Below are 115,343 nucleotides of genomic sequence, written 5' to 3'. Positions count from 1 at the left end.
AGGACGTCCCGGACTTCCGGCCGGCGCGCAATACGCTGTTCGAGCGGGGAATCCCGGTGCAGCGTCTTCAGCACGAACTCCTCCCGGCCGGTATCGATAAAGGCGACGGTGGCGCGCGCAATGAAACCGATGGCCGATGGCGCACGCAGCAGCGTCGTGACCATGATCCTGTGGTGCCAGGGCATTCCGCTTTCCATACCCTCTTCCCAGCTTGTCTCGCCGCCGATCGACAGCAAGGCCCGGGTGCGCTCCGGCCGGCGGGCGGCAAAGTCCTGCGCGTGGATCATGCCATTGGCATGTGCGGCGACGAGGACGGTCGGGATCTCCAGCCGGTTCAGCAGCTGCTCGCAGGAATCGGCCGTCGCTTCGATACGCTGTTCCGGCGTTGCAGCGGCCACGCGCTCCGACAGGCCGAAGCCCGGCCGCGATGGCGCGATGACCCGCCAGCCCTGCCGGGCCAGCGCCTCGATGGCCTGCTCGGTCCAGCGCGGCGCAAAATAGATATTGTGAAAGAACAGGACCGGGCGGCCAGCCGGGTCACCCATTTCCAGCCAGGCGAAGCGCCGCCCGTCCGACAGGGTCATCGTGTGCTGCGACAGCCAGCGGTCGATGTCGCGGCGCGCCGGCGACTGGCGGGCAATGGCGCTGACCGCATTCATCGTCGCGCCGAACCCGGTCAGGATGCGCACTGCATCGGTGGTCGTCGCCACGTCCAGCTTGGCCAGCACCGCGCGGATCTGGCTGCGGACCGTCGCCATGCTCGCCTTTCGCGCCCTTGCAATCGTTTCAGGCGTCTCGCCACGCCCGAGGCGGAAGGCGACGTCGAGTTCGGCCGATGACAGGCCGTATGTTTCGGCCAGCTTGTCAGCAACGCCGGCGTGCAGGTGGACCTCGACCGCGGCAAGCAGCACAGCATCCTCGCTCGAGGTGCCGGGCCCCGCACTGAGGCTGATCCGCGTCGCGAGCAATCGCGTATTGACCGCCTCGCCGCCCACGACGGCAGGCAGCAGCAGGAAGGGCCCGCGATCGGACGGACCGGTGTTCGGGGTCATCCAGCTGCGCAGCCTGGCCACAGCGGCGGCATCCAGCGACAGGTCGTCCAGCGTCTCCGGCGTCCGCCCGCCGAGAAGGTCGATGCAGGCTTCATTGCAATTCAGAACGTCGCCATCGGGCTTCAGGATGACGGCCGGGCCCGGCATCTGGCTGGCGATCATGCGGGCCGATTCATCGCGCGCCTCGACGCGGCCCATCCGGTCGAGGATGGCGAGCGCGCGCTGGAAGTGGGCATTCACCTGATCGGCCCGGAAAGCATCGTCACTCTCGGTTTCGGGCAGATTGTCGATGTAATCGGACCAGGCCGCCAGAAGCGCTTCGTAGCGCTCCGGATTCAGTGTCGTCGCATAGGTTTCGTCGACTACGCGATCTGTTTCAGGAATCTTTGTACCGTGCACAGAGTTGTTCTCCGGACTCACCCGTTTTCTGGAATGGATCAGCGTTGCCACGCAAAAACGTGACAAACCTTGCCCCCTTTCATCAAATTTGATGATGCGGGCTTCCGCAACTAAAGGCAATAACAGTGTCGATAACTGATTGCTGTGTGAGGGGTCGTGCGCGGAAAACGGGCGGAGCTGGATTTTATTCAGCTTCGCCCGTTGCCGTTTCTGCCCCATGGCCCCAGATACGCGCTCGTCTGAAATCCAGTTACGGGGGGCGATCATGCTGAAAACGCAAGACTTGCCCCGCAGGGGAGCCGTCGCCCGGCCCGTGCTGCCGCTCCCGCTCTGGGAATTTGTCGGCATGATCGCCGCCATGATGGCGCTGAATGCGCTGGCGATCGACACGATGCTGCCGGCGCTTCACAACATTGCGACGACCTACTCCCTCCAGCACGAGAATGACCAGCAGCTCGTCATTTTTGCCTATGTCCTCGGCTTCGGCGCGCCGCAGCTCGTCTTCGGCCCGATCTCGGACCGGTTCGGGCGCAAGGGGGTCGCGCTGTTCTGCATCGCGGCCTACTCGATTGCGGGCTTCGCCTGCATGCTGTCCTGGACGTTCGACCTGCTCCTGTTCACGCGGTTCCTGCAGGGCATCGCCGCCTCGGGCATCCGCGTGGTGGCCGTGTCGATCGTGCGCGACCTCATGGAAGGCCGCGCGATGGCGCGCATCATGTCGCTGGTCATGACCGTCTTCATGATCGTGCCGATCCTCGCCCCCGCCGTCGGACAGGGCGTGATGCTGCTTGCGCCCTGGCAATGGACATTCGGCATATTGAGCCTGGCCGGCATCGGCTGCGGCACCTGGATCGCGCTGCGCCTGCCGGAAACGCTGAAGCCGGAAGACCGCCAGCCCCTGAACGTCGCGCAGACCTTCCGGGGCTACAAGCGGGTCGTGACCACACCCGTCACGATTGGATACATGGGCGCCAGCGGCGTCATCTTCGGCGCGCTGTTTTCCTATGTGGCCTCCTCCGAGCAGGTGTTCCGCGAAGTGTTCAACAAGACCGACACCTTCGTGCTGTGGTTTGCAGGGATCGCCGGCGCGCTGTCGGTCTCGAACTTCATGAACTCGCGCATTGTCGAACGTTTCGGCATGCGCCGCGTCAGCCATACGGTGCTGATCGGCTTCATCCTGCTGTCCATCCTCAATGCGGCCCTGATGGCAACGATGGGCGAGCGGCTGGAGATTTTCTATCCGCTCTTCGCCCTGACCTTTGCCTGCTTCGGGATGATGGGCGCGAACTTCTCCGCCCTGGGCATGGAGCCGCTCGGCCGGATCGCGGGAACAGCCAGCGCCGCCTACGGCTTCATGACGACGACGGTGGCGAGTTTCTTCGGCTGGATGGTGGCGAGCCGCTTTGACGGGTCCGTCGTGCCGATCCTGGAAGGCTATGTCGGACTCGGGATCGCGTCGCTGGTGATCGTCCTGATCACCGAGCGCGGCAAGCTGTTCGGCACGCGTGAAGACGAAGCCTAGGCGCCGCGCCTAGCGTTTGCGCCCGAGGGTGCGGGTGCGCTGTTCGATCAGGCGGATGACCTTTCCGGCGACATCGGTATCGGTCGCCGCCTCGATCCCCTCGAGGCCGGGGGAGGAATTCACTTCGAGCACGACCGGGCCCTTGTTCGACTGCAGGATATCGACACCGGCAATGTTGAGGCCGAGCCGTTTGGCAGCGGCAACGGCTGTCCGCTTCTCGGCCGGCGACAGGGTGATCGCCGTGGCCTTGCCGCCGCGATGGAGGTTGGAGCGAAACTCGCCATCCTGGGCCTGGCGCTTCATCGCCGCCACGACCCTCCCGCCGATGACGAGGCAGCGCACATCGGCGCCGGCGGCCTCCTTGACGAATTCCTGCACCAGGAAGTTCGCATCGAGGCCGCGGAACGCGTCGACCAGGCTCTCGGCGGCCTTCTTCGTCTCGGCGAGGACGACGCCGCGCCCCTGCGTCGACTCCAGCAGCTTCAGCACCACGGGGCCGGAACCGGCCAGGCCGACCAGGTCCTTGGTATCCTTCGGCGAATGGGCGAAGGCCGTCACCGGCATTGCGATCCCGGCCTGAGACAGCAGCTGGTGGGCCAGCAGCTTGTCGCGCGAGGCGCCGATGGCTTCCGGCGGGTTCAGGCACCAGGCGCCCGTGCCCTGGAACTGGCGCAGCACGGCCATGCCATAGCTCGTCATCGAGGCGCCGATACGCGGAATGACGGCATCGTAGAAGGGCAGCGTCTTGCCGTCATAATGAACTTCCGGCGCCCGTGCCTCGATCTTCATGTAGCAGCGCGACGTGTTGATCGCATCGATGACATGCCCGCGCGCGCGGGCCGCTTCCAGCAGGCGCTTCGAGGAATAATTGTCCGGCTCGCGCGTCAGCAGCGCGATACGCAGCGGCCGCGTCGACGGCTTCGGCGGCTTGATTTCCTTGTAGAGGTCATAGCTGAGCTTTGGTTGCAGGAAGGACCGGTCCGGGCTGACCACCGTATTCTCGCCAAAGGCCGATCGCCCGAGCAGCATCCGGTAGGACATGGTCTCGCGATTGGTCAGCGTGATCTCGATCGTGCGGCGCACGCCCCCGATCTGCATTTCCGTCGCGATGACATAGCGAAGCTCGGTCTGCCCGTTCGAACTGGTAATGTCGCGCCGGTCGACGACCGGGGCCGTGCAGATGATTTCCAGTTTCGGGCGGTCCGGATCCGGCTGGATCAGGAAGCGGACCTTGGGACTGTCCGGGGCGCCGAATGTCTCGATGACTTCGGCATGCAGGGCCGAGGTGCGCGCACCCGTATCCACCTTTGCCTTGATCGCGGGAAGCCCCAGCGCCGGCAGCGCGAGCCACTCTTCCCAACCGAGTTCAAGCACGTCAGACATCGCCCATTCCCCTGGCTGTCACAGGCGCTGTCTTCGGGGAGTGCGATGCAGCATGCAAGGGGTTTCAGCCGCACTTCCGCCGTCTTTCTGAACGTTTCTGTTAATTGAACATTTGCGAATACGACCCATTGTTAACGTATGGCTAAGACTTTCAGGACCGGACTCGCAGCCGGTGCGCTTGTCCTCGCATATCTAGGGCTGGCCCAGTGCCGCTCGCCGCAGGACGCTGCGATAGTTACAGGATCCACGACAGTGGAAAGCGTCCGCGAGGGCGGCCGGCTGGTTGTGCTCACGCTGAAGGGCCCGACCACCTTCCGCGACATCGGCGATGGCGGATTCGGCTATGAAGTCGACATGGTGGAGGCCTTTGCCGAGCAATTGGGCGTCACCCCGCGCTATGTCGTGATGAAGGATATCGACGCCCTGCTCACCGCCATCGAGAAGGGTCAGGGCCACATTGGCGCCGCCGGCCTGACCATCACCGATGCGCGCGGCGAGCGGGTGCAGTTCGGCCCTGCCTACAGGAATGTCAGCGAAAGCGTGGTCTGCCATCAGGGCGGCCCCGCGCCGACAACGCTGGACGCGCTGTCAGAGGTGAACCTCACCGTGCTGGCCGGATCGGCCTATGTCGAAACGCTGACGCGGCTCAAGAAAGACCACCCGCAGCTCAAATGGACCGAGCGTAAGGCAGGGTCCGCCATGCCGATGCTGATTGACGTGGCTGAGAGCAAACTCGACTGCACCATCGCCGACAGCCATGTCGCCGAATATGCGCGCCGCCTTCATCCCGGCCTCGTCATGCCGATGTCGCTCAGCCAGGACCAGCCGCTCGGCTGGATCTACAACAGCAAGCTGGGCGGCATGGATGAGACGCTTTCGACCTGGTTCAGCGCGGCCCACGCCAGCGGCTTCCTGGAAACGCTGGACGAGCGCTGGTTCGGCCATCTCGACGATTTCGACTATGTCGAGGTTCTGCGCTTCGTCGAGCGCGTCGAGGACCGCCTGCCCGAATACCGCACCTATTTCGAAACCGCCGCGCAGGAAACCGCCTTCGACTGGCACCTTCTCGCCGCCCAGGCCTATCAGGAATCGCACTGGGACCCGGACGCCGTCAGCCCGACGGGCGTACGCGGCATCATGATGCTGACCCTGCCGACGGCGAAGGAACTGGGCGTGAAGGACCGCACCGATCCGGCCCAGAGCGTGGAGGGCGGCGCGCGCTACCTGCAGCGCCTGTATGACCGACTGCCCGATGGCATCGAGGGCGAGGACCGGACCTGGTTTGCGCTGGCCGCCTACAATATCGGCATGGGCCATATCTACGACGCCCGGCGCCTGGCCGAGCGGCGCGGCCTCGACAAGAATAGCTGGGACGATCTGGAAAAGGTCCTGCCGCTGCTCTCGAAGAAGCAGTTCTATTCAACCCTCCGGCACGGCTATGCCCGCGGTTACGAGCCGGTGCGCTATGTCCGCAAGGTCCGCGACTATTACAACATGCTGCGGGCGAACGTGCCGGTTTAGTCAGAGGCACTGGCCCCGCCCCGACCCTCCCCAGGGGGGAGGGGGTTGTGTCGCATTCAGGTGAAACATCGCGTAGCCCGCATGGTGAGCGACGTCGAACCACGGGCTGGCTTTGGAACGGTGAAGTGTGCGCCCCCTCCCCTCTGGGGAGGGTCGGGGTGGGGCCCTAAGCCCTCACACCTTCTCCAGCCACGCCGCTTCGACGACGTCGACGACATCGCCCATGATGTCGGTGATCATGAAGTCCTTCGGCGTGTAGACGCGGCGCACCCCCATCTGTTTCAGCGCGCGCTCGTCTTCCGGCGGAATGATGCCGCCGACGACCAGCGGCACGTTGTCCAGCCCCGCCTTGCGCATTTCGGCGATCGTGTCGCGGACAAGATCGAGATGGCTACCCGACAGGATAGAGAGGCCGACGACATGCGCGTCTGCCTCTTTTGCCTGGGCCACGATCTCGGCCGGGGTGAAGCGGATGCCTTCATAGACCACGCTCATGCCGCAGGCGCGCGCCCGGCTGGCGATCTGCTCGGCGCCATTGGAGTGGCCATCGAGGCCCGGCTTGCCGAGGACATAGGTGAGCTGGCGGCCGAGGGCTTCCGAGACGGCCTCGACACGCTTTTTCGTCGCTTCGATATCCTCATCGCCCTGGGAATCGACGGTGAGCGCGACGCCGGTCGGGCCGCGATACTCGCCAAACACCTCGCGCAGGGCCGTGCCCCATTCACCGGTCGTGACGCCGGCTTTCGCCGCAGCGATCGATGGCTCCATGATGTTCTCGCCTGACTCGGCAGCCCTTTTCAGGGCGGCGAGGGCCGCCTCGGCGGCAGCGTTGTCGCGGGACGAACGCCAGTCGCGCAGCGCGCGGACCTGCTCGGCCTCGACCAGCGGATCGACAGTTTCGATGGTCTTCTCCCCGGCGCTGAGCGGGCTGTCGGCGGATTCGAGGTAGCGGTTCACGCCAACCACGGTCTGCGTGCCATTCTCGATGCCGCGGATGCGCTCGACATGGGCGCCGACCAGGCTTTCCTTCATGTATTCGACCGATGCGACCGCGCCGCCCTTGCCGTCGATCATCGACAGCTCCGCGCGCGCGCCCGCTTTCAGCTCCTCGGTCTTGGCGTCGACGACATGGCTGCCATCGAACAGGTCTTCATATTCGAGAAGATCGGTCTCGTAGGCGAGGATCTGCTGCAGGCGCAGCGACCATTGCTGGTCCCAGGGGCGCGGCAGGCCCATCGCCTCGTTCCAGGCCGGCAGCTGAAGCGCGCGGCAGCGCGCCCGCTTCGACAGGGTGACGGCGAGCGCCTCGAGCAGGATGCGGTAGACATTGTTCTCCGGCTGCTGCTCGGTCAGCCCCAGTGAGTTGACCTGCACGCCATAGCGGAAGCGCAGCGCCTTGTCGTCGGTGACGCCATAGCGTTCACGGCCGATCTCTTCCCAGAGGTCGACGAAGGCGCGCATCTTGCAAAGTTCCGTTACGAAACGCACACCCGCATTCACGAAGAAGGAAATCCGGCCGAAGACGGTTGGAAAGTCCTCTTCCGGAACCTGCTTGCCGTCCTTGACCGCATCCAGAACCGCGCAGGCCGTCGCCAGCGCATAGGCCAGCTCCTGCTGCGGCGTCGCGCCGGCTTCCTGCAGGTGATAGGAGCAGACATTCATCGGGTTCCATTTCGGTACTTCTGTATAGCACCAGCTCACCATGTCCGCGATAAGCCGCATGCTCGGCGCCGGCGGGAAGACATAGGTCCCGCGCGAGAGGTATTCCTTGATGATGTCGTTCTGCGTCGTGCCGCGCAGCTTCTTGCGATCATCGCCGCGCTCATCGGCCAGCGCGACATAAAGCGCCAGCAGCCAGGCCGCCGGGGCGTTGATCGTCATGGAGGTGTTCATCTCCTCCAGCGGCAGGCCGTCGAACAGGGTCCGCATGTCGCCGAGATGGCTGACCGGTACGCCGACCTTGCCAACCTCGCCCTTGGCGAGGACGTGGTCACTGTCAAACGCCGTCTGGGTCGGCAGGTCGAAAGCGATCGAGAGGCCCGTCTGCCCGCGCGCGAGGTTGCTGCGATATAGCGCATTCGACTTCTCGGCGGTCGAATGGCCGGCATAGGTCCTGAATATCCAGGGCCTGTCGGGATCGTGTTGATAGGTCCTCTCGGTCATGCCTCGTCCTCCGTTTCTTTTATTGCGGCGCAACATGACCTGAACATTGCCCAAGGGCAAGTTGCCCCGAACGTCACCCCGGTTTCATCGCTGCTATGCAATCGTCACGTGATGTCTCCCGTGACGCGGGCGCCGGATTCAGGTAGAAGACAAGGCTCTCTCACTGGCTTTATCGAGACCTCCGAACATGGCTGACACGATCGGCTCCATTGCCGCCATCCTGACGACGCTGTCCTTCCTGCCGCAGGCCATCATGGTCCTGCGCACACGCAATACCGACAGCCTGTCGCTGACCATGTATGCCATGTTCACGGCCGGCGTGACCTGCTGGCTGGTCTACGGGCTGATGATCCAGAGCATGCCGGTGATCGTCGCCAATCTGGTCACGGTCTGCCTGGCGGCCCTGATCCTCTCCATGAAGATCGCAAATACGGTTGCGCTCAGCCGTGCGGCCCGGCTGAGGCTTCGGTAACCCAGGGCGCATGCATGCCGAGATTGGCGCCGATAGCCCTGTAGTAGAGCGCCTGCACACGCCGCGTAATGGTGCCGGGCTGGCCGGTTCCCACCGGTGCCCCATCAAGCGAGACCACCGGCAGGACCATTGATGTCGCCGCTGTCGTGAAGATTTCCCGCGCATTGCGGATCTCATCCAGCGAGACGGCGCGCTCCTCGACAGCCAAACCGCTTTCGGCGAGCCGCGCGAGCACAGACTGCCGGGTGATGCCGGGCAGGATCTGGTGGCCGAGATTGCGCGTGACCAGCGTGCCCTCGGCGGTGACGACCCACAGATTGGCGGAGGCCGCCTCTGTGACATAACCGTCCTCGAACAGGATGGCAGAGGTCGCGCCGGCGCGGGCGGCATCGCGATAGGCCAGCGCCTGGGAGACAAGCTGCGTGGTCTTGAAGTCGCGCCGCTTCCAGCGCTGATCCTCGACAAGAATGGCCGCAACGCCGTCGCGCGCCTTTTCACCGATGAGCTGGCGCGCCTCGCAGAACATGAAAACCGTCGGCACGAGCGTCTCCGGCCCGGCAAAGTCACGCGCGCCATAAGCCCCGCCCGAAACCTGGAAGTAGACAAAGCCTTCCGTCAGCCGATTGCGCCGGACGAGCTCCTTGTGAATGTATTCGAGCTGCTCGTCGGACCAGTCTGTGATGATGTCGATCCCGGTCAGGGTGCGTTGCAGACGGGCAACATGTCCCTCGAAATCGATCAGCTTGCCATCGAAGACGGCGGTGACTTCATATGCTGCATGCGCGAAGAGAAACCCCCTGTCGAAAGGCGATATCACGGCCTCTTCCGCGCGGCAGATCCGCCCGTTCAGGTATATCCATTCACTTGGCCCCATACCCATATCCCCCTACACGCCATGTTGCGCCGCAACAAATAAGTCTTGCCTTGTTGCAATGATTTAGTCAGTGTTTCGCCAAATTGGAGGCATGTGAAGCAGGAGGAACAATCTTGCGCACATGAATTGAAATCGGAGGCCCGAGAGAATGAATACCGCGACAATCGCTCGTGAGAAGAAAGATATTTACGAACTGGGCGAGATTCCGCCCGAGTTCCATGTTCCAAAACTGATGCATGCCTGGGCGATCCGGCGCGAGCGCCATGGCCGTCCGTCGACCGCCATGCAGATCGAGCAGGTGCCGGTCCCGGAGATCGATTCCGACGAAGTGCTGGTCCTCGTCATGGCCGCCGGCGTCAATTACAACGGCATCTGGGCTGGCCTCGGCGAGCCGATTTCGCCCTTCGACGTCCACAAGGCCGAGTATCACATCGCCGGGTCCGACGCGTCTGGCATCGTCTGGGCCGTGGGCCGCAAGGTCACCCGCGTGAAGCCCGGCGACGAGGTCGTCATCCACTGTAACCAGGACGATGGCGACGATGAGGAGTGCAATGGCGGCGACCCGATGTTCTCCCCGTCGCAGCGCATCTGGGGCTATGAGACACCGGATGGCAGCTTCGCGCAGTTCTGCCGCGTGCAGGCGCGCCAGTGCATGCCGCGTCCGAAACACCTCACCTGGGAAGAGAGCGCCTGCTACACGCTGACGCTCGCCACCGCCTACCGCATGCTGTTCGGCCACCGCCCGCACATTGTGAAGCCGGGCAACAACGTGCTCGTCTGGGGCGCGTCCGGCGGTCTCGGCAGCTTCGGCGTGCAGCTCTGCGCGGTCACCGGCGCCCACGCCATCGGCGTCGTTTCGGACAATGACAAGTTCGATTTCGTCTACTCGATGGGCGCCAAGGGCGTGATCAACCGCAAGGACTTCGATTGCTGGGGCCAGCTGCCCAAGGTCAACGGCCCGGAATTCGGCGAATACATGCGCGAATCCCGCAAGTTCGGCAAAGCCATCTGGGACATCACCGGCAAGAAAGACGTCGATATCGTCTTCGAGCACCCCGGCGAGAGCACCTTCCCGGTCTCCGTCTTCGTGGTGAAGCGCGGCGGCATGGTCGTCATCTGCGCGGGCACGACAGGCTTCAACCTGACGATGGATGCCCGCTTCCTCTGGATGCGCCAGAAACGCGTGCAGGGCTCGCACTTTGCCAACCTCATGCAGGCCTCGGCGGCGAACCAGCTGGTCATCGACCGGCGGATCGACCCGTGCATGTCGGAAGTCTTCCCCTGGGCGGACATCCCGGCGGCGCACGAGAAGATGCTCGACAACAAGCACCTGCCCGGCAACATGGCCGTGCTCGTCACGTCGCCGAAGCCGGGCCTTCGCACGGTCGAGGATGTCCTTGCCGTCTCCGGCCAGGCCTAGTTGCGGGGCCGGTCACCTTCCGGTCACGAATCTGGTACACTCTCTTCCTGCCGGCGCTGGGCCGGCGGGGAGACGTGCTCATGAAACACCTGACTCTGGCGCTCGCTGCCACGTGCTTGGCCGGCCTGCCTGCCACCGCGCAATCGCAGGGCACCCTATCCTATACCTGCAATCTCGACGGCGTCGCCGGGCAGCTCGTCGCGCAGTATGAAGTGGTCGGCGGGAGCGGCATCACGCAGGGCCCGACCGGCGATATCACCGGCGTCATCGGCACCGGCGACTCCACCATCTATTATCAGGGCCAGCTGACGTCCCCCATGGCGAGCTATACCTTCACCGGGGAAAACCAGTTTGCCGATTTCACGGACATGGCGAGCTATGCCCAGTTCCGCGTCCAGATGATCGCTGAAGGCAACCAGCTGACGCTGATTGCCAACCCCTTCGGCCCCGGCCCGACACAGTATCTCTGCCAGGCCAACTGAGCCGTCAAAGCTGACGCTTGCGTCACCCTCTTGCCCTTAGCGTTCTGCCGCCGCAAAGTGCGCGCAAATGAGAGCCGCATGAGGGAGGGCCGGTTTGAAACAGATCCTGCTGGGAATTGGGGGCCTGCTGGCCATATTGCTGGTCATCCTGCTGAGTCGGACGTTCATGTATGGCGGCCAGCCGGACTCGATCCAGCAGATTGAGCTGCCAGATCCGCCCGCCGTGTCTGCCGAGACCGCCGCCCAGCACCTGTCCGAAGCCATCCAGATGCGCACCATCACGGTCGCGCCCGGCGATCCGCGCCCCGGCCAGGAAGGTCCGTGGCTGGAGCTGCATGACTGGCTGGAGACGACCTATCCGGCCTTCCATGCGGCTGCCGGCAAGGAAATCGTTCCCGGCGGACTGACCCTGCTCTACACCTGGGAAGGCTCTGACCCCTCCCTGAAGCCGATCCTGCTGATGGCGCACCAGGACGTCGTGCCGGTGAATATCGGCACCGAAGGCGACTGGGATGCCCCGCCCTTCTCCGGCGCAATCCAGGACGGCTACGTCTATGGCCGCGGCGCGATTGACGACAAGGGCTCGCTGGTCGGCATCATGGAGGCGCTCGACGCGCTGGCGCGCGATGGCTTCCAGCCAAAGCGGACCATTCTCGTCCAGCTCGGCCATGATGAGGAAGTGTCCGGCTCCGGCGCCGAAGCGGGGATCGCCCTGCTCAAATCGCGCGGTGTCGAGCCTGTCATGGCGCTCGACGAGGGCTTCATGGTGCTTGAGGACAATCCACTGACGGGCGGCACGCTCGGCTTTATCGGCATTGCCGAGAAGGGCTACCTCACCCTGCGTGTGACCGCGAAAGGCGAAGGCGGACACTCCTCCATGCCACCGCGGGACAGCGCCACCGTGCGCCTGTCGCGGGCCCTGATCGCGCTTGACGAACACCAGATGGAGGCCAATCTCAGCACGCCGCCTATCTCCGACATGATGCAGATCGTGTCGCTGGAAATGGGCTTTACCGCGCGCCTTGCCATGGCCAATCAGTGGCTGCTGGGCGGGGTGCTGGAAAGCCAGTTCGCGGCCACTCCGGCGGGCAATGCCATGATCCGCACGACGACCGCGCCAACCATGCTGGCCGGCTCGGCAAAGGAGAATGTCCTTGCCCAGCGCGCCACGGCGATCGTCAATTTCCGCATCCATCCGAACAATACGCCCGAGGACGTGATCCAGCATGTGCGGGACGTGACCAGCGATATCGAAGGCATCGAGGTCGGCTTGCTGGAAGACGGGATCGGCAGCGAAGCCTCACCGGTCAGCGCCATCGACAACCGCGCCTATGGTGTGCTGAACGCCGTGGCCAAGGATGTCTCCGGCGGCGCGGCCGTGACCCCTGCCCTGGTGCTCGGCGCGACCGATGCGCGCTATGCCTCGGCCATTACCCAGGACGTCTATCGCTTCATGCCCTCGATCATGAGCCTTGAGGATTCGCGCGGCTTCCACGGCACGAATGAACGGCTCAGCGTCGAGAATATGGGCCGGCTGGCGCGCGGCTACGGCCAGATCGTGCTGGCCATGGATGAAGGCGACTAGCCGCTCGCCCCACCCCGACCCTCCCCAGAGGGGAGGGGGTTGTGTCGCATTTTGGTGAAACGTCGCGTAGCCCGCATGGTGAGCGCCCCCTCCCCTCCGGGGAGGGTCGGGGTGGGGCTTCAGGCGTCGCCCTTGGGTGCGACCTCGCCCGTCTCGATCTCTTCCTCCAGCGCTTCATTGCGCGCTTTCAGCTTGGCATTCTCGCGCTCGCGCAACTCGTCTGAAAACGCACTGGCGAAGACGCCGGCCGGCAGCGCCACCATGCCGATACCGGCAATCGCGATCACCGATGCGAAGAACCGCCCGAGCGGCGTCACGGGATACACATCGCCATAGCCGACCGTGGTCAGCGTCGCGATGGCCCACCAGATGGCGCGCGGGATGGAGGCGAAGCTCTCCTGCTGGAGGCCGCCGACACCCTCGACGAAATACAGGATCACCGCCGAGACGTAGACCAGCGCCATGGCCATGGCGAGCGTGGTGAAAAGCTGCTGGCCGGCCCGGTTAAGCGTCGCGCCGAGCACGTCGAACGCCGGAATGAAGCGCGAGATTTTCGCAAGGCGCGCCAGGCGCAGGACCCGCAACACCATCACGACCTGCTGGCTGGAATCCTCCGGCGCAAACAGGATCCACAACAGTTCCGGCAGGAAAGCCACGAGGTCGGCCATGGCATAGCCGCTGAAGATGTATCGCAGCCGGCCCTTGAGGCCGCGATAGCGGGGATCCTCGCCGGCAACCCAGAGGCGCAGCAGGTATTCCACGGCGAAGATCGCGATGATGGCGATGTTGAACCACTGGATGGCCAGCATCCAGTCGTCGCTCATCGTCGGCTCGGTCTCCAGTGCCAGCGCCAGGAAGCTCAGCAGGACAAGGATGACGATGAACAGGTTGAACGGCGACAGGCCGGTCTTGTCGCGCGCATTCGGCTCCATCTGGCGATAGAGCCGGTGGCGCAATCCCATCTGCGTCATCACGTGCTGAATGGACATGGAGCGTCTCCCCGAGAACTCGTCTCAAGGCTTATCCGCTGTTCGTCAGCCCCGCAACACGCCGCCCGTGCCCTTGGCAACGGACTCGACAATCTTCTCGCCGATGGCCTCGATATCCTTGTCCTTGAGCGTCTCGCCCTCGGGCTGGATGGTGACCTCGATCGCAACCGACTTCTTGCCCGGCTCGATGCCCGTGCCCTGGTAGACGTCGAAGACGAGGACATTGCTGATCAGCTTCTTGTCGGCAGACGTTGCATGACGCACGATGTCGGCAGCCGGCACGCCCTCATCGACGACGAAGGCGAAGTCGCGCCGGATCGGCGTGAGGTCCGAGCGCTGCAGCACGGGCCTGGTCTTGGTCGCCCGTGCCTTCATCATCGGCAGGGCGTTGAGGTTCAGCTCGAAACCGTAGACCGGGCCATCGACATCCAGCGCCTTCAGGACACGCGGGTGCAGCGCGCCGAAATGGGCGATCGTGACTTTCGGGCCGAGTTTCAGGCAGGCCGCCTGTCCCGGGTGCCAGTGCGGCTGGCGCGGGGCTTCGACCTGGAACCGCTCCGGCGGCTGATCCAGCTCCTGCAGCAGGGCGAAGAGGTCCGCCTTGGCCGCGATCGCATCATAGGCCGGCACAGGCCCGCTCCAGTGACGCTCGGCGACCGGGCGCACGAGGGCGGCAACGACGTTGCGCTGGTCCTTCGGGCCGTCGCCGATATAGACCGGCCCGGCCTCGAAGAGGCGCATCTCGCGCTCGCCGCGGTCGAAGCCTTTCTGCGCCGCGACAGCGAGGTTCGGCAGCACGCTCGGGCGCATCTGGTTAAGCTCGCTGGCGACCGGGTTGGAAATGGTCAGCGCATCGCTGCCCCCGCCAAACAGCTCGGCATGGGCTTTCGGCATGAAGGACCAGGTCACCGCCTCGAGGAAGCCGCGCGAGGCCATCACACGGCGCGCGGTCCGCAGGCGCGCCTGCGCCGGGGTCACGACAACCTTGCGCCCTTCCGGCGGCAGCGGCAGCGACGTCGTCGGCAGCCTGTCATAGCCGACAAGGCGGGCAACTTCCTCGACGATGTCGGCCGACTGCTCGATATCGAACCGCCAGCTCGGCACGCTCAGATACCAGGCCTCGCCGGCATCCTCGATACCGAAGCCGAGATCCTTGAGCATCTTCTTGAGGTCGGCCGGTTTCACCTCAAGGCCGGTCAGGCGGCCGATGTCCCTGCGGTCGAAGGAAACCTTCACGTCCCGCTCGGGCGGCGCGCCGGCAACCTTGGCCAGCGACACGTCGCCGCCGCCATATTCGCGGATGATGGCGAGCGCGAAGTTCAGCCCTTCCAGGCAGCTTGCCGGGTCGACACCCCGCTCGAAGCGGTAGCGCGCATCGGAGATGATGCCGGTCGCGCGGCCTGTGCGGGCGGTGCGCAGCGGCTCGAACCAGGCGCTCTCGATGAAGACGTCGGTCGTCTCTTCGGAGACGGCCGTCGCCTGGCCGCCCATGACGCCGCCAAGACCGATCACGCCGCTATCGTCGGCGATGACGCACATGTCCTCGCTGATGTCATAGGTCTTGCCGTCGAGCGCCTCGAGCGTCTCGCCCTTGCGGCCAAGCCGGGCGACAACCGCGCCTTTCAGCTTGGCGGCGTCATAGGCGTGCAGCGGGCGCGCACGGTCGTGCGAGATGTAGTTGGTGAGGTCCACCAGCAAATTCTTCGGCGTGATGCCGATGGCCTTCAGGCGCAGCTGCAGCCATTCCGGAGACGGACCGTTCTTGACCCCGCGCACCAGCGCGCCAGCAAAGACAGGGCAGGCCTCAGGGGCTTCGAGGCGGATATCGATCGGGCATGGCGCCGAGCCTTCAGCCTTGCGGATCGGGGTTTCCAGGAAACGCCCGGCCCCGGCAGCGGCGAGGTCGCGCGCGATACCGTAGACGCCGAGCCAGTCCGGCCGGTTGGGGGTGACTTCGAAGTCGATGACAGGATCGGTCAGGCCCAGCGCTTCGGCCGCCGGCGTGCCAACCGCCCAGTCGCCTTCCAGATCGGCAATACCGTCATGATCCTCGCCCGCCTCGATCTCCTTGGTCGAGCAGAGCATGCCATGGCTCTCGATCCCGCGAATCTTGCGCGGCTTCTTGTCGAGCGCGAAGTCGAGGCCGGGAATCCAGGTCCCGAGCGGGGCATAGATCGCCGTCATGCCCGCACGCGCATTCGGGGCGCCGCAGACGATCTGCTTCTCGCCATCCTTGGTATCGACCGTGCAGATGCGCAGCCGGTCGGCATCGGGATGCGGCTCGGCGGACTTCACCTTGGCGACGGTGAATTCGGCAAGCTTCGCGCCCGGATCCTCGACCTCTTCAACCTCGAGGCCGGCCTTGACCATCGTCGCCAGAATGTCGTCCAGCGACGCCTTGGTCGCCAGATAGTCCTGCAGCCATGAAAGGGTGAATTTCATCGTCTATTCCACTTCCGGGGTCGGTTCGGTTTGAGGCGCGCGCACATCGTCCGCGAGGTCCTCGAAAATATCTCTTTCACTGCGTTCGCAGCGTTTGACCGGTTCAGCGCGACTCATGCTGACGCCCATACCAATGCCGCGGGCCGTCCAGCAGCGATCGAAGACCGAGCAGTAGCAGATCTCCACATCAAGCTCGCTCCATGCCGCTGCGGCCGCATTGCGCTGGTCCAGGGTCACGTCCCCTAGAGGCCAGTCGACGCGCAGCGGGATGATGGTATCGCCGGGCGCAACGGCCCGACCGATCAGACTTGACCAGGATTGCTGGTAGCCGGGCGGAAACACAGCCGCATAGGGCGCGAGATCATCAACCGGCTCGCCATCCTTGAGCATCTCGACCCGCTCGATCAGCGCCGGACCGACACCGCTATTGGAGAGACGCAGGCCCATGGATGCCGTTTCGGCCGTCGACGACACGAAGCCTTCGATCTGGACGACCGGAAAGACCGCGCCGTGCTGCTGGGCACGCATCACCCGGCCCTGGTCCCAGGCAATGAAAACCGCAACCGCGCTGGTAATCACCGCGCAGATCGCAAGCAGCATCTCGACCTTGTTGCCGTTTCCCATGACCGTGACGCGCCCCTTAGCTCAGGCCGCCAGCGACGCTTGGCGACAGCCAGGGCCGGAAACCGTAATGGCGCGTCCAGCCGGCATCGGCCTCGAAATATGGGCGCAGGTCCGGCATGCCGTATTTCAGCATGGCAAGCCGGTCGATGCCCATGCCGAAGGCGAAGCCCTGATACTCGTCCGGGTCGATCCCGCAATTGCTGAGCACGTTCGGATGCACCATGCCGGAGCCGAGGATTTCCATCCAGCTGTCGCCTTCGCCGATCTCGATCGACTCGCCGACCTTGCGGTACTTCACATCCATCTCGGCGCTTGGCTCGGTGAAGGGGAAGAAGTGCGGGCGGAAGCGCGCCTCGACATTGGCGACCTCGAAGAACTCCTTCACGAAGTCGATCAGGCAACCCTTGAGGTGACCCATATGGATCGCCTTGTCGATGACGAGGCCTTCGACCTGGTGGAACATCGGCGTGTGGGTCGCGTCCCAGTCATTGCGGTAGACACGCCCCGGCACGAGGATGCGGATCGGCGGCTTCTGGGCTTCCATCACGCGCACCTGTACGGGGCTGGTATGCGTGCGCAGCACTTTCGGCGCCGCGCCCTGTTGCGGATGGAAGAAGAAGGTGTCGTGCGTCTCGCGCGCCGGATGGCCTTCGGGGAAGTTCAGCGCGGTGAAATTGTGCCAGTCATCCTCGATGTCGGGGCCTTCAGCGACGGTGAAGCCCATATCGCCAAAGATCGCGGCGACTTCCTCGAAGACCTGCATGACCGGATGCAGGCGGCCTTCGGGAATGGCGCGCGGCGGCAGCGTCATGTCGATGCGCTCGGTCTGCAGGCGCTTTTCCAGCTCGGCTTCTTCAAGCTCGGCCTTGCGGTCCATAATCGCGGCCGCAACTTGCTGCTTAAGGGCGTTGAGTAACGGCCCCTGAATTCCACGTTCTTCAGGTGCCATTTGGCCCAGAGTTCTCATCATGGCCGATATGCGCCCTTTTTTGCCCAGCTCGGCAATGCGGAGCTGTTCCAGAGTCCTGATGTCATCGGAATTCTGAACTTCGGCGAGAAGCTGGTGTCTTAGTTGTTCGATCTCAGACATGTAAAAAGCCCCGTAAGGTCAGGCCAAACGGGGCTCTTCCGCCCCGCCTTGGCGGTCGGAATAGCGGAGAAAGACGAAAAGCGAAACGCTTAAGCTGCGAGCGCGCCCTTGGCCTTCTCCACCAGGGCGCCAAAAGCTTCCGGCTCGCGCACGGCGAGGTCGGCCATCACCTTGCGGTCGACTTCGATGCCGGCCTTGTTGAGGCCGTCGATGAAGCGCGAATAGGTGAGCTGGTCGTCATGGACGCGGACAGCGGCATTGATGCGCTGGATCCAGAGCGAGCGGAAGGTCCGCTTCTTCTGCTTGCGGCCGATATAGGCGTTGGTGCCAGCCTTCCAGACAGCGGCATTGGCCGTGCGGAAGGTGTTCTTGCGGCGGCCATAATAGCCCTTCGCAGCCTTGATGATCTTCTTGTGGCGGGCGTGGGCCGGCACTTTATTACGTGAACGGGGCATCTGGGCCTCCTGCTAAATCTGTTCGGTTCGAGTTCTGGTCTGGCCCGGCCCTAGAGGCCGTAGGGCAGGTACTTCTTGACGCGGGCTTCATCGGCCTTGGCCACCGGCTTGGTGCCGCGGTTCTGGCGGATGTACTTCGCATTGTGGCTGATCAGGCGGTGGCGCTTGCCGGCAACGCCGTGCTTGAGCTTGCCTGTAGCCGTGAACTTGAACCGCTTCGCAGCGGCCTTCTTGGTCTTCATCTTCGGCATTTCGATCTCCTGTCGGGGCCTCGGAGGACCCGCTGTCTAGTCGTTCATGAGCCTGCAGGCATGCCGTTTTCGGCCCGCAATGCTCGAAAGATCGCGCTTATGACGGAAAGGCGCAGTGGAATCAAGACCGGGAAGTGAGTCCGGACGCCCTGAATCTGCCCGGCGTTGCTGCCCCGCCGGATGCCTCTTCAACACGCCCGCGAATGCTGGTCTAATCCGCGTCGATATCCGGGAGGTCTCACCATGGCTGCTGATTGGCGCCTCATCCTGCTCGCCGGCCTAGCTGCAACCGCCTGCAGCAAGCCGCTGACGAAGACCGAACAGCTGGCCGAAGCCTGCTTCATGGACCAGATGGGCACCCGGCAGATGTGCAGCTGCATGGCCAGCGCCGCGAGCGAACGCCTCGACCCGGACGTGTTCGACATGTTCGTTACCATGGGCACCGCGGCGCCCGGCGACGACACCGAAGACACGCGCAGGGCCCGGGAAACGGCGGCCAATATGACACCCGCCCAACAAGCGCAGATGCAGGCCTTCATGACCGCCGCTGTGGAACTGTGCGGGCTGAGAATGTGAGCTGCGTCTGAGGTCCAGGCCGCAGGCAAGTCTCCGTTCGCAATCGGGTCCGATTGCTCCGAACGTGCTCTAGCGCGGCGCCATCACCATCGTCATCTGCCGGCCTTCGAGTTTCGGTTCGAGCTCGACCTTGGCGACTTCGGCGAACTCTTCCTTGACCTTCTGGAGCAGCTCCATGCCGAGATGCTGGTGCGCCATCTCACGGCCACGGAAGCGCAGGGTGACCTTCACCTTGTCGCCTTCCTCGAAGAAGCGCGTCATCGACCGGGTCTTCACCTCATAGTCATGGGTGTCGATGTTCGGCCGCATCTTGATCTCTTTGAGCTCGGCCGATTTCTGCTTCTTCTTGGCAGCGGCCTTCTTCTTCTGCTCTTCGTAGCGGAGCTTGCCATAGTCGATGATCTTGCAGACCGGGACTTCCTGGTTTGGTGACACTTCGACCAGATCCAGTCCGGCCTCCGCGGCAGCATCAAGGGCCGCCATGAGAGGCATCACGCCCTGTTTTTCACCATGTTCGTCGATGAGCAGAACTTTCTCTGCCCGGATATCCCTGTTTGTGCGCGGTCCACTGTCGCGTTTGGACGGCGGGGCCGCATGAGGTCTACGTGCTATGGCTCTTCTCCTTTATAGCCAGTCAAAAACTGCTCGAATATGCCGATTTCCGGCGTAATTTTCAAGATTGGCCGCCGGCGGCAGCCTCCGGGATGACGCTGAGCATCAAAACCGCCTGCCAGACATCGCGGACACTGAGCTCATCCAGCGTATCGGCCTTGGCGACAATGATGTTCGAACCGCGCGGGCACGCCTTCTCCGGATCGCTTTCGCTTGTCGCAAACAAGGCAACGCCCGGACACCCGGAAAGTGCCGCCATATGCATGGGTCCGGTGTCGTTGCCAACAGCAAAAAGTGCTTTTTCTGCAAGCGCCACGATCTGGAAGAGGTCCGTGCGGGTCACGATGTTGCGCGCCCGCGGCTCGATCCGGTTGATTTCGACGGCGATCTCGGACTCTGCCTTGCCGCCGATAATGACCGGCGTGATGCCGGCATCGGCGACATGTTTGGCAAGCCCGCCGAACCGTTCCGCCGGCCAGCGTTTCGCGCTGCGATGGGCCGAAGCCCCCGGTATGAACAGCGCAAACGGCTCCTTCACCGAGAAAAAAGCCGGCGTCAGCGAGGGCTTGTCGCCCTGCGAGCGGCGCACGAAGGACATGTCAGGCATGGGCGGCCAGCCACCCTTCACCTTGTCCGGCCCGATCCCGGCGGTTTTCAGCTGGTCGGCCAGCCGGTCGATCGAATGCATGTTCCCGCGCTGCGGATTGTCGTGGAAGAAAGCCGAGCCTTCCGCATGGCCCGACCAGAGCGGCGGGGTGGAGAAAGGCAGGTTCAGCGCCTTGAAATAGTTCGCCGTGCGGCCCGAGGTCTGCAGGTCGTAGATGATGTCGTAGCGTGCCGCCTTCATGCGCTTCAGCAGCTCGCGCGTCGCCTTCACGCCCTTCGGGCGGCCATCGGTCTCGATGTGCTGGAAAAAGCCGGTTGCCTTGGCCAGGCCCTCATAGGGCGGCGTCGTCAGCAGCGTCATCACCGCCTTCGGGTGATTTTCGCGGATAGCGCGCATGGCCCCGAGCGCCAGGACGAAGTCGCCCAGCGCACTCAGTTTTATGACGAGGACGCGTTTCGCGCTCTCGCCGGGGTTCTTTGCAAGGCCCAAACCTTAAACTTCCTCGTGCGTCTCCAACAGGCGCTTATAGACCCCGAGTGTGGCGGCTTGAAGCCCCCGCTTCGAAAAGCGTTCCTCGACGTGCTGGCGACCTGCTTCCCCCATGCCTGCGCGGCCATCCGGACCGATCTGCATCAGCGCCCGGATCGAGGCGGCAAGATCTGCCGCGTTACCGGGTTCGGCCCGTGAGCCGGTCGTCCCCTCGACGACGATCTCCTTCTGCCCGCCATGGTCGGCCACGATGACCGGCTTGCCCATCGCCGATGCCTCGGCCGCCACGCGCCCGAAGGCTTCCGGCCGCGTTGACGGGGCGAGCACGATATCGGCCGCGGCATAGGCGGCCGCCATGTCCTCGCAATGGCCGACAATGCGCACACTGCCGCCAAGCCCAGCCTCGACGATCCGGTCTTCCAGTTCGGCGACATAGGCGGTGCGGCCCTGCGCATCGCCTGCCAGGATGAGCAGCAGACGCGCGCGCTCGGCGCCCGAGAGGCCGGCCAGCGCATCGATCGCGACCTTCTGGCCCTTCCACTCGGTCAGCCGGCCCGGCAGCAGCAGCACCAGGCGCTTCTCGTCCGGCCCGATCTCCCAGGCGCGGCGGATGGCATCGACCCGCTCACGGCTGACAAGGTCCGGATCGAAAACATCGAAGTCGACCCCGCGATGGATCGTCACCAGCCGGTCGCGCTGGATGCCGTGGACGCTGAGGACATGCGCGGCCGTCCACTCGGAATTGGCGATGACGAGATCGCCGCGCGCCATGATGGAATTGTATTTCCGCTTGAGGCCCGACATGCCGGAATAGGCGCCGTGATAGGTGGTCACGAAGGGGATGCCGGTGCGCTGGGCAGCCCAGTAAGCGCTCCAGGCAGGCGCGCGCGAGCGGGCATGGATCAGGTCGACGGATTTGGCCCTGATCAGGCGGGCGAGCTTGCCGGCATTGTTGCGCACCGTGATCGGGTTCTTGGCCCGCACCGGCAGCGAGACATGCAGCCCGCCAACGCGTTCCAGCTCCTTCACGAGCCGGCCGCCTTCGCTGACCACGATGGGCCAGCCGCCTGCCTCGACAACCGCCTCGGCGACTTCAATTGTCGTCCGCTCGGCACCGCCGGCAGACAGTTCCGGGATCACCTGAAGGATCGTCTTTCCTTGCAGCCGGGGTAGCTCGATCGCACTCATCCGCGCTTTCTCAAGATATTTCAACGCTACAGCCACTGGTCACTCCAGCTTGGACGGCCCCCGCCGCTGAACAGGCAGTACAGTTATCCGCGCCCCAAGCAAACCCGCTTGCTTGACTAAATCTGCAAGCCGTTGGAGGGCATGGTATCATGACAACACTTCACCTGAACTGCGAAAATGGCAGGCGGCTTGCCTATCGTAAGCGTGACGGGGCTTCTGGCCTGACCTTCGTATGGCTGTCCGGTTTCATGTCCGACATGTCCGGCACCAAGGTCACCGAGCTGGAAGGCTGGGCTGAGGCCGAAGACCATGGCTTCCTCGCCTTCGATTACTCCGGGCATGGCGAATCGGATGGCGCGTTCGAGGACGGCACGATCAGCGCGTGGCTGGAAGACAGCCTGAACGTCATCCAGGGCTGCACGGACGGCCCGCTGGTGCTTGTCGGCTCCAGCATGGGCGGGTGGATGGCGCTGCTCGCCGCACTCGCCCTCAAGGACCGCGTGAAAGGCCTTGTCCTGATCGCCCCCGCGCCGGACTTTACCGAAAAGCTGATGTGGCCGGAATTCTCCGACGAAGCGCGCGCGGAGATCATGAACAATGGCGTCCATATGCGCCCGTCAGACTATGGCGATCCTTACCCCATCACGCGAAACCTGATCGAGGACGGCCAGCAATGGAGCATCCTCGACCGGACCATCCAGTTTCACGGGCCGGTGCGCATCCTGCAGGGCCGTGAGGATCCGGATGTGCCCTGGTCGCACGCCTTCCGCCTGGTCGAAACCATGGCGAGCAAGGATCTCGTCTTCCAGCTGGTCAAGGATGGCGACCACCGCCTGTCGCGCCCGCAGGACATCGATCGGCTGAAGGCGACCTGCGCGGAGATCGCAACCGCCGTCTGACGCGCCAATTGCAATCACGCCTGCAGCATCGCATAGTCGGTGCATGCGGCATCGGCGTGCCTACTCCACCGACGCGACCAGCTTCCTGGAAAGCAATCGGCGGCGGATGCATGCCTTCTGGAAGGCGCCCGTCATTTTCACGCTGCTGATGACCATGGCGGCGTGGGTGTCATGGATTGTCGCCTCCGGCACAGTGAGCGCGGTCCGCTCCGGCGCGGTGCAGATTTACCTGCCGATCGGTCCCGAGCGCCCGCTCATCCTCGCAGATGTGTTGCATATGCCGGTCGGCTTCCTGCTGCATGCCCTGTTCATGGCGATGCCAGTCTTCATGGGCTGCCTGGTCTTCCTGTTTCCGATCAGGCTGGCGGACGGCAACAGTGTCATCTCGCGCCCGGTCTTCTGGCGGATCTATCTCAGCGTCCTCGGCGCGCTGGCGGGCCTCGGCGTGTTTGCGATCTATGCCGGCATGTCCGAGCCCGAGCGCCTGCTGCCGCTGGCCGGCAACCTCCCGCTCGCCATCGGCGTCGGCGGCGCGTTCGCCGGCATCCACCTGATCGCCGGGCATATCGGTGCGCGCTGGCTGATCTGGTCGTCCGGGCTGTTCGACGCCCGGCACGTCAAGGTTTTCTGAGGCTCAGTTCGGGCGCTGCTGGTCTTCGCCGGTCATGCCGTCCCAAAACTTCCTGACCCGGCCGAGGAAGCCCTCGCTTTCCGGGTTGCAGTCGGCGCCGGAGCATTCGCAGAATTCGCGCAGAAGCTCTTTCTGGCGCGAGGAAAGGTTGCGCGGCGTCTCGACGATCATCTCGACATAGAGATCCCCGGCATGTCCCGACCCGCGAAGGCTCGGCATGCCCTTGCCGCGCAAGCGCAGCTTGCGCCCGGTCTGGGCACCTTCGGGCACGGTGACGCGGGCGCGTCCGCCATCAATGGTCGGGATTTCGATCTCGCCGCCAAGGGCAGCGGTCACCATAGGGACCGGCGCCGGGCAGTAGAGGTTCGGCCCGTCACGCTCGAAAATGTCATGCTCGGCGACGTCGACGAAAATGTAGAGGTCGCCCTTCGGCCCGCCGCGCTGGCCCGGTTCGCCTTCGCCGGACAGGCGGATGCGCATGCCGCTTTCGACGCCAGCCGGAATCTTCACCTGCAGCGTGCGGTCCTCGCGCACCTGTCCTGCACCATGGCAGGTCTTGCACGGATTGGTGATGACCTTGCCGCGCCCGGAACAGCGCGCGCAGGTGCGCTCCATCGTGAAGAAGCCCTGTGTGGCCCTCACGCGGCCGGAGCCGGAACAGGTCGGGCAGGTTTCCGGGCTGGTGCCGGGTTCTGCGCCAGAGCCGTCGCAAGTGCCGCAATTTACCGCTGACGGCAGCGAAATTTCTGTATCCTTGCCGGTGAAGGCTTCTTCCAGGCTGATCTCGAGGTCATAGCGCAGATCGTTGCCGCGCGCCGGGCCGCCCCTGCGGCGTCCGCCGGCAAAACCGCCTGCACCGCCGAAGACCTGGCTGAAAATGTTCTCGAAAATATCGCCCGGATCCATGTTGCCGAACGGGTTGCCACCAGGGCCGCCACCGCCATTCTCGAAAGCCGCATGGCCGAAACGGTCATAGGCTGCTTTCTTCTCAGGGTCGGACAGGATGGCGTAAGCCTCGCCGACCTCCTTGAACATCGCCTCGGCCTCTTCATCGCCAGGGTTCTGGTCCGGATGGTATTTGAGGGCAAGTTTGCGGTAAGCGCTCTTCAGGGCTTTCGCGTCGACATCCTTCGCGACGCCCAGAATCTCATAGTAGTCCCGTTTGCTCATGGCAGTGGTTTGGTTTCCGCTGTTTGGCAGTTAGGGGGAAAGTTGGGTAGCGCCGCCCCCGGTTGCAAGGGCGGCGCTACAGGCAAGTCAGTCAGCTAGCTCGCTTTTGCAGCGGGTGCCTCGCCGAGGATCATGCTGGCCACTTCCTTGGGCACGATCAGCCAGGTGTCGGACAGGGTCTGCTCCCAGTTCTCCAGCAGTTTGGCGGCCCGCTTCGAGCCGGTGCGTTCTTCGTGCATTTCCAGCATCAGGCGGAAGCGTCCGACATGCTCTTCCGGCATGTCGCTCAGCGGGTACCAGTCGATGGAGTCGGGGTTGGCAACGCGCTCGAATTTCTTGCCCGGATCCCAGACCCAGGCGATGCCGCCGGTCATGCCGGCCCCGAAATTGTCGCCGACAGGACCGATGATCGCAACGCGGCCGCCCGTCATGTATTCGCAGCCATTCGCGCCGCAGCCCTCGACCACCGCTTCGGCGCCCGAATTGCGCACAGCGAAGCGCACGCCCGCCTGCCCGGCCGCATAAAGCCGGCCAGAGGTCGCGCCATAAAGGCAGGTATTGCCGATGATCGTGTTCTCCGACGCCTCAAGCTGGGAGCGCCGGCCCGGGCGCAGCTGGATCGTCGCGCCTGAGAGGCCCTTGCCGACATAGTCATTGGCATCGCCATAGACATCCAGCAGCAGCCCCTGGACCGAGAACGCCCCGAGCGACTGGCCCGCGCTGCCCGTCAGGCGCACACGCAGGCGGCCTTCCGGCAGGGCCTTCTCACCGAACTTGCGCACAATGGCCGAGCTGGACCGTGCGCCGATGGAGCGCTGGACGTTCTGGACATCGTATTCCAGCTGCATCTTCTCGCCCCGCGTGAAGAAGGGCTCGCCGTCGCGCAGGATCTGCGCATCGAGCGTATCCCACACTTCTGTGCGGTGGCTCGGGCGGTAGACGACCGGCTTGGTCGTCTCGACTTTCACCAGAAGCGGATTGAGGTCGAGGTCGTCGAGGTGCGAGGCACCGCGGCTGACCTGGCTCAGGAGGTCGGTGCGGCCGATGGCTTCGTCGAGCGAGGTCAGGCCAAGGCTGGCCAGGATACGCCGGACGTCTTCGGCCAGGAAGGACATCAGGTTGACGACCTTTTCCGGCGTGCCAGTGAACTTCTTGCGGAGCGCTTCGTCCTGCACGCAGACGCCGACCGGGCAGGTGTTCGAATGGCACTGGCGCACCATGATGCAGCCCATCGCGACGAGCGAGGCCGTGCCAATGCCATACTCCTCGGCACCGAGCATCGCAGCGATGACGATGTCGCGGCCCGTCCGCAGCCCGCCATCGGTCCGCAGGGTGACCTTGTCGCGAAGATTGTTCAGCGACAGGACCTGGTGCGCTTCGGCAAGGCCCATCTCCCATGGCAGGCCGGCATACTTGATCGAGGTCTGCGGGCTGGCACCCGTGCCGCCGACACCGCCGGCGATCAGGATCACATCCGCCTTGGCCTTGGCCACACCGGCGGCCACCGTGCCGACACCGGACTGGGCGACGAGCTTCACGCAGACCCGGCAGTCCGGGTTGATCTGCTTCAGGTCGTAGATCAGCTGCGCCAGGTCCTCGATGGAATAGATATCGTGGTGCGGCGGCGGCGAGATGAGCGTCACGCCCGGCGTCGCATGCCGGTTCTTGGCGATCAGCTCGGTCACCTTGAAGCCGGGCAGCTGGCCGCCCTCGCCGGGCTTGGCGCCCTGCGCGATCTTGATCTCCACCTCGCGGCACTCATTGAGGTATTCCGCCGTCACGCCGAAGCGGCCCGAGGCGACCTGCTTGACGGCCGAATTCATGTTGTCGCCATTCGGCAGCGGGCGGTAGCGCTCGCGGATTTCGCCGCCTTCACCAGAAACCGACTTCGCGCCGATCCGGTTCATCGCGACATTCAGCGTGCCGTGGGCTTCCGGGCTGAGTGCGCCGAGCGACATGCCGGGCGTCACGAACCGCTTGCGAATCTCGTTGACCGACTGGACCTGTTCCAGCGGGATCGAGGTCTGCTGGTCGGTCTTGAAGTCGATCAGGTCGCGCAGCTGGATCGGGTCACGGCCGCTCAGCGCAGCGACGTATTTCTCATACAGCGTATACTCGCCCCGGTCGCAGGCAGCCTGCAGCATGTGGATCAAATTGCCGTCCAGCGCATGCGGCTCGCCGGAGGCGCGCAGGCGGTAGAACCCGCCAACCGGCAGCGAGATGACATCCTCGTCGAACGCCGTCTCGTGGCGCTCCACCGCATTGTCCTCAAGGCCAGCCAGGCCGATCCCGGAAATACGGCTGGTCATGCCGGGGAAGTAGTCGGCAACCAGCGCGCGCGACAGGCCGAGCGCCTCGAAATTGTAGCCGCCGCGATAGGAGGAGATCACCGAAATGCCCATCTTGGACATGATCTTCAGCAGGCCCGCCTCGATCGCCTTCTTGTAGTTGCGGACATAATGGCTGAGCGGCTCGTCACCGAGCAGGCCGCGCGCATGGCGATCAGCGATGGCTTCCTGCGCGAGATAGGCGTTCACACAGGTCGCGCCGCAGCCGACGAGGACAGCGAAATAGTGCGTGTCCAGGCACTCTGCCGAGCGCACGGTCAGCGAGCAGAAGGTTCGAAGGCCCTGCGAGACCAGGTGCGAGTGGACCGCGCCGGTCGCGAGGATCATCGGAATGCCGACATTGTCGGGATCCTGGTGCTCGTCGGTGAGGACGATATGTTCCCGTCCGGCCCGGACAGCCTCTTCGGCTTCGGCCTGGATCCGCGCCAGCGCGGCCTTCAGGGCCCGGCCGTCGCGCATCACATCGTCCAGCTTGAAGGTACAGTCGATATGCTCGACGCCCTCGCCCAGCGTCTCCATCAGGCGCTGGTACATGCCGGTCGACAGGAAGGGGCTTTCCAGCACGAAGACGTTCTGCTGGGTCTCGTCCGTGGTCAGGATATTGCCGAGGTTCTTGAACCGCGTCTTCAGCGACATCACGCGGTCTTCGCGCAGCGGATCGACCGGCGGGTTGGTCACCTGGCTGAAATTCTGGCGGAAAAAGTGCGACAGCGGACGGCACTCATTGGAGAGAACGGCCACCGGACTGTCATCGCCCATCGAGCCGATCGCTTCCTTGCCCGTCTCGGCCATCGGCGCGAGAATGAGTTCGGAGGTCTCCAGCGTGAAGCCCGCCACCATCTGGCGGCGCATCAGGGCTTCCTTGTCGTAAAGGCGCGGCTCCTCGCCCTGGATGATTTCCTCTTCCAGCTCCTTCACATTCTTCAGCCACTTGTCATACGGGTGCTCGCCAGCCAGTTCGTCGATGATCTGGTCGTGCTCGTAGAACCGGCCTTCCTCGAGATTGGCCGCGATCATGCCGCCGGCGCGCACATGGCCGCGGCGGACGACTTCATGGCCGGTCAGCGGGCACATGCCGGTTTCCGACCCGACCGCCAGGATGCCATCGGCCGTCAGCGCATAGCGCAGCGGGCGCAGGCCATTGCGGTCCAGCCCGGCAATCGCCCAGCGTCCATCATAGGCACAGATGGCCGCCGGACCGTCCCACGGCTCCATGACGGAGTTGCAGTAGGCATAAAGGGCGGCGTGATTGTCCGGAATGATCGAGGCGCGCTTCGACCAAGCTTCCGGGATCAGCAGCGCCTTGGTCATCGGCGCGGTTCGCCCGGCCTTGCAGAGGATTTCGAAGACGGCATCGAGCGCGCCAGAGTCCGACAGGCCCTTCGGCACGACGGGCTTGACGTCTTCCACATCATCGCCGAACGCGCCGGAGACCATCTTGATCTCGTGGCTCTTCATCCAGTTGAGGTTGCCGCGCAGCGTGTTGATCTCGCCATTATGGGCGAGCATGCGGAAAGGCTGCGCCAGCTCCCAGCGCGGGAAGGTGTTGGTCGAGTAGCGCTGGTGATAGATCGCGATCGGCGAGACGAAGCGTTCGTCCTGCAGGTCGAGATAGAAATTGTCGATGTCCTGGGCGAGGAACATGCCCTTGTAGATCAGCGACTTGTGGCTGAGCGAGCAGATATAGAAACCCGGAATGCCGGCCTCGCGGGCCTTGCGCTCGATCCGGCGGCGGCAGAGATAGAGTGCGCGCTCCAGCTCGTCCGGGGTGCGGCCCCGGCTGTCGCGGAACATGACCTGCTCGATCTCGGGCCGCGTGTCGGCCGCCTTCTGGCCGATCACGGTGATATCGACCGGGGGCTGGCGCCAGCCATAGATATAGAAGCCGAAGTGCAGGATCTCCGTCTCGACAATCGCGCGGGCGGCTTCCTGTTCGGCAAGGTTGGTGCGCGGCAGGAAGATCTGGCCGACACAGATCGGATCCTCGGTCGGATTGTGGCCGGTGCGCCGGGCCTGCTCACGGAAAAAGTCCTGCGGGACCTCGATCCGGATACCGGCGCCGTCACCTGTCTTGCCGTCGGCATCGACTGCGCCGCGGTGCCAGACATTCTTCAGCGCCTTGATGCCCATCTCGACGATTTCGCGCTTTGGCTTGCCATCAAGCGAGGCGACGAGACCGACGCCGCAGGCATCCTTCTCATGCTCTGGATCATAGGCATGCGCCTCGATCAGCTTCTGGCGCTCGATGAGATACTTGTCGATCGTGTCGGTCATGAATGTGCCCCCTTGAGGGATGTTTATCTTTATAATCTGCAGCAGGCTGGCCGGGCTTATTCCGCCGCGACGGGCTCTCGGGCCGGTGCCTTGTCGCGGGCCATTTCGCGCATGCGCTTGTGCATCTGCTCGGCGGCGTCGCGGCCATCCTTGATCGCCCAGACGACGAGCGAGGCGCCGCGGACGATGTCACCGGCAGCGAACACGTTCGGCAGGCTGGTTTCGAGCGTCGCGAAGTCGACCCGGATCGCGCCCCAGCGGTTCACCTTGAGAGCCGCTTCACCGAACAGTTCCGGCAGGTCTTCCGGATCGAAGCCGAGGGCCTTGATGACCATGTCGGCCTTGATGTCGAACGTATCGCCGGTTTTCTCGGGTGACTGGCGGCCGGACGGGTCCGGCGGGCCAAGCCGCATGCGGGCGGCGCGAACCGCTTTCAGCTTGCCGGCCTTGGTGTCGAGAATGGCTTCCGGGGAGGCCAGCCATTCGAAGACGACGCCCTCTTCCTCGGCATTGGCCACTTCGCGCTGCGAGCCCGGCATGTTGGCCCGGTCGCGGCGGTAGAGGCAGGTCACCGATTTGGCCCCCTGGCGGACGGCTGTGCGGACACAGTCCATTGCCGTGTCGCCGCCGCCGATCACGACGACGCGCTTGCCTTCGGCATTGTGCGTGCCGTCATCGAAACTCGGCACCGCATCGCCAAGCCCGCGGCGGTTCGACGTGGTCAGGAAGTCGAGCGCCGGCAGGACGCCCTTTGTGCCCGAGCCCGGCACCATCAGGTCGCGCGCCTTGTAGACGCCTGTCGCGATCAGCAGCGTGTCATGCTTGTCGCGCAGCTTGGCGAGCGTCACATCCGTGCCGATATCGGTGTTGAACTTGAACGTCACGCCGCTGTCTTCGAGCCGCTTGATACGGCGCTCGACGATATGTTTCTCCAGCTTGAAGCCCGGAATGCCATAGATCAGCAGGCCGCCGCCGCGGTCGTAGCGGTCGTAGACGGTGACCTGGTAGCCCTTGCGGCGCAGCTGTTCGGCCGCGGCGAGGCCGCCCGGACCCGCGCCGATGATGCCGGCGGACTGGTCTTTCTCGCGCGGCGGCTTGATCGGGGTGACCCAGCCCTGCTCCCAGGCATTGTCGGTGATGTGGCGCTCGATGGCACCGATGGTGACGGTGCCGTGGCCGGACTGCTCGACCGTGCAGATACCCTCGCACAGGCGGTCCTGCGGACAGATACGGCCGCAGATTTCCGGCATGTTATTGGTCGCCGACGAGACCTGGTAGGCTTCTTCCATCCGGTCTTCGGCGACAAGCTTCAGCCAGTCGGGGATGTTGTTCGAGAGCGGACAGCCCTGCTGGCAAAAGGGGACGCCGCATTGCGAGCAGCGGCCCGCCTGGTCTTCAGCCGCTTTTTTGGCGTAATCGGCATAGATTTCCTCGAAATCGTGCGCGCGCGCCTTCGCATCGCGCTTTTCCGGCATGGCGCGATCGATACTCGTGAATTTCAACATGCGACTGGCCATGGGGACGGTCCTCGGCTCTTAAAATTTTTTGCCTTATGAGCCGCAAATCTCGAAAGCGCAAGGTAAATTGCACCCCAAAGTATCAAAATGATATGTTTCTGCGGCTATTTGTTCAATATATAGCAAATTTCGTGAACAGGCAAATCCATATCATATCATTATGATATATATTGATGGGCGTGCGTTCGCGGGCGAACCATGTCAGACAGTCGCCCACAGCCTTCAAATCTAGCGCGGACACGCGAAATGTCACTTTTCCAGCTTTTCATTATCGCGGCGATACAGGGCGTTACGGAGTGGCTGCCGATCTCTTCGTCGGCCCATGTGCTGCTATTGTCGGACACCTTTGGCGCCGTCGGTCGTGATGAGCTGCTGATCAATGCCGTCTCGAACCTCGGAACACTGGCGGCCATGCTGCTCTATTTCCGCAAGGATGTGGCGAGCGCCCTGGTCGGCGGGGTCGAACTGGCCATGGTCCCGGTCACGAAGAAGGCGCTCTCGCCGGGCGCGCGGCTGGCGGCCTGCGTGATCGTGGCAACGCCGATCGCGCTGGTTGCAGCGATCGTCTACGAGGCGCTGCTGCCGCCGGGCGCACAGGACGCCCTTCGTAGCGTGCAGACCGTGGCCGGCGCCACGATCGTCTTCGGCATCCTGCTCTGGATCGCTGACGTGTACGGCCCACGCACCCGCAAGGAAGAGGACATGACGCTCCTCCACGCCCTGATGATCGGCGCGACGCAGGCGGTGGCCGCGATCATCCCCGGCACCAGCCGTTCCGGCATCACGATGACGGCGGCCCGCGCGCTGGGCTATGACCGCACCGAAGCGGCGCGGTTCTCGATGCTGATCGGCGCGCCGATCCTCGCCGCGGCCGGCCTCTATGGCGCCTACGGGCTGCTTGAAGCCGACGCCAATGGCGACAATCTTCTCAGTTTCCAGGACGGCATGGTCGTTGCCCTTGTCGCCTTCATCACGGGCCTCGCCTCGATCTGGGGGCTGATGGCCCTGCTGAAACGGATGAGCTTCCTGCCTTTCGTGATCTACCGGCTCATTCTGGGTGTGGCACTGTTCGTGTTCATGCCGTTTCTTGCGGTAAGTTAAGGCGCCGCAGCGCGACAGGCCCGGAACTCTGAGATACAGCTAATCGTTTGCCGGTCTTTCCAGAAGGGAAAGGATGAGGTTCATGCAAAGACTTTTACTCGCGAGCGCAGCCATGATGCTGCCGATGATGATGGCAGCCTGCACCACGGCCACGCTGCCGCCCGAAAAGCAGGCGGCTGTCGACCAGAGCCAGGCGGTTCGCACGGAAATCGACGAGCTGAACCAGCTGACGAGAATCTATATCGACTCGGTCACGATCTATCAGGAAGCGGCGAACAAATCGAACGACCTGCACGGGCTGAAGCCGGCCGTCATCGAGATCGCCCAGGAACGCAATCGCCAGCGGGTCCAGTTGCAGGACCGCGTCATCGCCCTGGGTGGCACGCCCGCGGAATACGGCGAAGCGTCGGGCACCGTCCGTCGCTCAATGTCGTCCATTCGCTCGATCCTGCAGGACGACAACAAGGTCGCGCTTGAAGAGGTCCTTCGCACCGAGCGCTATATCCTGCGCGAAGTGAATGAGGCCATGAGCAAGACCGTCACGGCACAATCGCGGCAATTGCTTGGGCAGCTGCGCACCGATGCGGACCAGCAGATCGCGCGCCTGGAGGCCATCGGGAATCCGGGCTGATCCGGCACCCTCGCCCCAATAGACGACGCGCGCAGTGAGCTGCCTGGCTCTCTCCGCACGCCGCCCTTCCCGCGTGTGCGTCCCATCGCCTGCGGAAAGCCCTCTTTCATGACTTTCTTGTCATGAAATGCGCCAGCAAGCCGCTCGCTTTGTGATCATTTGCGGGCGGTTTTGTTCATCTCCCGTTGGCAAGGCGAAAGGACGCCCGGACTCGCTGTCCGGACACGCTATCGCTGGCGTCCTCACGAAGGAGAGGTTTCGATCCCGCCAGGGCACTGCTCCACTTGGCAGCGCCGCAAATGTGCGAAACTCAAACGAGCGCGAGCGCCGGCAACGGCCTCAGGCTTCGCCCTTCTGGTGGAATTCGCCATAGGCGCGGTACGGCCAGAGATAGGACGGCACAATCGACTCGACGCTCTCGATATCGTCAATGCCGAGATCGGCGAGCGTCAGGGCGTCATCGGCCACGACATTGTCGCTCTTCAGCATCTCGACCTGGTCGCCGGTGATCGGCGGGTCGCCGAAGAAGCCCCAGGCGAGCGGCGGAACGCGCCACAGCGCCCCGAAGGTCAGCCCCATCGGCTTGGCGATGAAGTTCGGGATCGGGAAGGCATAGCGCTTGCGGTCGATGGTCTCGCCGATGAAGTCGTAGAGTTCCTTGAAGGTGTAGACGCGCGGGCCGCCAAGCTCGAACGTCTTGCCCTCGACATCGTCGCGGTTGACCGCAGCGGCGATGGCATCGGCGACATCACCGGCATAGACCGGCTGCAGCTGAGTCTTGCCGCCACCAATCGCTGGCAGGAAAGGCAGCACGTTCGACACCGGGCTCGATGCCATGGCTGCGAACTTGTTGAAGAAACCGTCTTCCGGGCCGAACACGATGGACGGGCGCAGGATGACCGCTTCGGGGAAAACTTCGCGCACGGCCTTTTCGGCTTCGGCCTTGGTGCGGGCATAGTCCGACTTCGAGTCTTCATCCGCGCCGATCGCCGAGATCTGGACGAGGCGCTTGACCCCGGCCTTCTTCGCCGCTTCGGCAACATTGATGGCGCCTTCGCGCTGGGCCGCCTCGAAATTCTGCGGGCCCTTCTCGAAGAGGATACCGACCAGGTTCACGACCGCGTCGGCGCCCTCGACAGCCCGCTCCACCGACATGCGGTTGCGGACATTGGCCTGGGCGAGGTCGACCCATCCGGGCGGGCCTGCCAGCTTTGCATCACCGGCAAGGTGCGGCTTGCGGACCGCGACTCGCACGCGCCAGCCATCGCGAACCAGCGCCCGCGCAGCATACCGCCCGATGAAGCCGGACCCGCCGAATATCGTAACCAGACCTTTGGACATGAAGCCTCAACCCCGCACTCGAAAGCCAAGCATGAATCGTCTGCGCGCCTTTCATCATGCCTTTCGCGGCTTGTCCATGCGACGAATGGCAAAAGCCGCAGCCAGACCGGAGGGCCGGTCAAATCCGATGCACGAAGGTAATTGCGTATTCATTCAAAGCCGGTAAGGCGTTCGCCATGAATAATATCAAGCTGCACAAGGGCGATCTGCCCGCCGATGTCGACCTCGGCCCGGAAATCGCGGTCGATACCGAGGCCATGGGCCTCAATCCCTTCCGTGACGCGCTGTGTGTGGTCCAGCTTTCAGCCGGCGATGGCAAGGCCCATGTCGTGCAGCTCGACCGCAGTTTCGACTGCCCGAACCTGAAGGCGCTCCTGGCCGACAAGAGCCGGCTCAAGATCTTCCATTTTGCCCGCTTCGATGTCGCGATGATGAAGCATTGGCTCGGCATCGACTGCACGCCGGTCTGGTGCACCAAGATCGCCTCGAAACTGGCGCGCACCTATACCGACCGCCATGGCCTGAAGGATGTCGCGCGCGAGGTCGCCTCGACCGACCTGTCCAAGACCCAGCAATCCTCGGACTGGGGCGCCGACACGCTGACCGACGCGCAGCTGCAATACTGCGCAAGCGACGTTCTCTACCTGCATGAGATCAAGGCCGGGCTCGAAGCGATGCTTGTCCGCGAGAACCGGCTGGAGCTGGCCCAGGCCTGTTTCGACTTCCTTCCGACGCGCGCGCAGCTCGACCTGGAAGGCTGGCCGGACACTGACATTTTCGCGCATAGTTGAGATTTCCCTGCTCCTGCCACAATTCGTCACTGAAAGAACATGGCCGGACAGCTATCTTTCGGGGCAATTCATACCTAAATAATTGCCCATGCCGATGGAAATCACCGCAGAAACTGAAAAGGCCCTGAGCCTGTGGGAGCCGCGTCGGCAGATGACGCTCGAGCAGGCCCGCCAGCGCTCATCCATGGTGTCCTTCCTGCGCCTCGCCTTTACCGCGGGTGCTGCCATCTCTGCGGGCATGATGATCGGCCACCTTGCGGCCAATGCGGTTTCGGCTTCCCCGTCCCAGATCGAACGCCTTTCGGGCGACGAAATCGTGACCATGGTCAATCCGCGCTTCACCGGGCGCGACATTGCCGGCAAGGCTTTCGTGATCACCGCCGACACCGCACAGAGACGGATTGGCGGCGGGGAAAAGATCGACCTCAAGAACCCCGAACTCATCAGCGAAGACGGCACGCGCGTTGCCGCGCCGGCCGGCCTTTACAACCAGGACGACCAGACGCTGGAGCTTTACGAGGCGGTCGAGGTCGAGAACGCCAAGGGCTACAAGTTCAACTCGACCTCGGCAAAAATGTTCATCGAAGAAGGCCGTGTCGAGGGAATTGACCCGCTTAGCGGTCGTGGCCCCCTTGGCGATGTGCGGTCTGACACGTATGAAATTGTGGACGAGGGGGATCGCGTACTGCTGAGCGGTCGCGTAGAAATGACAATTATTCCGGGCGGGCAAGATGGTGCCGGGACGGAAGCTGGCACGGACGCCGGCGACGAGGAGCTTGGTGGTGAGAATTAGGTGTTCGCTTGCTTTTGCAGTCCTGGGCATGTGCCTGGCCGGTCATGCTGCAGCACAGGTATCGGGACAGGGCGGCCCCATCCGCGTGAATGCAGACCGCAGCGAGGTCATCGAGCGCCAGCGCCAGGTCGTGCTGATCGACAATGTCGACATCATGCAGGGCGATGCCCGCCTGCGCGCCAATCGCGTAACGATCAACTATGCCGGCTCCGGCCAGACCGAGACCAGCGGCCTGACGGGCTTCGGCGACATTTCCAGCATGGAAGCGGTAGGCGAGGTCTATTACGTCACGCCCGAAATCAAGGCGACCGGCGACCGCGGCAATTATGACGCCGCCTCCGACACGATCACGCTGACCGGCGACGTCGTGCTGATCCGCGGCGAGGATGTCGCGACCGGCAAACGCCTGGTCATGAAGCTGTCGGAAGGGCGCACGGTCCTTGATGGCGGGGACGGCCAGGTCCAGATGCAGATCAATCCGAGCCAGAATAATGACGGTTCAGCCGGAAATGAGACAAATTGAACAGACCGTTCTAAACGGATTTTAAGCCTATTGCCCTAGCAACGGAAACGGGCAGCGCAAACCGCGCGAGTGGGAGGTTTTACAGGTATGACGGACACGGCCAGCGGCCTTGTAGCGACGGGACTAGCCAAGTCATTTGGCAAGCGCCAGGTCGTGAAAAACGTCTCCCTGTCGCTCCAGCGCGGTGAGGTGGTCGGCCTGCTCGGTCCCAACGGGGCCGGCAAGACGACCTGCTTCTACATGATCATGGGCCTTATCGGGGCAGACGCCGGAACCATCACGATCGATGGCGCCGATGTCACCGCCCTTCCCATGTATCAGCGTGCCCGTCTGGGTGTCGGCTATCTTCCGCAGGAAGCCTCGATCTTTCGGGGCATGACGGTGGAACAGAACATCCTGGCAGTCGTGGAACTTGTCGAAAAGAACAAGGACGCCCGCCAGGCCGAAGTTGATGCCCTTCTGGACGAGTTGCACATCTCGCACCTGCGCAAGCAGTCTGCGACATCCCTGTCCGGTGGCGAACGCCGCCGTGTGGAGATTGCCCGTGCCCTCGCCTCCAGACCTAGTTTCATGCTTCTGGACGAACCGTTTACCGGTATCGACCCACTCGCCGTTTCGGATATTTCCGATCTGGTTGGCTACCTGAAGCAGCGCGGCCTTGGCGTGCTGATCACGGACCACCAGGTGCGAGAGACACTCCAGATCGTTGATCGGGCATCCATCATCTATGATGGCGGCGTCCTCTTTGAGGGCGTACCGGACGATGTCCTGACCAATGAGGATGTGCGCAGGGTCTATCTCGGCGAGCGGTTCGCTGCGTAGAGAATAATGGCCATTTCACAACGCCTCGACATGCGCCAGGGAACCTCCCTGGTGATGACCCCACAGCTCCAGCAGGCCATCAAGCTGCTGCAGCTCTCCAATGTCGAACTGGCAGAATTCATCGAGGCCGAGATCGAGCGCAATCCGCTCCTCTCGCGCGCCGAAGGCGGCGAGCGCGATGAGTATGCGCCCGAAGAAGTGGCCGCCCCCGCCAAGCGCGAGGAACTTTCCCTCGACGATACAAGCGGGATGAACGAAGCCCGCGAGGCCATGGATGCCTCGCATGAGGATCTCTACGAAAGCGGCACCAATTCCGACAGCGGCAAGACCGCCGACCAGATGGCCGGCCCGTCGGCCAAGACCGACTGGTCGCAGGCCGGCTCCGGCGGCAGCTTCTCCGGCGACGATTATGATTTTGAAGGCAGCGTCAGCAGCGAGAAGTCGCTGCACGAGCACCTGCACGACCAGCTGACCATGTCCGGCCTGTCCCTGGCCGACCAGCTGATCGGCGCGCGGCTGATCGACGAGACCGATGATGCCGGCTACTGCAAGGTCGACCTCGAAGAAGTCGCCAGCGCGCTTGGCGCCGATCCGGCCAATGTCGAGGCGGTGCTCCAGGTCTGCCAGGGCTTCGAGCCGACCGGTGTCATGGCGCGCGACGTCCAGGAATGCCTGGCGCTGCAGCTGAAGGAACAGAACCGGTTCGACCCGGCCATGGCGGCCCTGATCGAGAATCTCGACCTCGTGGCCAAGCATGACATCAACGGGCTGTGTGAGGCCTGCGGCGTCGACAAGGAAGATGTCCGCGACATGATCTCCGAGCTGCGCGCGCTGACGCCGCGCCCGGGATCGGCCTTTTCGAGCGGCACCACGATTGCGGTCGTGCCCGACGTCTTCGTGCGTGAATTGCCGAACGGCATGTTCGCGGTCGAGCTGAATTCGGACACGCTGCCGAAAGTGCTGATGGACAAGGCCTATTATGCCGAGGTCAGCACGCTCCCGATGCGCGCGAACGAGAAGGAATTCATCAGTGAGTGCGCCCAGAACGCGTCCTGGCTGATCAAGTCGCTCGACCAGCGCGCGCGCACCATCCTGAAAGTCGCCAGCGAGATCGTGCGCCAGCAGGACGCCTTCTTCGCGCATGGCGTCGCGCATCTGCGCCCGCTGAACCTGAAACAGGTCGCCGACGCCATCCAGATGCACGAGTCCACGGTCAGCCGGGTGACGTCCAACAAGTATATGGGCACCCCACGCGGCCTGTTCGAACTCAAATATTTCTTCTCAGCCGCCATTCCGGGCACGGCGGGCGGCGACGCCCACTCGGCCGAGGCGGTCCGCTACCGCATCAAGCAGCTGGTCGACGACGAAGGTCAGAACGTGCTGTCCGACGATCAGATTGTGGAAATTCTGACCGAATTTGGCATAGAAATAGCAAGACGCACCGTAGCCAAGTACAGGGAAAGCCTGAACATTCCTTCGAGTGTGCAGCGGCGCCGGCGTCTCAAGGCGAGTGCGTAGGCCCTGCTGACGGGTTGTTGACTCAGCCCCACAGCATTTTAAGGAACCGCGGTCTCGATTTCCCCGCCCGGGGCGTTATAGTAAGAGCTCGTCAACGGAGAGTTCCGTGCAGATACAGATTGCAGGACGGAAGATGGATCTAGGCGATGCGCTTCGTACGCGTATCGAGGAAGGTCTGGAAGCTGCCGTCACAAAATACTTCGACAGGGAATTTGATGGTCATGTGACTGTCTCTCCCAACGGCCATGAAACCGAGATCGACTGCAACGTACATTTGCCATCAGGCATTATCCTGCAGTCGACGGGCAAGGCGGACGACCCCTATGTGGCGCTCGACGAAGCCTTGCAGAAGATGGAAAAGCGGGTCCGCCGGTACAAGCGGCGCCTGAAGGACCATCACAAGAACGGCCGGGATCCATTCCCGAGCGAACCGGCTGCATCCTTCGTCCTGAAGTCCACCCCGGAAGATGACGAGCCTTCGCAGACCGGTGAATCCGGCGAAGCGCCTGTAATCGTGGCAGAAACTGCTTCTCAAATTCGCACGATGACTGTTTCCGAGGCCGTTCTTCAACTCGAACTTGCCGACTCACCTGCCCTCATGTTTCGCAATGCGAAGCATAAGGGATTGAACATGGTGTATCGGCGCGCAGACGGAAACATTGGCTGGGTCGACCCGGCTACTGACAGCAAATCCTCCTGACGAAACTTTGGCAGGCTCATGGCGACTGATTTAACAAGCCTTCTTGGCGAAGGCGTCATCCTCGATCCTGTTTCGGTCGAGAACCGGAAGCAGGCGCTGACAACCCTTGCTGGCGCGCTGGCGGAAAAGACCCGCCTCGATGCACGCGACATCTTCGATGCGGTGATGGAACGCGAGCGACTTGGGTCGACCGGCGTTGGCGAAGGCGTTGCCATTCCGCACGCCCGGATCGACAAGCTGTCCAATCCGATTGGCGGCTTTGTGCGCCTGCGCGACGGCGTGGACTTCGATGCCGTCGATGACCGGCCCTGCGACCTCATCTTCATGCTGATCGCGCCTGTCGGCTCCGGCGCAGACCATCTGCGCGCGCTGGCCCAGGTCAGCCGCACGCTCCGCCAGCCTGACCTGCGCAGTGCCCTGCGCAAGGCCGAAACGGCCAGCGAGATGAAGGTCATCCTGTGCCCTGAAGCGGCCAACGCGTCAGCCGCCTGACCGGAATTCAAGCTTAGAAGATTTCCAGTTCTAACGGATTGTCCGCGGCCCGAGAGGCTCAGCGCGGACGCATGCCGCCGCCGGTCACCTGGTTCGAGGCGGGCACTTCGGTGAGCGCCGGGCCATCGGCCGATCCGCCAGCCCCTTCAGCGACGCCTGCCACCTTCTGGTCGAGGAAGGCCTGCAGGTCGGCAACGCTCTCCTGCCAGACTTCTTCCTGCGGCAAGTGCCCTGCATCGGGATAGATGATGGCCACTGCATTCGGGATGGCCTCCTCGAAGCGCGCAGCGTCCGAGACCGGGATGATGCGATCCTGCTCTCCCCAGAGGATGAGTGTCGGCACACTGATGGCTTCCAGTTTCGCCTTGCTGGCCTTTTCGCGCTGCGGACTGCCCGCCAACAGGCTCAGCAGCGCATCGCGGTGTCCGGGCGCACGCGACAGCGCCGCATAGCGCTCTGCCATGTCCGTGCTCACGAAAAGCGGGTCCGCCACCGACTTCCTCAACCCGTCCTCGATCAGGCCCGACAGGTCGAGGTCCCTGATCAGCGTGCGGGCCACGGGAATGCGCAGCAGACGGAAAATGAGCGGCCGCTCCTCAGCCTCGCTCTCCGGCCAGCCGGCGGCATCGACCAGGATCAGGCTGTCGAGCTGTCCGGGATGGGCGAGCGCATACTCCCATGCGACCTGGCCGCCCATCGACGAGCCGGCCAGCGAAACGCTGGAGATGTTCAGTTTCGACAGCAGCGCATCCACAGCCTCGACATAATAGTCGATCGATACGTCTCCGTTTTCCGGCACGCGCGAGAGGCCATGTCCCGGCAGGTCAAGCGTGATCACACGATAGGTATCGTCCAGCTCCCTGACCCAGTGCTTCCAGGTATGAAGCGAGGCGGCAAAGCCGTGAACCAGCACAATGACCGGCGCATCGCGCGGTCCGGTATCTGTATAGTGGAGCTTGAGATCGTCGCGCACCGTCAGGAAGCGCGACTCCTGCAGCGCATAGGTCGATTCCAGCGTTTCATAGGGAATGTCGGGACGGCGAAGCGCCAGCCATCCAGCCGCCAGAACGGCAACCGTCGTCAGAAGTATCGCAGCAAATTTGCGAAGCATCTGCCCTCACCGATCACTCAACACGCCTGTCGTAAAACCGTCAAAGCGCGGCCATGTCAAAGGAAAGATTCAGGCAGAGCAGACAGGACAGTCCGTGTCCTGACGAAGTTTCACGGCACGCGATACACCGCTCAGCCCGTCGAGGATCAAGACCTGCCCCATCAGCGGCCGGCCTGCCCCTGTAATGATCTTCATGGCTTCGAGTGCCATGTGGCTCGCAACGATGCCGGTGACGGGGCCGACAACGCCGACATCCTCGCACGCTTCCGCCATGGGCGGGGCTTCGGGAACAAAACATTGATAGCAGGGCTGGCCCGTCTCCACACCCGATGCAAAGACCGAGACCTGACCGGACCAGCGCGTCGCCGCGCCGGACACAAGCGGCCGGCCGCTGGCATGCGCGACACGGTTCAGCGCGAACCGCGTCTCGAAATTATCGGTGCCGTCGATGAGGACGTCGCCGGACAGGGCATCGGCCTCGCTCCAGCGCCTGGCCTGCCGGATGATCCCGCAGTCAGGCGCTGATGCATTGAGCCGCTCGGCCAGCCGGTCGACCTTGAGGTGGCCGGTATCGACTTCGGTAAACTGCACCTGGCGCTGGAGGTTGGAGCGGTCGACGGTGTCAGCGTCCCACAGCTCGATTTCCCCGACGCCTGCGGCGGCAAGATACATCGCACACGGACCGCCCAGCGCTCCGGCGCCGACTATCGATACCCGCGCCGCCGCGAGCTTCTGTACGCCCGGCCCGCCAATCTCCTTGAGGAGAATATGGCGCGACTGGCGCTCAAGCTGTTCAGGGGTCAGGGCCATGCTCTCGCTTAGCAGGGCGGATGCGGTTAAGGCTACAGGCAATGAGCGACTCGGTTCCATCCAACGTGCCCGACACGATCTATGCCGCCCCGGCCGAATGGGTCGCGAAAGGGGCTGGCGCCCAGGGCAATCTCTTCCTCACAGGCCGCGCCGGTACGGGCAAGACGACGATGCTGCGCCGCTTCCTGGCCGAGGCCGGCGAGAACACGGTCGTGCTGGCGCCGACCGGGGTCGCGGCAATGAATGCCGGTGGTCAGACGATCCACTCCTTCTTCAAGCTGCCCCCGCGCCTCATCGAGCCGGCAGACATCAAGCGCCTGCGCGGGGTGCGCCTGATCAAGGCGATCGAGACGATGATCATCGACGAGATCTCGATGGTGCGCTCGGACATGCTGGACGCGATCGACAAGAGCCTGCGCCTCAATCGTGGCTCGAAACGCCCATTTGGCGGTGTGCGGATGATCCTGTCGGGCGACCTGCACCAGCTGCCGCCTGTGGCGCGCGGGCCGGAAGCGGAAATCCTGAATGAGCGTTATGGCGGGCATTATTTCTTCAACGCGCCCGGCTTCAAGGAAGCCGAGTTTGCCCTGCTCGCCCTGAAGCATGTCTTCCGCCAGGCCGATCCGCGCTTCCTGGCCCTGCTTGGCGCCATGCGGCAGGGTCGCCTGACGCCGCCGGATGAGCGCCTGCTGCAGACACTCGTCAGCAAGCGAACAGCCGTCGAGGCGAGCGCGACCCATGTCGTGCTGACGCCGAACAATGCCAATGCCTTCCGCATCAACCAGGCGCGCCTCGATGACCTGCCGGGCAAGCCGAGGACGCTGCCCGCCAAGGTGCAGGGCGACTTCGACGAGAAGTCCTATCCCACAGAAGCCGACCTTGAACTGAAGGAAGGCGCCCGTGTGATGCTGATCAAGAACGATCCGGAAGGCCGCTGGGTCAACGGATCGCTCGCCACGGTCGATGGCTTCAAGGGCGACAATGTCCTCGTCGAGCTGGACGGCCACATCTATGAGATCGAGCCGGCGGCGTGGGAAAAGCACAAGTACGAGCTGGACCCGGAAACGAAAAAGGTCTCGCGCGAGGTGGTCGGGACCTTCAAGCAGGTGCCCTTGCGGCTCGCCTATGCAGTCACGATCCACAAGGCGCAGGGCCTGACCCTGGACAAGGTCTTCATCGATTTCGACAGGGGGATGTTCGCCCACGGACAGGCCTATGTGGCCTTCTCGCGGGCACGCTCACTGGAGGGGCTGGAAATCTCGCGGGCGCTGCGCCCGCGTGACCTCGTCATCGACCGCAGCGCCTTCGCCTTCGGCGAGCTGGAGACGATCGAGAATACGGACGCCTACCTGCTGGCCCGGTTCGCGAAAGGGGAGGGTGTGCTGCTCTAGGCCAGCCGGCGGAATTCCTCGCGCAGGCGTTCGTCCTTGTCGGTCGCAATGGTCTCCAGGACGCCCACGCGTTCGGTCAGGCGCTCCACTTCGCGGCGCATCTTCTCGAGTTCGGCCCTCGTCTCGGCATGCGCCTTCGCCTCGGCATCAGATGCTTCCCGGTTGCCTTGCGTCTTGATCCAGTTGTTGAAGACGCCCGCACCCACGGCAATCAGCACGATGAAGACGACCATGGTGAATGGACTATCGATTTCGAACATAGGACCCTCGGCTTGTTATCGTAAATCGATAATAAGGCCTCGCCGGGCAAAATACAAGGGAAATCCGTTCAGCGTCCCGTGGAGCCGAATCCGCCCTCGCCGCGAACCGTCTCCGGCAGCGTGTCGACCGCGACCCAGCCGATACGCGTCACCGGTGCCAGGACCATCTGCCCGATGCGCTCTCCGCGCGCGATGGTGAAAGTCTCCTGACCATGATTGATCAGGATCACCTTCAGCTCGCCGCGATAGTCACTGTCGATCGTGCCGGGCGTATTGAGGCAGGTAATGCCATGCTTGGCGGCAAGACCTGAGCGCGGGCGCATCTGGATTTCATAACCTTCAGGGATCGCGACAGAGAGCCCGGTCGGCACCATGGCCCGCTCGCCAGGCTTCAGCGAGAGGGGCTCGCCATCGGGCACAGCGGCGCGGACATCCATGCCGGCGGCGCCATCCGTCTCATAAGCGGGCAGCGGCAGGCCTTCGAAATGCGGGAGCGTTTTAACGGCAACATCAACGGTGATCATGCCCGCCTATGCGCGGGAGTCGGTGGCCGGTGTCAACTTGAAAAAGGCCTCAGGCGCCGGACTGGGCGAGTTGGGCTTCCTTTGCGCCGGCTGCGGCGTCGCCCTCTGCCGCATTGGCCTGGCTGCCAACCCCGGCAAGGCCGATGACGAGAACGCAAACGAAGGCGAAATATCCAATGATCAGGCGCATGGGCAGGTTCCGTTCCTGAGCGGACATACAGCTAAAGCTGAAATTGCAAACAAAGTGTTCAAATCTGTTAATTTTAACAAAGCCGATCATGACCGGAAGTTCCGGCAGGAATGTGACCGGGATGCGGCCTTATCTGTAAATCGCAATGAAGATCGAGGCCGCCGACACCACCAGCGACAGTCCGGCCAGCCGCGTCGAGACGATAAAACGTTTCCGTTCATCCTGAAGGTCCGACAGGACCGAGGCGAGCAGCGGGAAGTTCACGCAATGACGATCCCCGCCAATCCGCATCGAGAAGAAGTTCACCTGGTCGCCGGAGCCGGTGTGCGAGCCGTACTTGGCGTTCATGTGATAGTAGAGCCGCCCGAAGATCAGGTCCTCATCGCACCGGAAACGCTTGGCGAGCGCCATGATGTCGATCGGCACCCAGACCTTGGCAGACCGCGTCTTGTTCTCGTCAGAATACTCGGAGAATGGACGCAGATAGCGCTTGTAGATCTCGCGCAGCAGCCTCTCATCGGTTGGAATAACGGCCACCCTCTGTCCTCCCACCTGCTGAAAGCAGGCCAAGGATTGGCCGAACGGGGCTCAAGGTCAATGTCGGCGAGGGCAGGTTCGGGCGATTTCGCCTATTCAGCCGCCAGCTGGTTCTTGCCGGGATGGCCTATAGTCTGGGCGATCCGGTCGGCAAGCTGGCGGGCAACGGCGAGCTTGTCCATGCGCGGCCAGCGTTCGATCTCGTCCTTGGTGACAAGCGCGATCTCATTCTCCGAGCCACCCATCACATCGCCGGACACATCGTTCGCCACGATCCAGTCGCAGCCCTTCCGCTTCATCTTGGCGCGGGCCAGCTCTTCGACGTCATGGGTCTCGGCGGCAAAGCCGATCACCAGGCCGGGGCGGTTCTTCCGCTTCTTCGACAGCGTCGCAAGGATGTCCGGATTTTCCGAAAGGGTCAGGGATGGCAGCGTCTCGCCGGCATCCTTGAGCTTGAGTTTCTTCGAAGAGGAAATGGCCGGGCGCCAGTCGGCGACGGCAGCAACTGAAATGAAGACATCGGCCGGCAGGGCGGTCTCGCAGGCCTTCAGCATGTCGCGTGCGGTCTCCACCGGAACCATGTCGACCCCGCGCGGCGGCGCGATCGAAACCGGTCCGGAGACCAGGGTTACGCGCGCGCCAAGATCGGCGAGCGCACCAGCTATCGCATAGCCCTGCTTGCCGGAGGAATGATTGGACAGGAAACGCACCGGATCGAGCGGCTCACGTGTCGGGCCGGCCGTGACCAGCACATGGGCGCCCGTCAGCGGCTTCGGGCCGGAATGCCGGTCCAGCTGGGCCTCGACCTCGTCAGCAATCGCGAGCACCTCCGGCAGGCGGCCGGGGCCGAACTCGCCGCATGCCATCGCGCCTTCATCGGGCTCAATGACTGCGGTGCCATCGGCTCGCAGCGTGGCGACATTGCGCTTCGTGGCCGCATGCTCCCACATGCGCACATTCATGGCCGGGACCATCAGGACCGGCTTGTCGGTCGCCATCAGCGTCGTCGAGGCGAGGTCATTGGCATGGCCGTGCGCGGCCTTGGCGAGCAGGTCGGCCGTTGCCGGACACACGACGACAAGGTCGGCGGAGCGCGACAGCTGGATATGGCCCATCTCGGCTTCGTCATCGAGGCTGAAGAGGTCGGTGAAGCATTTCTCGCCCGACAGGGCCGACACCGACAAGGGGGTCACAAACTCCGCACCGGCCTTGGTCAGGATGCACCGGCTGGCGATTCCACGGCGCGCCAGCTCGCGGATCAGCTCAAGCGATTTGTACGCCGCGATCCCGCCGCCAATGATCAGGAGAATGCGTTTGCTGTTCATGAGCCCCTGTTTACACAGAAAGTGTTGAGAAATCGACGACACGAGCGTGTGAACCGCAGCAAAAAATAGAGCCGGGCATAGCTGCTAGCTGCAGCCACACCCGGCTCCTCGCAGGTCCCTGTCCCCGTGGCGCTATCAAAAGCGCCGGGAGCCTACGAATATCTGCGGTCCCCTGCCGATCGCCGCCTGGTGAAAATCCACCAGTGCCGGCAAGCCGGACTCGTAAATCGCGACATCGACAGCCTGTGCCTCGCAACCTGCATGCCGCAAGCCGCCGCCATATCCAGCGCGCGATCCGCAGGCCCGCGCAGCGGCCTCTTCAATCCGGTCATAAAGCAGCGAAACGCGCTTGCCCTGGACCGGCTGGAGGTCACGGTAGCACACTTCCACACGGCCAGATTCGCCCGTCATAGCTGGGGTTGCGCGAATCCTGACAGCGCAATTCCCCTGCACGGCGCCAGCAACGGTGAGCACCGAGTCTGACCGCGGCGGAGCGCTGTCTGCGGAGGCTGCACCCCATCCCCCGGCCAGCTCCGAGCCCCAGCCTTGCTGGCAGGCGGCATAGACGGTGACCCCGCTTTGGGTGGTCCGCATGCCACAATTCTGTGCCGTTCCGGGACGGCTGCCGCGAAACACGCTGACACCGTTCATCATTGAAACACCCGATGCGCCTGCAGCATCTGACGACGCAGCACCTTGCGGCTTAACCATGCGCGGCTTGTCCGCAATGGCCGGCGCCGCGCCAGCCGGGACACGGCGGCTTTGCAGGCTGGCGCGCAGGATTTGCGACTGGGCATAGCGGTCGGCATGGCTGAAGCCATCCGGCTCCATCACGAACGACGACTGCGCACGCGCGCTTCCGGCACCAATGGTGAGAAGAACGGCGCAGATGGACAACAAAACCGCGGACAATCTCACGGATGGGGCTCCAGGTTGCCAAGTCTGCCTTGGATTAAGCAAAAATTAACCTAGCAAGCGCGTGGCCGCTCCGATACCAGATTCCCGTGTCAGGCGAATTGCGCGACGGTGACGCCCGCAATGGCGGCAAGAACAATCACCAGTCCGAACCAGGCCCACCAGGGCGGCCCGGTCCGCTTGGGCTCGGCCGTCTGCCTGGCGTCCTGTTCCAGGCTCGCCTCGAACCGGTCCATGACCTCGGGCAGCCGTTTCAGCCGGTCGGCCACCTCGCGGATATTCTTCACCGCCAGTTTCGCCGCCCCGGCCGGGCCGAAATTCTCCGCGATCCAGGTTTTGACGATCGGCTCGGCCGCCTTCCAGATGTCATGTTTGGGATCGATGGCCCGCGCGACGCCTTCAACCTGCACCATGGTTTTCTGGAGCAGGACGAGCTCCGGGCGCAGATGCATGCCGAAGGTCCTTGTATAGTCCAGCAGCTGCAGCAGGATGCGCCCCATATAGACATCCTCGGCCGACTTGCCGTGGATCGGCTCGCCCACCGAGCGCAGCGCCTGGGCGAACTCGCCGACCGACTGGTCAGCCGGGACATAGCCCGCCTCGAAGTGAACCTCGGCGATGCGCTGATAGTCGCGGCGGATGAAGCCCCAGAGGATCTCAGCCAGGAAACGCCGCTCTTCCATGCCGATGCGTCCGATCAGGCCGAAATCGACAAGCGCGATGCGATTGTCCGGCGTGATCAGGATGTTGCCCTCATGCATGTCGGCATGGAAAACGCCATGCCCGATCGCCTGGTTTAGGAAGCCGCGCGTGATGGCGGTCGCGAGGTCTGCCCGGTCGAGGCCCGGCTGGTCCAGCGCCTTCGGATCCGTCAGCGGGATTCCGTCGACCCAGTCTGTCGTCAGCACGCGCTGCGAGGTCCGGTCCCAGTCGACGGCCGGGATCACGAACCACTCATGCTTGTCCGAAATCGACTTGATCTGGTCCGCCCCGCCTGCTTCGAGGCGCAGGTCCAGCTCCTTCATCATCGCGTCGGCGACCGTGTTGGTGAAGGCCACCGGCTCAAGCCGCCGGCTTTCCGCGGAGGCGCGCTCGATGGTCCGCGCGGCCCGTTTCATGGCGCGCAGCTCACGCGCGATCATCTGCTCGACACCGGGCCGAAGGATCTTGACCGCGCGCGTGCCGTCCGGCGTTTCCATCTTGTGGACCTGCGCCAGCGACGCGGCCGCAACCGGCTCGCCAAGCTCGGGGAAGAGCGTCTGCGCGACCTCCTCGCCGAACTCCTTGTCGAGGATCTGCCGCGCCTGCTTCACTGGAAATGGCGGCAGCTTGTCTTTCAGGCGCGAGAGGTCGCTGGCGACTTCGGTCCCGAACACATCCGGGCGCGTGGCAAGCAGCTGGCCGAGCTTGATATAGGCCGGTCCAAGCTTCTCCAATGCGGCGGCAAAGCGCTCACCCGGCCGGCCTTTGGCGCCGCCGCCGAAGATGCGCAGGAAACGCCCGGCAACGCGCGCCGGCAGCGGCAGGCGCGTCTGGTACTCACCCGGCAGGATCACATCATGCCGGACCAGCGCCGTGCCGACCCGCATGAGCCGTCCATAGTCAGATAGCGCCTTCAGCACGTCGCGCGTCTCCCCATCATCCGCCCCATCGTCAGGCCGCCCAGCCGAAATGGAGCGCGGCAATGCCGCCGGAGAAATTCGTGACCGAAACGCCGGAGAATCCGGCCGCCTCGACCTCGTCGCGGAAGTCTTCCTGTTTCGGGAACTTGCGGATGGATTCGACAAGATACTGGTAGCTCGCCCGGTCGGAAGCGACGATCTCGCCCATCCGTGGGATCACGTTGAAACTGTAGGTATCGTAGAGCTTCTGCAGCATCGGGACGGTCATGTGGCTGAATTCCAGCACGGCCAGACGCCCGCCCGGCTTCAGCACGCGGCGAAACTCCGACAGGGCCTGCGCGCGGTCGGCGACATTGCGAATGCCGAAGGCGATGGTCAGCGCGTCGAAGGTGCGGTCCTCGAAGGGCAGCGCCTGCGCATCCCCGCAGACCCAGCCGATCCGGCTGTCATAGGCGGCCATGTCAGACCGGGCGCGGCCGGCGTCCAGCATGGCGTCATTGATGTCGCAGACAATGGCGCTGGCCTCGCCAGCCTTGCCCCGCCGGCGCGCGACCTTGTCCGCCCGGTCGACAAAGGCCTTGGACAGGTCGCCCGTGCCGCCCGCCACATCGAGCAGGCGCTCGCCCGGCTGCGGGTTGAGCTTGGCAATCGTGTCATGCTTCCAGAGCCGGTGGACGCCTGCCGACATCAGGTCGTTCATCACGTCATAGCGGCTGGCCACCGAGCGGAACACGCCCTTGACGCGGCTCACCTTTTCCTCAGGTGAGACCTCTTCGAAGCCGAAGCTGACCGTCTTTGCTGTATCTGTCTCTTTTGTCATGCGCCGGGACCATAGTGGCATGAAAATCTAAACGCTATATGCGGAGACCATGCCTGAATTACCTGAAGTCGAGACAGTTCGCCGCGGCCTTGCCCCCGTCATGGAGGGCAAGGCCATCCTGTCGGTGATCCTCAACCGCCCGGACCTTCGCTTTCCGCTGCCTGCCCGCTTTGCCGATCGGGTGTCGGGGACACGTATCGAAAAGCTGTCGCGACGCGCAAAGTTCCTCGTGGCGGAGCTATCATCGGGCGATGCGCTGATCATGCATCTCGGCATGTCCGGCCGCTTCACGATCAGCGATGGCACCCGCCCGGGCGACTTCCACCACGAGATCCCGCCGAACCCGAAGCATGACCATGTCATCTTCCACATCGAGGGCGGGAAAGTCGTCACCTATAATGATCCGCGCCGCTTCGGCTTCATGGAGCTGTGGCCGCTGCAGCAGATGGCGCAATATCCGCGCCTGTCAGGCTATGGGCCCGAGCCGCTGTCGAACACCTTCTCGCATGCCTGGCTGAACGAGGCGCTGAAGGGCAAGAGCGGGCCGATCAAGTCGGTTCTGCTCGACCAGCGGGTGATTGCGGGCCTTGGCAACATCTATGTCTGCGAAGCGCTCTACCGCGCCGGGATCAGTCCGCGGCGGCGGGCCTCGACCGTTCCCGGCCAGCGGGCAGCGAAGCTGGCGGTCGCGATCAACGATGTCATCCGCGAAGCGATTGCTGCTGGCGGCTCGTCCATCTCGGACTTCAAGGCCGCAACCGGCGAGCTTGGCTACTTCCAGCACACTTTCTCGGTCTATGACCGCGAGGGCAAGCCCTGCAAAAGCTGCGGCGCCCCGATCAGACGCATCGTCCAGTCGGGGCGCTCGAGTTTCTATTGCGGGACTTGCCAGCGTTAGTTTCCGAACATTTCACGGGTTCGGGGGCATGGCTGCCCCACCCCGACCCTCCCCAGAGGGGAGGGGGCGTCAGCTGCTGACCTTCCAGCGCCGGCCGATGGACGATACCGTCGATCTCCCTCCCCGCATGCGGGGAGGGTCGGGGTGGGGCCAGGTCTCTTACCCATTCCCCCAGAGGCGCTGCCACCAGGGTTTCTTGTCCTTGGGCTCGAGGTCGATATTGATCGCGGCCTCGGAATAGCCGCCGGCGGCCATCTTCTCCTTGATCTCGGCCTCGTCCCAGCCGGTCAGCTTGGCGAGGTTCTCGGCTTCCTGGTCCCAGCGACTGACGAGCTCATCGGCATAGTCGCGCGCTTCCTCGCACTTGTTGAAGTCGCCGCGCCAGGGGTGGCGCAGGACATAGCGGCCCTGGTAATTGTCGCGGTCACCCGTGACCTGGAAGGTCAGATCCTGCGGGAAGGTCTTCGCGTCATAGCGCACATGCAGGCGGGTGACGAAGACATCGACCGGTTGCGGGCCGGGGCGGAAGCCCGGCTGCGGCTGGTCCTGCCCGCCTTCATCCAGCCACATCACGCCCAGCTCCTGAAGCTCCGAGCGTGACAGCGGCTCGGCGGCGCACGGGTCGCACCAGCTCATGTCCCAGGCATATTCCATGAAGACGGCCTTGCCATTCTCCTTCTCGACCTGGTGGGCGAACATGTCCTTGTAGAAGTCGCCGAACTCATCCTTCACGAAGATCGGGACATCCATGTTGGAGGGCAGTTTCACGGTCTTGTAATTGGTCGTCTCGACGCGGCCCTTGCGGGTCATGGCGAAGATGAAAAGCTCCTGCTTGCCCTCCGCATTCACCGTGCCGAGGCGGATCGGCAGCATGAAGTCCTCATCCTCATAGGCGACCTGGATCGGGCGCAGGAAACCGGCGCCGTCATGGCGTTCGAGGTTCACCTTCGCCACGAAGAATTTCATGCCCTGCTTGAGATAGGAGCCGACCACCTCCTCGGCGCCATCGGGAATGCGGTAGCCATTCTGATTCAGCCAGGTGATGAGGCCGTCGGATTCCTCGGCCGAGAGGATCAGGATGTCATATTCGCCGACCTCGTATTCGGCTTCGATGGTGACGCCGAGTTCCTCGGCTTCCTCCGTCATGCCGTCCGCCATCGCGGCCGGCGCGGGCGGACCCGCATTCCCGACAGCGCGCATATACTGCAAGCGGTTGCACGGATCCTCGTCATGATACTCGACCAGGCGCGGCGCGGTATACTCGTCCAAGTGCTCGATCAGGCCGGGATTGGCGACATTGATCTGCTCGCGCTCGGGCACATCGACGACCGGGATGACCATGGCGAACTCCGACGGCTCGCCGCGATAGTCCGACGCCATGGTGATGACCGTCCGCTCCCCGTCGCGCACCAACGCAACCTTCGAGGCATCGTTGAAAAGATCGGTATCGGCTTTCGCGACGAAGAAGCCGCAGAAGGCATTTGCCGGCGCGCTAAGGCCGAGCGAGGCGAGCCCCAGCGTGGCGGCTCCCAACAGGTGTCTGAGTTTCATGGTCGCGTCCCTCCTTGGACATTGATGCTTTGCCCCACTGAAACCGGTTCGCGGGCAGGAACCGGTCGAGAAATGGTGTCATGACCGACAGCGCCGCCAGCGCCATGAGCGGCGCGGCGCGGACATTCGGCCCGATGATGAACCAGGCCGTCAGGCTGGCCACGCAGGCGGCAAAGACGAGCCGTCCGGCGCGGGAATCCGGGGTCGAGCGCGGATCGGTGATCATGAAGAACGTAAACACCAGAAGCGTGCCCGATGAAAGCTGGTGGATCGGGATCGCCATCGGATCCCCGAGCCACAGCGCGCGTCCGAACAGGATCGCGGCAAACGTCCCGATGAAGCCGAAGGCGATGTCGAGCCGCTTTGCGCTGGACAGGACCAGCGCGGCCAGCGCGACGGCCCAGCCGGCGATCAGCGGTGCCTGCCCCCATTGTCCGGGCGAGACCCAGACATCGCGTCCGAAGACGAGGCACATGACGACAATGCCGATACAGGCCGGGTTGAAGACATGCTTGCCCTTGTAGCGCACGGCGAATTTCAGCCCGATGCCGATGACGCCGGCGGCAAACCACATCCACGGGTCCACGGCCCGCATCAGGATGGAGAGCGATAGCGAGGTGATCGCCGCCGACTTCCATTCAAACCGCGTTTTCACGAGAAGGCTGGCCAGCGCCTGCGCGCTCATGGCGCCGGTAAAGGCCGACAGGAGATGCATCGGCCGGGCGCCGAAATCGGTGGTGTAGACCGAGATTAGGAAAAGCCCCGACAGCGCGAGCAGCTGCCAGTGGCGCGCATCGCGGTTCACCGCACGCACCGCGCCGATTGTTGCGTCCCTCACATCCATGCCGGCCAGACAATACACGAAAAGCGGGGAAAATTGGGCGCTCGTTTGCAAAATGAAAAATTCTCGTAATTCGCGAACCGAAGATCAATTTTTCCTCTTCCCGGGAAAATTCACTTGTTGTATATCGATAAACGATGCGGGGGCCGGCCGCAGATTGTACCCACAATCGACGCCGGTCCGGCCATCAACCGGCGTTCATAGACATGAGACGTCAAATGATCCGCAGGATCTTTCTTACAACATGCCTGGCGGGCCTGGCGGCCTGCTCTCTCGAAACCTCAGCCGAAGTGGAGACCGAAACCGCCTCGACACCGCACATTGTCGCCGCAAGCCAGGTCGAAGCTGGCCGCTACCTCGTCGAACTCGGCGGCTGCCAGGATTGCCATACCGCCGGCTGGCCCGAAAGCGGCGGGCAGATCGCCGCAGACGACCAGCTGCTCGGTGTTCCCGTCGGCTTCAAGGGGCCGTGGGGCGTTTCCTACGCCAACAATCTGCGCCTTGTCGCCGCCGCCTACACGCCGGAAGAATGGGTCGAGATGATGCGCACGCGCCAGGGACTGCCGCCCATGCCCTGGACGACCGTCAACCGGATGAGCGATTCCGATCTTCTGGCCGTGCACGCCTATCTCGTCTCGCTGGGCGAAAAGGGCGAAACCATGCCAGGGGCCGTGCCGCCCGGTGTCGAACCGGCAACGCCGTATATCTACTTCATGCCGGTCGGCCCTGACGTCCAGACGGGCTGAGCCGGCCCGCAAAGGCCTCTCCCGAGCAGCTGTCGCGGCGGCTCGGGGGTTGGAGGTCTGAGGCGATTGGGCTAGGCGAAGCTCGTCAACTCCAATCTGCCAGAGACCCGCCATGTCCAAGAATTCGGTTCCGCAGGAAGACGCCGTGCGCACGGTCGCGATAGAGGTCTTCGAAACCGAGATGGCCGGCATGCGCGAACTGGTAAAGGCGCTGGACGATGCGGACGCGCCCCTGGCGAAAGCGGTGCGCGAAAGCGTTGACCTCTGCGCCAATGTCCGCGGCCGTGTAATCGTCACCGGCATGGGCAAGTCCGGCCATGTCGCGCGCAAGATCGCCGCGACGCTGGCCTCGACCGGCACCAAGGCGAGCTATGTCCACCCCGCCGAGGCAAGCCATGGCGACCTCGGCATGATCTCGACCGACGACGTCGTCCTCGCCCTGTCGAATTCCGGCGAGACCGCCGAGCTCGGCGACATTCTCGGCTATGCGGGCCGGTTCGACATTCCGCTCATCGCGATGACGGCGAATGCGAACTCGACGCTCGCGCGGGCCGGCGATGTCTGCCTGATCATCCCGAAAGCCGCCGAGGCCTGCATGGTCACCCAGGCGCCGACCACTTCGACCACGCTGATGATGGCGCTCGGCGACGCGCTCGCGGTCTGCATCCTGCGCAGCAAGGGCTTCACCGCGGACGACTTCCATACCTTCCATCCGGGCGGCAAGCTCGGCGCCTCGCTGAAGCGGGTCACCGACCTGATGCACCATACCGAAATGCCGCTCTGCGGGCCGACTGCCCGGGTCGAGGACGCGGTCGACATCATCACGACCTCCGGCTTTGGCTGTGTCGGGGTAACCGGCGATGATGGCCGCCTTGTCGGCATCGTGACGGACGGGGACCTTCGGCGTCATTTCCGCGAGTCGGTGAATGAGAAATCGGTCGACAGCATCATGACGCGCAATCCGCGCGTCGTCTCTCACCAGGCACTCGCGGCCGAGGCGCTGTCGATGATGAGTACGCACCGCATCACCGCCCTGTTCATTGTCGACGACAATGGCAAGCCGCTCGGCCTGCTGCACGTGCATGACTGCCTGGCCAGCGGCGTGATCTGACCGGCCCGGTCCGGCCTACGAGGCCGAGCGGGCAATTTTCTCCAGATAGGCGCCATAGCTGGTATTCTTGAGCGCCCTGGCCTGCCGCAATAGCTGCTCGTCGGAGATCAGGCCGAGCCGGTAGCCGATCTCTTCGAGGCAGGCGATCTTCATGCCCTGTCGCTCCTCGATCGAGGCGATGAACTGGCCGGCTTCCAGCAGGGAGTCGTGCGAGCCGGCATCAAGCCAGGCATAGCCGCGCCCCATCAGATTGGCCTTCAGCGTGCCTTCCTCGAGATAGAGCTTGTTGAGGTCTGTAATCTCGAGCTCGCCGCGCGCCGAGGGCTTCAGCGACTTTGCCTTCGCGACAGCCGAGCTGTCATAGAAGTAAAGCCCGGTGACCACATAGTCCGATTGCGGCTTGCGCGGCTTCTCCTCGATGCTGAGCACCTGTCCGTCGGCGGTGAAAGACACCACGCCATACTGCGTCGGGTCCGCCACCTGGTAGGCGAATATCTCCGCCCCGGTCTCCAGCCGCGTCGCCTTCGCCAGCAGCTCCGGCAGGCCATGCCCGTAGAAGATGTTGTCGCCGAGGATCAGCGCGAAGGGCGAATTGTCGAGAAACTCCTCGGCCACGATCAGCGCGTGGGCGAGGCCGCGCGGCTTGTCCTGTATCGCATAGGTAAAACGCACGCCGAACTCGGAGCCGTCCCCGAGCAGGCGTTTGAAGGCCGACTGGTCTTCTTCCTTGGTCACGATCAGGATGTCGGTGATGCCGGCCAGCATCAGGACGCTGATCGGATAGTAGATCATCGGCTTGTCATAGACCGGCATCAGCTGCTTCGAAACGCTACGCGTGAGGGGGTGGAGCCGGGTCCCGTTTCCGCCCGCCAGGACAATGCCCTTCAAACCAGGCCTCCCTTGATGACGCCAAGACGCTGCCCGGCCTGGCCGGAGGCGGCCAGCCGGTTCAGCCAGTCACGATTGGCCATGTACCAGTCAACGGTGGCGGCCAGCCCGCGTTCCAGGTCGCTGGCCGGCTGCCAGCCCAGCTCGCGGGTGATCTTGCCATGATCGATGGCATAGCGCCGGTCATGCCCCGGCCGGTCCTCGACAAAGGTGATCAGCTCGCGGCTCGGCTTGTCCGCGGCGCCTGCGCCATGCCGGTCAACCAGGTCGCAGACGAGGCGCGCCAGCTCGACATTGGGCATGGTCGTCCCGCCGCCAACACAATAGACCTCGCCTGTGCGCCCCGTCTGCCCGGCCAGAAGCAGCGCTTCGGCATGATCGTTGACGAACAGCCAGTCGCGCACCTGCTGCCCGTCGCCATAGACGGGGACAGGTTCGCCGCGGACGGCCTTTGAGATGATGGTCGGAATGAATTTCTCGGGAAACTGCCAGGGCCCGTAATTGTTCGAGCAATTGGTGATGATCGCAGGGAAGTCGAATGTCTTCGTCCAGGCCTGCACCAGCATGTCTGCTGACGCTTTCGAGGCTGAATAGGGCGAGCTCGGGCGGTAGGGCGAGGTCTCGTCGAAGCACCCGGACTCAATCGAGCCGAAGACTTCGTCGGTCGAGACCTGCACGAAGCGGAAGGTTCCCGGCAGGCGCGCGGCCGCCAGCGCCTCCCGGCAGACTTCCAGCAGCGTATGCACGCCGCCGATATTGGTGCGGATGAAATCGTCCGGCCCGTCGATCGACCGGTCGACATGCGTTTCGGCTGCGAGGTTGAAAACGATATCGGGCTGGAAGTCCGCAATCGCCCTTCGCATCGCATCGCCGTCGCAGATATCGGCCTGCAGGAAGCGGTAGCGCGAATCATCGCGGACACTGCCGAGGCTGTTGAGATTGGACGCATAGGTCAGCTTGTCGACGTTGAGCACGTCGTGACCACAAGCGATTGCGTGCCGAACGAGCGCGGATCCGATGAATCCGGCTCCACCAGTGATCAGCAGCTTCATACGCGACCTTCCCGTCAGGCCTTCACCTGATCAGTTTCAACTTCACCGCAATTCCCCGGAGAGGGGAAGCTGGCCGATAGGGCGTAGCGCCGATCGTCAGGCCTTCGCAAGCGCTTTTACAGACTGGACGGAATTCATGTCGCAGATCATGAAATCATCCGCCGTTGCAACCATGACGGTATTGTCCTGCCCGGCGACGGAAATCGTCCTGTTTTCAGCGCGGATATAGCAGTTGCGGCAATCGACGGCGGTGACATTCCCGATGATGACATTGCCGTTTTCATCCTTCGGCGAACGCTCCCACAGGGCGCGGAAATCGCCAATATCGCTCCAGCCCATATCGACGGGAACCACTTTCAGGTCGCGGTGGTGCTCGATGATGGCATAGTCGATGGATTCCGACCGGCAGGTGTCGAACGCGGCCTGTCCAAGCGTGCCCTTGCGCGCATCCGACTGGCCGTTGAATGCGTCCGGCATGGCGGCTTTCACGCTGTCCAGGATGTCCGGGGCATGGGCCTCGAAGGCTGCCAGCATGTCGCCCGCCCGGAACAGGAAGATGCCGGCATTCCAGAAGAACTTGCCGGAGGCGACATAGGTCTCGGCGGTCGGACGGTCGGGCTTTTCCACAAAGCGGACAACATCGATGACCGCGCCGTCGCTGCTCGCCGCCTCGATATAGCCATAGCCCGTTTCCGGTGTCGCCGCGATGATCCCGAACGTGACGACCGAGCCGTCGCTGGCGGCGGCGGCGCCCTTGCTCAGGGCCTCATGAAAGGCACTGACGTCGGCAATGTCGTGATCGGCCGGAAGGACCAGAAGCAGCTCGTCCGGCTGGCTTGCGAGCGCGGCGGCCGCGACCGGCGCGGCTGAATTCCGCCCCATCGGTTCGAGCAGGATCTCGGCGCTGCTGGCCAGATTGTCGATAAGGTCGCCATGGCGCTGCGAGCCGATCACGAGCGGGGTGGAAAAGGACAGGCCATCCAGCGCGCTTTGCCGGACGCGGTCGAGTGTCATGCCAAGCATGGTCTCCTCGCCAATGAGGCTCAGGAACTGCTTTGGATGATCGGGCTTTGACAACGGCCACAGCCGGGTGCCGCTGCCACCACAAAGAACCACGGGCTTGATTTGTACTGACATGAACAAGGATTCCCAATTCGGCCTAGACCAGCCTTTAGCGAGATCGCGCCGCCTATTGCAACCTGCCATTGACCTGACGAGAGCGTAAGGCAATCAAGCGACATGCCAATCGAATCTGTCGAGACATTTCCCATTTCCGGTCCGGCCCTGGTCACGGTCAGGCGGTCGGGCGACGAACGGGGCTGGTTCAGCGAAACCTGGAGCCTGCGAGACTGGGAAAAGGCGGGGCTTCCTGCCGAAACCTGGGTGCAGGACAACCAGGCTTTCTCCGCCGCCCCCGGCACCACGCGCGGCCTGCATTTCCAGGCGCCGCCGAATGCGCAGGCCAAGCTGGTACAGGTTCTACGGGGGGAGATATTCGATGCCTTTGTCGATATCCGCAAAGGCTCGCCCACCTATGGGCAGAGCGCATCGGTGCGCCTGAGCGCCAATGCGGGCCAGCTTCTCTATGTGCCGGCGGGGTTCGCCCATGGCTACCAGACAATGGCCACCAACACGCTGGTTGCCTACAAGGTGACGGCCCATTACGCGCCAGAAAGCGAGGGCGGGCTGTTATGGTGCGATACAGCCCTCTCCATCGCCTGGCCCCGGCCCGATGACGTTGTCATGTCCGGGCGGGACTTCACCTGGCCCGGCCTTGCCAAACTCGAAACACCCTTCACCTACGAGCCATGACCGATCCGCAACGCATTCTCGTCGCCGGCGGCCAGGGGCGCCTCGGCAAGGCGCTCGGCGCGCTCGGCTGCACCGCGCCCGGCCGCGACAGGCTGGACATCACAGACGCCGCGAAGACCGCCAGCGTGATCGAACAGACCATGCCCGGCGTGATAATCAACACGGCCGGCTTCACGAATGTCGACGCTGCCGAGGCCGAGCCGGAGCTTGCCCGGCGGATCAATGCCGACGGCGCTGGCCTGCTCGCCCGGCTCGCCGCCGTCTCGGGCATTCCGCTGATCCATGTCTCGACCGACCTCGTCTTCAGCAAGGGCGATCCCTCGAAGCCGATCAGGGAAAAGGCGGCCACCGCGCCGGCGTCGGTCTATGGCGAAACCAAGCTCGAAGGCGAAATCCAGGTGCGCGCGGCGGGCGGGCGCCACCTCGTCACCCGCGTCAGCTGGCTGTTCGGCAATGACAGTATGAGCTTCGTCGCCAAGATCCTGAAACTCGGCCGCGAACATGAGACGCTCCGTCTCGTCACCGACGAGTATGGCCGCCCGACCCCGTTCGACGCGCTGGCCCGCCAGCTGGTCGACCTGGCCGGCATGATGGCCGGGGGCCGCGACCTGCCGAGCGTCCTGCACCTCGGCTCGCCCGGCCCGGTCAACCGGCTGGAATGGGCCGAGCAGATCTTCGCGGTCTCCGCAAAGCTGGGTGGCCCGGCCCCGAAGATGGAACCGGTCCTCGGCTCGGCGTTCAAGACGCCAGCCCGCCGTGCCAATGGCGTCGTGCTGGACACCAGCCTCGCCGACCAGCTGATCGGGCCGATGCCGGACTGGCGCCCGGCCTGCGATGCATCCGTGAAGGCCTTGCTCGGCGCCTAGCCGAGCGCTGTCTCATAGATGCGCTCATAGTCCGCCTGGGTGGCGGGCTTGGCGTTTGTCCGGTGGGCCAGATCGGCGAGCGCGTACTCAACAACGCCCGGGCCGTCGGAAGCTTCAAGGCCGATCTCCTTGAGCGTCGACGGGATGCCGATATCGCTGTTCAGGCGCTGGATGGCGTCGGCGAGGCTTGCGCCTTCCTTGAGGCCCATGGCGAAGCGCAGGCGCGCATACTTGTCATCCGCCGCGCCCTCATTGAAGCGCAGGAGATGCGGCAGGAAGATCGCGTTCAGCGTGCCATGGTGCAGGCGCTTTTCGTGCAGGCGGCCGGCGGCGTGCGACAGGGCGTGGACACTGCCCAGCCCCTTGGTGAAGGCCAGCGCGCCCTCATAGGACGCCATCATCATGTTCCACCGAGCGTCCGGGTCGGACCCGTCCTCGACGGCGCGGCGCAGCCAGCCATCACCGACCGCGCGTGTGAGGCCATCATAGCCGATGCCCTCGGCCGGCGGGTTCGACATCGGCACGAGGACGGCCTCGATGCAGTGGGTCACCGCGTCCATGCCCGTCGCCGCCGTCATCATCTTCGGCAGGCCGAAGGTCAGGTCCGGGTCGCAGATCGCGACCGTCGGCACGAGGTTGGGGGAGGCGAAGGTTTCCTTGCGGCCATTGTTCAGCGTGGTGATCATGCCGATCGAGACTTCAGAGCCGGTCCCGGCGGTGGTCGGGATGGCGATCAGCGGCGGCAGCTTCTTGATCAGCTTCGATCCACCGACCATCGCCGCATAGGTCTCGAGCTTCCCGCCATGGCTCGCCAGCAGGCCGACCGCCTTGGCCAGGTCCATGCTCGAGCCGCCGCCAAGCGCGATGATGCCATCCGCGCCGGCATCCTTGTAACGCGCGGTGACGTCAATCGCCTGGTCTTCGGTCGGATTGGCCACCGTGTCGGAGAAAACGCCGCCCGGCTCACTGCCGATCGCCTCGATGACCGTGTCCAGAATCCCCGCAGCCTTGATGCCGGGATCTGTAATGATGAAGGGCTTGCTGACGCCATTGCCCCGCAGCACGCCCGGCAGCTTCTGGATCGCGCCATGGTCGAAGATGCAGGTGTTCAGGAAGTTCATTACGGGCATGGGGTCCTCGCCTTGGTCTGCTGGTTTGTCACTCAGTAGGATGGCAGGGAGGCGGAAAGCAAGCGTGACGCGTGCGTCAACTTGCCTTTGGGCGAACAAACGCCGTCAGCAGCCGGGCGATCTCGCCATCCGACTGGTGCTGCCTGTTGACTTGGCCCGGCCTGTCGGGCCCGATACCGGCTGGACTTCTTCAACGACAACAGGATCATCCCAATTGAGCGACCCAATCCTTTCCGTCCGAGACCTGAAGATCGATTTCGACACGCCGGATGGCACCGTGAATGCGGTCAAGGGAACGACTTTCGACGTCTCGCCGGGCGAGTGTCTCGGCATTGTGGGCGAGTCCGGATCAGGCAAGAGCCAGTCGGCGCTCGCGGCCATGGGGCTGATCGCCGACAACGGCACCGTCACCGGATCGATCAAGTTCAATGGCATGGAAATGGTCGGCGCCAAGCCGTCCGTGCTGCGCAAGGTGCGCGGCGCGCAGATGTCGATGATCTTCCAAGACCCGCTGACCTCGCTGACACCGCACCTGACGGTCGGCGCGCAGATGCGCGAAGTGCTGGCGCTGCACCGCGACCTCAAGGGCGAGGCGGCGACCAAGCGCTGCATCGACTGGCTGGAGCAGGTGCGCATCCCCGAAGCGCGCCGCCGGCTCGAACAGTTCCCGCATGAGCTGTCCGGCGGCATGCGCCAGCGCGTCATGGTCGCCATCGCCATGCTCTGCGACCCGAAGCTGCTGCTCGCCGACGAGCCGACAACCGCCCTTGATGTGACGGTCCAGGCGCAGGTCCTCGACCTGATGTTCGAGCTGAAGAAGGAGACCGGTACCGGCATCATCCTGATCACCCACGATATGGGCGTGGTGGCGCGCATGTGCGACCGCGTCGTCGTCATGAAGGATGGCGAGATCGTCGAGACCGGCACCAGCGACACGATCTTCTACAAGCCGAGCCACGACTACACCAAGATGCTGCTCAACGCCGTGCCGCGCATCGACCAGCCGAACCGCGAAGGCCGCCCGCAGCTCGGCCCGGCGCCGGACAACTCCGTCGAGCCCATCGTCAAGGCGCGCGACGTGAAGGTGACCTTCCCGGTCAATGTCGGCGGCGGGCTTTTCGGCAAGACGAAGATGCTGCGCGCGGTGGACGGGGTGTCCTTCGACCTGCGCCCCGGCGAGACGCTCGGCGTTGTCGGCGAGTCCGGCTGCGGCAAGTCCACCCTCGCCCGCGCCGTGCTGAAGCTGGTCCCGCAATCGGCTGGCAGCGTCGCCTGGATGGGCCGGGACATCACCCATGCCGACCGCAAGGAAATGAACAGCCTGCGCGACGATCTCCAGATCGTCTTCCAGGACCCGCTTGCCTCGCTCGATCCGCGCATGACCATCGGCCAGTCCATCGCCGAGCCGCTGACCGTGCACAAGCCGGAGCTGGACAAGGCGGCGCGCGAGAAGCTGGTGAAGGAATTCCTGCCGCGCGTCGGCCTCTCACCAGCGCTGATCAACCGCTATCCGCACGAGCTGTCTGGCGGCCAGAACCAGCGCGTCGGCATTGCGCGCGCCATGATCCTGCGCCCCAAACTCCTCATCTGCGACGAGGCGGTCTCCGCCCTCGACGTGTCGGTCCAGGCGCAGGTGGTCGACCTGCTGATCGAGCTACAGAAGGAATTCGGCCTCGCCATGATCTTCATCAGCCACGACCTGTCGGTCGTGCGCGAGATCAGCCACCGCGTCATGGTGCTCTATCTCGGCAAGGTGGTGGAAGTCGCCGGGCGCACCGCGATCTATGAGGATGCCCGCCACCCCTATACCAAGGCGCTTATCTCCGCCGTCCCGACACCGGACCCGGAATTCGAGCGCGGCAAGGAGCGCATCAAGCTGCGCGGCGACCTGCCCTCCCCGCTCGACCGGCGCTCGCCGCTGCGCTTCCTGAAATCGGTGATCATCGACGATCCGGACGCCGAGCAATACGACCCCAAACTCATCGAAGTCGCCCCCGGCCACATCGTCGCCGAGCACGACGCCTATGAAGGGGTTGAAGCGCTGAGGGCAACCGAGACGGAAGTGGCTTAGGCGCCACCTGTTTTACGTCATCCCGGTTTTCGCAGAGCGAAAGACCGGGATCCAGAATGTCCCGATCCCATTTTGCACTAGGTCCCGGACAATTGCTGACGCAATTTCCGGGATGACGCCGAAAAATGAGCCCCGCACTTGCCGCAGGCACCTGCGAAAGCAGGTACCTATGGGACCATCCCGAAAATCTGTGATTGAGTACTTTCGCTTTTTCGAAGCATATTGTGAAGCTTCAAAGCAAGGGAGGGGAATGTGGCGGATACTTCGTCAGGGGAAACAATGAAACGATCCGGCATCGGCGTCATTTCTACGCTCGCGATTGCCGTAGTGCTTTCGCTTTATGCGGTTATTCTAGTCGTGTTGATATTTGGAATCAGAGATGGCTCATTAGTAACGCTTTGGGAAAGCTGGGATGGAGAAGCACAGGTCAGTTTGATTTCTTCAGTCATCACCGCCATGGGTCTGGTGACTTCAGCAATTATTCTTCCCTTCGTTTTTCGAGACCGCATTTCCTCGCTCACCGATATGGTAGACAGGACTGAAAGAGACTTGGCATCTTTGAATCTGACCACAACATCAAAGCTAGACGATCTTACTGCTGGCTTCGAAAAGCAGTTGAAATCCATGCAGGAAGCGACCGAAGCGAAAGCCGAGGAGTCAAACGAACTCGTCAGCGCCCTTTACGCCGCAGTGACCACGCTTCTCGGACAAGGCCAAGTCACAGACAGTGCGCACGCGCAGAAAATTGTCGACAGTCTCTGGGAGAAAGCGAAATTCGCATGCCGAGACCGTTTGGCAAACAAGAAGTACATGTGGGCTGTTACTCGAGAGAACATCTCCCAGATGCGCCAAATGACAGATGAGTACTTTTCGGCCCTGGTGACCAACAATGTCATATCTCCTCAGGAACGCGGCACCTTAGAGCTGCTACGTCGTCTGAGATATGCGCGCGCCCATCCCGCCCCGGCCGAATTTGGAGTTGTGCGCGAACTCCAAACAAAGATCGACGACTTTAGCCGCTCCGATGAACTGAACGGTGGGGCTGCCGTTCCAGAAAAGTGAGTTCCATCCCACCCTCAGAGACCCCGCCCTATACTTCCCTCCATGAACCAGGTGGACGGATTTTGCGCGGAAGGGCTGGAGGCGGCCTCGGAGTTGCTGGCTGACGCGGCTGCGCGCGCGAAGCTTCATCTGCGGCCCGAGACGATCACCCGTACCGCGGCCCGCAGGCTTAAGGCGAGCCTTGCCTTTGCCGAGCGGCTCATCCGGCGGCTGCTTGTCCTGCTCGCGCTTGAGGTCGAGCTTGCACCCGCCGCCGCGCCCGCGCCGCAAGACCAGGAGACCCGCACGCGCCTGCGCGCGCCTCGCGGCTTCCAGTACCTGCCGGCCGAGCGCGCCCCGTCCGGCTTTCTCGACCCATGGGCGGACAGGCCGGTAAGCCAGGCCCGCAATCAGACTGGAATCATACCGCTTCTGTACCGCTGGAAGACCCTCATGGCGCTTCTGGACGATCCCGAGCGCGCGGCCCGCCATATGGCAAGGCGCCTGCGGGCCTCACGGAAGGCTGGGGAGCTGGCGCCCTTCTGCTGGCCGGAAGACAAGCTTTACCGGCAGCCCGCACGGGTCGCGCTCGTCGCGGGCGCCCTGCCAGACCTGCTGAACCCGGCGCTGAAGGCCTGGTTCAATTCCAGCTGATCGCTTCGAAAATCACACCGTATTCGCCGCACATCCGGGAGGGTCTGCGGCCGCGGGCGCTGGACTTGAACCATCGGTCTTCCATTTCATTCAAGACCGCTGCTTTATGCGATTGTTTTTGCGCAAGTATCCGTTCGCAAACGTTCCCGTTTGCTCCGAACTTGCTCTAGGCGCGGACCGCCTGGTGGATGGTCTTCAGCGTCTTCAGCAGCGGCTCGGCGGCTTCAAGCGGCAGGCAGCTCGGACCATCGCAGAGGGCCTTGTCCGGGTCGGGGTGGAATTCGAGGAAGACCCCGTCGGCACCGGCCGCCATGGCTGATTTGGCGATGACCGCCACGCCTTCGCGCCGCCCGCCTGTCGATCCGCCAGCGGTGCGCGGGTCGGCGCCCGGCAGCTGGACCGCATGGGTGGCATCGATGGTGACCGGAACGCCGAGCTGCTTCATCACCGGGATGCCCAGCATGTCGACGACGAGATTGTTGTACCCGAAAGAGGCGCCGCGCTCGCAGAGGATGGTCGGGTTTTTCGGGCCGGTGACCTCGCCGACCTTGGTGATGATGTTCTTGCAGTCCCATGGCGCGAGGAACTGCGCCTTCTTCACATGCAGCCAGCCATCGCGCGCTTTCACCGCCTCGGCGCCGGCCACGACAAGGTCGGTCTGGCGGCAGAGAAAGGCCGGCACCTGGATGATCTCGGCAACCTCGGCCACCGGGCCGGCCTGTTCGGGGGTGTGATAGTCGGTGATCACCGGCACGCCGAATTCGGCCTTCACATCGGCGAGGATTTTCAGCCCCTCCTCGAGGCCCGGCCCGCGATAGGAACTGATCGAGGAGCGGTTCGCCTTGTCGAAGCTCGCCTTGAAGACATAGGGCAGGCCAAGCTTGTCGCAGACGCCCTTCAGATGCTCGCAGATGCGCAGGGCCAGATCGCGGCTTTCCAGAACGTTCATCCCTGCCATGACGACCATCGGGTGACCTTCGCCAATCGACATTCCGTAGGGGGCGAGCTTGAGATCCGACATGGGCTTGTCCTGTTGTTTCGAGTGCCTCGCGAATAGACAAGAGCGCCTCCCGCAGCAAGTCCGCAACTACCGCTTGCCCTTGGGAACCGGGCTCAATAGGGTGCGCCGCGTTCAAGACAGGACCCGTGCGCGATGAGCGAAAAACTGCCGATAAGCCTGGACGATGTCCGCGATGCCGCACGCGTCCTGGAAGGGCAGGTCGAGCGTACGCCGCTGCGCAAATCGCGCACCTTGTCGGAGATCACTGGCGCCGAAGTCTGGATCAAGTTCGAGAACCTGCAGTTCACCGCCTCCTTCAAGGAGCGCGGCGCGCTGAACAAGCTTTCGCGCCTGACCGATGCGGAAAAGGCGGCCGGGGTTATCGCAGCCTCTGCTGGCAACCACTCGCAAGGGGTCGCCTATCACGGCCGGCGCCTCGGCATTCCGGTTACCATTACGATGCCCGTCACCACGCCGTTCAACAAGGTCGAGCATACCCGCGCCTTCGGCGCGCGCGTCCTGCTGGAGGGCAATACATTCGACGAGGCGAAGGCCTATGCCGAAACCGTTCGCCAGCGCGAAGGGCTGACCTTCATCCACCCTTTTGACGATCCGCACATCATGGCTGGACAGGGCACGGCTGCCCTCGAAATGTTCGAGGATGGGCCGGATCTCGACATTCTTGTCGTGCCGATCGGAGGGGGCGGCCTGATTTCGGGCAGCGCCACCGTCGCAAAAGCGCTGAAGCCGGACATCAAGGTCATCGGTGTGCAGGCCGCGATGTATCCAAGCATGTATGCTGCGATCAGGGGCAGTGAATCAAAGTCCGGTGGCGCTTCGATTGCGGAAGGTATCGCCGTGAAGCAGCCCGGCCACCTGACAGAAAAGGTCGTTCTTGCGCTCGTCGACGAAATCGTGCTGGCCGAAGAAGAGCACCTTGAGCGCGCGATCACCCTGTTTGCCGACGTCGAGAAGACGATCGCCGAAGGCGCTGGTGCCGCGGGCCTTGCCGCCATGCTGGCGCACCCGGCGAAGTTCACCGGCAAACGCGTCGGCCTGATCCTCTGTGGCGGCAACATCGATACCCGCCTGCTCGCCTCTGTTCTGACGCGCGCGCTGGTGCGGGAAAAGCGCCTGTCCAATATCCGCATCATCGGCGACGACCGCCCCGGCCTGCTGGCGCTGGTCTCGAAGATCATCGGCGACAATGGCGCAAATATCATGGAAGTCGCCCATAACAGGATCGCGCTCGACGTGCCCGCCAAGGGCGCCGAGTTCGATATCCTGATGGAAACGCGCGACGCCCAGCACACCCAGGAAATCATCGACGCGCTGGCCCAGGCCGGCTATCCGCCGAGACGAAACTGACCCCCCGCAGAAGCGGCTATCACAGGACCTCACCATGAAAGCTCTCCGCACGCTCGCCCTCGCCCTGACCGCCGCCACGCTCGCTGCCTGCGGCGGCTCACCGAGCACTGATTTCGACAGTTTCTTCCCATGGGATCCAGATCGCGCGGACGTCCAGGAAGCGAAGAACGGCCTGCAGTACGTCGTGGTCGAGGAAGGCCCGGAAGATGGCGCGTCGCCAGGCATATCCTCGACGGTCCAGGTTTTCTATGAAGGCCGGCTGACGGATGGCACCGTGTTCGACGGAAACTTCGGAACCGGCCAGCCGGCTATTTTCGGTGTCGGCCAGGTCATTCCCGGCTGGACGCAGGGCCTGCAGCTGATGTCCGAGGGCGATGAGTATGTGTTCTACATTCCCTCCGAGATCGGCTACGGCCAGAACCCGCGCCCAGGCAGCAAGATCAAGCCGGGCGACGACCTCATCTTCCGGGTGAAGCTGGAAAAGGTGTTTGCACCAAAGCCCGCTGATGAGGCGGCCTGGGACAAGTACACGCCTTGGGATTCCAGCAATGAAGACGTGCAGAAAACCGATTCAGGCCTCGAATACGTTGTCCTCGAAAGCGGCCCGGAAGACGGTGCAAAACCGCTCCCGAGTGATACAGTTGTGGTCCTCTATGAGGGCCGGTTTGCCGAGACCGGCGAGGTTTTCGACAGCGCCTACCAGCGCGGCGAGCCGATCATGTTCTCGGCCAGCGGCGTCATTCCCGGCTGGAAGGAAGCGCTTTCGATGATGCGGCCCGGCGATCACTGGCTGCTGCATGTGCCGTCTGACATTGCCTATGGCGAGCGCGGGCATCCGGCCGGCATACCGCCGAATGCCGACCTCAATTTCGAGGTGGAACTGATCGACGTCCTCAAAACGCAATAAGGAGGATCGGTTCAGGCCGCCCAGTCCGCGCTGTCGCCTGGGCGGCCCGACGAGTCGGAGATAGCAGCTGCGCCAATCCCGGCACGTCTTTGCCGCCAGCATCTGGCGCGTTCCCAAGTCTGTTCTCACCGGCTAGGTTTTATCGATGCACTTCTGCCTCTCCAGCCCCCTGGCCATTGACGCATAATGAATAGCGCCCCTTTTTTCAGCGTCATCATCGTGAACTACAATGGCGGTAGTTGCCTTCAGCGAGCGCTCGATTCGCTGGCCGCGCAGACGTTCAGTGATTTTGAACTCCTGCTCGTCGACAATGCCAGCGCCGACGGCTCGATTGACTCCGTAGATCTGTCTGGGCTCGAGCGGGTTAGGGTGCTCCGGCAGACGGAAAATCACGGCTTCGCCAAGGGCAACAACATCGCCGCTCACGAGGCACAAGGGGAATGGCTCATCCTGCTAAACCCGGACTGCATCGCGAAGGAAGACTGGCTCGAAAGCATTGCCAGGGGCATAGAACGACACCCGGATATCTCCACCTTCACTTGCGCGCAAATCGACCTGAACACACCCAGCCAGCTCGACGGGATCGGCGATGCCTACAGCATATTCGGTATCCCGTGGCGCGGCGGGTTCGGACGGCCCATCGAGGAGCTGCCGCCGGAAGGATACTGTTTCAGCGCCTGCGGCGCGAGCGCAGTCTACCGCAAGCGCCTGTTCCTCGATGTTGGCGGCTTCGACGAACGCTTTTTCTGCTACTGCGAGGATGTCGACCTCGGATACAGGCTCCAGCTTCTGGGGCATGACTGCCTGTTCCTGCCCGATGCGGTTGTCCATCATGAGGGCAGCGCGATCTCAGGACGCTACTCCTACTTCACCACCTATCACGGCAACCGGAACCGGACCTGGCTGTTCATCAAGAACACCCCCTTGCTCCTGCTAGTGCTGACCTTTCCGGGTCACATCCTGATGCTCGCCTACATCTACATGCGAAACCGCAAACGCAATGACCATGACGGCCTGAAGAAGGGCCTTCTCGACGGCCTGAAGGGCGGCTGGCGCTTGCGGCGAGAGAGCGACTACAAGGCCGGCCAGCGCAGGATATCGATCCTCACTCTCTCCCGGCGGATGAGCTGGAATCCGGTCCGGCTTTCCGCACGGCTCAGCCATATCAGGCCGATCAAGAAAACCTGACCGGCCCATCCGGTTTTGGAGCGGCTTCGCGCTAGACCAGATAGATCGGCTTGCGGCCAAATCCGAGCGACAGCACCACCGCTAGAACCCAGAGCACGACGATCCAGATGCCCATGGTGAGAACCTCTTCCGGGTTCCAGGCTTTGCCGTAGATCATCGGATCCCTGAACATATGGATCAGCGGCGTGACCGGATTGATATAGTTGAGAATTTGAAGTTCCGGCTTGTCGAGAATATCGCGCGTAATCATGACCGGTGTCAGGAAAAACAGCCCCTGGACTGCAAGGCCCGTAATATGCTGAACGTCCCGGAACTGTGCGCCGAGCAATGACATGATGATTGCGACCGGCAGACCGAAGGCCAGCAGGATGACGTAGTAGAGCGGCATCAGCAGCAGGTTCACCGTCAAAGGCACCGGCGGATCGACAAGCGTTTTCAGGACGAGGAGGCCAACAATACCGAGCAGACTGATAAACGCTGCGGTCATCGGCACTCTCAGCTGGAATATGAAGAACGGAATCCGGCTCTGCTTCAGATATCCGCCTGCATTCACCAGGGCGTCCATCGACACCATCGTGACGGTCGAAAAGTAATCCCAGATGATAAGCCCGCTATAGAGGTAGATCGCGAACTCCCAGTAGCCGTCCATCTGGAAGATCGACCCCCAAACCCAGGCAATCACCATGGCGTACACCATGGGCTGGATGATCGCCCACAGAACGCCCAGCCTGCTGCGCCGGAAGCGCGAGCGAATGTCAGACGCCATGAGGTTCACACTGAGGTGGCGGTACCTCAGGAGCTCCTGAACATAGCGCGGTGGATTGAACGCCTTGGGCGGGGCAATGAGGTAGTTCCGGTACGACATGAAATCCGCTCTTTCTTTCAGAGGCTGGAGGCGGGCCGGCTCACGCCAGATGGGCCCGCACGTCGGGAATGATTTCGGACGGCTTGCCATCAGCCACGATGCGCCCCTTCTCGATCCAGATTACCCGTGAGCACAGTTGCTCGACCAGATTGAAGTCGTGGGTGGCAAGGACCATGATTCCGGCGCTGTTCACCACATCCATCATCCGAGTGAAGGCGCGGGCCTGGAAGGCTGCATCGCCTGCCCCGAACACTTCGTCGATCAGCAGCACGTCTGGTGAGAATTGCGTCGAAACCGCGAAGCCGAGCCGGACGAACATACCGGCAGAATATGTCCGCATCGGCATGTCGATAAAATCGCCGAGGGCCGAGAACTCGATGATCTCATCCTCGACTTCCTTGATCTTGGCCGGCGATATGCCCATCGCCATGCCGCGATACAGGATGTTTTCGCGGCCAGTCGATTCACCTTCGAAGCCGGTCCCGAAATCGAGGAGCGTACCGATCTGGCCGACCACCTCGATATTTCCCAGCGGCACAGGAAACACGCCTGCCAGGGCCCTTAGCAAAGTCGATTTGCCCGACCCGTTGTGTCCGACCAGGGCAACCCGCTCACCGTGGTCGATCCGGAAAGACAGGCTGCGAAGGGCAGCAATCGCCCCCGGGATCTTCGTTTTCTCGCGATGCCCGAACAGCGAGAACATGGCCGATTTCAAGCTGCCGCGCTGGGCGTAGGGGCCGACCGGGAATTCGATTGTGACGTCGTCAACGACGACTGTTGGCGTTTGCCGGTCCTCGACCAGCCCGCCCTTCAGTTTCTTGCGCTTCCGGTCCACATGCTCGGCCGGGAAGAAGTCTGCGCCGACCCGTTCAACCCGTTTCACCGCCTCCGGCAAAGCCGCCGGCACGGCGGCATCCGCGAGCCCTTCGGCCTGCCCGCCCACATCCTCTGCTGCGGGCCGACTGTGGGCGCCTTCCGTCAGATTGCCCTGTTCGTCGACCGGCGATTGTCTGGGGGGCAAGCCCCAGTATTCCCGGGCCGTCATGGGCTTTGGCTGGTCAGGTCCATCCTCGTCAGGGGCGCCGGACTCTTCGGGCGCGGCGGCTGGCGCCGCAAGCGTGGGTTCGGCGAGATCTGTCAGATCTGGCGCGGGCGCGCCCGCTTCGTCCTCTGAGGCAGATACCGCCTGCTCCCGGGCTTCAATTCCGGGTGCCGGTTCGGCATGGGACGCTTGATCAGCCTGTTCTGTATTCAGGTCATGCTGGCTGGCCGGGTCTGGCTGTTCGGGCTGGATTTGATGTTCATCCGGCGAGGCCGCGGTCGAGGTGGTGTTTTCCTGGGCCACCGCGCGCTCGTCTTGCGCAGGCTCGACAGCGCCGCTCTCGACCGGTCGGTACGGCTGAACGGATTCACCCTGGGTTGATTCAGCTCCGTCTCGGGCGGCGCCGTTGGCCAGCCCGTTGCTTGTACCGTTGGCAACCGCTCCGGCGGCATCGTGAGGCATCTCATTCTCCGCTGCCGCAACATCATCGTCTGGCGTATCAATATCATCGGATTGAGCGATCCCGGAAACCGGGCCGGACTGCTCGTCTTCGAACTCCGGAGGTTCGTACTTCTTGTTCCAGTAGCCCATGAACAAGCCATCCTGATTTAATGCTACTAACGCTCAAAATCCTTGGCCGAGGCACAAGCTGATTCGCATCACCGCTCGGCCTGAACATGCCCACCTTGTTAGTGAGATCACAATGCCTTGTCGATGTTTCAGCAGATATTTGAGCAGAACCGGCTGCACTGCCAAAATGCAATGCCATGCTGCCCCGATATTGTCTCGACGCAGCTTCCGGCAGTGCACGATCAACATTTGCCGGTGGACATGATTAGCCGGTCTGGCTACGAGATTTGCCTCAAGAATGAACGAGCATCGCGGCATTTGAATGGTCATCATTCAATTCTGAACTTCCCCGATCAGTCCAATCCGAATCCACTGGTAAATCTTTCATGGCGACAACGATCATCACAGGCATCACGGGCCAGGACGGCGCTTATCTGGCGCGCAACCTGCTCGATCGCGGGCACACGGTTGTCGGCACTTACCGGCGCACCGGGTCGCTCAACTTCTGGAGGATCGAGGAACTCGGAATCACGGAGCACCCGAACCTGACCCTGGCCGAGTTCGACCTCCTCGACATGGGGTCCTGCATCCGGCTGCTGGAGAAGTTCGAGCCGGACTATTTCTACAATCTCGCTGCTCAGAGCTTTGTCGGCGTCTCCTTCGGGCAGCCCGTCTCGACGGCGCAGATTACAGGCATCGGCCCACTGCATTGCCTGGAAGCCATTCGCTCGGTCAATCCAAGGGTCCGTTTCTATCAGGCCTCCAGCTCGGAGCTCTACGGCAAGGTCGTGGAAGTCCCGCAGAATGAGGACACTCCCTTCTATCCGCGCAGCCCCTACGCCGTCGCCAAGCTCTACGCGCACTGGATGACCGTCAACTATCGCGAATCCTACGACATATTCGGGGTCAGCGGCATTCTCTTCAATCATGAGAGCCCGCTTCGGGGCCGCGAATTCGTGACCCGCAAGATCACCAACGCCGCCGCCGCCATAAAGCTCGGCAAGCAGGACTGCCTGGAGCTGGGTAATCTCGATGCCAAGCGGGACTGGGGCTTTGCCGATGAGTATGTCGAAGGCATGCGCCTGATGCTCGAAGAGACCGATGCGCCGGACACCTACGTCCTGGCGACCGGCCAGACCTGGACCGTCCGGCATTTTGTCGAGCTCGCCTTCAAGGCAATCGATGTCGAGATCGACTGGAAGGGTGAAGGCGTCGACGAAGTCGGTGTCTGCACGAAAACCGGCCGTCAGGTTGTGCGCGTCAACCCGGAATATTTCCGCCCGGCCGAAGTCGAGCTGCTGATCGGCGATGCATCGAAGGCCGAGCGCGAACTTGGCTGGAAAGCGAAGACATCGATTGAAGAGCTCGCCCGGATGATGGTGGAAGCCGACCTTCGGAGAAATGAGCGTGGCGCCTCGTTCTGAGACCATACTGATCACGGGCGCCGACAGCTTCACCGGCCGCCCGCTTATCGAGCGCCTGCAGGCCACCGGCCATACAGTCGTCGGGACCACGCGCCATCCGACGCCTGGCAACCTCTGCGCTGACCTGATGGACCCGGACTCCCTGAGGCAGCTCGTGGAAGACGCGAAGCCGACGGCGGTCATACATCTCGCGGCCATCACCTTCGTACCCGATGAAGACGTCTTTACGATGTACGCCTCGAACATGGCGGGCACGGCCGCGCTGCTGAAGGCGCTGGACGATGCTTCGCTGGATCTGAGCGCAGTGGTCCTGCCGTCCAGCGCAAAGGTTTACGCACCGCCGGCTGCCGATGGCGCGGCCATCGCCGAAGACCATCCGCGCCTGCCGGCCGACCACTATGGCGTCAGCAAGCTCGGCACCGAGCACTTGGCGCGGCTTTACATGGACCGGATGCCGATCACAGTCGTTCGTCCGTTCAACTATACCGGGCCGGGTCAGGATCCGAAATTCCTCGTGCCGAAGCTGGTGCACGCCTTCGTCGAAAACCGGGATATCGAGATTGGCAATCTCGACCTTGTCCGCGACATTTCAGATATTCGCCGCGTGGTCGAGGTGTATACCCGGCTGATTGACAGGCCGCTGCCCGGCGAGACGCTCAACATCTGTTCTGGCGCGCCCATCCGTTTGTCGGATATTCCGAAAGAGCTCGAGCAGCTTACAGGCAACTCGATCAAGCTCACCGTGAACCCCGCCTTCCTGCGTCCGGGCGAACCCGAACGCATCGTCGGGGATGCCACGAAGCTCGAAGCAAACCTTCCTGACCTGCCAAAATTCGAGTTAAGAGAGACGCTGGCATCAATGATCGAGTGCATCCAAGGCTGAGCATAAGAGCCCGCTGGCCGTCGCTGGCGACAGGAGACCACTTTTGAACTGGCCAGGGAGCGAGCCCTTTCGAAAACCTGGATTGGAGACCCTGGAATTGGCGCATCTGGACGACGAGGAACAGCGCATTCACTACAGTGCGATCCTGAAATCGGCACACCCCAGTGTTGAAGCGCGCTATGGCGACCCAAAGGGCGACACGATTATCTTCCGGAAGCAGGCTCACAATGGCGAATGGAGCGCCTGGGCCAGCACCAGCGCCCACAGTGATGTCGGCGCCTGGGTGCGGCGCTTGGCCCAAGGGAATGTGGGGTCTTATCACAAGCCCAGCATAGCCGTGGCGCTCACCCGCATGCTGCGCACCGGCGCTCATCACCTGCGAAACGGCACGTTGGGACGCGTGAGAAAACTCCTGAGCGGCGGCTATTTCACAGGACGCGGCAAGTAAGTCTTCCGGATCACACACAGCAAGAAGCGAACAGCCGAAAGGAATTCAGCAGCCCTGGACACTCAGGCCGGGCAGACCCGGTTGTCTTCGGCGGTCACATCAAAGAGGTCGTAAATATTGTCGATCTTCGATCCCATCACCGAAAAAATGCGCGTCGAATCGTGCTTGCGGAACAGGATGGGGCGCCCGTCATCCCTTTCATTGGCGACGAGGACTGTTTTCACATCGAAAAGCGAGGCCCTGTAGGTCGAGTGCTCGAGCGACGGAATGTAGCGCTTGGCATCGGCCTGCATCAGTTTCCAGCGCGACTGCACATTGAGACGCTTTGCGACGTCATACGGTGAGCCATCGACCTCACTGTCCAGCCAGGACGCATGCGGCGTGTAGGAAACGTGGGTCAACGAATAGGCGCCAAGGGATGGATACGGCATCACGGAAAAGAACGGTCCATCCATGACCGTAACCGCCAGGCCCTGAAGTTCTTCTGGTGGATCGATCAACGCAATTTCGGCCAGCTCGTGCTTGAGGCCCACTTGTTCGAGACCGCTGGCGGCCAGCAGGTGGTTTATGTTGGAGTAGGTCACATTGTAGGCGCTTGAAACATCGACCCGCTCACCATCTTCGCATTCGATCGTGACGTGTGTGCCGTGGTCTGCAAGGCGTTTCACGGGCGTTTTCAGCCTTACTTCCACGCCGCTGTTCTGCATCCGGTCGATGATGGACCGGCGCAGCTGCGTCCAGTCAAAAGCGTATTCCTGGCACAGGAAGGCGCCTTCGATGAGATCGAAGTTGAGCAGCGAGCTCACGCTGGGCGAGACCGGACGGATCGGCGCGCCCATGTCGGCAAACATGCGGTGAAAGCGGCCCGCCGTGACCTTGGAGCGGCGCTTGGCAATGGCATAGACCATCTCGAAATCCGAGACGACGGCCTCCGGATAATCCTCCGCGAACCGGCGGTGAAGCGCCTTGGACCGCATCGCGGTCACGATGCTCCGGGGGTAGTGGAAACCGGTGTGAACCCGTGCCTGGTTGACGCGCGATGCGCGCGTCAGAAGCTCGGCCTCCGTCTCGAAAAGAATGACGCGGTTGCCGCGCCGGGCAAGCTGGTCTGCCAGTGCGCAGCCATAGAAACCGCCGCCGACAATCCCGACGTCCTTCTGAACCATCACTCAATAATCCCCGCCAGCAGGTGCCGCCTGAACAGGCGCTGAAAGGAACGAACTGCTGGTCTTCTTCACACCAAGCGTCATAGCTCATATGCCCGATCATGCAATGGTTGCTAAAGTCAGGTCCGGCTTATATAGCCAGCCTCGTCGCAGCATCACCAGCTCGGGAGGCAGTATTGCAAGGACTGGTTGGCTTCACCGGTTTCGTGGGTGGAAATCTGACCCGGCAGCGACACTATGATGCCTGCTTCAACTCCAGCACAATCGCGGACATTGCCGGACAATCTTTCGATCAGCTGGTCTGCGCCGGGGCACCGGCCACGATGTGGTTGGCCAACAAGGATCCGGATGCCGACCTGCGCAACCTCACGGCTTTGGCAGACCACCTGGCTTCCGCAAAAATCAAGCGCCTGGTCCTCATTTCGTCGATCGCCGTTCTGGCCGACGTCTCGGCTGCACAGGACGAGACAACCGGCCTGTTCGAGCAGGACCTCGCCTATGGACGTAACCGCCGCGCCTTCGAGGAAGCCGCCCGGAAAGCCTGCGAAAAGCTGCACATCATCCGGCTGCCCGCGCTGTTTGGCGAAGGCCTGAAAAAGAACTTCATCTATGACCTGATCAACCCGCTTCCATCCTTCCTCAAGGACGAAGCGATGGCGGCAATCCGGCAAGCGGTGGACGAGGCCGCCATGGCCCCGTTTTCGCGGCACTACACCTTCGCGGACGCCGTCGGCATGTGGCAGCTGGACCGCAAGGCGGTGGCAGCCTCTGGCGATGAAGCCGGCATGCGGAAAGTCATCGAAGATCTCGGAATGTCAGCAAAGTTCTTCACCAACTCCCAGAGCCGCTTTCAGTATTACAATGTCGGACGGCTCGCAGACGATATTGATACCGTGACCGATGCCGACCTCGACGTTACCCATCTGACCGCTGAGCCGCTCATGGCCGCCGATATTCATGCCGAGCTGATCGGCGGCACGTTCGAAAATGACCGCCCCGCCAGGGTGAACGAGAACGTGCACACGGTCCATGGCCCGGCATTCGGCCGCACAAATCCCTACCTGTTCAGCAAGGATGAGACGCTCAGCCAGCTGCGCAAATTCTATGAAAGCAACGTTCCAGTATGAAGCTTGCGATTTCGAATATTGCGTGGAATCCGGCCCAGCTGAACAGTGCGCTCGACATCATGGTCGACGCCGGCGCACGCGGCCTGGAGTTCGCGCCCGGGCTCCTGTTTCCTGACGAGCCGGACCCGTTCAAGCCGTCTGCCGACGCCGTCAGTCGCCTGGACAAGCTGCTTGAGGCTCGCGGTATTGCGCTGGTCTCCATGCAATCGCTGCTGTTCGGGGTACAAAACGCACATCTCTTCGGCACCGAAAGCGAAACGGCCGCCTTTATCAAGGCGATGCAGCGAGCCATCGGCCTTGCCGGCCAGCTTGGCGTACCCAACCTCGTATTCGGGTCGCCGAAGAACCGCATCATTGGAGACGGACGGGCAGACAAGGAACAAAAGGCCCGCGACATCTTCCGCAAGCTCGGCGACGCCGCTGCTGCGGCCGGGACGAAAATCGCGCTGGAACCCAATCCGGCCGTCTACGGAACCGACTTCCTCAACACGATTGATGAAGCCTACCAATTCTGCGTCTTCGTCGATCACCCGGCCGTGACGGTCAACTTCGACATCGGGTCGATCCACCTGAACGGTGAGTTCGCCGAGGTCGCGTCGCTGTTTCGCAAGTCCCTGCCGAGGGTGTCGCATGTCCACATCAGCGAGCCTCAACTGGCGCCGGCCCCGAAGTCGCAGGGTGAATTTGAACAGGCATACCGGGCGATCAGCGCAACCGACTATGCTGGATGGTACTCCATCGAAATGCGCGAACCCGCCGTCTCCGATCCGCTCAAGACGGTGTCCGAATGCCTACAGCGAACGGCTGCTGTGATGCAGGCCCAGGGAATTCCGAATGACTGACCAGACACCGGTACATCGGCCGCGAAGCGACTATCTGCTTTCAGTTTGCCTCGGCGCGAACAGGCAGCCGCTCGCCGCGCTGGAGAAACTGCGGGAGGCGGAAACCGGGCTGCGGGGCATGCTTGAATACTACGAGTTCGTCCTGACTGTTCGCGAGTCCGAGGCTACGCGCCTCGATCGCCGCGACCCTGCCATCGCGTCCATTCCGAACCTGCGCATCCTGGTGGTTCCCGACAGCTGTACCCGCTATCGCGAGCGCTCGATCGCAGCCTCTGAGGCCCTCGGTGAAGTCGTCGTCCTGACGACGCCGGAGGAATTGCCTGTCCTTGACCTTGCCACGCTGTCCAGAACCGCGATCGAACGGCAGGCCATCATGATCGCGACGCGCAAGAAGCGCGGCATTTCGCTGTTTCCGGTCTACAGCGTGTTCCGGCTCATGTCGCGCTATGCCGTTCGCCGTAGATACCTTTCGACCATGGCGCTGCCCCGCGAGATGCTGAACCGGATCCTGCGCAGCCAGAACCACGAGCTGGACCTGCGATTCCCCCGGAAAAAGACGCCTTTCACCTATTCCGAACTCCAGATGACGACCAAGGCGGTCCCGAAGTCCTCGAGCTGGTCGGACCGCATCCAGATCGGCATCGAGCTGATACGAAGCTCTGTTCCGAGGTATCTGCGGGCGTTTTCCTATATCTGTCTGTTCTTCGCGTTCGGCGCCATCATGTACGCCTTGTACGCCGTGCTGACCTTCGTCCTGATGACGCCGCAGGAAGGGTGGTTCTCGACCTCGATCATCTTGTCCGGCGTCCTTTTGTTTGTGGCGTCCGGATTCTCGCTCTTCAGCATCGCGCTGGCAGAGCTGCTCGAGCAGACCGATCAGCATGGCAGGGACGAAATGCTGGACGAATGGTCCAACCTTTCCCTTTTCAGCAAGTCGGAGAGCCTGAATGTCGTCAGCCACTCAAACTGATGGGGCCCGGATGGACTACGAATCCGAGTTGAAAAAACGCGGCTGGGAAGTGCCCGCGTTCAACACCGAGGTACTGGCTCAAAAGCGTTCGCGCTACGTTGTGGTCATTCCCGTCATCAATGAGGGCGAGCGCATCCGCCGCCAGCTGTCCGACATGGCGCAGAAGGGGATCAACGACATTGCCGACGTGGTCGTGCTCGACGGTGGTTCGACCGATGGATCGCTCGACCTGGATTTCCTGCGAAGCTGCGGCGTGCGCGCGCTGATCACCAAGACCGGCCCCGGCAAGCTGTCCGCGCAGCTGCGGTGCGGCTACGCATGGGCGCTGATTGAAGGCTATGACGGCATCGTCACCATCGACGGCAATGGCAAGGATGGTGTCGAGGCGATCCCGCTCTTCATCTCACACCTGGAAGACGGCTACGACTATCTGCAGGCCTCGCGCTTCATCAAGGGCGGCTATAGCGAGCACACACCTTTATCCCGCCTTGTCGCGATCAAGCTCATCCATGCGCCGCTCCAGTCGCTGGCGGCCCGCCACTGGTTTACCGATACGACACAGGGCTTCCGCGGATACTCGGCGCGTTACCTGCTGGACGAGCGCGTGAAACCGTTTCGTTCGGTGTTTTCGGGCTATGAGCTACTGGCCTACCTGACCGCCAGGGCCAGCCAGATCGGTTACAAGGTCAAGGAGCTGCCAACCAGCCGCATCTATCCGGCCAACGAGCCGACGCCGACCAAGATCAAGGGGTTCAGCTCGCAGTGGAAACTCATCGAGATTCTGTTCGCCGTCCTGCGCGGGGCCTACAATCCCCGCTAGGGAGCGTGCCTGAAGCCTGCTATCGATGCCGCCGCAGCTAGAAAGACGAGGTCTTCGCCGATGACGGGCACCACAAGACCGGCTTCACGAGAATTCGCCCGATACGTTCTCGTTACGGGCGGCGGGGCAGTCGTCGACATACTGGTTGGCGGGCTGCTTTTGCATTTTGACGTGCTGTCGGTCTACGCGGCATCTGCGGCAGGCCTCGTCTGCGGCGCGGTCGCGGCCTATCTCGGCCATGAATTCTGGACCTTCCGCGCCGTGGCTGGCGGGCGGCTGTCCGTTTCGCGGGCAACCAAGTTCCTCGGCGTTTGCGCATCGACTTTGGTTGTACGGGGCGCCGTCATCTGGTTCCTCACCAGCTTTTTCAGCAATCTGGTGAGTGATATTGCGGCACTTGTGATCGCATTCCTGGTCTCGTTCACAATAAACTACCTTGCGTCCAAGCTGCTCGTATTTGTGCGAGGAAAGCACCCGGCCGACATGCCACTGGATTGATATGACGCACGTAATGTTTATCGTGAGAATCAAGTCATTATCATGGAGCGACCGAAGCTCCGGCAAAGGCGCGCCAGACGCGGAGCAGCATCCGGGGCGCGCTGTTGAGGACGGCCGCTTTTTCAGAATATCATTGGTGGATTGAATTATAGGAACAGGCGCATGACACCGACTGGGGATGCCGCAAAGAGCCCGAAATTCCTGCTGGACCCCGAACGCCTGACCTTGGCGGGCATACTTCTGGCCGTCGGCGCATTCGTCGCCTTTGTATTCTGGCCGGGATCGGTTGGCTGGGACTTCAATACGACAATCTACGAGACCTGGTCCTGGACTTTTTCCGGCCATCAGCCGCCCAGCGCCGCCCTCGCCATCCGGCTGATTTCGCTCGGCGCACCCAGCCCCGAAGTGCTGAATCTGGTCAAGGTATCGGTCTACTTCATCTCCTTCATTGTGCTCGTCCTCAACAGGAGCCTTGGCAGACTAGCGATCTATGCGGCGTTCATCGTGGCGCTATCGCCGATATTCCTCTATTCGGCCCCGCTGCTGCGGAACAACCATTTCGAGCTTTGCTTCATGCTGATGGCGGTGGCGTTCGGCTCTTATCGTAACCACGCGCTTTTCACCTTCATCGCTTTTGTGGCCCTGCTTATCAGCCTGATGTTCTCAAGCTATCTCAACCCAGCCGTAGGCGCTCTTCTGGTGGGGTTCTGGGTCTGGCACTATCCACGCTGGCCGTGGCTGCGAACCGCACTCTTCTCAGCGCTCTCCCTGATCCTGATGGGCCTCGCCTGGGCCGCGGTGTCGCTGTTCACGCCATCCGTGGACCGCAGCTCGACCATGTATGTGTCGGCGCTGAACGGGATTGGCGGGCTGGTCCAGAATGGCCAGTCTTCATGCCTGACGGAAGATGTCGTGCGCGGTGTCGACGCTTCGCCGGACGATGTGTTGAGATCCTACGACTACCCCAATATCACGCCTGTCATCTGGACCCACCCGACGGGCCTTCAGCCGCCTCATGTGCTGTCCGAAGAGACCAGGAACGAGGTCATCGATTGCTGGAAAAAGATGATCTTTGGCAATATTCCGGGATTTGTTGTCGAGCGGACGGAAATGCTCAGTCATACCTTCGCCTCTCGCGGGCTCGAACCGCAATTTGCGTTCCTTGAGACCGATGAAGGCCTGAAAGCCAATCCGAAATGGGATGAAGCGCCATACAATCCAGCAAGCGATGTTATCGTCGACTATGGGAAATGGGGCCAGATTTTCCGTCTCGACAGTTTCCCGGTCTACTTCTTCGTCTGGCTAGGCCTCAGCCTTCTGCTGTTTATCCGCTCGAGGAGTGAGTGGCTGTTCGTCCTTCTTCAGGCGGTCATTATTGTCGGGTTCTGCCTGCCAAACCTGTTGGCCAGCCAAGCGCCGGGCTTCCGGTACTATCTGACCGCCGCTTTCGCCTGCTCCATCCTTTCGGTTTTCAATCTGGAGAAACTGTCGCGGCTACAGTGGCGCCGTTCACAGAACGTAATCCGCTCAGTGGTTTCGCTGCCGGTGGTATGGATCGACAAGGTGGCGCCGGACCCCGAAGCGCCGCCGCGCAGTGGAACACCCACGGCGGTTGCCGAGTCCGGCGTAACAACACCAACGGCAGACCCAGCTGGGACGCAAACCTCCTGAGCGCTGCAGGTCTCGGCGCTTCCCAGCGAAACTCTTTCAGCAAATCCAGCTTCCCACACATTTGGGAGGCTGTTCTGAACGCCTCAGTTTCAGAACGACGGAAATCGGGACTTTTCCTTGAAATATTTGTTATCTTTCGGCTGCGAGCCTAGCGCTCGACTGGCCTTTGCGACCCTAGAAAGAAAAAACACACGTCCAAGCCTTGAAACGCCTGCCTGACCGACACGAAATTCGTGTCTCCGGATGACGGGACTTTAGCCGTCAGCCTAACAATGACAGTTGGTTACCAGAATGTCAGTAGTGCCCGTGCCGCCAAGCTTTAAGGTACCTAGACTTGATAGCCGCCCACGCTAACTGGAGTATTTCATGTGGAGTTTTAGCCTGAACGCAATTCAAGTCGAAGGACGGCAGAAAGCGATCGAGAGCGGGCATATCGGGGACTACTACGAGGTCGCGCTGGAGCGCCTCTATTCGGATATCCTCTCGCACGGCGGAAGCGCCCTGGACGGCGGGGCGAACTCCGGATTGCACTCCATTACCATGGCCAAGCGGCTGGCTGACCCCAATGCGCGTGTCATCGCCGTTGAACCGCAGCCTGACCTGATTGCTGCGCTGGAAAAATGGGCGGCGGCCGACGGCGTAACGGACTCCATCCAGGTGGTGAATGCCGCCCTTACGGAAGAGCCGGGCGAAGCGGTCTTCTTTGTCGACTCAGATAATCCCGCGCTGAGTTCTTTGCGGGTCATGCACGATGAGCGTGAAGAACTCATACATGAGATCAAGACCAAATGCCTCCCGATCGATGATGTTGTCGGCGACACGAAGCTGAGCTTCATCAAGCTGGACCTGGAAGGCGGCGAATTCGGCGCGCTCCGGGGCGCCCGGAAAGTCATCGAACGGGACAAGCCCCTCATCGTATTCGAAAACGGCCTCAGCTGGTCGGCCAAGCAATTCGGTTACAAGTTCGAGGATTTCGAGCGCTTTTTCGATGAAATCGGCTACGAAGTCGTGAGCTTTCTCGGTGAACCCTTCTCGAGCGAGCTGGACGGACGCGTGCATTTCATGTTCGTTGCCGCGCCTAAGGGCTCGAAACAGGAAGAGATCGCGCAAGGCACGCTCGCCCGTTTCTGGTCAGGCGTATCGCGCCTGCGGTTGAATTCCTGGGACGATGTGATCGCCGAAATCCTGCGAGAGAAGTAAACGGGTAGCCAGCCCGCGAAACTCCGCGCGTCTTCCCAGGCGGGCGAAGGGTTTCCGGAAAAATCATCCCCCTCCAGACCGGGCAGCGGCACACTGACCGCCTCAGCAGCCTCGTGACGGAGAGACCGATGCCGGACACCAGCCCGAATTTGCGCCTGCCTTATCTGATGCAGGCGCAGGCGCAGAAACATGTCACCCTGAACGAGGCGCTACGGGCGCTCGATGCGCTCGTCCTGCTGGGGGCAGGCAGCCGCTCTGCGGGCGCGCCGCCCTCCTCACCGCAAGATGGCGAGCGCCACATTGTCGGTCCCGGTGCAACCGGCAGCTGGAGCGGCCATGAAGGCAACATTGCTGCCTATCAGGATGGCGCATGGGCATTCTTCGAGCCACAGGCAGGCTGGCTTTGCCACATCACCGACGAGGACCTGCTCTGCGTCCATGACGGGACCGTCTGGCGCTCGGCCCGCATCGATCTCGACAATGTGCCGGGCCTCGGCGTCAATGCGGCCTCAGACGCCACCAACCGCCTCGCCGTCTCAAGTCCGGCGGCTCTCTTCACCCATCAGGGCGACGACTGCCAGCTCAAGATCAACAAGGCCGAGGTGGCAGACACGGCAAGCCTGGTGTTCCAGACCAGCTGGTCTGGTCGGGCCGAATTCGGGCTGGCGGGAGAGGATGCCTTTTCGGTGAAAGTCAGCCCGGACGGGTCGGCCTGGACGCAGGCCCTGCGCCTCAACCCGGCCACAGGCAAGGCCGATTTCCTGGAAGGGGCCTTCAACGGCGATGTCACCGTCTCCGGCGATACCTGGCGCGGCGTAACCATCGATGTTGCGGCGGACAATGCCTGGGCACAATTCGCCTGCAACCGGGCGCGCGGCACAAAGGCCTCGCCACAACCAGTACGAAGTGGAGATACGCTGTTTGCCTTCAGCCCGTATGGACATGATGGCACCGGATATGCCCTCGCTGGCGGGCTGAGCTTTATTGCCGAATCCGATTTCGACGTCTCGGCCTCGAGCTTTGCGCGGCTGGCGCTCGTTGAGGCAGGCGTCTGGAAAGAGGTGATCCGGGTCGGATCCAGCGGCAATATGGGCATCGGCGTGCTTGCGCCGGCCGCCCGCCTTGATGTGGACGGCCCAATGCGGCCCGGCACCTACACGGTCGCTGGCCTGCCCGGTGCGTCGGGTCTTGAAGGCGCGATAATCTATGTCAGCGATGCGTCGGGCGGGCCGGTTCCGGCCTTCAGCGACGGCGCAGACTGGCGCCGCTGCGATGACCGCTCGATTGTCACCTAGCCTGGCTGGTGCTTTTTGTCTGGCCGTTCACTGAAGTTCAGCGCACGATCACATCCAAACCCATCCTGTCGAGGAACTGCTTGCGTCCGGCATCCACAAACGCCTGCATGGCCAGTTCAGCATAGAAATCCGCCCGTAGCGCCAGAGTATCCTCTTCCGAGCTGTGGCTGAAATAAGCGGTGCCAAGCCGGCTTTGCAGCCGCTCTCTCTGCTCCTGCGGCATGCAGGCGTGCTCGAACAGAATGATTTTGGGATAGACGGACTGGGCGAGTATCGCGTTTATGATTTCAGCGTCGTCGCCTTCAGCATCCACAATCAGGATATCCGGCCAAAATCCACACGCTTCCCGCAATTGCGTCGGCGATACCTTTTGTACGCGAACCGATTCCACTGCTTTCTCGATTCTGCGCTGTAGCTCTGCCGTGATCGTCAGGCCACCAAGGGCGTTCTTGTCGAGATGGAATGATGAAATTCCCACCGCCCATGCAGGCAGATCGAGCGTCTCGACCTTCTCTGGGTTGACCGCATTCAGCGTGAATTCGCCGGCGTTTTCGCCCATGGCCAGTTCAAACATCTGCGCGCGCTCGTTCAGTGCGTAATTTTCCTTGAGCCTTTTGAACAGGTAGGGATTGGGCTCGAGCAAGGCGCACGATGGATCAAAGTTCGCAAGGATAGGCCGAAGCGGATCGACCAGGATCCCGTCTGCCGCGCCCACTTGCCATATTTTCGATGCGGGAGTTGTGGTCAGCAACTGCCAGCAGGCCTCCAGAAAGGTTGGAAAGGCGAGCGTTTCCGGGTCAGTCCCGGTCAATTCCCAGCCACCGATGGTCCGATTGTACCCAACCAGATGAAATACCGGGGCACGAAGCGCCCGGGCCAGCTGCGCGCGCGCCAGACGGGTTTCTTCAATGGCGCGCAAAAGGTCACTGGCGAAGGGAAGGCGATCGGCCAGAGCCAGGGCATGGGTCCGTGACGACACAGTGTCACCGTTTCCGAATTGGCGTAGTGCGTTGTAGGCCAAACCTCCCGGATCGAGCCAGGACATGCCCCAGACATGAATCCCGATCGTTTCGCTCAGATCACGATCAAACACTACACTAAGCGGCTCGACCGCCGAGTACGGATAGAAGGATTGCCTCGGAAGCCGCAATTCGTCCTGTATGACCGAGCGAAAGAAAACCGGGCCGGTTTCGACATTGGTATAAGTTGCACCGAGTGGTGCCGTCTTAAGTTTCTCAACGGCTGAAACCAGGCTGGCATCGCCCGCTGGCGCTGCAATAAAGCCGATGGAGCGAATATCATCTTCATCATTCTCGTTGCACGTGACCAGACGGTCCGCGCCCGAAAAATCCATCTGACGCAAGGGAAGGATATCGCAGTCGAGATAGGTGCCGCCTTCGCTCGCAAGAAGCTCGTAACGGGCAATGTCCGAAAGCTGTACAGCCGACTTCACATCGTCCCGGCGCGATCGCGTCACGGGCAGATCATCAAGGCGCGCCTCATCCCAGGTCACGAATTCCGTGTCTGGCATCATGCGGCGCCACGCATTCCAGTATCGCTCATACGCTTCAGGAACAGGCGAACCGCCAAACCATATCCGATGAACTAGTTTGTTGGACATTGCTCTGCTGTCCCCTCGATTTTATTGAGCCGGTACATCGGAATAGTTGTCTGCCACGACCAGCCGATCAGTCCGCCCGGGAATGATGAAAACTGTGATAGTTGGCGTCTGCCATGCTTGGCATCTCTCCTCGCGGCAGATCCTGACATTGTACACATGGGCCAGCGCCACTGAAACGCGCTCCGGAGGACAGCTCGCCTTTGCCCCTTTCGCGCTACACGCGCACGCCCCTGAGGTCCAGTCGCTGCTTCAGGTCGCTGTAGAGCGCCGCATAACCGTCGCACCGCTTGACCGGGTGCGTGTAGTTGTAGAGGTCATGTTTCAGGCAATCCGTCACCCAGACCAGGACATCGTAGCCAGACACACCCGCATCAATGATGCGCCCGGCATTCACGATCGGCGCCCGCCTGCGGATTCGCGGGATCTTCATTTCAAGACTGGCAATCTTGTATTCGGAGGTCGATCCGCTGAACGGTGCAAGATCCACAATCATCCGGGGCGTGTAATTCAGGACCGGCTCACCGGACTGGGACTGATGCACGAGCTTTAGCCGCAATCCGTGGCGGGCCGAAGCGTCGTCCTCAAGGCGTTTGAACAGTTTGCCCGCCTCTGTGGCGATGATCACCGTATCGAGGCTGCGAGATTCAACGATTTCGTTGAGGATGCATTGCACCAGCTCGAAATCGGATTCCGACTCGGCAAAGATCAGCGCAGCGTTCTTTCCAACAAAAACGCCCTGCCCGAACTTGTCCGGCGAGGACGTGTCCGAATAGTTACGGCATGGCAGCCAGGTGGTATCGCCCATCACCGGACCCTTAATACCTTTTTGCTGGGAATGGATGCCGTAAACAGCATTGAACGTTGTTCCAGGCTCGAAGGGCGGGAACGATGCCTGTTGGCTCGAAAGCGGCGAATACACCGAATTGTCCAGGATCAGGCCTTCCCAGTCCGGCATGACTTTTTCCAGCCCCGTGAAGTCGGGGTCGTAATTGACGAAAACGGCCGTATCGGTCTTCTTTAGCGTCCTGCTCAGGTCGTCCTCGTCGAAACGATCCCACTGGACCGTCACGCAATAGCGGCGAAGATTGTCGAGCGCCTGCTTTGCTTCGACTGTTTCCTGCTTGCGTTTGCCCTTGTAGTTCACGATCACCCTGATGTTCAGGATCGAGGACAGGAACTGCGTGATCTGCAAGACGTGATCGCGGAACAGCGGGCTGGCGATGAAACGCTTGCCGTCGATAAGCACAACCCCTCTTTGTCCGCCGTGGCCGATGAACCTCATCAGCTTGTCGGTGTTGCGCTCGACCATACGCTCCTGAGCGAGCGCGCTTTTCCGTGACGCCTCGGCCAGCGCGGGCAGCTTGGACTGCTGGAACGACAGCTTCACACAGCTTTCGATCACCTCCGTCAGGGACTTGCACCGGTGATAGTCATGCGTGGGTTCATAGCCCTCGAAGGCATGTCCGGTTGCGATGACCGGTACGCCAAATCCGATGGCTTCACCGACCTTGATCTTCTGGCCCGTACTATTGCGCATGGGGACGACAGCCGCATCAATCTGCTCGTAAAACTGCGCAACGTCCCCGACAGGTCCAAGCAGCTTCACATTTGAATGATTGCTATAGGACTGGAGGTCCGCACACATCGTCCCGGCAAGCACGACCTCGATCGGGCAGAGCATTTCCCGAAAGCGCGGCAGCGCCGCGTCCAGGAAGGTCTCCACGCTTCGCTTGTTGATATTGTTCCGGCCGCCGATCAGGCCAATGCGAAGATAGCCGTCCCGCTCGCCCGGCGAGGCCTTGCCAATGTCCTTTATGCCTTCGGAGAAGGGGACCGAGATGACCCGGCGCGCATTCAGGCGCCGGAAGTATTCTTCCTCTTCAGGCTTGATGGCGAGGACCATGTCGGCGCGGTGAATGCCTCTGGCTTCCTCCGCTTCGGACAGATGGAAAAATTCAGGCTCCAGCCCGAGACTGACAAGCTGCTCGCGCCGGCCGGCGAACTTGTCGTGCGTGTCGAGAATCCTCACCGTGCCCTTCGGCGCCAGCGTCAGCGCCTTGCTGAGATAGATGTAATTGACAATCAGCGCGTCGAAGCGATTGGCCTGCAGATACCACCAAAGAAAGCTCTCAAGCGCAGGATCCCACCAGTCGTCGAGGCCATGGTCGTCATGTACGGCCCGCTGGTGATAGGGGATTGTCGGAATGACGACATGAAAATCGTCCCAGCTCTCCTTCATCTCGCGATAGGCTTCCTGCGGAAGCGAATACCGCCAGTCCATCTCGAGCGGATACAGGATGAAGGACACCGAACAGCCCCGGTCCTTCAGGTCCTGCGCCATCCGGTGAATTCGCTTGCGATTCCCGAAGTCGATCGGATGCGTCGGCGTCGGAGAAACAATGGCAACTCTATACAATGTGCTAGCTCCCCTCGTGGTCGAAATCCGGGAAGTAGCCGCCCATGAGCAGGAGGGCCGTCATGCAGTAGTTTGCATTGACCTGCTGCATGAACAGTTCGGGGTCGTCGACATCGACGGACAGGCCGACCAGCGTTCGGTGCTCTGGCTTCATATGGGAATAGTACTCCGAAACTACGCCCCAGAGCCCCTTGCGGTCCTCCAGGAACATGCTCGGCATCTTGATGAAGTCGGAAACGGCCTGCCATGACATACGGCGGCGAACCCAGCTTTGCTCAGTGCGCTTCGACTCGACCAGATGATCGACCCTGGCTTCAGGCGCATAGACAAGCTGATAGCCCAGTTCCTGAATCTTGTCCGACACGGCTGTCTCTTCATTCGACAACAGCACAGCCCCGCCGCCGGTTCGGCCCAGCGAGACATCGAAACCGCCGACCGCCTCAAGCGCCGATTTCCGGAACGAAACGTTTGCGCCGGCAAACCACTCGTCCTTCTTGGCGATCCGGCACTCACCGCCCCAGTTCACAACCGAGAAATGGCCGAGCAATTTGTCCGACACCCAGGAGGGCCGGCCGGTTTCCCAGATCGGATCGATCCGGCCGCCGACCACGCCGACCTTGTCTCCAAATCTCTCGAAAGCGGTCAGGACGCCTTCAAGCCACCCGTGCGAGGCAATCGCATCATCGTCCAGGAAAGCCACATAGGGCGAGTCCGCCTCGCGCGTGGCAACATTCCTCGCATTCGACAAGCCAGGAATGGATTCCACGATGTATCGAACGACGGGGTGATCCTCATAGCGCTCGCGATACACCTCCATGTCTGGAGATGGCGGCGAGTTGTCGACAATGATGACCTCGTAATCGTCTTCATTGAGACTTTGATCGAGACAACTGTCGATCGCTTTTTCCATCAATGGGTACCGGTTGTAGGTACAGATGACGGCAGAGATCTTCTTGCCCGGCTTGCCTTTTTTTCTTGGCATTGCGATCGCCCCCCCTGCTAGCGCACTGTCAGCTTCGAAAACGCAACGCCGATGAACCGGTCATCAGTGTTATTTTCGTACGTCTCGGACGGCCTCAACATGATTTTGGAGCGGAAAGCCAGCCGCGTCGGCCGCTGCTTCTTCAGGGGCTCCAGAGTGACATTGTAGGTGGTGAACATCTCGTCCGCGACGACTTCATCCCACGCTTGGCTTTCGCCATCCATGAGCGAAAGAAGTTCGTTTTCACTTCCCAGCGAGAAGGTCAGAATGCGGACTGTTACGGTCCGCGGCTTGCTTCGGTCGATGAAAGCGGTGATCGAAGACGTCTTGTCGGGACCCAGCCACCGGAAGGGCTCACCTTCAGAGGTGTACTCCAGCCCGTGAAACGCAGCATCATCTTCAAACGCCATCTCTGCGACAATGGACATTTCATCAACGTACGCATCGTCGGAAACGGAATGAACGGCCGTTTCAATCCGGTGGGCCTGCTCCAGCAGCTTCATCTTCTTGGTGAGGCTGGTGAGCGATGCGTCGAGATCGGCGTTTGCTTCTTCCAGCTTCTCGATGCTGGCCAGGGCCGGGGCAATTGTTGCAATCAGCCCATCGACCCCCCTGTCCCTGTAAAGCTCCGCTATTTCCCGTTTCAGCTCTTCAACTCGGTCTGCTCGCACAATGCCTCCAAATGGATCGCTCATCTACCGCTTGCCCCCAAACGCTTGAATTTCCCAAAGCCAATCCTGGCTGCCCAAGCCTTGGTAGCGAGGCGGCCTGTCGGTGACAAGAACGGATGTGGCCTGCATCAGTATCGGGAAATCAGTGCGTTCGTTCCGGGCACTGACTGCCTTGTCGGACGGCTGGACAGACCGTCAGCCAAACGCCCGAAACCCCGCTAAAACATCAGTTGTGGCATGCCCCCCTTTCGGCCCCCTGGCGCCTCACGCTCTTCATGACCTGGAGTATTGCCAAGCCGAAGGTTGACGCCCGGACTGACCATCAACGGACACAAGACGCGCTGAATTCAGGCACTTCATCCATGGTCATGCGATCAAATGGGACGCACCATGGATTTTGATTTTGTCTTGCCTTAGGACTGGATGCGTCCGGGGAACGACGTCAGGCGAATTCAAATCAAGCTTAACCGAGAATAGATTTTTCTGCTTCTTGCGGAGCAATCAGAGGGGTCAATCATGAGCGCACAGAACGCCGAAGCCATCGCTGAAGCATGGTTCGCCGATGATGGTCTCGAAGACGGTTCAATTGCCGCTTATTCCACCCCAGCTGGCGAGACAGAAAAGACCGACGAGCGCTCCGAGTGGAAAAGTCCGCTGGCGCAGGATCAGGACGCGGACGTGGTGAGGCAGGCAGGCTTTCGCGCAGAAGCCGCCCCCGGCACAGGAAGCGCCGATATCGTCGAAAGCTGTCACTGGGTCGTTTATGGCTGCCCACCTGAACCGAGCGCGGCCGAGTACTGGCGAAGCGTTTGGGACAGCAACCCAAACTCGCGTGAGCTGATCGAAACCATGGCGTCCAGCCGCGGGGTCGCGTCGGTTCCGATCGAACAGCTTCTCCCAGGCGCAATGCGGACAAAACCCGGCATTGCTGCCAGCCCCAGCTTTTCACCAAACGGGCCGCTGGTGGCCATTTTCAATATCTACCGCGATGTCTATGGCCGCGCGCCCAAGATGAACGAGATCGAAACGCTCATGGGCGCGGTCGTGAAGTCAAATGCCGGTCCGGTGGACCTGCGCTATGCGGTGGGCCTGGAAGCGCGCCTTGCACCACGCCGCCGCGGACTGTCCTGGCCACAATACGTGATCAAGGGTCTGAGCGCGCTGCTTCGCAAACACGCCTTCGGCCCGCGCTTCAATCTCCGGCCATTCAGCCGGCACGCGATCCACATGGATATGCTGGTCATGAATATGGTCTCGACCAACAGTCTGGTCCTCGAAGATGTGCGCGCTGTGCAGCAGCGCGTCCTAGAGCTTGTGACCCGGAGCTAAGCCCAGATGGATGATGAAATGGCGAGCCCCAGAAAGGGTGCCGGCACGGCGACGAGTGAAACGAAGACTGCCGGGAAATCGGCAGCGGGCAAGTCCGGCAAGGGGAAGCCCCGCAGCGCGGCCGGAAAGGCTGCTTCCCCTACCAGCAAGCAGCCCGCCCGCAAGCGCGCCGCCAAGCCGGCCGCCCGGACAACGAAATCTCCCGAGTCAAAGGCACCCGCGGAAGGTCGCCGGAAGATCCTCGCCCTGAGCTTTTTCCCGGCCTATGCGCCCGCGACCAGCGGCGGCGAGCTGCGGCTACTGAACATCTACAAGGAGCTGAGCGCCCAGTTCGACATCGAGCTTCTGTCCTCCTGCGCTGTCGATGGCGAGGTCGAGGTCTTCCAGCACACGCCCGGCTTTCGCGAATGGCGTATTCCAAAAGGCTCGAACTTCCACGCTGTCTATAATGAACTCAACGCCTTCTCGGATATCAATGACGTGTCCGGTGCGTCCATCGCGGTCAACGCACCATCGAACCACGAATTCTTCGACCACTATTTCCGGCAGTATGCCGATGCTGACATCGTCATCCACGACAGCCCCTTCACGCTGCCTTATGACATCTTCTTCGGGCTGGACGAAAAGCCCCGCGTCTACTCCTCCTACAATGCCGAATACAAGCTGGCGGACGATCTCTTTCCCGGCGAGAAGGGCGCGCCGCTGCGCGCGCTTATCCACCGCCTCGAAAAGCGTATCACGCAATCCAGCGACAAGCTCATCTACTGCGCCAGCGAGGACCTGGCCGACCTTGAAAAGCTCACCGGCCAGACGCACCCCGACAGCATTCTTGTTCCCAACGGACTGACCTTGCGCGCGGTCGACCGCAAGGCCGTCTTGAAAGGTGATGTCAGCGCCCTGTTTATCGGCAGCGCGCATGCGCCAAACGTTGCCGCCGCGGAATTCATCGTCGAGAAACTGGCGCCAAAGCTGCCTGATATCCACTTCGATATTGCCGGCAGTTGCCTGGCACCGGACACCCGAACCCCGGACAATGTCACCGTCCATGGACGCGTGTCGAACGCCGCCAAGAATGAGCTGCTGGAAAAAAGTTCGGTCGCCCTCAACCCGATGTCGAGTGGCAGCGGCTCCAATCTCAAGGTGCTCGAATACATGTCCTGGGGCCTGCCAATTGTCTCGACGCCCTTTGGCGTGCGCGGCATTGATGTGGAACCGGGCAAGCATGTCTTCTCTGCGCCGCTCAACCAGTTCAAGACGACGCTCGAAAAGGCCGTCCGCGATCTGAAGGCGGCGAATGAAATCGGCCTGCGCGCCCAGGCAGAAGTGGCGAGCCGCTACGACTGGAGCGAAGTGGTCAAACCGCTGGCAAGCGCACTGCAGGAAGCAGGCCCTAAGCCCAGGAGCTTCCTGGGCAAGCCGTGGATGCTGACGCTGAACGACTATGATTTCGTGTCGACGGCTGGCGGAGGCGCGACCCGTATCAAGGGGCTCTATTCAGGCTATGGCGGCGCCATGCCGGTCATTGGCATCTGCCTGACCGACGACCACAAGCTTACGCGGGTCAAGGTCAACGAGAACTTCATCCTTTTCCGGGTGCCGAAAACCGACCGCCACCGCGCCGAGGAGGCGGCCATCAATGCGCGCCACCATATTTCGGCCGCCGATATCATCGCCACGCGGCATGCCGTCCAGAATTCTACCCTGCTCGGCCTGTACAATCTGCTGAAGACCAATGCGGCTCATATCGCGGTCGAGCATCCCTACCTCGTCTCCGTGCCGAGGCTCTATCGCGACCCCTTCATCTATTCGTCGCAGAACCACGAATTCCTGCTCAAGCAGAAGCTGCTCGAGCACCATCCCGACAGGGACATGCTGCTTGGCATGCTTCGGAACGTCGAAACCTACGCCATCCGGGAATCGGAGCTGGTGATTACCTGTTCCGAAGTGGATCTTCAGTCGATGTCGCGCGGTATCGACCGCTCGCCCCCGTCCATACTGATCCGCAATGGGGTGCCGAAACCCGACGCGCCTGACGGCACCAGGCCGGCCAAGCCCGTCGGCAAGCGCTCAGCGGTCTTTCTCGGGTCTCCGCATATGCCGAACATCGAGTCGGCTCGCTTCATCGTGGACGATCTCGCCCCGCACCACCCCGATGTCGAATTCCATTTTGTCGGGAGCATTTGCGACATCTTCGACTCGTCCCTGCCCGACAATATCATCCTTCACGGGCGCGTCACGGAAAGCGAGAAGTCCGCCATCCTCAGGGCCAGCCGCGTTGCCCTGAACCCGATGTTCTCAGGCGGCGGATCGAATGTGAAGATGACCGACTTCCTGGCGCACGGCCTCAACGTCATCAGTACGCCGTTTGGCGCACGCGGCTTCCCGCCCGGTGTCGAAGACCATGTCCTGATCGTCGACGCCGACGCTTTCTCCGAAACGCTGGAAAAGGTTATCGGCAAGGCCGAAAGCGCCAAGGCAAAGAAGGCGCGGATCAGCTTCTTCGAAACACACCTGTCGATGGAGAGCCTGTCAGAAGCCGCGCGCGACGCTATTGTCGGCCTCGACAAGCCTCGCAAGCGTGCCCTGTTCGTGACCTACCGGTTCACCGATCCCCCGATGGGCGGCGCCGAGGCGCACATGCTGGATTTCCTGGATTCGCTCGACCGCAGCGATGACTGGACCGTGGATATTGTATCGACGGAGGTTTCGGACATTGAGGCCGCCTACCGGTTTGGCGGCAAGTACCGGTTCGACCCAACGCTCTCTGCACCCTCCGGACGGAAGAATTTCCGCTGGCAACGCTTCCCACTGGACCAGGCAACACCTCCCCGACAGGAAAAGGCACTCGAGACCATCTGGCGAGCCGAGACCGGATTTGAGCGGGCGCTGGCAGACCAGATCGGCGAGACCGCGGGCCACGGCCTTCTGTGGGGCTTCTTCGATGCCGAGGACTGGGGCCGCAAGATCGTGCGTCGCGCCGGGATCGATTGCGCCATCGCGGCGCCGGAAGGCGCCAGCATTCGTATTTCGGGCCAGGTCGAAAAGCCGACGCATATCTCTCTCTGGAGCCGCAGCGGCAAATTGATAGGCGAAGAAGATGTCGAGGGCGATTTCAAGATCGAAACCGCCAGCCCGGATGGGCTGGTCAATCTCAAGACATCGATCCAGGCAGACCCAGCAAGCGGCCCGCGGATGCTCGGCTTCGTACTCACCGGGCTCACCATCGACGGCAAGGCGCAGGATCTCCAGACAGGCCTTCGAGAACGGGCGCAACGGATCGACCGCAAGGAACTCGTTGACGCCATGAACAAGGCGGCCCGGGCATCGCGCTATGCGATGGAGGCGGAACTCACCACTGCCAGAGGGCCCTACTCCTCAGCCATGGAAAAATGGCTTGAGGACAATCTGGACGCCTACGACCTGGTCATCACGCACAATTACGTCTTCCGTCCGGCATTGAAGGCGCTGGAAATCGCGAATGCGGCGGGCGTTCCCAGCATCCTGATCCCGCACGCCCATATCGACGATGATTTCTACCACTTCCCTGATGTCGAAAAAGCAGTCGAACTCTCGACCGTGACAGCAGCCTGTCCGAACTTTGTTGCCGACCACTACCGAAGCATGGGCCATGACAATGTCCGGTATCTCGGCGTGCCCGTGGACACCCGGACCCCGTATACAAGCGATGATGTCGAGGCGTTCCGGGCGCTATATGATGACACATCGCCTTTCATTCTCGTCCTCGGCCGGAAGGCGGGCGCGAAAGGATACCGGCAGGTCATCCGCGCGGTCGAAAGACTGCGCAAGCGCAAGGACCTGAAGGTCGTCATGATCGGCCCGGATGACGACAAGGATGTGATTTCCGAGGACTTCGTGACCTATCTTGGTCCACAGCCACGCAGTGTTGTCCGCGGTGCGCTGAAGGAGTGTGCCGCGCTGGTCAATATGAGCGTCAGCGAAAGCTTCGGCATGGTTGTCGTGGAAGCGTGGGCTGCGGAAAAACCTGTCATTGTGAACCGCAATTCGATCGCATTTGCCGACTTCGTTACGCATGACAAGGACGGATGGCTCGCCTCTCCGGACACGCTGGAACAGGATATAGAGACGGTCGTTTTCACATCGGGGCTGGCCGAACGGCTGGGCCGTGCCGGCAAGGCGAAAGCCCCCCAATTCGATGCGGAGACCGTGCTCGAGGAGTTTGTTTCGATGTGCAACGAGCTCGTCAGCCAGCCGGCGAAACCAGGCGCCCGCAGCAAGCCGTCGCGGGCAAAAGCAAAGACATCAACGCTCAAGGAAAAGCAGTAAATGGAATATGATGAAGCGGCCGATGTCGCTCGCCACCGCGATGAGGTGACGGGGCTCGCTGGGCTCGTCAAACACTTTGAGTGGAAGAGCGAGGGCTACGAACTCGGAATCGATATTGGCGGCGGGGAAGGCCTGCACGCACCATGGATCCTCGACTTCGTCGACCGGCTGATCATCTCCGATATCGTGAAGTTTCGCAAAGCCAAGGAAGGCCTGCACGCTCACGAAATTCGCAACAAGCTTGAGCGCTATGACGTCGATCTCGACCTGTCGCGGGTCGAATTCCACTACGCTGATGCGATGGACCTGCCCTACAAGTCGAACCTTTTCGACTTCGCCATTTCCATCAATGCGTTCGAACATATTCCCGATCCGGGCAAGGCGCTGGCGGAAATCCTGCGTGTCACGAAGAGCGGCGCCCTGATCATCATCCAGTTCGACCCACTCTGGAACTCACCTTTCGGCCACCATCTGCCGCACCTTGTCACGGAGCCCTGGGCGCATGTGATCAATTCCGAAGAGGATTTTGAGAACATCATCCTCGAGAACGGGGGCAGCGAGACGGACATCCAGATCTTCCGCAATGACATGAATGGCCGCCCCTTCGAATACTACAACGAGCTGTTCGCGAAGAACTTCAAGCATTTCACCCGTTACAACTTCAATTACTGGGCGAAGAACGAAGAAGAGGAGCCGAATATGAGCCATCCGAACTTCCAGCAGGCACGGGACATGGGCTATTCGGAAGAAAACCTCATCGTGCGAGGCGTGCAGTTCGTCGGCCTGAGGAAGTAAGGACCTGATATCGGCCGACTTGGCCCTCATTTTTGCCGCACTGGCTCAGTAATTCCGGGAATTGTAGCAAGGTGGCATCGTCAAACAGTTCAGTGGTCGCCATCCGAAGGAGATGCTCATGAAAATTCGCAATACGATCATTTGTGCCAGCCTGTCCGTGCTCGCGCTAACCGCTTGTGACGGAATGTCGATCCCGGGTAGCGGCTCGAGCAGCCCGTCCACCTCCGCAGAGACCACAGCTGTCGCCGAACCCGAGGCACCAGCCCCGGAGCCACGGGCTGCCGAGACAATCAGCCTGGATTTCAGCACACCAACTGAGCTGACATTCGAACCCGAGCAGAGCTATGAGGACGCAGTGGTCGAGGGCGAGCTGCTTCTCCTCCCGATGCATGCTGTGAAATCTGTCCAGACCATGGCGGTACGGGCTGGGGATGCGGTCAAATGGTCTACGACAGTCCATGCCGTCCAGGATCCAACGAATGGCCTGCCGAACAACTTCTTCATCGGCCCGATCGGCCTGAATGCTGCCGGAGAAGTCGTCCAGTGGTGGCCCGCGCATGACCCGATCACCGTACAAGATGGCGAAGTCACGCTTCAGGGCGAGTGGATCGCCGGCGAGTCTGTCGAAACGGTCCAGATCGGCCTGCACGGCAACTGGGCAGAAAACCAGCCACCTGCTGGCGACGGCGTGATTGCCGTCTCAGACGTGGAAATCACGCGCCCGGCCGACGAATAAGCCGGCACGCGATCGCGTATCTGCCGTCCTCGATCCTCAGGTATCGAGGGCGGCAATGAGCGATTGAATATCCACCAGCATATCGCGTGATCGGCGGATTTCCGGGTCCACCGTTCCGTTCTCGTCGGTAAAGTCCGCTTCGAAATCATGGTTGATCACGTCCCGGCACATGACGACTTCCGCGTCGTGGCCGGCCTGGATCAGCATGTCCATCATGAAGGTGTGGTTCCACTCATTCTCGAGCACAATCGCCCGCGCACCCGGCGGCGTAAACTGCATGTTCGCAAACGCCGCGCCGTGCGGACCGATCACGAAATCCGCATTGGAAAACAGGTCAATCTGTTCCTGTGCGCTGCGGCCTTCCAGCAGAAGCGGCTCAAATCCGTAGGGCTTCAGCGCCTCAATCACCTCGACCTCGTTCTGGACCTTGCGCCGCGGCGTCTTGCTGTCACGCGCATCCGAGCGCGACAGGAAATATCGCCGCCCGCCCCTTTGCGGCCCGATACCAAGCTTAGACCGGTACCAGGTCGAAATGGATGGGTTCAACTCATTGGACGAGAAGAAGCTGGGCACGATGACATTATCGATCCGCCATACGCCGCGCTCCGGCAGGCGCGTGACCTCGTACGGACGGTCGAGCAGCAGGTCGAAGAAGTCGAAGTAGCGCGCCGGAAGGCGGTCCGAAACGATGAAGTTCGGTTTTTCAAGACGGCCCACCAGACGGTCGATCAGTCCGAAGGTACGCAGCCGGGGCAGCCAGTTCATGATCCAGTGATAATAGGCCGGGTCGCCGCCAAACAGGACAGCGTTTTCAGGCACGTCGAGCATTTCGATCAGTGCCGCGTCCTCAACCGCGGTCCAACGGCCACCGAACTCAGGGAAGCTGGTAATCCCGAACAATCCGTCGCTGGAGCGGCCGCTGTAGCCGACGTCCTCAATGTAGTAACGCTTGTCGACCACGACCTTCCAGGCCCCCTTCGGCACCACGTCGATGGCGCCGAACCTTGCCGCCGCCATCATCGCCGGCGCCTCCGTGGCCTGACGAGTGTTAATATCGAACGCCTGTTCGTTCAGCGGCTCAGACGCGTAGCCGAGTCCGGAAACCTTCGCAGCCGTCTCCAGCGACACGACTTCCACACGAGGTGTGAAGGGCGCGGGCTTGATAACTTTCATCTGGCGCCGCCCGCGCACTTCAACCCGGAACTTCTCATACGCAAACTGGATAAGGTTTTTCATTTCATCTGACTGTTTGGGAAATGCCTGCTCGGACGGAACCGCCGCAGCGAACCAGGAAAGAGTTGTGCCGAAATCATCAGGGAAGCTCAATGTGTAGCCGGAAGGGTCGACGAGATCGTATCCCAATCCTTTCAGGTGGGCCGTTGCAGCCGAAAACTCATCGAGCGTCCAGGACTGTTCACCGGTCGACAGGATGAAAAGCGGTGCATGGGAGAGCGCGTCGGCGTCGAGGGACAGCAATGCCTCCCCGACGAGCCCCCCTTCGTCGAGCACGACGACGTCCGGCCGGTAGCTGACCATGAGTTCCGCTAGCTTCACAGGTCCAACGGCGTCGCTGACGACAAGGTCCTCCCCGGCGCTGGCCGCCTCGGCGCCATCAATCCAGCGCCGACGATGGAGTTCACCGATGCGTTTGGACAAGTGCCGGGGAGCGTTTCCAGACGTCAGCGCCAGCGTCTCTACGCGGAAGTTGACCACATCATTGTCACGCAGATTCTGCTCCACGGCAGCTGCAGCGGCGGTATCAGACTCGATGTGGATCACCTGTACGCCATCCGGCCAGATTGAATGACCGGGCTCGACATGAGTCCGCGTCGATGCGCCCTGGTGCAGCGCGGTGCGGATGCCAGGCCCAAGCGCGGCAAGCACATCTCGTCGCCACTGGTTGATGCTGGCATCAAGGCGGCGCCAGACATCGTCGCCCGGATTGAAGGCTGGCGCCAGCCGGTAGAATTCCGAAAGCATGCTGCGTAGTTCCAACGTAACGTTTTCCCTCGCCTGACAGAGCGGGAACGAACCTCCAGTGCGCCCGCGCTCCGGCTTGCCCGTTTTCAGATTTCTTCGTTCACGATCTTCAAAAAGTAGTCGATCGTCGGCTTCAAGCCTTCACGCAGCTGCATCGTCGGCTCCCAGCCAAGTTTCTCGCGCGCGAGCGAAATGTCGGGCTGTCGCTGCTTTGGATCGTCCGGCGGCAACGGCATTTCGATGATATCCGATTTCGAACCCGTCAGCTCGATGATGATTTCCGCAAGCTCCCGGATTGTGAACTCATTGGGATTGCCAATATTCACCGGGCCGAGGAAGTCATCCTCGGTATCCATGATTTTCATGAAAGCGCGGACGAGGTCGTCGACAAAGCAGAATGAGCGGGACTGCTGGCCCTGCCCGAAGACCGTAATCGGCTCGCCGCGAAGGGCCTGCATGATGAAATTGGACACGACGCGCCCGTCATTCGGGTGCATGCGAGGGCCATACGTATTGAAGATCCGGGCAATCTTCACCCGCACACCATGCTGGCGGTGATAGTCCATGAACAGGGTTTCGGCGGCGCGCTTGCCCTCGTCGTAGCAGGAGCGGTAGCCGATCGGGTTCACATTTCCCCAATAACTTTCCGGCTGTGGGTGGACGGTGGGGTCGCCATAGACTTCCGACGTTGAAGCCTGGAAGATCCTGGCCTTAACACGCTTGGCAAGTCCGAGGACATTGATTGCACCGTGGACGGATGTCTTCAGCGTCTGGACCGGGTCAAACTGGTAGTGGACGGGGCTTGCCGGGCAAGCAAGATTGTAGATCTCGTCCACTTCGACATAAAGCGGGTGGGTAATGTCGTGGCGGATCGCCTCGAAGTTCGGATTCTTGAGCAGGCCCTGAATATTGTAGCGGCGCCCGGTATAGTAATTGTCGATGCACAGGACTTCATCGCCGCGCTCGAGCAGGCGCTCGCACAAATGAGAGCCCAGAAAGCCAGCGCCGCCTGTGACCATGATGCGCTTACTGCTGAATGACAAAGGGAAACTCGCGATCTGGTTGGACGAGCCTGTGGGACAGGCTGAGTATCAGGATGACGGCCTGATTTGGCACAAGCTTGCAGGATGGGCAACCGCGCATCATACAGAGCTGTCATAGCCTGCAAGCTGCGCCCGGCCAGCCGCACCAGCAAGCGTCGCCGGGCCGGTTGAGTGATCTTGAAGATAAGCGAGCCAAGGCCCTCCACGGCGACCCAGCTCCTCCCATATCCTGTTGTTTTTCAGGATTCTTTCGCGCCCCTTCTGCCCCATCTGGCGGGTGAAATCCGGATCCTCGGCAAAGCGGCGAAGCTTTGCCGCCGCATCATCCATATCGGGCTCTGCCCACAGATTGCCGTCCGGAAGGCGATAGACCCCTTCTGAGTCGCGCACAGGCTTGAGCGTATAGTCGATCAGCATCGGATCGAGCCCATGCATGAACTGCATGTTGCCGGACCAGCCGGTCGCTAGAACAGGTTTGCCGAGCATCATCGTCTCGGCAATCACCATCCCGAACCCCTCCGAGCGATGCGGTGACAGGAAAAGGTCCCAGCACGCGCGGAAATCTTTCATCTCCGACTCTGAAAGCAGGTTCTGGACAAGCCGGATCGAAGGGTTTCGCGCAGCACGGTCACGAATGGCGGCCAGGATCTCCGGAGAGTGCTTTGCGCCGGAAATCTTTATGACCAACCTGGCCGGCCCGGAGTCCGGAAACGCCTTCTCGAAAATGTCGATAGCGCCCATCACGTTCTTGCGAACCAGGCTGGAGCGCAGGTCGCCGCTTGCCGCCACGATAAATGCATCTTGCGGCAGGCCCAGCTGCTCGCGCATCCGCTCACCGTCGCCGGCTTCGGACGGCTGGATGAAATGCGGCATCACCCGCACAGGGACACGCACGCCTTTCAGGCTATCAGCCACAAATTGGGACGGCACCCAGATCTCGTTGAAAAGCTGGCTCGTCCGGATCCAGTCCGGCGGCGCTGTCGGAAGTTCATAGGCCCAGAAGCCGATCCGGTAGGTGCGCTCAAAGGAGGCGGGCCGCAAACGGCTGATCGCAACGCGGGCCTCATCGGGGTTGCAGTGCAGGATCCAGACGCCGCCATCGACCAGGTCGTCGATCGTCTCGGCATTGAACTTCCCGGTCTCCAGAAGCGGCCGCAAATGGTGCGTCCTGGGCTGCAAGCATCCATGCTCGAGCCCCTTGACGGTCATCATGCCGGCGCGCCCGATCCCAAAGGGTTCGGCCAGGAAGCCGGAGACGACGAGCGGCCCCTTCCCCTCAACGCGGCGCCCCTTCAGCGTGTTGAAAACTGCCCGGTTGATATACCAGTTCGCCGGGCCCTGAAGCCTTCTGCGGATTGGAGCCGGCACGACCGTTCGCCAGATGCGTCCCATCATGCCGACAAGCCTGTCACTCATATGCCGTCGGATCCTTTGCCGTATCCGGTTGCCAAACACGGCAACTAAAACACCCCCCAAGCGCGAAAGTTACTCTGCACATTCGTGCGAGCAACTCAACCACAGGCCCCACAATGGGAGACATGTCCAGCTACTGGCTGAGCAGTCCGGCCTCGGTCAGACGCTGGATCACGACTTCCGCAGCTTCGTCAGGGGAGAGCTTGTCCGTTTCCAGATGGATTTCCGGCTCAAGCGGCGGCTCATAGGGGCTGTCGATCCCGGTGAAATTCTTGATCTCGCCAGCCCTCGCCTTCTTGTAGAGGCCCTTCACGTCGCGGCTTTCAGCAACGTCCAGAGGTGCATCGACGAAGACTTCCCAGAACTCGCCCTCTTCCACCATCTGGCGCACGATCCGGCGTTCGGCCCGGAAGGGCGAGATGAAGGAAACGAGCACGATTAGCCCGGCATCGATCATCAGCTTCGAGACCTCGCCCACGCGGCGGATATTTTCCACACGGTCGGCATCGGTGAAACCGAGGTCATTGTTGAGCCCATGGCGGACATTGTCCCCGTCGAGCGTATAGGTGTGCTTGCCCATCGCAGCGAGGCGCTTCTCGACAATGTTGGCCACCGTCGACTTGCCGGCGCCGGAAAGGCCTGTGAACCAGAGGATCACTGGCTTCTGAGCCTTCATCGACGCGCGCAGCTCTTTCGACACATCGAGGGACTGACGATGAATGTTGGACGCGCGGCGCAGGGCGAAATTGATGAGGCCAAGACCGACGGTTTCATTCGTCATCCGGTCGATGACGATGAAACCGCCCATGCGGCGGTTATCGTTATAAGGATCGAAAGCGACCTCGCGGTCGAGCGCAATGTTCACCACGCCGATCTCATTGAGGCCAAGCGTCTTGGCGGCTTCATGGGCGCGGGTATTCACATCGATGCGGTACCTTTCCTCGGTGACCTGCATCTGGCACTCGCGGGCGCCCATCTTCATCACATAGGAACGGCCCGGCAGCATGGCGCTGTCTGACATCCAGAGCATCGTCGCCTGGAACTGATCAGAGACTTCCGCAGGGTCCTGGTCCGCGCAAAGGACGTCGCCGCGGGAAATGTCGATCTCGTCGGCGAGCGTCAGCGTCACTGACTGGCCTTCCACGGCGACATCGAGGTCGCCATCCATTGTCACGATACGCGACACCGTGCTGGCCTTGCCGGATGGGAGAGCCCGCACCCGTTCGCCGGGCCGGATGCTGCCCGATACGACCTGGCCGGCAAAGCCGCGAAAATCGAGGTTTGGCCGATTGACCCATTGCACCGGCATCCGGAAAGCCTTGTCACGGATATCGGAACGGATTTCGACCGTATCGAGATACTCCATCAGCGGCGGGCCATCGTACCAGGGCGTGCGCTCACTGTTGGTGACGACATTATCGCCAGCGAGCGCCGATACTGGAATGGCCTGGATACTGTCGAAGCCGAAATCTGAAGCGAACGTGCGATATTCGGCGAGGATCTTGTCATAGGTCGCCTGGTCGTAATCGACGAGGTCCATCTTGTTGATACACAGGACGACGTGACGGATGCCGAGCAGCGACACGATGAAGCTGTGGCGGCGGGTCTGGGTCAGCACGCCCTTGCGCGCATCGATCATCACGATGGCGAGATCGGCCGTCGATGCCCCGGTGGCCATGTTGCGGGTGTACTGCTCGTGGCCGGGCGTATCAGCGACGATGAACTTGCGCCGGTCTGTCGAAAAGAAGCGATAGGCGACATCGATGGTGATGCCCTGCTCGCGCTCGGCGGCCAGGCCATCGACCAACAAGGCGAAATCGATCTCCTCGCCCTGCGTGCCGAACTTCTTCGATTCATTCTTCAGGGACGCCAGCTGGTCGTCGAAGATCATCTTCGACTCGTAGAGAAGCCGGCCGATCAGCGTCGACTTGCCATCATCCACCGAGCCGCAGGTGATGAAGCGCAAAAGCGACTTCTTCAGCTGGCTGTCGAGATAGGTCTCGATATCGGCGAATTGGGGGGCTGCGTATCCGTCCATCAGAAATACCCCTCCTGCTTTTTCATCTCCATCGAGGCGGGCGCGTCCTTGTCGATGGCGCGGCCTTCGCGCTCTGAGGTTGTCGTGCGCAGCATTTCCTCGATGATTTCGGTGACCGTCGACGCCTCTGACTCGACGGCACCGGTCAGCGGATAACAGCCAAGTGTGCGGAACCGGACTTTTCTCATCTCGGGTTTTTCGCCTGGCTCAAGCGGAAGGCGGTCGTCGTCCACCATGACCATGATGCCATCACGTTCGACGACCGGGCGCTCGGCCGCGAAATAGAGCGGCACGATCTCGATATCTTCCTGGTAGATATACTGCCAGATATCGAGTTCGGTCCAGTTCGACAGCGGGAAGACACGAACGCTCTCGCCCGGCTTGATACGGGTATTGTAGAGCGACCAGAGCTCCGGGCGCTGGTTCTTCGGATCCCAGCGATGCTGCGCCGAGCGGAAGGAGAATATCCGCTCCTTGGCGCGCGATTTCTCTTCATCGCGTCGCGCCCCGCCAATCGCCGCGTCAAACTGGTGCTGGTCGAGGGCCTGCTTCAGAGCCTGTGTCTTCATGACATCGGTGTGCAGTGCAGAGCCATGGGTAAACGGACCAATCCCCTGCTCGACACCTTCCTGGTTGATATGGACCAGAAGGTCGGTCTTGGGATCTTCCTTGAGGCGATCGCGAAACTCGATCATCTCGCGAAACTTCCAGGTCGTATCGACGTGCAGCAGCGGGAACGGAATGGGGCCTGGATAGAAGGCCTTGCGGGCCAGGTGCAGCATAACCGAGCTGTCCTTGCCGATGGAATACATCATGACCGGGTTGCGGGTCGACGCAGCCACTTCCCGCAGGATGTGAATGCTCTCGGCCTCAAGCCGGTCAAGGTGGGTAAGCTCTGTCATGATACGTCCGGTTTATCGCGAATGCCGGGGTAGGTAACAAGCGCGATACCCACCGACAATGCAGGGACGATCAACACAGACGTAGTGTTTTTCTAAACCGAGCGAGTGCTGCGAAGCCGCAATGCCCAGCCGGCCGAAGGTTACTCAACCGCCTCGCGCCGTTCGGACGACCTGTCGATCGGGCTATGATTCATCACTCCCGAAGCGACATCTTCTATGGCGTGCCTGCGAAGGAAAACGGCAAGAATAGAGATCATGAGTCCCAGCAAAATAACGACATTCGACCCATAAAAGGCCAGTTGCCGCACTTCCGGAGCGATCTGGGTGTCGATGACAACGACACCGAAAAACACAGCTCCAAGAACCGCGCCGAAGCCGACAAGTGCCAAGATTATGAAACGAAACTCGACCATCACCACAAGTCCAATCGTCACGGTATGCTTCAATGGATGGACGCAAAAACCCTGGATGACTCCACCGGCAAGCGTTCACGTCCACGCGCTGAGACAACTATTCCGGCGCGCCATTCTCTACCTTTAATTCGTTCTGATGACACTTTTTCCACGCCCTGAACAAGTTCTGGTCAGAACAGCCATGTTGGATTGCAGGTACGCAGAAACATCGCACCCAATTTCCCTTGACGGTTCGCCGGTGCACGCGCAGACCCGGACCTCCAGAAGGAGAATAAAGAGCCTTGAAAACGCTCATCGTCATCCCCGCCCGGATCGGGTCGACCCGGTTTCCGGCAAAGCCGCTTCACGTGATTGCAGGTCATTCCCTGGTGTCGCGGGTGGCCGATATCGCGGCGCGTGTGTCAGCGATGCGAGCAGATACAGACTATGTCATCGCAACCGATGACCAGGCGATTATGGACCACGCTGCGGCGATTGGGGCGCCGGCGCTGCTGACCGATCCGGCCCTGCCGTCAGGAACCGATCGCGCCCTGGCGGCAGCCCGCGCGCACGGCTCTGGTCCCGACTTCATTCTCAACCTGCAGGGCGACGCACCTTTCACGCCGCCCGGCTATCTGAGCGCCCTGATTGATGCGGCCGAAACCGGAACCGCCGACGTGGTGACGCCGGTTGTGCAGCTGGACTGGGAGGCGCTCGACACGATCCGCGAGCAGAAGAAGCGCGAACCCTTCAGCGGCACCAGCTGCATTCGCCGGGCAGACGGCATGGCCCTCTGGTTTTCCAAACAGATCATCCCGGCCATCCGCAAGGAAGACGCGCTGCGCAAGCAGGGACCCCTGTCGCCCGTCTGGCGGCATATCGGGCTCTACGGTTTCCGGATGGATGCGCTTGAACGTTTCGCCAGCCTTCCTGTCGGTCACTATGAAGCGCTGGAAGGGCTGGAACAGCTGCGGTTCCTTGAGAATGGCATGACCATCCAGGCCGTGGCTGTGGAGCCGGGTACCAATGCCATGTGGGGCGTCGATACGCCGGAAGATGCCACGTTCGCCGAGAAACTGATTGCCGAGCACGGCGATCCGATGGACGCCCCTCGCTGATGCCGCGTGATATCTACATCGTCCGCCACGGCAACACGTTCGACAAGGGTGACACCGTTACCCGGGTCGGCGCACGAACCGATCTAGACCTGTCTGTCTCCGGACAGGCGCAGGCCGACGCGCTTGGCGCCTATTTCCGCGACAAGGGCATCGTCTTTTCCCGCACGATTGCCGGGCCGCTGAAGCGCACGCGCCAGACCGCCGATACCATACGCGCTGCCCAGGCCAATCCCCCGGCGCTGGAGATTGCCGATTTCCTGCGCGAGATCGATTATGGGCCGGACGAGAACCAGCCTGAGGACAAAGTGGTCGCCCGCATCGGCCAGGACGCCCTCGACCGCTGGGAGCATGAAGCCATCGCCCCGCCCGGCTGGGTCGTTGATCCAGACGCCCTTGCCCAGAACTGGAAGTACCTGTTCATCCTGCTAGGACAGGCCGAGAATGATGGCCCGGTCCTTGTCGTGACCAGCAACGGGATTGCCCGCTTTGCCCGACAAGTGGTCGAGACCGCTCCGGACTTGCCGGAATCCACTGACCTCAAGCTCAAGACCGGCGCCTTTGCCCAGGTCCGGCTGGAAGGCGGCGTGGCGACTCTTGCGGCCTGGAATGTGCGGCCTTGAGGCCAACCGGGCGAACATGCCGAGCGACCGCAGACGGGAGTTGCCGCCCCCGGTCATTGGCGCTAGGCGGATGGCCAGAGTAGAGAGTCCCCAGGTCACCAATGTCATCGCTGCGGTTCGCCATTCTTGGAAAAAGCCAGCTTGCTGCCCAGCGTTGCCAGGCCATCGCGCGCCATGCGGGCGCGCAGATTGTCAGCACCTGGGCGCCTGACGATGTCGCAAACTTCACCGAAGACAACTGGCGAGAAGCCTTTGACCCGGCCCGCATCGATGCCGTGATCCTCGCCCTGCCCCCGCACCTTGCAGCCACCGCATCGCTGTGGGCGCTCGGCGCGGGAATTCACGTCCTCAGCGAGCTGCCAGGCGGACTGAGTGTCGAGGACATCATCAATCTGCGCCGCGCCGAACGCGACAGCGACGCCATCCTGAAATTCGGATGCTCGCTGCGGTATCATGAGAGCGTCCGCGCCGCTGTCGATCTCGTTCGCGCCGAACCCTATGGCAAGCTGCTGACCGCCCGCGCCGTCTATGGCCACGCCGGCTTTCCGAGTGCCGACGCCGAACAGCAGGGAATCCTGATCGGCCACGGCATTCACATGCTCGACCTGCTGCACCTGTTCTGCGGGCCGTTCGAAAGCGTCAAGGCGATGGCGCCGGACGAGCCGGGCAGCGGCTCAAACCTGTTCGCCATCATGAAAGCTGGTTCGGGTGCACTCGCGCAGCTTCATGCCTCGGCCACATCCTGGCGCCAGACCTTCCGCCTCGAACTGGGCTATGAGGAAGGCTATGTCTGGCTCGACGGCCACCTGCCGGGGCTTGAAGCCTACGGACCGGAAATGCTGATCCACGCACCGCTGAGCCGTGACCGGGATGGAACGCCGCGCCCCAACCCTGCCGAGTCCGTGTCCGAATTTACCCGGATCGATTTTGCCGACCAGGAACTGGCGGAATTCATCGATGCGCTGGCTGGCCGGGGCAGCATCTGCCACGGAACCAGCCACCATGCCTTCGATGCGATGAATATCGCCCAGCGGATTTGCGCCGCCACCGAAACGTGGGCATAAGCCCGCCTGCCTGACCAGAACCGACCCGAGGGAATCCGAATGACAATCACTGGAGACCAGCTGGCGCGCATTGCGCTCGATGCCGGCAAGACCGTCATGGAAGTCTATGCGACCGACTTCAATGTCGACCGCAAGGATGACGCCTCTCCGGTCACGCAGGCAGACGAGAAGGCTGAAGCGCTGATCCTGAAAGGGCTGGCCGAGGCAGAGCCGGGCCTAGACGTCATCGCCGAGGAGTCCGTTTCCGCCGGCTATATCCCAGAGCATGGCGTCCGCTTCGCCCTGGTCGACCCGCTGGACGGAACCAAGGAGTTCATCAACCGGAACGGTCAGTTCACCGTCAATATTGGCATCATCGAGCACGGCAAACCGGTGATGGGCGTCGTTTACGCTCCCGCCATCAATCGCCTCTTCGTCGCCGAAGGCCCTGACAAGGCCTGGCAGGCGGACGTGAAACCCGGCGAGCCGGTGCCGGCCAGCGATGCCCGCATGCCACTGCACATTCGCCGCTGCCCGGACGAAGGCCTGACGGCGATAGCTTCCAAGTCCCACCGCTCGCCGCAGACCGACGCCTTTCTCAAGAAATTCAAGGTCAGCGAGATTATCTCGGCGGGCTCATCGCTGAAGTTCTGCCTGCTCGCCGCAGGTGAAGCCGACCTCTACCCCCGGATGGGCCGCACCATGGAATGGGACACCGCCGCTGGACAGGCGGTCGCCGAAGCCGCTGGCGGGCGCGTGCTCACCGAGGATGGCGAGCCGCTGCGTTATGGAAAGCGCGAGCGCGGCTACGACAATCCCCACTTCATCGTCTATGGCGACGTCACACCGACCTGACCTGGCTCAGTAGCCGTCAGCGCTGCCATCCTTGCGCATTTCGGTCGCCGCGATCCAGGCGCCGCTGTTGAAGTCGCGAGCGATGGCCTGGTAGCCGCCGCCATTAGCGTCGCAGCATTCGACCGTATAGCCCCGGCGCTCCAGCTCGGCGCGGGTGGATTCCGGAATACCGCTTTCGAGGTGGACAACACCCATGTCGCTTTCGCAGGCATCGCCGGTGTAATCATCCGTCGGCTCGCAGCCGCCCCTATGTTCCCAACGGGCCGCATCACCGGCTTCCTGCAGACCCATGTCGAAATCGACGAGGTTGAGGATGATCTGGACATGGCCCTGCGGCTGCATGCCCCCGCCCATCAGGCCGAAGCTCATCCACGGCTCGTAGGGGCAGGCCAGCTCCGGCGCGACGGCGCGGACCTGGCAGCCGGGCATGTCTTTCTTGAAGGCGAAGGCCGGAATGATCGTATGGAAGGGGCGCTTGCCGGGCTCGAAAACGTTCGGGTGGTCCGGATCCAGGCTGAAAAGCTGGCCGCGATCCTGGAACATGAACCCCAGCCCGTCTGCCACAAGGCCGGAACCCATCCCGCGGTAATTTGACTGGATCAGCGACACCATCATGCCGTCGCTGTCGGTGACGGTCAGATAGGTCGTGTCACCGTCTTCAAGCTTGGCATCCGCGGCAAAGTCCATCCCGGCGTCAACGCTGGCCATCGGCTTTTTGATATCGATCAGGCCGGCACGTTCAGCGTTGTAGCCTTCACGAATGAAGACACTCGGATCGATCCCCGCGAATTCCGGGTCGGCATAACCCTTGGCCCGGTCAGCGAAGGCAAGGCGCTTGGCCTCGATCTGCGCGACCAGGCTGTCGGCCGAGCCGAAGCCCATGCTGCGTAGGTCAAACCGCTCAAGCATCTGCAGCATCTGGAGCGCGGCAACGCCCTGCGTGTTCGGCGGCAGCTCGCAGAGTTTCACCTCGTCTCTATAAGTGACGCAAAGCGGCTCGACCCATTCGCCTTCATGGTTCGCGAAGTCTTCATAGGTGAGGTAGCCGCCGATCCGCTCGAAATAGTCGGCCATGATGTGGGCCGTCTCGCCGGTGTAGAATTCGTCGCGTCCCTTATAGGCGATGCGCTCCAGCGTGTCGGCGAGGTCTGGATTGCGGAAAAGCGAGCCCTCGACCGGGGTCGGCGAGAAATAGGTCTCTTTCGCATTATCATACTCTTCCAGCATGCCGCTTTCATATGCCGGCGCATACCGTTTCGGACCATAGCTCCAATAGAAGGCGATGACTTCCGGGATCGGCGCACCTTCGCGGGCATAGCGGATCGCCGGTTCGAGGTTCTCGTTCATTAGGCGCTTACCGAAGCGCTCATGCAGGGCGTACCAGCCATCGACCGTGCCCGGTACGGTGACGGAGGCCGCGCCGTATGGCGGGATTTCCTCGCCGTCCATGAATTCGTCAGCCTTGGCCTGCATGTCTTCCAGGGTCGCGCCCATGGCTGAGCGGCCGGAGCCATTATAGCCGTAGAGCTGCTGGGTTTTCGGATCCCAGACGATGGCGAACAGATCACCGCCAATGCCGTTTCCTGTCGGCTCGACAAGGCCCAGCATGGCGTTTGCGGCGATGGCCGCATCAACCGCATTGCCGCCCGCCTTCATCGTGTCGAGCGCTGTCTGAGTGGCCAGCGGATGGGCGGTCGCGGCAGCCGCATTCGGTGCAACGACAGCTGAACGGACGCCGAGATCCCGCCCGGAAGGCATCCGGTCTCCTGGCCCCGTCGCCGTGTCGAGCGCTGGAGCCTCGGCAATAATGGGCGGCGCGGCCTGGACGCGCTCTTCATCGGCGCGGTCGCTGGATGATGCCTGCACATAAACACACCCCGACAGGGCGAGCGCTGCACATGCCACCGCGATTACGGTCAGTTTGCTGGTGAATTTCATGACTGGTCACTCCCTATCGACGCCGGACGCATATTCCCGTATGCCACGCGAGACTTGCGGCGGAGACCGCAAAAAGCAAGCAGGACACAAGACGGAACCCATCATGGCATATGAAACACTTCTGACCGAAGTCGACGAAGCCATCGCGATCGTCACCCTCAATCGGCCAGACGCGCTCAACGCTTTCAACAATCAGCTGATGGATGAACTGACCGAGGCACTTGATCGCTTCGACGCCGATGCCTCGATCGGATGCATTGTGATAACCGGGTCCAAGAAAGCGTTCGCGGCAGGCGCAGACATCAAGGAAATGCGCGAGCAGTCCTATCTCGACGCATACTATAAAGACTTCATCACGCGGAACTGGGAGCGCGCCTCACGCATGCGCAAGCCGGTCATCGCGGCTGTGTCCGGCTATGCGCTGGGCGGCGGCTGCGAACTGGCCATGATGTGCGACTTCATCCTGGCCGCCGAGAATGCCAAGTTCGGCCAGCCGGAAATCACGATCGGCGTTTCACCCGGCGCAGGCGGCACCCAGCGCCTTACTCGCTTTGCCGGCAAGTCCAAGGCGATGGAAATGTGCCTCACCGGCCGGATGATGGACGCCGCTGAAGCCGAGCGCTGCGGCCTTGTCTCCCGCGTCGTCCCGACAGACGACCTGCTGGAGGAAGCCCGCACCGTTGCACGCAAGATTGCGTCGATGCCGCGCGCTGCTGCGATGATGACCAAGGAAATGGTGAATACCGCTTATGAAACCACGCTCAGCCAGGGTGTGATGTTCGAACGGCGTCTCTTCCATTCCCTGTTCGCGACCGAAGACCAGAAGGAAGGCATGGAAGCCTTCGTGGAGAAGCGCGAGCCGCACTTCAACAACCGCTAGGCGCCTCATCGCGCTTTATGCAGACATGGCCGCTTGTTCCGGTTGACTGCACTGAGGCCTTTGGGTATGTCCGCCGCTTGCGTCCGACCGGACACTCAGGAGTTATTGATGGCGAATACCCGCTCAGCCAAGAAGATGGTGCGCAAGATCGCGCGCCGTACCGAAGTGAACACTGCGCGCCGCTCGCGCATGCGTACCTATATCCGCAAGGTCGAGGAAGCGATCGCTTCCGGTGACCAGAAGGCCGCAGCCGAAGCGCTGAAGGAAGCCCAGCCGGAAATCATGCGCGCTGCCGGCAAGGGTGTCATTCACAAGAACACTTCGGCCCGCAAGATTTCCCGCCTTTCCGCACGTGTGAAAGCGATGGGCTGAACACGCTTCAGGCGTGTTCACAAAACTGCAAAAATGCAAGACCTGCATGGCTCGCCATGCAGGTTTTTTGCTGCCTGAAACAAACGTGACAAGGATGCAAACCTGATAACAAAAAGGCTGATTTTCACAGGCTTTTAGAGGCCAAAAAGTTGACAGAACATAATGCGTACAAATAATGGGTACGATGCGTTTGCATTAAAATGAGCAGCCTTGTGTATTTTTTTCTTCTTTGAATCTTTTGCGGTTTTCGGCCGTCACAAGAGTTTCAAGATGGTTTCTCACCTAAATTGGAAAAAAGTCAGCTGGACAGGCTCTGAAGCCGTGTGGTTTAGTTAACCCGCGACGGAAAAAAGTCCCTGTACCGAGTATTTTGGTGACGGATCCCGAAGGATCCGAACAGGGTTCGCGTGTTCTGATCGGCAACAGGAGATGGAACAGAAAAACACAGGAAAGGGGAAGTTCCTATGGGGCGCCATGAAGAATCTGGCAGATGGGGCAAGAACGGACACGAAGATGGACAGACCGGCAAAGACGGCAAGGATGTTCATCGCGGCAAGGAGATCTGGGATACGGTTTTGAACGATACCCGCGTTCGGATTCCTGCCGAGGACTTCGACAAGTGGATCGCGGATCTGCGCTTTGTTGCGGAAGTCGATGACGTTGTCCTGATTGCTGCACGAGACCAGCTCGCTTTTGACCGTATCAACAGCAATCATCGTCCGCTGCTCAAACGCATCTGGCGCAAGTCGGATCCGAAGGGCCGGGCGCTGCAGATCGCTTGCTGGAAGGATATTCCGGCCAGCACACGCGATCTCGTCGACAATCCCTGGTCGGTCGAAAAGCGGCAGACAGTCAATGCGGAAGAGACCGCCGGTACGGAGCGTTCTGAGGGCGTGCCGGGCATGACATTCGCCAACCTCGTTACCGGTGACACCAACAAGCGGGCCGTCGGCCTCGCCATGGAGATTGTCGGCGGAAAGCGCGGCGCGGATGTGTCTCTGATCTATGGCCGGCAGGGCACGGGCAAGACCCATATCCTGCGCGCCATCGAGAACGCCGTCCTGCATCTCGATGATGGACGCCGCGTGACCTACATGACCGCGGAAGAATTCGTCACCGCCTATGTCGATGGCGCCATGGCCCGCGACACGCGCGACCTGAAGAAGTGGGTCCGTAACAATGACCTGCTGCTGATCGACGACCTTCAGTGGATCGCCGGCAAGGCCAAGACGGACGATGCCTTCTTCGCGACCATCCGGTCTGTCACCAAGGAGGGCGGACGCGTCGTCCTGACAGCTGATGAGGCACCAGGTGACCTGAAAGGTTTTTCCCAGCGCATGCGCGGCGAGATCATGGGCGCAGCTTCCAGCGAGGTCGGCCTCCCGGACCAGGAAATGCGCCGCGAGATCGTGCGTCTTCACGCTGCGATGATCCGCGAGGACCAGCCGAACTTCGAGCTGACCGAGGAAATGATCGACCGCATCGTGTCGACCGTTCGCGGCCCCGGCCGGGAGCTGTGCGGTGTCCTTTGGACGCTGCAGACGGAAACCGGCTATGGCGAGGTTGAGCCGGACATGGACATGCTGGTCACGGTGCTCCGCCGCCAGCAGGGCGAGTATCAGGCCCCGTCGCTCGACAATATCAAGCGGGCAGCGATGCGTGTTTTCGGGCTCAGCAAGACCGAGATCGAAAGCGCCAACAAGTCCCGCTCGATCTGCTATCCACGCCAGATCGCCATGTATCTCTGCCGGGAAATGACCGACAAGTCGTATCCCCAGATCGCCCGGGCCTTCAACAAGAAGGACCACACGACCGTGCTGCATGCATGGCGCAAGGTGAAGGAAGAGATGCAGGACGATCCGGACATGATCCGCGATGTCGAGCGCGTCCGGGAGATGGTCTTCGAGATACAGGCTGAAGGCAACTGCTGATTTCCCCAGAATCCGGCCCTGAACCGGCTGACGGGGGCTTGCAATTTGGCCAATTTTGACAAGGGTATCCGGCCCGCTTCTTTCGAGGAGCGGGCCGATTCGCATTCGGCGGAACGGTTACAGGCAACGAGGACAAGGCGGCGACCGGAAGACCGCCTCGGCATATGGGCTGATTGATGAAGTTGACGATCGAGAGAAGCGACCTCCTGAACGCACTGTCTCACGTGCAGAACGTGGTGGAGCGGCGCAACACGATTCCGATCCTGTCCAACGTGCTGATCGAGGCGAAAGGGCCGGAAGTCACCTTCGTGGCGACCGACCTCGACATAGAGGCGGTAGACAGCGCCGATGCCCAGGTGTCCAGCGAGGGCGCAATCACCGCACCGGCCGGAACGCTCTTCGATGTGGTTCGCAAGCTGCCAGCTGGCGCCGATGTCGAGCTGGAGCTGAACCCGGAGAACCGCCGTCTTTCCATCCGGTCAGGCCGCTCGCAATTCGCTCTGCCGACCCTGCCGGCAACCGATTTTCAGACCATGACCGGCGATGACAGCGCCATCAAGTTCGACCTCGATGCGGGCGACCTGCGCCGTCTGATCGACAAGACGCGCTTTGCCATCTCGACCGAAGAAACCCGCTACTATCTGAACGGCGTCTATTTCCACGCCGCCGATGGCGACGGGAAAAAGGTCCTGCGCACGGTCGCGACTGACGGCCACCGCCTGGCGCTCGCCGATGCCCCGGCCCCGAAAGGCGCCGAGGGCCTTGAAGGCGTCATCGTCCCGCGCAAGGCGATCGGAGAGGTGCGCCGCCTGATCGACCAGGTCGACGGCGACGTCTCGATCGCTGTTTCGGAAACCAAGATCGTCTTCCGCGCCGGCCGGGCCGTCCTGACCTCCAAGCTCATCGACGGCTCCTTCCCGGACTATGCGCGCGTCATTCCTAAGGGCAATGACAAGCGCCTTGTCATCGACAACAAGTCCTTCGAAGCCGCCGTCGACCGCGTCTCGACCGTTTCGGCCGAACGCTCGCGCTCGGTGAAGCTGTCGATCGAACCGGGCAAGGTCATCCTCGCGGTGAACTCCGCCGAGACCGGACAGGGCCACGAGGAGATCGAGTGCGACTATGGCGAAGAGCCAATGGAGATTGGTTTCAACGCGAAATACCTGCTCGACGTGACCGCCCAGATCGAAGCCGAGGACGCAGAATTCCTGCTCAATGATCCAGCCTCCCCGGCGCTGATCCTCGATCCGGGCGATGCGGCCTGCCGTTATGTGCTCATGCCGCTTCGGGTGTAAGCGGGGGCGATGACCGCCCTTACCCGCCTGCGCCTCAAGGATTTCCGCAATTACGAGACGCTGTCGCTCGATCTCGATGGTCGGCATGTCTGCCTGTTCGGCCCGAATGGCGCGGGCAAGACGAACCTGCTCGAAGCGGTCTCCCAGCTCGGCCCCGGACGCGGGCTCCGAAGCGCGACCCTCGCCGATCTTGCCCGCCACGATGCCGGCGGCGCCTGGACCATCTCGGCAACTGTCGATGACCGCCGGATCGGCGTCGGCTTGGAAACCGACGGCACCAGCTCCAAGCGCGTCGTGCGGATCGATGGCGCACCGAGCCAGGCCTCCGACCTTGCCGAACTGATCCGCATCGTCTGGCTGACGCCCGCCATGGACGGGGTGTTCCGGGGCGGAGCGTCCGACCGGCGGCGCTTTTTCGACCGGCAGGTCATGGCGCATATCCCTTCGCACGGCACGGCGGCAGCGCGATACGAACGCGCGATGCGCGAGCGGAATGCGCTGCTCGAGCGCGGCCATGTCGACCCGGCCTGGGCCGATGCGATCGAGACGCGGATGGCCGAGGCCGGCGCCGAGATCGCGGTGAACCGCGCCCATGTCCTGGAAGCGCTGCAAGCTGCCGTCGATGCCCGGCCCGAGGGCTTCTTTCCGAAGGGCGACCTTTCCCTCGATGGCGAAGCCGAGCAGGCCGCCATGGCGGGCGAGGACTTCAAGACCATCTTCGAAACCCTGACCGAGGCCCTGCGCACCGGGCGCCGCCGCGACATGGCCGCCGGGCGGACGCTTTCCGGGCCGCACCGTACCGACCTTGCCGTCATCCACCGCCCGACGGGTATGCCTGCGGGCGACGCCTCGACCGGCCAGCAGAAGGCGCTGCTCATCGGGCTCATCCTCGCCTCAGCCGCCGCGCTGGCGAAGGACGGCGAGGGCCCCTCCCCCATCCTGCTGCTGGACGAGGCCGCTGCCCACCTCGATGCCGACCGCCGCGCGGCCCTGTTCGACGAGCTTTGCGCGCTGGGTGGCCAGGCCTGGCTGACGGGCACGGAAGCCTTCCTCTTCGAAGCCTTCGGGGACCGCGCGCAGCGGTTTGAAGTCAGGGACGGTGAGGCAAAGGAGGCCTGAATCCCGGGGCTGATCCTTGTTCCACGTTGTTCCGCGATGGATCGGCAGCCCTGAGCGCGATCCATGTGAGGCGCGCCAGCGCCGATACGGGATCAAATCAGCAAACAGGCTGCACTTGCGTCCGCAAACCCGGCGGGCTGCGGCGTGCTGGTTTTGATCCCCGCTTCGCGATGGATCGCGCTCAGGGCTGTCTTTTCTTTTGATCCCCGCTTCGCGATGGATCGCGCTCAGGGCTGTCTTTTCTTTTGATCCCCGCTTCGCGATGGATCGCGCTCAGGGCTGTTTGAAACATCAGTCTGCATGGTGAGCGAAGTCGAACCACGCGGACGGAAGGTCAGCTCGAATCCAGAAA

102 protein-coding genes (1 of these 102 running past the window's edge) are annotated in these 115,343 nt (G+C 62.2%); 54 read left to right on the top strand and 48 right to left on the bottom strand.

The annotated features are described in order from the left end of the window. Positions 1-1,451, bottom strand: the 5' portion of a protein-coding gene (locus tag D1223_RS00535; RefSeq protein WP_158588355.1) for an alpha/beta hydrolase. Its footprint begins 331 nt before the window's first position; the window shows 1,451 of its 1,782 coding nt (coding positions 1-1,451); the start codon lies at positions 1,449-1,451; its stop codon lies beyond the left edge, outside the window. 265 nt (positions 1,452-1,716) lie between these two features. Here D1223_RS00535 and D1223_RS00530 point away from each other — a divergent pair, with 265 nt between their 5' ends. Further along, a complete protein-coding gene (locus tag D1223_RS00530; RefSeq protein ID WP_233352986.1) occupies positions 1,717-2,973 on the top strand; it encodes a multidrug effflux MFS transporter in 1,257 nt (418 codons plus the stop codon). A 9-nt stretch (positions 2,974-2,982) separates the two neighbouring features. Here D1223_RS00530 and rimK read toward each other — a convergent pair whose 3' ends face one another. Beyond that, positions 2,983-4,356 carry a 30S ribosomal protein S6--L-glutamate ligase gene (rimK, locus tag D1223_RS00525; protein WP_119374465.1) on the bottom strand — a complete coding sequence of 458 codons (1,374 nt, stop codon included), beginning with the start codon at positions 4,354-4,356 and terminating at the stop codon, positions 2,983-2,985. Between the two features lie 138 nt (positions 4,357-4,494). Here rimK and mltF point away from each other — a divergent pair, with 138 nt between their 5' ends. Continuing rightward, positions 4,495-5,877 carry a membrane-bound lytic murein transglycosylase MltF gene (gene mltF, locus D1223_RS00520; protein WP_119374464.1) on the top strand — a complete coding sequence of 461 codons (1,383 nt, stop codon included), beginning with the start codon at positions 4,495-4,497 and terminating at the stop codon, positions 5,875-5,877. Between the two features lie 174 nt (positions 5,878-6,051). On the opposite strand, the gene D1223_RS00515 is transcribed toward mltF, so the two are convergent. Next, the gene (locus D1223_RS00515; RefSeq protein ID WP_119374463.1) at positions 6,052-8,040 is read right to left on the bottom strand and encodes a protein meaA; all 1,989 of its coding nucleotides are present in this window, start codon (positions 8,038-8,040) and stop codon (positions 6,052-6,054) included. A gap of 187 nt (positions 8,041-8,227) precedes the next feature. Between D1223_RS00515 and D1223_RS00510 the strand changes: the two genes are divergently transcribed. Then, positions 8,228-8,512: a SemiSWEET transporter gene (locus D1223_RS00510; protein WP_119374462.1), complete on the top strand. Its 285-nt coding sequence runs from the start codon at positions 8,228-8,230 to the stop codon at positions 8,510-8,512. Here D1223_RS00510 and D1223_RS00505 read toward each other — a convergent pair. After that, positions 8,481-9,386 (bottom strand): aminotransferase class IV, encoded by a 906-nt coding sequence (locus D1223_RS00505; RefSeq protein ID WP_119374461.1) that lies wholly within the window; start codon positions 9,384-9,386, stop codon positions 8,481-8,483. The two genes, D1223_RS00510 and D1223_RS00505, sit on opposite strands and share 32 nt — an antisense overlap. A 148-nt stretch (positions 9,387-9,534) precedes the next feature. Here D1223_RS00505 and ccrA point away from each other — a divergent pair, with 148 nt between their 5' ends. The 3 genes from ccrA to D1223_RS00490 all read left to right on the top strand — a co-directional run bounded on the left by ccrA (position 9,535) and on the right by D1223_RS00490 (position 12,873). Next, complete coding sequence (gene ccrA / locus D1223_RS00500; protein ID WP_119374460.1) at positions 9,535-10,806, top strand: crotonyl-CoA carboxylase/reductase; 1,272 nt, start codon at positions 9,535-9,537, stop codon at positions 10,804-10,806. 80 nt (positions 10,807-10,886) lie between these two features. Next, the gene (locus D1223_RS00495) at positions 10,887-11,288 is read left to right on the top strand and encodes a hypothetical protein (protein WP_119374459.1); all 402 of its coding nucleotides are present in this window, start codon (positions 10,887-10,889) and stop codon (positions 11,286-11,288) included. Between the two features lie 94 nt (positions 11,289-11,382). Beyond that, on the top strand, positions 11,383-12,873 hold the full coding sequence (locus D1223_RS00490) for a M20 family peptidase (protein WP_233349648.1): 1,491 nt from the start codon (positions 11,383-11,385) through the stop codon (positions 12,871-12,873). Positions 12,874-12,992: 119 nt separating this feature from the next. Here D1223_RS00490 and D1223_RS00485 read toward each other — a convergent pair whose 3' ends face one another. The 6 genes from D1223_RS00485 to rpmI all read right to left on the bottom strand — a co-directional run bounded on the left by D1223_RS00485 (position 12,993) and on the right by rpmI (position 18,724). Further along, positions 12,993-13,862, bottom strand: coding sequence for an ion transporter (locus D1223_RS00485; protein WP_325051216.1), 870 nt, complete (start codon positions 13,860-13,862; stop codon positions 12,993-12,995). Positions 13,863-13,907: 45 nt separating this feature from the next. Continuing rightward, positions 13,908-16,304: a phenylalanine--tRNA ligase subunit beta gene (gene pheT, locus D1223_RS00480; protein ID WP_119374458.1), complete on the bottom strand. Its 2,397-nt coding sequence runs from the start codon at positions 16,302-16,304 to the stop codon at positions 13,908-13,910. Between the two features lie 3 nt (positions 16,305-16,307). Then, entirely contained in the window at positions 16,308-16,928 is a 621-nt protein-coding gene (locus D1223_RS00475) for a hypothetical protein (protein ID WP_119374457.1), read from the bottom strand. 16 nt (positions 16,929-16,944) lie between these two features. Next, the gene (gene pheS, locus D1223_RS00470) at positions 16,945-18,018 is read right to left on the bottom strand and encodes a phenylalanine--tRNA ligase subunit alpha (RefSeq protein WP_119374456.1); all 1,074 of its coding nucleotides are present in this window, start codon (positions 18,016-18,018) and stop codon (positions 16,945-16,947) included. 89 nt (positions 18,019-18,107) lie between these two features. Beyond that, entirely contained in the window at positions 18,108-18,473 is a 366-nt protein-coding gene (rplT, locus tag D1223_RS00465) for a 50S ribosomal protein L20 (RefSeq protein WP_119374455.1), read from the bottom strand. A 50-nt stretch (positions 18,474-18,523) separates the two neighbouring features. Next, positions 18,524-18,724: a 50S ribosomal protein L35 gene (gene rpmI, locus D1223_RS00460; RefSeq protein ID WP_119374454.1), complete on the bottom strand. Its 201-nt coding sequence runs from the start codon at positions 18,722-18,724 to the stop codon at positions 18,524-18,526. Positions 18,725-18,967: 243 nt separating this feature from the next. On the opposite strand from rpmI, the gene D1223_RS00455 reads away from it, so the two are divergent. Beyond that, entirely contained in the window at positions 18,968-19,300 is a 333-nt protein-coding gene (locus D1223_RS00455; RefSeq protein WP_119374453.1) for a hypothetical protein, read from the top strand. Between the two features lie 69 nt (positions 19,301-19,369). On the opposite strand, the gene infC is transcribed toward D1223_RS00455, so the two are convergent. The 3 genes from infC to D1223_RS00440 all read right to left on the bottom strand — a co-directional run bounded on the left by infC (position 19,370) and on the right by D1223_RS00440 (position 22,196). Continuing rightward, positions 19,370-19,912, bottom strand: a complete 543-nt coding sequence (gene infC, locus D1223_RS00450) for a translation initiation factor IF-3 (RefSeq protein ID WP_119374452.1) — start codon at positions 19,910-19,912, stop codon at positions 19,370-19,372. Between the two features lie 61 nt (positions 19,913-19,973). Continuing rightward, positions 19,974-21,008, bottom strand: a complete 1,035-nt coding sequence (locus D1223_RS00445; RefSeq protein WP_119374451.1) for a glycosyltransferase family 9 protein — start codon at positions 21,006-21,008, stop codon at positions 19,974-19,976. A 3-nt stretch (positions 21,009-21,011) separates the two neighbouring features. Then, positions 21,012-22,196: a glycosyltransferase family 4 protein gene (locus tag D1223_RS00440; RefSeq protein ID WP_119374450.1), complete on the bottom strand. Its 1,185-nt coding sequence runs from the start codon at positions 22,194-22,196 to the stop codon at positions 21,012-21,014. Between the two features lie 149 nt (positions 22,197-22,345). Here D1223_RS00440 and D1223_RS00435 point away from each other — a divergent pair, with 149 nt between their 5' ends. Continuing rightward, positions 22,346-23,095, top strand: coding sequence for an alpha/beta fold hydrolase (locus tag D1223_RS00435; protein WP_119374449.1), 750 nt, complete (start codon positions 22,346-22,348; stop codon positions 23,093-23,095). 43 nt (positions 23,096-23,138) lie between these two features. Then, the gene (locus D1223_RS00430; protein ID WP_119374448.1) at positions 23,139-23,726 is read left to right on the top strand and encodes a hypothetical protein; all 588 of its coding nucleotides are present in this window, start codon (positions 23,139-23,141) and stop codon (positions 23,724-23,726) included. 3 nt (positions 23,727-23,729) lie between these two features. Here D1223_RS00430 and dnaJ read toward each other — a convergent pair whose 3' ends face one another. The 3 genes from dnaJ to D1223_RS00415 form a co-directional block, all read right to left on the bottom strand. Continuing rightward, entirely contained in the window at positions 23,730-24,896 is a 1,167-nt protein-coding gene (gene dnaJ, locus D1223_RS00425) for a molecular chaperone DnaJ (protein ID WP_119374447.1), read from the bottom strand. Between the two features lie 95 nt (positions 24,897-24,991). Beyond that, on the bottom strand, positions 24,992-29,518 hold the full coding sequence (gene gltB / locus D1223_RS00420; protein ID WP_119374446.1) for a glutamate synthase large subunit: 4,527 nt from the start codon (positions 29,516-29,518) through the stop codon (positions 24,992-24,994). A 56-nt stretch (positions 29,519-29,574) separates the two neighbouring features. Beyond that, positions 29,575-31,035: an NAD(P)-dependent oxidoreductase gene (locus D1223_RS00415; protein WP_119374445.1), complete on the bottom strand. Its 1,461-nt coding sequence runs from the start codon at positions 31,033-31,035 to the stop codon at positions 29,575-29,577. 246 nt (positions 31,036-31,281) lie between these two features. Here D1223_RS00415 and D1223_RS00410 point away from each other — a divergent pair, with 246 nt between their 5' ends. Together D1223_RS00410 and D1223_RS00405 are read left to right on the top strand one after the other, a co-directional pair. Then, a complete protein-coding gene (locus tag D1223_RS00410; protein ID WP_119374444.1) occupies positions 31,282-32,136 on the top strand; it encodes an undecaprenyl-diphosphate phosphatase in 855 nt (284 codons plus the stop codon). An 82-nt stretch (positions 32,137-32,218) separates the two neighbouring features. Further along, positions 32,219-32,767: a PA2169 family four-helix-bundle protein gene (locus D1223_RS00405; RefSeq protein WP_158588354.1), complete on the top strand. Its 549-nt coding sequence runs from the start codon at positions 32,219-32,221 to the stop codon at positions 32,765-32,767. Positions 32,768-33,106: 339 nt separating this feature from the next. Here the strand turns inward: D1223_RS00405 and D1223_RS00400 are convergent, their stop codons facing one another. Next, entirely contained in the window at positions 33,107-34,108 is a 1,002-nt protein-coding gene (locus D1223_RS00400) for a complex I NDUFA9 subunit family protein (protein ID WP_119374442.1), read from the bottom strand. 176 nt (positions 34,109-34,284) lie between these two features. Between D1223_RS00400 and D1223_RS00395 the strand changes: the two genes are divergently transcribed. From D1223_RS00395 to D1223_RS00365, 7 genes are all read left to right on the top strand, one after another. Further along, positions 34,285-34,899, top strand: coding sequence for a ribonuclease D (locus D1223_RS00395; RefSeq protein WP_119374441.1), 615 nt, complete (start codon positions 34,285-34,287; stop codon positions 34,897-34,899). A gap of 151 nt (positions 34,900-35,050) precedes the next feature. Further along, positions 35,051-35,692, top strand: coding sequence for an LPS export ABC transporter periplasmic protein LptC (lptC, locus tag D1223_RS00390; protein WP_233349650.1), 642 nt, complete (start codon positions 35,051-35,053; stop codon positions 35,690-35,692). Then, complete coding sequence (locus D1223_RS00385) at positions 35,682-36,215, top strand: LptA/OstA family protein (protein WP_233349652.1); 534 nt, start codon at positions 35,682-35,684, stop codon at positions 36,213-36,215. Before lptC ends, D1223_RS00385 begins: the two co-directional genes overlap by 11 nt. Positions 36,216-36,302: 87 nt before the next feature. Continuing rightward, positions 36,303-37,037, top strand: a complete 735-nt coding sequence (gene lptB / locus D1223_RS00380; RefSeq protein ID WP_119374439.1) for an LPS export ABC transporter ATP-binding protein — start codon at positions 36,303-36,305, stop codon at positions 37,035-37,037. Between the two features lie 6 nt (positions 37,038-37,043). Beyond that, complete coding sequence (gene rpoN / locus D1223_RS00375) at positions 37,044-38,555, top strand: RNA polymerase factor sigma-54 (protein WP_119374438.1); 1,512 nt, start codon at positions 37,044-37,046, stop codon at positions 38,553-38,555. Positions 38,556-38,661: 106 nt separating this feature from the next. Continuing rightward, positions 38,662-39,255, top strand: coding sequence for a ribosome hibernation-promoting factor, HPF/YfiA family (hpf, locus tag D1223_RS00370; RefSeq protein ID WP_119374437.1), 594 nt, complete (start codon positions 38,662-38,664; stop codon positions 39,253-39,255). A gap of 18 nt (positions 39,256-39,273) precedes the next feature. Beyond that, entirely contained in the window at positions 39,274-39,747 is a 474-nt protein-coding gene (locus D1223_RS00365; protein WP_119374436.1) for a PTS sugar transporter subunit IIA, read from the top strand. A 58-nt stretch (positions 39,748-39,805) separates the two neighbouring features. On the opposite strand, the gene D1223_RS00360 is transcribed toward D1223_RS00365, so the two are convergent. Both D1223_RS00360 and D1223_RS00355 read right to left on the bottom strand, forming a co-directional pair. Next, on the bottom strand, positions 39,806-40,858 hold the full coding sequence (locus D1223_RS00360) for an alpha/beta fold hydrolase (RefSeq protein ID WP_119374435.1): 1,053 nt from the start codon (positions 40,856-40,858) through the stop codon (positions 39,806-39,808). Between the two features lie 69 nt (positions 40,859-40,927). Then, positions 40,928-41,668, bottom strand: coding sequence for a HesA/MoeB/ThiF family protein (locus D1223_RS00355; protein WP_119374434.1), 741 nt, complete (start codon positions 41,666-41,668; stop codon positions 40,928-40,930). Between the two features lie 41 nt (positions 41,669-41,709). Between D1223_RS00355 and D1223_RS00350 the strand changes: the two genes are divergently transcribed. Next, positions 41,710-43,059 carry an ATP-dependent DNA helicase gene (locus tag D1223_RS00350; RefSeq protein WP_119374433.1) on the top strand — a complete coding sequence of 450 codons (1,350 nt, stop codon included), beginning with the start codon at positions 41,710-41,712 and terminating at the stop codon, positions 43,057-43,059. Here D1223_RS00350 and D1223_RS00345 read toward each other — a convergent pair. The 8 genes from D1223_RS00345 to ubiE form a co-directional block, all read right to left on the bottom strand. Continuing rightward, on the bottom strand, positions 43,056-43,319 hold the full coding sequence (locus D1223_RS00345) for a guided entry of tail-anchored proteins factor 1 (protein WP_233349654.1): 264 nt from the start codon (positions 43,317-43,319) through the stop codon (positions 43,056-43,058). The two genes, D1223_RS00350 and D1223_RS00345, sit on opposite strands and share 4 nt — an antisense overlap. Before the next feature lie 68 nt (positions 43,320-43,387). Then, positions 43,388-43,843, bottom strand: coding sequence for a dUTP diphosphatase (gene dut, locus D1223_RS00340; RefSeq protein WP_119374432.1), 456 nt, complete (start codon positions 43,841-43,843; stop codon positions 43,388-43,390). A 49-nt stretch (positions 43,844-43,892) separates the two neighbouring features. After that, positions 43,893-44,033: a hypothetical protein gene (locus D1223_RS18785; protein WP_158586594.1), complete on the bottom strand. Its 141-nt coding sequence runs from the start codon at positions 44,031-44,033 to the stop codon at positions 43,893-43,895. 129 nt (positions 44,034-44,162) lie between these two features. Beyond that, positions 44,163-44,570, bottom strand: coding sequence for a hypothetical protein (locus D1223_RS00335; protein ID WP_119374431.1), 408 nt, complete (start codon positions 44,568-44,570; stop codon positions 44,163-44,165). A gap of 92 nt (positions 44,571-44,662) precedes the next feature. Beyond that, positions 44,663-45,895: a bifunctional phosphopantothenoylcysteine decarboxylase/phosphopantothenate--cysteine ligase CoaBC gene (gene coaBC / locus D1223_RS00330; RefSeq protein WP_119374430.1), complete on the bottom strand. Its 1,233-nt coding sequence runs from the start codon at positions 45,893-45,895 to the stop codon at positions 44,663-44,665. Positions 45,896-46,030: 135 nt separating this feature from the next. Then, positions 46,031-46,813 (bottom strand): hypothetical protein, encoded by a 783-nt coding sequence (locus tag D1223_RS00325; RefSeq protein WP_147372621.1) that lies wholly within the window; start codon positions 46,811-46,813, stop codon positions 46,031-46,033. An 89-nt stretch (positions 46,814-46,902) separates the two neighbouring features. Further along, a complete protein-coding gene (ubiB, locus tag D1223_RS00320; RefSeq protein ID WP_119375216.1) occupies positions 46,903-48,432 on the bottom strand; it encodes a 2-polyprenylphenol 6-hydroxylase in 1,530 nt (509 codons plus the stop codon). 31 nt (positions 48,433-48,463) lie between these two features. Continuing rightward, the gene (gene ubiE / locus D1223_RS00315) at positions 48,464-49,252 is read right to left on the bottom strand and encodes a bifunctional demethylmenaquinone methyltransferase/2-methoxy-6-polyprenyl-1,4-benzoquinol methylase UbiE (protein ID WP_119374428.1); all 789 of its coding nucleotides are present in this window, start codon (positions 49,250-49,252) and stop codon (positions 48,464-48,466) included. A 49-nt stretch (positions 49,253-49,301) separates the two neighbouring features. On the opposite strand from ubiE, the gene mutM reads away from it, so the two are divergent. Next, positions 49,302-50,150, top strand: coding sequence for a bifunctional DNA-formamidopyrimidine glycosylase/DNA-(apurinic or apyrimidinic site) lyase (gene mutM, locus D1223_RS00310; protein ID WP_119374427.1), 849 nt, complete (start codon positions 49,302-49,304; stop codon positions 50,148-50,150). Between the two features lie 159 nt (positions 50,151-50,309). Here the strand turns inward: mutM and D1223_RS00305 are convergent, their stop codons facing one another. Then, a complete protein-coding gene (locus D1223_RS00305) occupies positions 50,310-51,701 on the bottom strand; it encodes a DUF2330 domain-containing protein (RefSeq protein ID WP_119374426.1) in 1,392 nt (463 codons plus the stop codon). Further along, positions 51,643-52,539, bottom strand: a complete 897-nt coding sequence (locus D1223_RS00300) for an RnfABCDGE type electron transport complex subunit D (RefSeq protein WP_233352984.1) — start codon at positions 52,537-52,539, stop codon at positions 51,643-51,645. The genes D1223_RS00305 and D1223_RS00300 overlap by 59 nt, the downstream gene beginning before the upstream one ends. Before the next feature lie 221 nt (positions 52,540-52,760). Here D1223_RS00300 and D1223_RS00295 point away from each other — a divergent pair, with 221 nt between their 5' ends. Beyond that, on the top strand, positions 52,761-53,288 hold the full coding sequence (locus D1223_RS00295; protein ID WP_119374424.1) for a cytochrome C: 528 nt from the start codon (positions 52,761-52,763) through the stop codon (positions 53,286-53,288). A gap of 112 nt (positions 53,289-53,400) precedes the next feature. Beyond that, positions 53,401-54,399 carry a KpsF/GutQ family sugar-phosphate isomerase gene (locus tag D1223_RS00290; RefSeq protein WP_119374423.1) on the top strand — a complete coding sequence of 333 codons (999 nt, stop codon included), beginning with the start codon at positions 53,401-53,403 and terminating at the stop codon, positions 54,397-54,399. A gap of 15 nt (positions 54,400-54,414) precedes the next feature. On the opposite strand, the gene rfbA is transcribed toward D1223_RS00290, so the two are convergent. The 3 genes from rfbA to D1223_RS00275 all read right to left on the bottom strand — a co-directional run bounded on the left by rfbA (position 54,415) and on the right by D1223_RS00275 (position 57,476). Further along, positions 54,415-55,287, bottom strand: a complete 873-nt coding sequence (rfbA, locus tag D1223_RS00285) for a glucose-1-phosphate thymidylyltransferase RfbA (protein WP_119374422.1) — start codon at positions 55,285-55,287, stop codon at positions 54,415-54,417. Beyond that, a complete protein-coding gene (rfbB, locus tag D1223_RS00280; RefSeq protein WP_119374421.1) occupies positions 55,284-56,339 on the bottom strand; it encodes a dTDP-glucose 4,6-dehydratase in 1,056 nt (351 codons plus the stop codon). Before rfbB ends, rfbA begins: the two co-directional genes overlap by 4 nt. Before the next feature lie 96 nt (positions 56,340-56,435). Then, positions 56,436-57,476, bottom strand: a complete 1,041-nt coding sequence (locus D1223_RS00275) for a mannose-1-phosphate guanylyltransferase (RefSeq protein WP_158588353.1) — start codon at positions 57,474-57,476, stop codon at positions 56,436-56,438. Between the two features lie 102 nt (positions 57,477-57,578). On the opposite strand from D1223_RS00275, the gene rfbC reads away from it, so the two are divergent. After that, complete coding sequence (rfbC, locus tag D1223_RS00270; RefSeq protein WP_119374419.1) at positions 57,579-58,151, top strand: dTDP-4-dehydrorhamnose 3,5-epimerase; 573 nt, start codon at positions 57,579-57,581, stop codon at positions 58,149-58,151. Beyond that, positions 58,148-59,017: an SDR family oxidoreductase gene (locus D1223_RS00265; RefSeq protein WP_119374418.1), complete on the top strand. Its 870-nt coding sequence runs from the start codon at positions 58,148-58,150 to the stop codon at positions 59,015-59,017. The genes rfbC and D1223_RS00265 overlap by 4 nt, the downstream gene beginning before the upstream one ends. On the opposite strand, the gene D1223_RS00260 is transcribed toward D1223_RS00265, so the two are convergent. Then, positions 59,014-60,147 (bottom strand): iron-containing alcohol dehydrogenase, encoded by a 1,134-nt coding sequence (locus tag D1223_RS00260; protein WP_233352983.1) that lies wholly within the window; start codon positions 60,145-60,147, stop codon positions 59,014-59,016. The two genes, D1223_RS00265 and D1223_RS00260, sit on opposite strands and share 4 nt — an antisense overlap. A gap of 214 nt (positions 60,148-60,361) precedes the next feature. On the opposite strand from D1223_RS00260, the gene D1223_RS00255 reads away from it, so the two are divergent. The 3 genes from D1223_RS00255 to D1223_RS00245 all read left to right on the top strand — a co-directional run bounded on the left by D1223_RS00255 (position 60,362) and on the right by D1223_RS00245 (position 63,913). After that, a complete protein-coding gene (locus D1223_RS00255; protein ID WP_119374416.1) occupies positions 60,362-62,218 on the top strand; it encodes an ABC transporter ATP-binding protein in 1,857 nt (618 codons plus the stop codon). Positions 62,219-62,497: 279 nt separating this feature from the next. Next, entirely contained in the window at positions 62,498-63,280 is a 783-nt protein-coding gene (locus tag D1223_RS00250; protein ID WP_119374415.1) for a hypothetical protein, read from the top strand. A gap of 42 nt (positions 63,281-63,322) precedes the next feature. Then, the gene (locus D1223_RS00245; RefSeq protein ID WP_119374414.1) at positions 63,323-63,913 is read left to right on the top strand and encodes a hypothetical protein; all 591 of its coding nucleotides are present in this window, start codon (positions 63,323-63,325) and stop codon (positions 63,911-63,913) included. Positions 63,914-64,079: 166 nt separating this feature from the next. Here D1223_RS00245 and kdsA read toward each other — a convergent pair whose 3' ends face one another. Then, positions 64,080-64,934, bottom strand: coding sequence for a 3-deoxy-8-phosphooctulonate synthase (kdsA, locus tag D1223_RS00240; protein WP_119374413.1), 855 nt, complete (start codon positions 64,932-64,934; stop codon positions 64,080-64,082). Between the two features lie 132 nt (positions 64,935-65,066). Here kdsA and D1223_RS00235 point away from each other — a divergent pair, with 132 nt between their 5' ends. The 3 genes from D1223_RS00235 to D1223_RS00225 all read left to right on the top strand — a co-directional run bounded on the left by D1223_RS00235 (position 65,067) and on the right by D1223_RS00225 (position 68,376). After that, a complete protein-coding gene (locus D1223_RS00235) occupies positions 65,067-66,281 on the top strand; it encodes a threonine ammonia-lyase (protein ID WP_119374412.1) in 1,215 nt (404 codons plus the stop codon). A gap of 34 nt (positions 66,282-66,315) precedes the next feature. Continuing rightward, positions 66,316-67,188, top strand: coding sequence for an FKBP-type peptidyl-prolyl cis-trans isomerase (locus tag D1223_RS00230; RefSeq protein WP_119374411.1), 873 nt, complete (start codon positions 66,316-66,318; stop codon positions 67,186-67,188). Positions 67,189-67,374: 186 nt separating this feature from the next. After that, positions 67,375-68,376, top strand: coding sequence for a glycosyltransferase family 2 protein (locus tag D1223_RS00225; protein WP_119374410.1), 1,002 nt, complete (start codon positions 67,375-67,377; stop codon positions 68,374-68,376). Positions 68,377-68,407: 31 nt separating this feature from the next. On the opposite strand, the gene D1223_RS00220 is transcribed toward D1223_RS00225, so the two are convergent. Both D1223_RS00220 and D1223_RS18905 read right to left on the bottom strand, forming a co-directional pair. Beyond that, entirely contained in the window at positions 68,408-69,241 is an 834-nt protein-coding gene (locus D1223_RS00220; protein WP_158588352.1) for an ABC transporter permease, read from the bottom strand. 40 nt (positions 69,242-69,281) lie between these two features. Further along, positions 69,282-70,874 carry an ABC transporter ATP-binding protein gene (locus tag D1223_RS18905; protein ID WP_199288176.1) on the bottom strand — a complete coding sequence of 531 codons (1,593 nt, stop codon included), beginning with the start codon at positions 70,872-70,874 and terminating at the stop codon, positions 69,282-69,284. Positions 70,875-71,239: 365 nt separating this feature from the next. On the opposite strand from D1223_RS18905, the gene gmd reads away from it, so the two are divergent. The 3 genes from gmd to D1223_RS00200 all read left to right on the top strand — a co-directional run bounded on the left by gmd (position 71,240) and on the right by D1223_RS00200 (position 73,608). Continuing rightward, positions 71,240-72,277: a GDP-mannose 4,6-dehydratase gene (gene gmd / locus D1223_RS00210; RefSeq protein ID WP_119374408.1), complete on the top strand. Its 1,038-nt coding sequence runs from the start codon at positions 71,240-71,242 to the stop codon at positions 72,275-72,277. Continuing rightward, complete coding sequence (locus D1223_RS00205) at positions 72,261-73,160, top strand: NAD-dependent epimerase/dehydratase family protein (RefSeq protein WP_158588351.1); 900 nt, start codon at positions 72,261-72,263, stop codon at positions 73,158-73,160. The genes gmd and D1223_RS00205 overlap by 17 nt, the downstream gene beginning before the upstream one ends. A gap of 97 nt (positions 73,161-73,257) precedes the next feature. After that, positions 73,258-73,608 (top strand): hypothetical protein, encoded by a 351-nt coding sequence (locus tag D1223_RS00200; protein ID WP_119374406.1) that lies wholly within the window; start codon positions 73,258-73,260, stop codon positions 73,606-73,608. 62 nt (positions 73,609-73,670) lie between these two features. Here the strand turns inward: D1223_RS00200 and D1223_RS00195 are convergent, their stop codons facing one another. Further along, positions 73,671-74,774, bottom strand: a complete 1,104-nt coding sequence (locus D1223_RS00195; RefSeq protein ID WP_119374405.1) for an FAD-dependent oxidoreductase — start codon at positions 74,772-74,774, stop codon at positions 73,671-73,673. 176 nt (positions 74,775-74,950) lie between these two features. On the opposite strand from D1223_RS00195, the gene D1223_RS00190 reads away from it, so the two are divergent. From D1223_RS00190 to D1223_RS00155, 8 genes are all read left to right on the top strand, one after another. After that, on the top strand, positions 74,951-75,901 hold the full coding sequence (locus D1223_RS00190; protein ID WP_119374404.1) for a Rossmann-fold NAD(P)-binding domain-containing protein: 951 nt from the start codon (positions 74,951-74,953) through the stop codon (positions 75,899-75,901). After that, positions 75,898-76,743, top strand: a complete 846-nt coding sequence (locus D1223_RS00185) for a sugar phosphate isomerase/epimerase family protein (protein WP_119374403.1) — start codon at positions 75,898-75,900, stop codon at positions 76,741-76,743. Before D1223_RS00190 ends, D1223_RS00185 begins: the two co-directional genes overlap by 4 nt. Then, a complete protein-coding gene (locus tag D1223_RS00180) occupies positions 76,736-77,713 on the top strand; it encodes a hypothetical protein (RefSeq protein ID WP_119374402.1) in 978 nt (325 codons plus the stop codon). Before D1223_RS00185 ends, D1223_RS00180 begins: the two co-directional genes overlap by 8 nt. A gap of 10 nt (positions 77,714-77,723) precedes the next feature. Next, positions 77,724-78,533 carry a glycosyltransferase family 2 protein gene (locus tag D1223_RS00175; protein ID WP_119374401.1) on the top strand — a complete coding sequence of 270 codons (810 nt, stop codon included), beginning with the start codon at positions 77,724-77,726 and terminating at the stop codon, positions 78,531-78,533. Positions 78,534-78,593: 60 nt separating this feature from the next. Further along, complete coding sequence (locus D1223_RS00170) at positions 78,594-79,031, top strand: GtrA family protein (protein WP_119374400.1); 438 nt, start codon at positions 78,594-78,596, stop codon at positions 79,029-79,031. Positions 79,032-79,193: 162 nt separating this feature from the next. Further along, a complete protein-coding gene (locus D1223_RS00165) occupies positions 79,194-80,702 on the top strand; it encodes a hypothetical protein (RefSeq protein WP_119374399.1) in 1,509 nt (502 codons plus the stop codon). A 366-nt stretch (positions 80,703-81,068) separates the two neighbouring features. Beyond that, positions 81,069-81,902 (top strand): FkbM family methyltransferase, encoded by an 834-nt coding sequence (locus D1223_RS00160; RefSeq protein WP_119374398.1) that lies wholly within the window; start codon positions 81,069-81,071, stop codon positions 81,900-81,902. 128 nt (positions 81,903-82,030) lie between these two features. After that, positions 82,031-83,197 carry a DUF2793 domain-containing protein gene (locus D1223_RS00155; protein WP_119374397.1) on the top strand — a complete coding sequence of 389 codons (1,167 nt, stop codon included), beginning with the start codon at positions 82,031-82,033 and terminating at the stop codon, positions 83,195-83,197. A gap of 37 nt (positions 83,198-83,234) precedes the next feature. Here the strand turns inward: D1223_RS00155 and D1223_RS00150 are convergent, their stop codons facing one another. The 4 genes from D1223_RS00150 to D1223_RS00135 all read right to left on the bottom strand — a co-directional run bounded on the left by D1223_RS00150 (position 83,235) and on the right by D1223_RS00135 (position 88,911). Further along, complete coding sequence (locus D1223_RS00150) at positions 83,235-84,818, bottom strand: glycosyltransferase (protein WP_119374396.1); 1,584 nt, start codon at positions 84,816-84,818, stop codon at positions 83,235-83,237. 214 nt (positions 84,819-85,032) lie between these two features. Next, positions 85,033-87,234, bottom strand: a complete 2,202-nt coding sequence (locus tag D1223_RS00145; RefSeq protein ID WP_147372619.1) for a glycosyltransferase — start codon at positions 87,232-87,234, stop codon at positions 85,033-85,035. Between the two features lie 4 nt (positions 87,235-87,238). Continuing rightward, positions 87,239-88,216, bottom strand: a complete 978-nt coding sequence (locus D1223_RS00140) for a glycosyltransferase (protein ID WP_119374394.1) — start codon at positions 88,214-88,216, stop codon at positions 87,239-87,241. A gap of 17 nt (positions 88,217-88,233) precedes the next feature. Then, a complete protein-coding gene (locus D1223_RS00135; protein ID WP_119374393.1) occupies positions 88,234-88,911 on the bottom strand; it encodes a hypothetical protein in 678 nt (225 codons plus the stop codon). 492 nt (positions 88,912-89,403) lie between these two features. On the opposite strand from D1223_RS00135, the gene D1223_RS00130 reads away from it, so the two are divergent. The 4 genes from D1223_RS00130 to D1223_RS00115 all read left to right on the top strand — a co-directional run bounded on the left by D1223_RS00130 (position 89,404) and on the right by D1223_RS00115 (position 96,052). After that, positions 89,404-90,216, top strand: a complete 813-nt coding sequence (locus D1223_RS00130) for a hypothetical protein (RefSeq protein WP_119374392.1) — start codon at positions 89,404-89,406, stop codon at positions 90,214-90,216. An 18-nt stretch (positions 90,217-90,234) separates the two neighbouring features. Further along, complete coding sequence (locus D1223_RS00125) at positions 90,235-94,521, top strand: glycosyltransferase (RefSeq protein ID WP_158588350.1); 4,287 nt, start codon at positions 90,235-90,237, stop codon at positions 94,519-94,521. Further along, positions 94,522-95,316 (top strand): class I SAM-dependent methyltransferase, encoded by a 795-nt coding sequence (locus D1223_RS00120; RefSeq protein ID WP_119374390.1) that lies wholly within the window; start codon positions 94,522-94,524, stop codon positions 95,314-95,316. Between the two features lie 118 nt (positions 95,317-95,434). Next, positions 95,435-96,052: a hypothetical protein gene (locus D1223_RS00115; protein ID WP_147372617.1), complete on the top strand. Its 618-nt coding sequence runs from the start codon at positions 95,435-95,437 to the stop codon at positions 96,050-96,052. 36 nt (positions 96,053-96,088) lie between these two features. Here D1223_RS00115 and D1223_RS00110 read toward each other — a convergent pair whose 3' ends face one another. The 6 genes from D1223_RS00110 to D1223_RS00085 form a co-directional block, all read right to left on the bottom strand. Then, on the bottom strand, positions 96,089-98,047 hold the full coding sequence (locus tag D1223_RS00110; protein WP_147372615.1) for a glycosyltransferase family 61 protein: 1,959 nt from the start codon (positions 98,045-98,047) through the stop codon (positions 96,089-96,091). Positions 98,048-98,118: 71 nt separating this feature from the next. Beyond that, the gene (locus tag D1223_RS00105; protein ID WP_119374387.1) at positions 98,119-99,051 is read right to left on the bottom strand and encodes a UDP-glucuronic acid decarboxylase family protein; all 933 of its coding nucleotides are present in this window, start codon (positions 99,049-99,051) and stop codon (positions 98,119-98,121) included. A 123-nt stretch (positions 99,052-99,174) separates the two neighbouring features. After that, on the bottom strand, positions 99,175-100,491 hold the full coding sequence (locus D1223_RS00100; protein WP_119374386.1) for a glycosyltransferase family 4 protein: 1,317 nt from the start codon (positions 100,489-100,491) through the stop codon (positions 99,175-99,177). 130 nt (positions 100,492-100,621) lie between these two features. Continuing rightward, positions 100,622-102,526, bottom strand: coding sequence for a sulfate adenylyltransferase subunit CysN (gene cysN / locus D1223_RS00095; RefSeq protein WP_119374385.1), 1,905 nt, complete (start codon positions 102,524-102,526; stop codon positions 100,622-100,624). After that, entirely contained in the window at positions 102,526-103,431 is a 906-nt protein-coding gene (gene cysD, locus D1223_RS00090) for a sulfate adenylyltransferase subunit CysD (RefSeq protein WP_199288188.1), read from the bottom strand. The genes cysN and cysD overlap by 1 nt, the downstream gene beginning before the upstream one ends. A 137-nt stretch (positions 103,432-103,568) precedes the next feature. Next, positions 103,569-103,862: a hypothetical protein gene (locus tag D1223_RS00085; protein WP_147372613.1), complete on the bottom strand. Its 294-nt coding sequence runs from the start codon at positions 103,860-103,862 to the stop codon at positions 103,569-103,571. A gap of 260 nt (positions 103,863-104,122) precedes the next feature. On the opposite strand from D1223_RS00085, the gene D1223_RS00080 reads away from it, so the two are divergent. The 4 genes from D1223_RS00080 to cysQ all read left to right on the top strand — a co-directional run bounded on the left by D1223_RS00080 (position 104,123) and on the right by cysQ (position 107,456). Further along, positions 104,123-104,938, top strand: coding sequence for a 3-deoxy-manno-octulosonate cytidylyltransferase family protein (locus D1223_RS00080; RefSeq protein WP_119374382.1), 816 nt, complete (start codon positions 104,123-104,125; stop codon positions 104,936-104,938). Next, a complete protein-coding gene (locus D1223_RS00075) occupies positions 104,938-105,558 on the top strand; it encodes a histidine phosphatase family protein (protein ID WP_119374381.1) in 621 nt (206 codons plus the stop codon). Before D1223_RS00080 ends, D1223_RS00075 begins: the two co-directional genes overlap by 1 nt. 101 nt (positions 105,559-105,659) lie before the next feature. Continuing rightward, positions 105,660-106,622: a Gfo/Idh/MocA family protein gene (locus D1223_RS00070; RefSeq protein ID WP_119374380.1), complete on the top strand. Its 963-nt coding sequence runs from the start codon at positions 105,660-105,662 to the stop codon at positions 106,620-106,622. Between the two features lie 39 nt (positions 106,623-106,661). Beyond that, positions 106,662-107,456: a 3'(2'),5'-bisphosphate nucleotidase CysQ gene (gene cysQ, locus D1223_RS00065; protein WP_119374379.1), complete on the top strand. Its 795-nt coding sequence runs from the start codon at positions 106,662-106,664 to the stop codon at positions 107,454-107,456. Between the two features lie 6 nt (positions 107,457-107,462). Here the strand turns inward: cysQ and D1223_RS00060 are convergent, their stop codons facing one another. Next, on the bottom strand, positions 107,463-109,394 hold the full coding sequence (locus D1223_RS00060) for a gamma-glutamyltransferase family protein (protein WP_119374378.1): 1,932 nt from the start codon (positions 109,392-109,394) through the stop codon (positions 107,463-107,465). A gap of 103 nt (positions 109,395-109,497) precedes the next feature. Here D1223_RS00060 and D1223_RS00055 point away from each other — a divergent pair, with 103 nt between their 5' ends. The 5 genes from D1223_RS00055 to recF all read left to right on the top strand — a co-directional run bounded on the left by D1223_RS00055 (position 109,498) and on the right by recF (position 114,991). Then, positions 109,498-110,274, top strand: coding sequence for an enoyl-CoA hydratase (locus D1223_RS00055; RefSeq protein ID WP_119374377.1), 777 nt, complete (start codon positions 109,498-109,500; stop codon positions 110,272-110,274). 108 nt (positions 110,275-110,382) lie between these two features. Further along, positions 110,383-110,646 (top strand): 30S ribosomal protein S20, encoded by a 264-nt coding sequence (rpsT, locus tag D1223_RS00050; protein WP_119374376.1) that lies wholly within the window; start codon positions 110,383-110,385, stop codon positions 110,644-110,646. A 464-nt stretch (positions 110,647-111,110) separates the two neighbouring features. Next, the gene (locus tag D1223_RS00045; protein ID WP_119374375.1) at positions 111,111-112,577 is read left to right on the top strand and encodes a DnaA ATPase domain-containing protein; all 1,467 of its coding nucleotides are present in this window, start codon (positions 111,111-111,113) and stop codon (positions 112,575-112,577) included. A gap of 176 nt (positions 112,578-112,753) precedes the next feature. Next, on the top strand, positions 112,754-113,872 hold the full coding sequence (dnaN, locus tag D1223_RS00040; protein WP_119374374.1) for a DNA polymerase III subunit beta: 1,119 nt from the start codon (positions 112,754-112,756) through the stop codon (positions 113,870-113,872). A gap of 9 nt (positions 113,873-113,881) precedes the next feature. Beyond that, positions 113,882-114,991, top strand: a complete 1,110-nt coding sequence (recF, locus tag D1223_RS00035) for a DNA replication/repair protein RecF (RefSeq protein ID WP_119374373.1) — start codon at positions 113,882-113,884, stop codon at positions 114,989-114,991. Positions 114,992-115,343 lie beyond the last annotated feature (352 nt).

Origin of the sequence: Henriciella mobilis (genome assembly GCF_003576285.1) — a bacterium.
In the GTDB taxonomy this organism is placed as follows: Bacteria; Pseudomonadota; Alphaproteobacteria; order Caulobacterales; family Hyphomonadaceae; genus Henriciella; species Henriciella mobilis.
The sequence above is the reverse complement of the archived record's forward strand: the minus strand, read 5'-3'. Positions and strand labels throughout refer to the sequence as shown.

Excerpts from the sequence above, each read along its gene's own strand:
- D1223_RS00530 (WP_233352986.1), top strand. The coding sequence starts at position 1,717 with ATGCTGAAAACGCAAGACTTGCCCCGCAGGGGAGCCGTCGCCCGGCCC.
- rimK (WP_119374465.1), bottom strand. The coding sequence starts at position 4,356 with ATGTCTGACGTGCTTGAACTCGGTTGGGAAGAGTGGCTCGCGCTGCCG.
- mltF (WP_119374464.1), top strand. The coding sequence starts at position 4,495 with ATGGCTAAGACTTTCAGGACCGGACTCGCAGCCGGTGCGCTTGTCCTC.
- D1223_RS00515 (WP_119374463.1), bottom strand. The coding sequence starts at position 8,040 with ATGACCGAGAGGACCTATCAACACGATCCCGACAGGCCCTGGATATTC.
- D1223_RS00510 (WP_119374462.1), top strand. The coding sequence starts at position 8,228 with ATGGCTGACACGATCGGCTCCATTGCCGCCATCCTGACGACGCTGTCC.
- D1223_RS00505 (WP_119374461.1), bottom strand. The coding sequence starts at position 9,386 with ATGGGGCCAAGTGAATGGATATACCTGAACGGGCGGATCTGCCGCGCG.
- ccrA (WP_119374460.1), top strand. The coding sequence starts at position 9,535 with ATGAATACCGCGACAATCGCTCGTGAGAAGAAAGATATTTACGAACTG.
- D1223_RS00495 (WP_119374459.1), top strand. The coding sequence starts at position 10,887 with ATGAAACACCTGACTCTGGCGCTCGCTGCCACGTGCTTGGCCGGCCTG.
- D1223_RS00485 (WP_325051216.1), bottom strand. The coding sequence starts at position 13,862 with ATGTCCATTCAGCACGTGATGACGCAGATGGGATTGCGCCACCGGCTC.
- pheT (WP_119374458.1), bottom strand. The coding sequence starts at position 16,304 with ATGAAATTCACCCTTTCATGGCTGCAGGACTATCTGGCGACCAAGGCG.
- D1223_RS00475 (WP_119374457.1), bottom strand. The coding sequence starts at position 16,928 with ATGGGAAACGGCAACAAGGTCGAGATGCTGCTTGCGATCTGCGCGGTG.
- pheS (WP_119374456.1), bottom strand. The coding sequence starts at position 18,018 with ATGTCTGAGATCGAACAACTAAGACACCAGCTTCTCGCCGAAGTTCAG.
- rplT (WP_119374455.1), bottom strand. The coding sequence starts at position 18,473 with ATGCCCCGTTCACGTAATAAAGTGCCGGCCCACGCCCGCCACAAGAAG.
- rpmI (WP_119374454.1), bottom strand. The coding sequence starts at position 18,724 with ATGCCGAAGATGAAGACCAAGAAGGCCGCTGCGAAGCGGTTCAAGTTC.
- D1223_RS00455 (WP_119374453.1), top strand. The coding sequence starts at position 18,968 with ATGGCTGCTGATTGGCGCCTCATCCTGCTCGCCGGCCTAGCTGCAACC.
- D1223_RS00440 (WP_119374450.1), bottom strand. The coding sequence starts at position 22,196 with ATGAGTGCGATCGAGCTACCCCGGCTGCAAGGAAAGACGATCCTTCAG.
- D1223_RS00435 (WP_119374449.1), top strand. The coding sequence starts at position 22,346 with ATGACAACACTTCACCTGAACTGCGAAAATGGCAGGCGGCTTGCCTAT.
- D1223_RS00430 (WP_119374448.1), top strand. The coding sequence starts at position 23,139 with ATGCGGCATCGGCGTGCCTACTCCACCGACGCGACCAGCTTCCTGGAA.
- dnaJ (WP_119374447.1), bottom strand. The coding sequence starts at position 24,896 with ATGAGCAAACGGGACTACTATGAGATTCTGGGCGTCGCGAAGGATGTC.
- gltB (WP_119374446.1), bottom strand. The coding sequence starts at position 29,518 with ATGACCGACACGATCGACAAGTATCTCATCGAGCGCCAGAAGCTGATC.
- D1223_RS00415 (WP_119374445.1), bottom strand. The coding sequence starts at position 31,035 with ATGGCCAGTCGCATGTTGAAATTCACGAGTATCGATCGCGCCATGCCG.
- D1223_RS00410 (WP_119374444.1), top strand. The coding sequence starts at position 31,282 with ATGTCACTTTTCCAGCTTTTCATTATCGCGGCGATACAGGGCGTTACG.
- D1223_RS00405 (WP_158588354.1), top strand. The coding sequence starts at position 32,219 with ATGCAAAGACTTTTACTCGCGAGCGCAGCCATGATGCTGCCGATGATG.
- D1223_RS00400 (WP_119374442.1), bottom strand. The coding sequence starts at position 34,108 with ATGTCCAAAGGTCTGGTTACGATATTCGGCGGGTCCGGCTTCATCGGG.
- D1223_RS00395 (WP_119374441.1), top strand. The coding sequence starts at position 34,285 with ATGAATAATATCAAGCTGCACAAGGGCGATCTGCCCGCCGATGTCGAC.
- lptC (WP_233349650.1), top strand. The coding sequence starts at position 35,051 with ATGACGCTCGAGCAGGCCCGCCAGCGCTCATCCATGGTGTCCTTCCTG.
- lptB (WP_119374439.1), top strand. The coding sequence starts at position 36,303 with ATGACGGACACGGCCAGCGGCCTTGTAGCGACGGGACTAGCCAAGTCA.
- rpoN (WP_119374438.1), top strand. The coding sequence starts at position 37,044 with ATGGCCATTTCACAACGCCTCGACATGCGCCAGGGAACCTCCCTGGTG.
- D1223_RS00365 (WP_119374436.1), top strand. The coding sequence starts at position 39,274 with ATGGCGACTGATTTAACAAGCCTTCTTGGCGAAGGCGTCATCCTCGAT.
- D1223_RS00360 (WP_119374435.1), bottom strand. The coding sequence starts at position 40,858 with ATGCTTCGCAAATTTGCTGCGATACTTCTGACGACGGTTGCCGTTCTG.
- D1223_RS00355 (WP_119374434.1), bottom strand. The coding sequence starts at position 41,668 with ATGGCCCTGACCCCTGAACAGCTTGAGCGCCAGTCGCGCCATATTCTC.
- D1223_RS00350 (WP_119374433.1), top strand. The coding sequence starts at position 41,710 with ATGAGCGACTCGGTTCCATCCAACGTGCCCGACACGATCTATGCCGCC.
- D1223_RS00345 (WP_233349654.1), bottom strand. The coding sequence starts at position 43,319 with ATGTTCGAAATCGATAGTCCATTCACCATGGTCGTCTTCATCGTGCTG.
- dut (WP_119374432.1), bottom strand. The coding sequence starts at position 43,843 with ATGATCACCGTTGATGTTGCCGTTAAAACGCTCCCGCATTTCGAAGGC.
- D1223_RS18785 (WP_158586594.1), bottom strand. The coding sequence starts at position 44,033 with ATGCGCCTGATCATTGGATATTTCGCCTTCGTTTGCGTTCTCGTCATC.
- coaBC (WP_119374430.1), bottom strand. The coding sequence starts at position 45,895 with ATGAACAGCAAACGCATTCTCCTGATCATTGGCGGCGGGATCGCGGCG.
- ubiE (WP_119374428.1), bottom strand. The coding sequence starts at position 49,252 with ATGACAAAAGAGACAGATACAGCAAAGACGGTCAGCTTCGGCTTCGAA.
- mutM (WP_119374427.1), top strand. The coding sequence starts at position 49,302 with ATGCCTGAATTACCTGAAGTCGAGACAGTTCGCCGCGGCCTTGCCCCC.
- D1223_RS00305 (WP_119374426.1), bottom strand. The coding sequence starts at position 51,701 with ATGAAACTCAGACACCTGTTGGGAGCCGCCACGCTGGGGCTCGCCTCG.
- D1223_RS00295 (WP_119374424.1), top strand. The coding sequence starts at position 52,761 with ATGATCCGCAGGATCTTTCTTACAACATGCCTGGCGGGCCTGGCGGCC.
- D1223_RS00290 (WP_119374423.1), top strand. The coding sequence starts at position 53,401 with ATGTCCAAGAATTCGGTTCCGCAGGAAGACGCCGTGCGCACGGTCGCG.
- rfbB (WP_119374421.1), bottom strand. The coding sequence starts at position 56,339 with ATGAAGCTGCTGATCACTGGTGGAGCCGGATTCATCGGATCCGCGCTC.
- D1223_RS00275 (WP_158588353.1), bottom strand. The coding sequence starts at position 57,476 with ATGTCAGTACAAATCAAGCCCGTGGTTCTTTGTGGTGGCAGCGGCACC.
- rfbC (WP_119374419.1), top strand. The coding sequence starts at position 57,579 with ATGCCAATCGAATCTGTCGAGACATTTCCCATTTCCGGTCCGGCCCTG.
- D1223_RS00265 (WP_119374418.1), top strand. The coding sequence starts at position 58,148 with ATGACCGATCCGCAACGCATTCTCGTCGCCGGCGGCCAGGGGCGCCTC.
- D1223_RS00260 (WP_233352983.1), bottom strand. The coding sequence starts at position 60,147 with ATGCCCGTAATGAACTTCCTGAACACCTGCATCTTCGACCATGGCGCG.
- D1223_RS00250 (WP_119374415.1), top strand. The coding sequence starts at position 62,498 with ATGAAACGATCCGGCATCGGCGTCATTTCTACGCTCGCGATTGCCGTA.
- D1223_RS00245 (WP_119374414.1), top strand. The coding sequence starts at position 63,323 with ATGAACCAGGTGGACGGATTTTGCGCGGAAGGGCTGGAGGCGGCCTCG.
- kdsA (WP_119374413.1), bottom strand. The coding sequence starts at position 64,934 with ATGTCGGATCTCAAGCTCGCCCCCTACGGAATGTCGATTGGCGAAGGT.
- D1223_RS00235 (WP_119374412.1), top strand. The coding sequence starts at position 65,067 with ATGAGCGAAAAACTGCCGATAAGCCTGGACGATGTCCGCGATGCCGCA.
- D1223_RS00230 (WP_119374411.1), top strand. The coding sequence starts at position 66,316 with ATGAAAGCTCTCCGCACGCTCGCCCTCGCCCTGACCGCCGCCACGCTC.
- D1223_RS00225 (WP_119374410.1), top strand. The coding sequence starts at position 67,375 with ATGAATAGCGCCCCTTTTTTCAGCGTCATCATCGTGAACTACAATGGC.
- D1223_RS00220 (WP_158588352.1), bottom strand. The coding sequence starts at position 69,241 with ATGTCGTACCGGAACTACCTCATTGCCCCGCCCAAGGCGTTCAATCCA.
- D1223_RS18905 (WP_199288176.1), bottom strand. The coding sequence starts at position 70,874 with ATGGGCTACTGGAACAAGAAGTACGAACCTCCGGAGTTCGAAGACGAG.
- gmd (WP_119374408.1), top strand. The coding sequence starts at position 71,240 with ATGGCGACAACGATCATCACAGGCATCACGGGCCAGGACGGCGCTTAT.
- D1223_RS00195 (WP_119374405.1), bottom strand. The coding sequence starts at position 74,774 with ATGGTTCAGAAGGACGTCGGGATTGTCGGCGGCGGTTTCTATGGCTGC.
- D1223_RS00185 (WP_119374403.1), top strand. The coding sequence starts at position 75,898 with ATGAAGCTTGCGATTTCGAATATTGCGTGGAATCCGGCCCAGCTGAAC.
- D1223_RS00180 (WP_119374402.1), top strand. The coding sequence starts at position 76,736 with ATGACTGACCAGACACCGGTACATCGGCCGCGAAGCGACTATCTGCTT.
- D1223_RS00175 (WP_119374401.1), top strand. The coding sequence starts at position 77,724 with ATGGACTACGAATCCGAGTTGAAAAAACGCGGCTGGGAAGTGCCCGCG.
- D1223_RS00170 (WP_119374400.1), top strand. The coding sequence starts at position 78,594 with ATGACGGGCACCACAAGACCGGCTTCACGAGAATTCGCCCGATACGTT.
- D1223_RS00165 (WP_119374399.1), top strand. The coding sequence starts at position 79,194 with ATGACACCGACTGGGGATGCCGCAAAGAGCCCGAAATTCCTGCTGGAC.
- D1223_RS00160 (WP_119374398.1), top strand. The coding sequence starts at position 81,069 with ATGTGGAGTTTTAGCCTGAACGCAATTCAAGTCGAAGGACGGCAGAAA.
- D1223_RS00155 (WP_119374397.1), top strand. The coding sequence starts at position 82,031 with ATGCCGGACACCAGCCCGAATTTGCGCCTGCCTTATCTGATGCAGGCG.
- D1223_RS00150 (WP_119374396.1), bottom strand. The coding sequence starts at position 84,818 with ATGTCCAACAAACTAGTTCATCGGATATGGTTTGGCGGTTCGCCTGTT.
- D1223_RS00140 (WP_119374394.1), bottom strand. The coding sequence starts at position 88,216 with ATGCCAAGAAAAAAAGGCAAGCCGGGCAAGAAGATCTCTGCCGTCATC.
- D1223_RS00135 (WP_119374393.1), bottom strand. The coding sequence starts at position 88,911 with ATGAGCGATCCATTTGGAGGCATTGTGCGAGCAGACCGAGTTGAAGAG.
- D1223_RS00130 (WP_119374392.1), top strand. The coding sequence starts at position 89,404 with ATGAGCGCACAGAACGCCGAAGCCATCGCTGAAGCATGGTTCGCCGAT.
- D1223_RS00125 (WP_158588350.1), top strand. The coding sequence starts at position 90,235 with ATGGCGAGCCCCAGAAAGGGTGCCGGCACGGCGACGAGTGAAACGAAG.
- D1223_RS00120 (WP_119374390.1), top strand. The coding sequence starts at position 94,522 with ATGGAATATGATGAAGCGGCCGATGTCGCTCGCCACCGCGATGAGGTG.
- D1223_RS00115 (WP_147372617.1), top strand. The coding sequence starts at position 95,435 with ATGAAAATTCGCAATACGATCATTTGTGCCAGCCTGTCCGTGCTCGCG.
- D1223_RS00105 (WP_119374387.1), bottom strand. The coding sequence starts at position 99,051 with ATGGTCACAGGCGGCGCTGGCTTTCTGGGCTCTCATTTGTGCGAGCGC.
- D1223_RS00100 (WP_119374386.1), bottom strand. The coding sequence starts at position 100,491 with ATGAGTGACAGGCTTGTCGGCATGATGGGACGCATCTGGCGAACGGTC.
- cysN (WP_119374385.1), bottom strand. The coding sequence starts at position 102,526 with ATGGACGGATACGCAGCCCCCCAATTCGCCGATATCGAGACCTATCTC.
- D1223_RS00075 (WP_119374381.1), top strand. The coding sequence starts at position 104,938 with ATGCCGCGTGATATCTACATCGTCCGCCACGGCAACACGTTCGACAAG.
- D1223_RS00070 (WP_119374380.1), top strand. The coding sequence starts at position 105,660 with ATGTCATCGCTGCGGTTCGCCATTCTTGGAAAAAGCCAGCTTGCTGCC.
- cysQ (WP_119374379.1), top strand. The coding sequence starts at position 106,662 with ATGACAATCACTGGAGACCAGCTGGCGCGCATTGCGCTCGATGCCGGC.
- D1223_RS00060 (WP_119374378.1), bottom strand. The coding sequence starts at position 109,394 with ATGAAATTCACCAGCAAACTGACCGTAATCGCGGTGGCATGTGCAGCG.
- D1223_RS00055 (WP_119374377.1), top strand. The coding sequence starts at position 109,498 with ATGGCATATGAAACACTTCTGACCGAAGTCGACGAAGCCATCGCGATC.
- rpsT (WP_119374376.1), top strand. The coding sequence starts at position 110,383 with ATGGCGAATACCCGCTCAGCCAAGAAGATGGTGCGCAAGATCGCGCGC.
- D1223_RS00045 (WP_119374375.1), top strand. The coding sequence starts at position 111,111 with ATGGGGCGCCATGAAGAATCTGGCAGATGGGGCAAGAACGGACACGAA.
- dnaN (WP_119374374.1), top strand. The coding sequence starts at position 112,754 with ATGAAGTTGACGATCGAGAGAAGCGACCTCCTGAACGCACTGTCTCAC.
- recF (WP_119374373.1), top strand. The coding sequence starts at position 113,882 with ATGACCGCCCTTACCCGCCTGCGCCTCAAGGATTTCCGCAATTACGAG.